The organism is Luteimonas sp. TWI596 (genome assembly GCF_039674105.1).
Taxonomy (GTDB): domain Bacteria; phylum Pseudomonadota; class Gammaproteobacteria; order Xanthomonadales; family Xanthomonadaceae; genus Luteimonas.
On record NZ_JBDJMU010000007.1, the window covers coordinates 57,672 to 167,881 of the forward strand.

The 110,210-nt window shown below is 69.1% G+C and carries 117 protein-coding genes and 2 pseudogenes (2 of these 119 cut by a window edge); 28 read left to right on the forward strand and 91 right to left on the reverse strand.

Going from position 1 to position 110,210, the window contains the following annotated elements:
* From ABE487_RS07140 to ABE487_RS07365, 46 genes and pseudogenes are all read right to left on the reverse strand, one after another.
* Positions 1 to 636: the 5' portion of a chemotaxis response regulator protein-glutamate methylesterase gene (locus tag ABE487_RS07140; RefSeq protein ID WP_346449189.1), read on the reverse strand. Its footprint begins 444 nt before the window's first position; only the first 636 of its 1,080 coding nucleotides appear in the window; it begins with the start codon at positions 634 to 636; the stop codon falls past the left edge of the window.
* Positions 633 to 1,220, reverse strand: coding sequence for a chemoreceptor glutamine deamidase CheD (cheD, locus tag ABE487_RS07145; RefSeq protein WP_346452348.1), 588 nt, complete (start codon positions 1,218 to 1,220; stop codon positions 633 to 635). The genes ABE487_RS07140 and cheD overlap by 4 nt, the downstream gene beginning before the upstream one ends.
* A 2-nt stretch (positions 1,221 to 1,222) precedes the next feature.
* Positions 1,223 to 2,092, reverse strand: coding sequence for a CheR family methyltransferase (locus ABE487_RS07150; RefSeq protein ID WP_346444853.1), 870 nt, complete (start codon positions 2,090 to 2,092; stop codon positions 1,223 to 1,225).
* A 134-nt stretch (positions 2,093 to 2,226) separates the two neighbouring features.
* Positions 2,227 to 4,590, reverse strand: coding sequence for a methyl-accepting chemotaxis protein (locus ABE487_RS07155; protein ID WP_346452875.1), 2,364 nt, complete (start codon positions 4,588 to 4,590; stop codon positions 2,227 to 2,229).
* Positions 4,591 to 4,659: 69 nt separating this feature from the next.
* Positions 4,660 to 5,046 carry a hypothetical protein gene (locus ABE487_RS07160; protein ID WP_346445834.1) on the reverse strand — a complete coding sequence of 129 codons (387 nt, stop codon included), beginning with the start codon at positions 5,044 to 5,046 and terminating at the stop codon, positions 4,660 to 4,662.
* 114 nt (positions 5,047 to 5,160) lie between these two features.
* Positions 5,161 to 5,628 (reverse strand): chemotaxis protein CheW, encoded by a 468-nt coding sequence (locus tag ABE487_RS07165; RefSeq protein WP_346445835.1) that lies wholly within the window; start codon positions 5,626 to 5,628, stop codon positions 5,161 to 5,163.
* A 93-nt stretch (positions 5,629 to 5,721) separates the two neighbouring features.
* Positions 5,722 to 6,357: a flagellar regulator YcgR PilZN domain-containing protein gene (locus ABE487_RS07170; protein WP_346452876.1), complete on the reverse strand. Its 636-nt coding sequence runs from the start codon at positions 6,355 to 6,357 to the stop codon at positions 5,722 to 5,724.
* Positions 6,357 to 7,220, reverse strand: a complete 864-nt coding sequence (locus ABE487_RS07175; RefSeq protein WP_346452877.1) for an MCP four helix bundle domain-containing protein — start codon at positions 7,218 to 7,220, stop codon at positions 6,357 to 6,359. The genes ABE487_RS07170 and ABE487_RS07175 overlap by 1 nt, the downstream gene beginning before the upstream one ends.
* A 233-nt stretch (positions 7,221 to 7,453) precedes the next feature.
* Complete coding sequence (locus tag ABE487_RS07180; RefSeq protein ID WP_346452810.1) at positions 7,454 to 9,466, reverse strand: chemotaxis protein CheA; 2,013 nt, start codon at positions 9,464 to 9,466, stop codon at positions 7,454 to 7,456.
* 34 nt (positions 9,467 to 9,500) lie between these two features.
* Positions 9,501 to 9,866: a response regulator gene (locus ABE487_RS07185; RefSeq protein ID WP_346444845.1), complete on the reverse strand. Its 366-nt coding sequence runs from the start codon at positions 9,864 to 9,866 to the stop codon at positions 9,501 to 9,503.
* Positions 9,863 to 10,180: an STAS domain-containing protein gene (locus ABE487_RS07190; RefSeq protein ID WP_346444843.1), complete on the reverse strand. Its 318-nt coding sequence runs from the start codon at positions 10,178 to 10,180 to the stop codon at positions 9,863 to 9,865. Before ABE487_RS07190 ends, ABE487_RS07185 begins: the two co-directional genes overlap by 4 nt.
* A 180-nt stretch (positions 10,181 to 10,360) precedes the next feature.
* Positions 10,361 to 10,909: pseudogene (locus ABE487_RS07195) on the reverse strand (chemotaxis protein CheW); the annotation flags it as partial.
* 215 nt (positions 10,910 to 11,124) lie between these two features.
* Positions 11,125 to 11,904, reverse strand: coding sequence for a ParA family protein (locus tag ABE487_RS07200; protein WP_346442614.1), 780 nt, complete (start codon positions 11,902 to 11,904; stop codon positions 11,125 to 11,127).
* Positions 11,904 to 12,866, reverse strand: a complete 963-nt coding sequence (gene motD / locus ABE487_RS07205) for a flagellar motor protein MotD (protein ID WP_346451899.1) — start codon at positions 12,864 to 12,866, stop codon at positions 11,904 to 11,906. Before motD ends, ABE487_RS07200 begins: the two co-directional genes overlap by 1 nt.
* A gap of 10 nt (positions 12,867 to 12,876) precedes the next feature.
* A complete protein-coding gene (locus ABE487_RS07210; protein WP_183426873.1) occupies positions 12,877 to 13,617 on the reverse strand; it encodes a flagellar motor protein in 741 nt (246 codons plus the stop codon).
* 49 nt (positions 13,618 to 13,666) lie between these two features.
* Positions 13,667 to 15,643, reverse strand: a complete 1,977-nt coding sequence (locus ABE487_RS07215; RefSeq protein ID WP_346442609.1) for a chemotaxis protein CheA — start codon at positions 15,641 to 15,643, stop codon at positions 13,667 to 13,669.
* A gap of 3 nt (positions 15,644 to 15,646) precedes the next feature.
* Positions 15,647 to 16,264, reverse strand: a complete 618-nt coding sequence (locus tag ABE487_RS07220; RefSeq protein ID WP_346442608.1) for a protein phosphatase CheZ — start codon at positions 16,262 to 16,264, stop codon at positions 15,647 to 15,649.
* A complete protein-coding gene (gene cheY, locus ABE487_RS07225; RefSeq protein ID WP_346442606.1) occupies positions 16,261 to 16,653 on the reverse strand; it encodes a chemotaxis response regulator CheY in 393 nt (130 codons plus the stop codon). The genes ABE487_RS07220 and cheY overlap by 4 nt, the downstream gene beginning before the upstream one ends.
* A gap of 22 nt (positions 16,654 to 16,675) precedes the next feature.
* On the reverse strand, positions 16,676 to 17,431 hold the full coding sequence (locus ABE487_RS07230) for an RNA polymerase sigma factor FliA (protein WP_346442604.1): 756 nt from the start codon (positions 17,429 to 17,431) through the stop codon (positions 16,676 to 16,678).
* Positions 17,428 to 18,279, reverse strand: coding sequence for a MinD/ParA family protein (locus ABE487_RS07235; protein ID WP_346442602.1), 852 nt, complete (start codon positions 18,277 to 18,279; stop codon positions 17,428 to 17,430). Before ABE487_RS07235 ends, ABE487_RS07230 begins: the two co-directional genes overlap by 4 nt.
* Complete coding sequence (gene flhF, locus ABE487_RS07240; RefSeq protein WP_346451897.1) at positions 18,266 to 19,801, reverse strand: flagellar biosynthesis protein FlhF; 1,536 nt, start codon at positions 19,799 to 19,801, stop codon at positions 18,266 to 18,268. The genes ABE487_RS07235 and flhF overlap by 14 nt, the downstream gene beginning before the upstream one ends.
* Before the next feature lie 170 nt (positions 19,802 to 19,971).
* On the reverse strand, positions 19,972 to 22,041 hold the full coding sequence (gene flhA, locus ABE487_RS07245; protein WP_346442627.1) for a flagellar biosynthesis protein FlhA: 2,070 nt from the start codon (positions 22,039 to 22,041) through the stop codon (positions 19,972 to 19,974).
* An 8-nt stretch (positions 22,042 to 22,049) separates the two neighbouring features.
* Positions 22,050 to 23,189 carry a flagellar biosynthesis protein FlhB gene (flhB, locus tag ABE487_RS07250; protein ID WP_346442598.1) on the reverse strand — a complete coding sequence of 380 codons (1,140 nt, stop codon included), beginning with the start codon at positions 23,187 to 23,189 and terminating at the stop codon, positions 22,050 to 22,052.
* Between the two features lie 65 nt (positions 23,190 to 23,254).
* Positions 23,255 to 24,052 (reverse strand): flagellar biosynthetic protein FliR, encoded by a 798-nt coding sequence (gene fliR, locus ABE487_RS07255; protein WP_346442597.1) that lies wholly within the window; start codon positions 24,050 to 24,052, stop codon positions 23,255 to 23,257.
* A gap of 28 nt (positions 24,053 to 24,080) precedes the next feature.
* Positions 24,081 to 24,350, reverse strand: a complete 270-nt coding sequence (locus tag ABE487_RS07260; RefSeq protein WP_346442595.1) for a flagellar biosynthetic protein FliQ — start codon at positions 24,348 to 24,350, stop codon at positions 24,081 to 24,083.
* Complete coding sequence (gene fliP, locus ABE487_RS07265; protein WP_346442594.1) at positions 24,347 to 25,120, reverse strand: flagellar type III secretion system pore protein FliP; 774 nt, start codon at positions 25,118 to 25,120, stop codon at positions 24,347 to 24,349. Before fliP ends, ABE487_RS07260 begins: the two co-directional genes overlap by 4 nt.
* Position 25,121: 1 nt before the next feature.
* On the reverse strand, positions 25,122 to 25,484 hold the full coding sequence (gene fliO, locus ABE487_RS07270; protein WP_183427101.1) for a flagellar biosynthetic protein FliO: 363 nt from the start codon (positions 25,482 to 25,484) through the stop codon (positions 25,122 to 25,124).
* A 218-nt stretch (positions 25,485 to 25,702) separates the two neighbouring features.
* Positions 25,703 to 26,047 carry a flagellar motor switch protein FliN gene (fliN, locus tag ABE487_RS07275; RefSeq protein WP_346442592.1) on the reverse strand — a complete coding sequence of 115 codons (345 nt, stop codon included), beginning with the start codon at positions 26,045 to 26,047 and terminating at the stop codon, positions 25,703 to 25,705.
* On the reverse strand, positions 26,044 to 27,057 hold the full coding sequence (gene fliM / locus ABE487_RS07280; protein WP_346442590.1) for a flagellar motor switch protein FliM: 1,014 nt from the start codon (positions 27,055 to 27,057) through the stop codon (positions 26,044 to 26,046). Before fliM ends, fliN begins: the two co-directional genes overlap by 4 nt.
* A 10-nt stretch (positions 27,058 to 27,067) precedes the next feature.
* Entirely contained in the window at positions 27,068 to 27,556 is a 489-nt protein-coding gene (locus tag ABE487_RS07285) for a flagellar basal body-associated FliL family protein (protein ID WP_346442588.1), read from the reverse strand.
* Positions 27,557 to 27,743: 187 nt separating this feature from the next.
* A complete protein-coding gene (locus ABE487_RS07290; protein WP_346451895.1) occupies positions 27,744 to 28,811 on the reverse strand; it encodes a flagellar hook-length control protein FliK in 1,068 nt (355 codons plus the stop codon).
* On the reverse strand, positions 28,808 to 29,254 hold the full coding sequence (gene fliJ / locus ABE487_RS07295) for a flagellar export protein FliJ (RefSeq protein ID WP_346442584.1): 447 nt from the start codon (positions 29,252 to 29,254) through the stop codon (positions 28,808 to 28,810). The genes ABE487_RS07290 and fliJ overlap by 4 nt, the downstream gene beginning before the upstream one ends.
* Positions 29,251 to 30,642 carry a flagellar protein export ATPase FliI gene (gene fliI / locus ABE487_RS07300; RefSeq protein WP_346442582.1) on the reverse strand — a complete coding sequence of 464 codons (1,392 nt, stop codon included), beginning with the start codon at positions 30,640 to 30,642 and terminating at the stop codon, positions 29,251 to 29,253. Before fliI ends, fliJ begins: the two co-directional genes overlap by 4 nt.
* The gene (locus ABE487_RS07305; RefSeq protein WP_346442581.1) at positions 30,639 to 31,259 is read right to left on the reverse strand and encodes a FliH/SctL family protein; all 621 of its coding nucleotides are present in this window, start codon (positions 31,257 to 31,259) and stop codon (positions 30,639 to 30,641) included. Before ABE487_RS07305 ends, fliI begins: the two co-directional genes overlap by 4 nt.
* On the reverse strand, positions 31,256 to 32,248 hold the full coding sequence (gene fliG, locus ABE487_RS07310) for a flagellar motor switch protein FliG (RefSeq protein WP_183427103.1): 993 nt from the start codon (positions 32,246 to 32,248) through the stop codon (positions 31,256 to 31,258). The genes ABE487_RS07305 and fliG overlap by 4 nt, the downstream gene beginning before the upstream one ends.
* Before the next feature lie 10 nt (positions 32,249 to 32,258).
* Positions 32,259 to 33,959, reverse strand: coding sequence for a flagellar basal-body MS-ring/collar protein FliF (gene fliF / locus ABE487_RS07315; RefSeq protein WP_346442579.1), 1,701 nt, complete (start codon positions 33,957 to 33,959; stop codon positions 32,259 to 32,261).
* Positions 33,960 to 33,982: 23 nt separating this feature from the next.
* The gene (gene fliE, locus ABE487_RS07320; protein ID WP_346442578.1) at positions 33,983 to 34,378 is read right to left on the reverse strand and encodes a flagellar hook-basal body complex protein FliE; all 396 of its coding nucleotides are present in this window, start codon (positions 34,376 to 34,378) and stop codon (positions 33,983 to 33,985) included.
* A gap of 163 nt (positions 34,379 to 34,541) precedes the next feature.
* Positions 34,542 to 35,960, reverse strand: a complete 1,419-nt coding sequence (locus tag ABE487_RS07325; RefSeq protein WP_346442576.1) for a sigma-54 dependent transcriptional regulator — start codon at positions 35,958 to 35,960, stop codon at positions 34,542 to 34,544.
* Positions 35,957 to 36,352 (reverse strand): response regulator transcription factor, encoded by a 396-nt coding sequence (locus tag ABE487_RS07330; RefSeq protein ID WP_346442574.1) that lies wholly within the window; start codon positions 36,350 to 36,352, stop codon positions 35,957 to 35,959. The genes ABE487_RS07325 and ABE487_RS07330 overlap by 4 nt, the downstream gene beginning before the upstream one ends.
* A 7-nt stretch (positions 36,353 to 36,359) precedes the next feature.
* Positions 36,360 to 37,769 carry an RNA polymerase factor sigma-54 gene (gene rpoN / locus ABE487_RS07335; RefSeq protein ID WP_346451893.1) on the reverse strand — a complete coding sequence of 470 codons (1,410 nt, stop codon included), beginning with the start codon at positions 37,767 to 37,769 and terminating at the stop codon, positions 36,360 to 36,362.
* Positions 37,770 to 37,936: 167 nt separating this feature from the next.
* Complete coding sequence (locus ABE487_RS07340; RefSeq protein WP_346442571.1) at positions 37,937 to 38,569, reverse strand: response regulator transcription factor; 633 nt, start codon at positions 38,567 to 38,569, stop codon at positions 37,937 to 37,939.
* A 76-nt stretch (positions 38,570 to 38,645) separates the two neighbouring features.
* Entirely contained in the window at positions 38,646 to 39,215 is a 570-nt protein-coding gene (locus tag ABE487_RS07345) for a PilZ domain-containing protein (RefSeq protein WP_346442569.1), read from the reverse strand.
* The gene (locus ABE487_RS07350) at positions 39,212 to 39,523 is read right to left on the reverse strand and encodes a hypothetical protein (RefSeq protein ID WP_346451891.1); all 312 of its coding nucleotides are present in this window, start codon (positions 39,521 to 39,523) and stop codon (positions 39,212 to 39,214) included. The genes ABE487_RS07345 and ABE487_RS07350 overlap by 4 nt, the downstream gene beginning before the upstream one ends.
* Complete coding sequence (gene fliS, locus ABE487_RS07355; protein WP_346448368.1) at positions 39,520 to 39,936, reverse strand: flagellar export chaperone FliS; 417 nt, start codon at positions 39,934 to 39,936, stop codon at positions 39,520 to 39,522. Before fliS ends, ABE487_RS07350 begins: the two co-directional genes overlap by 4 nt.
* A 17-nt stretch (positions 39,937 to 39,953) precedes the next feature.
* Positions 39,954 to 41,351, reverse strand: a complete 1,398-nt coding sequence (fliD, locus tag ABE487_RS07360; RefSeq protein ID WP_346451889.1) for a flagellar filament capping protein FliD — start codon at positions 41,349 to 41,351, stop codon at positions 39,954 to 39,956.
* 232 nt (positions 41,352 to 41,583) lie between these two features.
* Entirely contained in the window at positions 41,584 to 43,092 is a 1,509-nt protein-coding gene (locus ABE487_RS07365; RefSeq protein ID WP_346448372.1) for a flagellin, read from the reverse strand.
* A gap of 312 nt (positions 43,093 to 43,404) precedes the next feature.
* On the opposite strand from ABE487_RS07365, the gene ABE487_RS07370 reads away from it, so the two are divergent.
* Both ABE487_RS07370 and ABE487_RS07375 read left to right on the forward strand, forming a co-directional pair.
* A complete protein-coding gene (locus ABE487_RS07370; protein WP_346451887.1) occupies positions 43,405 to 43,887 on the forward strand; it encodes a helix-turn-helix transcriptional regulator in 483 nt (160 codons plus the stop codon).
* A 152-nt stretch (positions 43,888 to 44,039) separates the two neighbouring features.
* A complete protein-coding gene (locus ABE487_RS07375; protein WP_346451885.1) occupies positions 44,040 to 44,597 on the forward strand; it encodes a nucleotidyl transferase AbiEii/AbiGii toxin family protein in 558 nt (185 codons plus the stop codon).
* Positions 44,598 to 44,707: 110 nt separating this feature from the next.
* On the opposite strand, the gene flgL is transcribed toward ABE487_RS07375, so the two are convergent.
* The 12 genes from flgL to ABE487_RS07435 all read right to left on the reverse strand — a co-directional run bounded on the left by flgL (position 44,708) and on the right by ABE487_RS07435 (position 56,359).
* On the reverse strand, positions 44,708 to 45,910 hold the full coding sequence (gene flgL, locus ABE487_RS07380) for a flagellar hook-associated protein FlgL (protein ID WP_346451883.1): 1,203 nt from the start codon (positions 45,908 to 45,910) through the stop codon (positions 44,708 to 44,710).
* Complete coding sequence (gene flgK / locus ABE487_RS07385) at positions 45,907 to 47,781, reverse strand: flagellar hook-associated protein FlgK (protein ID WP_346451881.1); 1,875 nt, start codon at positions 47,779 to 47,781, stop codon at positions 45,907 to 45,909. Before flgK ends, flgL begins: the two co-directional genes overlap by 4 nt.
* A gap of 15 nt (positions 47,782 to 47,796) precedes the next feature.
* The gene (gene flgJ, locus ABE487_RS07390) at positions 47,797 to 48,930 is read right to left on the reverse strand and encodes a flagellar assembly peptidoglycan hydrolase FlgJ (RefSeq protein ID WP_346451879.1); all 1,134 of its coding nucleotides are present in this window, start codon (positions 48,928 to 48,930) and stop codon (positions 47,797 to 47,799) included.
* Position 48,931: 1 nt separating this feature from the next.
* Complete coding sequence (locus ABE487_RS07395; RefSeq protein ID WP_346451877.1) at positions 48,932 to 50,050, reverse strand: flagellar basal body P-ring protein FlgI; 1,119 nt, start codon at positions 50,048 to 50,050, stop codon at positions 48,932 to 48,934.
* Positions 50,051 to 50,058: 8 nt separating this feature from the next.
* A complete protein-coding gene (gene flgH / locus ABE487_RS07400) occupies positions 50,059 to 50,757 on the reverse strand; it encodes a flagellar basal body L-ring protein FlgH (protein WP_346442550.1) in 699 nt (232 codons plus the stop codon).
* Between the two features lie 7 nt (positions 50,758 to 50,764).
* Positions 50,765 to 51,550: a flagellar basal-body rod protein FlgG gene (gene flgG, locus ABE487_RS07405; protein ID WP_346442548.1), complete on the reverse strand. Its 786-nt coding sequence runs from the start codon at positions 51,548 to 51,550 to the stop codon at positions 50,765 to 50,767.
* Positions 51,551 to 51,723: 173 nt separating this feature from the next.
* Positions 51,724 to 52,473, reverse strand: a complete 750-nt coding sequence (locus ABE487_RS07410; RefSeq protein WP_346451875.1) for a flagellar basal body rod protein FlgF — start codon at positions 52,471 to 52,473, stop codon at positions 51,724 to 51,726.
* Positions 52,474 to 52,570: 97 nt separating this feature from the next.
* Entirely contained in the window at positions 52,571 to 53,794 is a 1,224-nt protein-coding gene (gene flgE, locus ABE487_RS07415; protein WP_346451873.1) for a flagellar hook protein FlgE, read from the reverse strand.
* 40 nt (positions 53,795 to 53,834) lie between these two features.
* Positions 53,835 to 54,503: a flagellar hook capping FlgD N-terminal domain-containing protein gene (locus ABE487_RS07420; RefSeq protein WP_346451871.1), complete on the reverse strand. Its 669-nt coding sequence runs from the start codon at positions 54,501 to 54,503 to the stop codon at positions 53,835 to 53,837.
* A complete protein-coding gene (flgC, locus tag ABE487_RS07425; RefSeq protein ID WP_047135034.1) occupies positions 54,503 to 54,910 on the reverse strand; it encodes a flagellar basal body rod protein FlgC in 408 nt (135 codons plus the stop codon). Before flgC ends, ABE487_RS07420 begins: the two co-directional genes overlap by 1 nt.
* 3 nt (positions 54,911 to 54,913) lie before the next feature.
* A complete protein-coding gene (flgB, locus tag ABE487_RS07430) occupies positions 54,914 to 55,321 on the reverse strand; it encodes a flagellar basal body rod protein FlgB (RefSeq protein ID WP_346448389.1) in 408 nt (135 codons plus the stop codon).
* A 78-nt stretch (positions 55,322 to 55,399) separates the two neighbouring features.
* A complete protein-coding gene (locus ABE487_RS07435; RefSeq protein ID WP_183426914.1) occupies positions 55,400 to 56,359 on the reverse strand; it encodes a chemotaxis protein in 960 nt (319 codons plus the stop codon).
* Positions 56,360 to 56,496: 137 nt separating this feature from the next.
* Here ABE487_RS07435 and flgA point away from each other — a divergent pair, with 137 nt between their 5' ends.
* The 4 genes from flgA (at position 56,497) to ABE487_RS07455 (ending at position 59,174) form a co-directional block, all read left to right on the forward strand.
* Positions 56,497 to 57,144, forward strand: a complete 648-nt coding sequence (flgA, locus tag ABE487_RS07440; protein WP_346451904.1) for a flagellar basal body P-ring formation chaperone FlgA — start codon at positions 56,497 to 56,499, stop codon at positions 57,142 to 57,144.
* A 107-nt stretch (positions 57,145 to 57,251) separates the two neighbouring features.
* Positions 57,252 to 57,569 carry a flagellar biosynthesis anti-sigma factor FlgM gene (gene flgM, locus ABE487_RS07445; RefSeq protein ID WP_346442538.1) on the forward strand — a complete coding sequence of 106 codons (318 nt, stop codon included), beginning with the start codon at positions 57,252 to 57,254 and terminating at the stop codon, positions 57,567 to 57,569.
* Positions 57,570 to 57,573: 4 nt separating this feature from the next.
* On the forward strand, positions 57,574 to 57,909 hold the full coding sequence (locus ABE487_RS07450) for a flagellar protein FlgN (RefSeq protein WP_346451869.1): 336 nt from the start codon (positions 57,574 to 57,576) through the stop codon (positions 57,907 to 57,909).
* Between the two features lie 95 nt (positions 57,910 to 58,004).
* Positions 58,005 to 59,174, forward strand: a complete 1,170-nt coding sequence (locus tag ABE487_RS07455; RefSeq protein ID WP_346442534.1) for an ATP-binding protein — start codon at positions 58,005 to 58,007, stop codon at positions 59,172 to 59,174.
* 21 nt (positions 59,175 to 59,195) lie between these two features.
* Here the strand turns inward: ABE487_RS07455 and ABE487_RS07460 are convergent, their stop codons facing one another.
* Together ABE487_RS07460 and ABE487_RS07465 are read right to left on the reverse strand one after the other, a co-directional pair.
* The gene (locus ABE487_RS07460; protein WP_346448390.1) at positions 59,196 to 60,905 is read right to left on the reverse strand and encodes an EAL domain-containing protein; all 1,710 of its coding nucleotides are present in this window, start codon (positions 60,903 to 60,905) and stop codon (positions 59,196 to 59,198) included.
* Positions 60,906 to 60,940: 35 nt separating this feature from the next.
* The gene (locus tag ABE487_RS07465; RefSeq protein ID WP_346451868.1) at positions 60,941 to 62,257 is read right to left on the reverse strand and encodes a sensor histidine kinase; all 1,317 of its coding nucleotides are present in this window, start codon (positions 62,255 to 62,257) and stop codon (positions 60,941 to 60,943) included.
* Positions 62,258 to 62,407: 150 nt separating this feature from the next.
* Here ABE487_RS07465 and ABE487_RS07470 point away from each other — a divergent pair, with 150 nt between their 5' ends.
* Positions 62,408 to 65,152: an EAL domain-containing protein gene (locus ABE487_RS07470; protein ID WP_346442528.1), complete on the forward strand. Its 2,745-nt coding sequence runs from the start codon at positions 62,408 to 62,410 to the stop codon at positions 65,150 to 65,152.
* Between the two features lie 233 nt (positions 65,153 to 65,385).
* Here ABE487_RS07470 and ABE487_RS07475 read toward each other — a convergent pair whose 3' ends face one another.
* The 5 genes from ABE487_RS07475 to ABE487_RS07495 form a co-directional block, all read right to left on the reverse strand.
* The gene (locus ABE487_RS07475; RefSeq protein WP_346451866.1) at positions 65,386 to 65,580 is read right to left on the reverse strand and encodes a hypothetical protein; all 195 of its coding nucleotides are present in this window, start codon (positions 65,578 to 65,580) and stop codon (positions 65,386 to 65,388) included.
* A gap of 61 nt (positions 65,581 to 65,641) precedes the next feature.
* On the reverse strand, positions 65,642 to 66,835 hold the full coding sequence (locus tag ABE487_RS07480) for a methyl-accepting chemotaxis protein (protein ID WP_346442524.1): 1,194 nt from the start codon (positions 66,833 to 66,835) through the stop codon (positions 65,642 to 65,644).
* Between the two features lie 104 nt (positions 66,836 to 66,939).
* Positions 66,940 to 67,551: a high frequency lysogenization protein HflD gene (hflD, locus tag ABE487_RS07485; RefSeq protein WP_346442522.1), complete on the reverse strand. Its 612-nt coding sequence runs from the start codon at positions 67,549 to 67,551 to the stop codon at positions 66,940 to 66,942.
* Positions 67,548 to 68,711 (reverse strand): tRNA 2-thiouridine(34) synthase MnmA, encoded by a 1,164-nt coding sequence (gene mnmA / locus ABE487_RS07490; protein WP_346448396.1) that lies wholly within the window; start codon positions 68,709 to 68,711, stop codon positions 67,548 to 67,550. The genes hflD and mnmA overlap by 4 nt, the downstream gene beginning before the upstream one ends.
* Positions 68,708 to 69,178, reverse strand: a complete 471-nt coding sequence (locus ABE487_RS07495; protein ID WP_346442518.1) for an NUDIX hydrolase — start codon at positions 69,176 to 69,178, stop codon at positions 68,708 to 68,710. Before ABE487_RS07495 ends, mnmA begins: the two co-directional genes overlap by 4 nt.
* Positions 69,179 to 69,376: 198 nt before the next feature.
* On the opposite strand from ABE487_RS07495, the gene clpS reads away from it, so the two are divergent.
* Positions 69,377 to 69,697 (forward strand): ATP-dependent Clp protease adapter ClpS, encoded by a 321-nt coding sequence (gene clpS, locus ABE487_RS07500; protein WP_346442517.1) that lies wholly within the window; start codon positions 69,377 to 69,379, stop codon positions 69,695 to 69,697.
* Positions 69,698 to 69,787: 90 nt separating this feature from the next.
* Positions 69,788 to 72,067, forward strand: a complete 2,280-nt coding sequence (gene clpA / locus ABE487_RS07505; RefSeq protein WP_346448398.1) for an ATP-dependent Clp protease ATP-binding subunit ClpA — start codon at positions 69,788 to 69,790, stop codon at positions 72,065 to 72,067.
* A 109-nt stretch (positions 72,068 to 72,176) separates the two neighbouring features.
* On the opposite strand, the gene infA is transcribed toward clpA, so the two are convergent.
* The 5 genes from infA to trxB all read right to left on the reverse strand — a co-directional run bounded on the left by infA (position 72,177) and on the right by trxB (position 77,061).
* Positions 72,177 to 72,395: a translation initiation factor IF-1 gene (gene infA / locus ABE487_RS07510; RefSeq protein ID WP_047138142.1), complete on the reverse strand. Its 219-nt coding sequence runs from the start codon at positions 72,393 to 72,395 to the stop codon at positions 72,177 to 72,179.
* 504 nt (positions 72,396 to 72,899) lie between these two features.
* Entirely contained in the window at positions 72,900 to 73,667 is a 768-nt protein-coding gene (gene aat / locus ABE487_RS07515; RefSeq protein ID WP_346442623.1) for a leucyl/phenylalanyl-tRNA--protein transferase, read from the reverse strand.
* Positions 73,664 to 74,797 (reverse strand): GNAT family N-acetyltransferase, encoded by a 1,134-nt coding sequence (locus tag ABE487_RS07520; RefSeq protein ID WP_346451865.1) that lies wholly within the window; start codon positions 74,795 to 74,797, stop codon positions 73,664 to 73,666. Before ABE487_RS07520 ends, aat begins: the two co-directional genes overlap by 4 nt.
* On the reverse strand, positions 74,794 to 76,047 hold the full coding sequence (locus ABE487_RS07525) for a DUF2254 domain-containing protein (RefSeq protein WP_346442511.1): 1,254 nt from the start codon (positions 76,045 to 76,047) through the stop codon (positions 74,794 to 74,796). Before ABE487_RS07525 ends, ABE487_RS07520 begins: the two co-directional genes overlap by 4 nt.
* A gap of 51 nt (positions 76,048 to 76,098) precedes the next feature.
* On the reverse strand, positions 76,099 to 77,061 hold the full coding sequence (trxB, locus tag ABE487_RS07530) for a thioredoxin-disulfide reductase (protein ID WP_346442509.1): 963 nt from the start codon (positions 77,059 to 77,061) through the stop codon (positions 76,099 to 76,101).
* 254 nt (positions 77,062 to 77,315) lie between these two features.
* On the opposite strand from trxB, the gene ABE487_RS07535 reads away from it, so the two are divergent.
* From ABE487_RS07535 to ABE487_RS07600, 14 genes are all read left to right on the forward strand, one after another.
* Positions 77,316 to 79,694 (forward strand): DNA translocase FtsK 4TM domain-containing protein, encoded by a 2,379-nt coding sequence (locus ABE487_RS07535; RefSeq protein ID WP_346451863.1) that lies wholly within the window; start codon positions 77,316 to 77,318, stop codon positions 79,692 to 79,694.
* Between the two features lie 112 nt (positions 79,695 to 79,806).
* A complete protein-coding gene (gene lolA, locus ABE487_RS07540; RefSeq protein ID WP_346451861.1) occupies positions 79,807 to 80,451 on the forward strand; it encodes an outer membrane lipoprotein chaperone LolA in 645 nt (214 codons plus the stop codon).
* 165 nt (positions 80,452 to 80,616) lie between these two features.
* The gene (locus tag ABE487_RS07545) at positions 80,617 to 81,912 is read left to right on the forward strand and encodes a replication-associated recombination protein A (protein ID WP_346442621.1); all 1,296 of its coding nucleotides are present in this window, start codon (positions 80,617 to 80,619) and stop codon (positions 81,910 to 81,912) included.
* 135 nt (positions 81,913 to 82,047) lie between these two features.
* Positions 82,048 to 82,449, forward strand: a complete 402-nt coding sequence (locus ABE487_RS07550) for a hypothetical protein (protein ID WP_346442503.1) — start codon at positions 82,048 to 82,050, stop codon at positions 82,447 to 82,449.
* 238 nt (positions 82,450 to 82,687) lie between these two features.
* Positions 82,688 to 83,599 carry a GNAT family N-acetyltransferase gene (locus ABE487_RS07555; protein ID WP_346451859.1) on the forward strand — a complete coding sequence of 304 codons (912 nt, stop codon included), beginning with the start codon at positions 82,688 to 82,690 and terminating at the stop codon, positions 83,597 to 83,599.
* A gap of 120 nt (positions 83,600 to 83,719) precedes the next feature.
* Entirely contained in the window at positions 83,720 to 84,127 is a 408-nt protein-coding gene (locus tag ABE487_RS07560; protein WP_346451857.1) for a DUF4124 domain-containing protein, read from the forward strand.
* A gap of 861 nt (positions 84,128 to 84,988) precedes the next feature.
* Positions 84,989 to 85,204 (forward strand): hypothetical protein, encoded by a 216-nt coding sequence (locus tag ABE487_RS07565; protein ID WP_346451855.1) that lies wholly within the window; start codon positions 84,989 to 84,991, stop codon positions 85,202 to 85,204.
* A gap of 150 nt (positions 85,205 to 85,354) precedes the next feature.
* Positions 85,355 to 86,416: a replication initiation factor domain-containing protein gene (locus ABE487_RS07570; RefSeq protein WP_346451853.1), complete on the forward strand. Its 1,062-nt coding sequence runs from the start codon at positions 85,355 to 85,357 to the stop codon at positions 86,414 to 86,416.
* Positions 86,385 to 86,666, forward strand: a complete 282-nt coding sequence (locus ABE487_RS07575) for a single-stranded DNA-binding protein (protein WP_346451851.1) — start codon at positions 86,385 to 86,387, stop codon at positions 86,664 to 86,666. Before ABE487_RS07570 ends, ABE487_RS07575 begins: the two co-directional genes overlap by 32 nt.
* Positions 86,667 to 86,997: 331 nt before the next feature.
* Complete coding sequence (locus tag ABE487_RS07580) at positions 86,998 to 87,246, forward strand: hypothetical protein (protein WP_346451849.1); 249 nt, start codon at positions 86,998 to 87,000, stop codon at positions 87,244 to 87,246.
* 151 nt (positions 87,247 to 87,397) lie between these two features.
* Positions 87,398 to 88,894 (forward strand): hypothetical protein, encoded by a 1,497-nt coding sequence (locus ABE487_RS07585; protein WP_346451847.1) that lies wholly within the window; start codon positions 87,398 to 87,400, stop codon positions 88,892 to 88,894.
* 1 nt (position 88,895) lies between these two features.
* Positions 88,896 to 89,186: a hypothetical protein gene (locus ABE487_RS07590; RefSeq protein WP_346451845.1), complete on the forward strand. Its 291-nt coding sequence runs from the start codon at positions 88,896 to 88,898 to the stop codon at positions 89,184 to 89,186.
* A gap of 5 nt (positions 89,187 to 89,191) precedes the next feature.
* The gene (locus ABE487_RS07595) at positions 89,192 to 90,379 is read left to right on the forward strand and encodes a zonular occludens toxin domain-containing protein (protein ID WP_346452878.1); all 1,188 of its coding nucleotides are present in this window, start codon (positions 89,192 to 89,194) and stop codon (positions 90,377 to 90,379) included.
* A 103-nt stretch (positions 90,380 to 90,482) separates the two neighbouring features.
* Positions 90,483 to 90,824: a hypothetical protein gene (locus tag ABE487_RS07600; protein WP_346451841.1), complete on the forward strand. Its 342-nt coding sequence runs from the start codon at positions 90,483 to 90,485 to the stop codon at positions 90,822 to 90,824.
* Positions 90,825 to 90,837: 13 nt separating this feature from the next.
* On the opposite strand, the gene ABE487_RS07605 is transcribed toward ABE487_RS07600, so the two are convergent.
* Together ABE487_RS07605 and ABE487_RS07610 are read right to left on the reverse strand one after the other, a co-directional pair.
* Positions 90,838 to 91,224, reverse strand: coding sequence for a hypothetical protein (locus tag ABE487_RS07605; RefSeq protein WP_346451839.1), 387 nt, complete (start codon positions 91,222 to 91,224; stop codon positions 90,838 to 90,840).
* Positions 91,225 to 91,291: 67 nt separating this feature from the next.
* Positions 91,292 to 91,600 carry a DUF3653 domain-containing protein gene (locus ABE487_RS07610; RefSeq protein WP_346451837.1) on the reverse strand — a complete coding sequence of 103 codons (309 nt, stop codon included), beginning with the start codon at positions 91,598 to 91,600 and terminating at the stop codon, positions 91,292 to 91,294.
* A 163-nt stretch (positions 91,601 to 91,763) separates the two neighbouring features.
* Between ABE487_RS07610 and ABE487_RS07615 the strand changes: the two genes are divergently transcribed.
* Complete coding sequence (locus ABE487_RS07615; RefSeq protein ID WP_346452879.1) at positions 91,764 to 92,072, forward strand: DUF3653 domain-containing protein; 309 nt, start codon at positions 91,764 to 91,766, stop codon at positions 92,070 to 92,072.
* Positions 92,073 to 92,502: 430 nt separating this feature from the next.
* Here ABE487_RS07615 and ABE487_RS07620 read toward each other — a convergent pair whose 3' ends face one another.
* From ABE487_RS07620 to ABE487_RS07665, 10 genes and pseudogenes are all read right to left on the reverse strand, one after another.
* Complete coding sequence (locus ABE487_RS07620) at positions 92,503 to 93,699, reverse strand: zonular occludens toxin domain-containing protein (RefSeq protein ID WP_346451833.1); 1,197 nt, start codon at positions 93,697 to 93,699, stop codon at positions 92,503 to 92,505.
* Between the two features lie 2 nt (positions 93,700 to 93,701).
* A complete protein-coding gene (locus ABE487_RS07625) occupies positions 93,702 to 94,016 on the reverse strand; it encodes a DUF2523 family protein (protein WP_346451831.1) in 315 nt (104 codons plus the stop codon).
* On the reverse strand, positions 94,009 to 95,607 hold the full coding sequence (locus ABE487_RS07630) for a hypothetical protein (protein ID WP_346451830.1): 1,599 nt from the start codon (positions 95,605 to 95,607) through the stop codon (positions 94,009 to 94,011). Before ABE487_RS07630 ends, ABE487_RS07625 begins: the two co-directional genes overlap by 8 nt.
* Positions 95,608 to 95,733: 126 nt before the next feature.
* On the reverse strand, positions 95,734 to 95,979 hold the full coding sequence (locus tag ABE487_RS07635) for a hypothetical protein (RefSeq protein ID WP_346451828.1): 246 nt from the start codon (positions 95,977 to 95,979) through the stop codon (positions 95,734 to 95,736).
* Positions 95,980 to 96,024: 45 nt separating this feature from the next.
* On the reverse strand, positions 96,025 to 96,246 hold the full coding sequence (locus ABE487_RS07640) for a hypothetical protein (RefSeq protein WP_346451826.1): 222 nt from the start codon (positions 96,244 to 96,246) through the stop codon (positions 96,025 to 96,027).
* Between the two features lie 3 nt (positions 96,247 to 96,249).
* Positions 96,250 to 96,531 carry a single-stranded DNA-binding protein gene (locus ABE487_RS07645; protein WP_183426946.1) on the reverse strand — a complete coding sequence of 94 codons (282 nt, stop codon included), beginning with the start codon at positions 96,529 to 96,531 and terminating at the stop codon, positions 96,250 to 96,252.
* Positions 96,528 to 97,220 (reverse strand): annotated as a pseudogene (locus tag ABE487_RS07650) (replication initiation protein); the annotation flags it as partial. The gene ABE487_RS07645 and the pseudogene ABE487_RS07650, both read right to left, overlap by 4 nt.
* A gap of 163 nt (positions 97,221 to 97,383) precedes the next feature.
* Entirely contained in the window at positions 97,384 to 97,578 is a 195-nt protein-coding gene (locus ABE487_RS07655; RefSeq protein WP_346451824.1) for a hypothetical protein, read from the reverse strand.
* Positions 97,575 to 97,754 (reverse strand): hypothetical protein, encoded by a 180-nt coding sequence (locus tag ABE487_RS07660; protein WP_346451822.1) that lies wholly within the window; start codon positions 97,752 to 97,754, stop codon positions 97,575 to 97,577. The genes ABE487_RS07655 and ABE487_RS07660 overlap by 4 nt, the downstream gene beginning before the upstream one ends.
* Positions 97,751 to 97,939 (reverse strand): hypothetical protein, encoded by a 189-nt coding sequence (locus tag ABE487_RS07665; RefSeq protein ID WP_346451820.1) that lies wholly within the window; start codon positions 97,937 to 97,939, stop codon positions 97,751 to 97,753. The genes ABE487_RS07660 and ABE487_RS07665 overlap by 4 nt, the downstream gene beginning before the upstream one ends.
* A 177-nt stretch (positions 97,940 to 98,116) precedes the next feature.
* On the opposite strand from ABE487_RS07665, the gene ABE487_RS07670 reads away from it, so the two are divergent.
* The gene (locus ABE487_RS07670; protein ID WP_346451819.1) at positions 98,117 to 98,542 is read left to right on the forward strand and encodes a hypothetical protein; all 426 of its coding nucleotides are present in this window, start codon (positions 98,117 to 98,119) and stop codon (positions 98,540 to 98,542) included.
* A 284-nt stretch (positions 98,543 to 98,826) separates the two neighbouring features.
* Here ABE487_RS07670 and sigJ read toward each other — a convergent pair whose 3' ends face one another.
* The 4 genes from sigJ to ABE487_RS07690 form a co-directional block, all read right to left on the reverse strand.
* Entirely contained in the window at positions 98,827 to 99,729 is a 903-nt protein-coding gene (gene sigJ / locus ABE487_RS07675) for an RNA polymerase sigma factor SigJ (protein WP_346451817.1), read from the reverse strand.
* A gap of 1 nt (position 99,730) precedes the next feature.
* Complete coding sequence (locus ABE487_RS07680; RefSeq protein ID WP_346451815.1) at positions 99,731 to 100,180, reverse strand: carboxymuconolactone decarboxylase family protein; 450 nt, start codon at positions 100,178 to 100,180, stop codon at positions 99,731 to 99,733.
* A 109-nt stretch (positions 100,181 to 100,289) separates the two neighbouring features.
* The gene (locus ABE487_RS07685) at positions 100,290 to 101,075 is read right to left on the reverse strand and encodes an MBL fold metallo-hydrolase (RefSeq protein ID WP_346452880.1); all 786 of its coding nucleotides are present in this window, start codon (positions 101,073 to 101,075) and stop codon (positions 100,290 to 100,292) included.
* Between the two features lie 77 nt (positions 101,076 to 101,152).
* The gene (locus ABE487_RS07690) at positions 101,153 to 101,974 is read right to left on the reverse strand and encodes an MBL fold metallo-hydrolase (protein WP_346452881.1); all 822 of its coding nucleotides are present in this window, start codon (positions 101,972 to 101,974) and stop codon (positions 101,153 to 101,155) included.
* A gap of 131 nt (positions 101,975 to 102,105) precedes the next feature.
* Between ABE487_RS07690 and gcvA the strand changes: the two genes are divergently transcribed.
* Complete coding sequence (gene gcvA, locus ABE487_RS07695; protein WP_346451811.1) at positions 102,106 to 103,026, forward strand: transcriptional regulator GcvA; 921 nt, start codon at positions 102,106 to 102,108, stop codon at positions 103,024 to 103,026.
* A gap of 48 nt (positions 103,027 to 103,074) precedes the next feature.
* Here the strand turns inward: gcvA and ABE487_RS07700 are convergent, their stop codons facing one another.
* From ABE487_RS07700 to wrbA, 3 genes are read right to left on the reverse strand one after another with little or no spacing between them, the layout of a single operon-like run.
* On the reverse strand, positions 103,075 to 103,989 hold the full coding sequence (locus ABE487_RS07700; protein ID WP_346451809.1) for a transporter: 915 nt from the start codon (positions 103,987 to 103,989) through the stop codon (positions 103,075 to 103,077).
* Complete coding sequence (locus ABE487_RS07705) at positions 103,986 to 105,170, reverse strand: MFS transporter (RefSeq protein ID WP_346451807.1); 1,185 nt, start codon at positions 105,168 to 105,170, stop codon at positions 103,986 to 103,988. The genes ABE487_RS07700 and ABE487_RS07705 overlap by 4 nt, the downstream gene beginning before the upstream one ends.
* A 29-nt stretch (positions 105,171 to 105,199) precedes the next feature.
* Entirely contained in the window at positions 105,200 to 105,835 is a 636-nt protein-coding gene (gene wrbA / locus ABE487_RS07710; protein ID WP_346451805.1) for an NAD(P)H:quinone oxidoreductase, read from the reverse strand.
* Positions 105,836 to 105,932: 97 nt separating this feature from the next.
* On the opposite strand from wrbA, the gene ABE487_RS07715 reads away from it, so the two are divergent.
* Both ABE487_RS07715 and ABE487_RS07720 read left to right on the forward strand, forming a co-directional pair.
* The gene (locus tag ABE487_RS07715; RefSeq protein ID WP_346451803.1) at positions 105,933 to 106,880 is read left to right on the forward strand and encodes a LysR family transcriptional regulator; all 948 of its coding nucleotides are present in this window, start codon (positions 105,933 to 105,935) and stop codon (positions 106,878 to 106,880) included.
* Positions 106,881 to 107,041: 161 nt separating this feature from the next.
* A complete protein-coding gene (locus ABE487_RS07720) occupies positions 107,042 to 108,190 on the forward strand; it encodes an alpha/beta fold hydrolase (protein ID WP_346451801.1) in 1,149 nt (382 codons plus the stop codon).
* A 10-nt stretch (positions 108,191 to 108,200) separates the two neighbouring features.
* Here ABE487_RS07720 and ABE487_RS07725 read toward each other — a convergent pair whose 3' ends face one another.
* On the reverse strand, positions 108,201 to 108,839 hold the full coding sequence (locus ABE487_RS07725; protein WP_346451799.1) for a copper resistance protein B: 639 nt from the start codon (positions 108,837 to 108,839) through the stop codon (positions 108,201 to 108,203).
* Between the two features lie 569 nt (positions 108,840 to 109,408).
* Positions 109,409 to 110,210: the 3' portion of a copper resistance system multicopper oxidase gene (locus tag ABE487_RS07730; RefSeq protein ID WP_346451797.1), read on the reverse strand. It continues 1,013 nt past the right edge of the window; only the last 802 of its 1,815 coding nucleotides appear in the window; its start codon lies beyond the right edge, outside the window; it ends in the stop codon at positions 109,409 to 109,411.

Sequence of the window (110,210 nt, forward strand, 5' to 3'; positions counted from 1 at the left end):
GGCGAATGGCGCACTGAAGCTGGCAGGAATGTGCTGGGTCAGCACGATCGCCGGCGCATCGGGCGGCATCGCCTCGAGCACGACCCGGATCGCCTCGGTGCCGCCAGCGGACGCGCCGATCGCGATCAGTCGGTCGGTCGTGCGGTAGCGCAGCGCGACCGGCGTGGCGGTGGGCTCGGCCGGTGCGGCGGGACCGACCGCCGCACGCGATACCGGACGCGGCGCGGTGCGGACCTGGGCACGCGCAGCCGCCTTGACCTTCGCGGTGATCTCCTGGGCGTAGGCCTCCAGCCCGTGAGCAACGTTGAGCCGCGGCTTGGCGACGAAGTCCACCGCGCCCAGTGCCAGCGCCTGCAAGGTGATGTCGGCGCCGCGTTCGGTCAGCGAGGACACCATCACCACCGGCATCGGGCGCAAGCGCATCAGGTTGTCGAGGAACACCAGGCCGTCCATGCGCGGCATCTCGACATCGAGCGTCAGCACATCGGGATGCAGGCGCTTGATCTTCTCGCGAGCCAGCAGCGGGTCGGCCGCGCTGCCCACGACTTCGATCTGCGGATCGGACGACAGCACCTCGGTCAGCAACTGGCGCACGACCGCCGAGTCGTCGACGATGAGCACGCGGACCGGCGTCATTCGAACAGCTCCACATCGCCGGCGACCGGCGCGCGCGCCAGGCGGGCACGGACGGCCGATTCGGTGGCCGCCACTTTGGCGCCGTGCGCGTGCGGCAGGCGGTAGACCATCACCTTGCCGGTCTGCGGGAAGAACCACACCTTGCGCGGATGGATGCCCTGCAGGTCCTCGGCCACGACCGGGATGTGCTCCGCGTCCAGGTAGCCGCGCACGAACTCGGCGTTGCGGGTGCCCACCGGGTTGTTGGTGAAGCCCTTGAGCACGTTGGCGCCGCCGAACACCTTGGCCTCGAGGCGACGGCGGCTGGCGCCGCGCTTGAGCAGCTCGTTGATCAGCACTTCCATCGCATAGCTGCCGTAGCGCGCCGGCGCCCCGTCACCATTGCCACCATCGGGCAGCAGGAAGTGGTTCATGCCGCCCAGGTGCAGCAGCGGGTCGCGGATGCACGCGGCCACGCACGAGCCGAGCACGGTGACCAGCGCCGTGCCGTCGTCCACCACCAGGTATTGGGTGGGCAGCAGCTTGGCCGCCGGCACCTGGAACTGCGGGTCCCGGTAGCGCATCACCGCATCGCTGGGCGGCATGCTCACGGGGCGGTTGCCGCGAAGTGGCGCCGGTACAGCGTGCGGCCGCAGGGCTGGATCAGGTCGGCGGCGTGCAGGTAGTTCTCCGAATGCCCGGTGTAGAGCAGGCTCTCGGCGTCCATATGCGTGACCAGCCGCGACAGGATGGCGCGCTGGGTCGGCTTGTCGAAGTAGATCATCACATTGCGGCAGAAGATCGCATCGAACGGGCCGCCGACATCGTAGCGGCCGGCCAGCAGGTTCAGCGGGCGGAACTCGATCAGCGCCTGCAGTGCCGGATGCACCCGGCACTTGCCGGCGTTGGGCCCGGTGCCGCGCTGGAAGAAGCGGCGCCGCAGGTCCGCGTCGAGCGCGGCGACGCGTTCGATCGGATAGACGCCCTGGCGCGCGGTCGCCAGGACCTGGGTGTCGATATCGGTCGCCACAATGCGCACCGGCGGCTGCAGCGTGTCGAAGGCCTCGCAGGCGGTGATGGCCATCGAGTACGGCTCTTCGCCGGTCGAGGCCGCGCACGACCACAGCACCAGCGGCTTGCGGCCCGATCCGGCCCGTTGCAGTTGGGTGCCCAGGGTCTCGAAATGATGCGGTTCGCGGAAGAACGCGGTCAGATTGGTGGTCAGCGCGTTGGTGAACGCCTGCCATTCCTCGCCGTCGGGATCGCCTTCCAGCAGCGCCAGGTAATCGCCGAAGTCGTCGAGTCCGAGCGCACGCAGCCGCCGCGACAGTCGGCCGTAGACCATGTCGCGCTTGCTGGCGACCAGCGCGATCCCCGCACGGTCGTGGATCAGCTGGCACACGCGGCGGAAATCGCGGTCGGCGAACACGAACTGGCGTGCATCGCCTGGAGGATGGGGCAGGGAAGCGGCACTCATGGCGACTGGCGCGTCAGAAAGACTCGATGGGGTTATCGGCGCAGCGCCGACGAAGTTGATCGCGATCGGTGCCACCACGCACGAGGCCCGGCGCAGGGCCGGGCCTTGTGGGTGTCACGTGTCGGCGGCGTCGATCAGAACTCCGCCCAGTCGGCCTCGGCCAGGGCGGGCGCGGCGGGGGCGCGTGTCGCCGGACGCGGCGCGGCCGGTGCCGGCTTGCGGGGCGACGGCGGGGAGGACCGCGTCGCCTGCACCGCGGGTGCGGCCACGGCCTGTCCTTCGATCCGCAGCATCGAGATCGCGTCGGCCAGGCCTGTCGCCTGTTCCTCCATCGCACGCGCGGCGGCCGAGGCTTCCTCGACCAGCGCGGCGTTCTGCTGGGTGGTCTCGTCCATCTGCACGATGGTCTGGTTGACCTGCTCGATGCCGGCGGCCTGTTCCTGCGAGGCGGCGGAGATCTCGGCCATGATGTCGGTCACGCGCTGCACGGATGCGACCATCTCGGCCATGGTCCGACCGGCCTGGCCTGCGAGCGCGGCGCCGCTGGCGACCTTGCCGGTGGAGTCGTCGATCAAGCCCTTGATCTCCTTGGCGGCATTGGCGCTGCGCTGGGCCAGGGTACGGACCTCGGAGGCGACGACTGCGAAACCGCGGCCCTGTTCGCCGGCACGCGCGGCCTCGACCGCGGCGTTGAGCGCGAGGATATTGGTCTGGAACGCAATGCCGTCGATGACCGAGATGATGTCGGCGATCTTGCGCGACGAGGCCTCGATGTCGGCCATTGTGGAGACGACCTGGCCGACGACTTCGCCGCCCTGGGAGGCGACGGTGGCCGCGCCCTGGGCGAGCTGGTTGGCCTGGCGGGCGTGGTCGGCGTTCTGGCGCACGGTGGAGGTGAGTTCCTCCATCGAGGCGGCGGTTTCTTCCAGGTTGGCCGCCTGCTGCTCGGTGCGGCGCGAGAGGTCGTCGTTGCCCGAGGCGATCTCGGTCGAAGCGGTGCCGATCGCGGCCGAGGCGTCCTGGATGCGGGCGACGATCGCGGTGAGCTGGGCGACGGTGGCATTGGCGTCATCGCGCATGCGGGCGAACACGCCGTGGAAGTCGCCGTCCATGCGCGCGGTCAGGTCGCCCGAAGCGAGCGCATTGAGCACATGCGAGACCTGCGCCAGGCTGACCGCATTGGCGTCGAGCAGACTGTTGAGCTGTTGCGCCAGCTGCAGGATGAAGCCGTGCTTGCCCTCCAGCGCGACGCGATGGTCGAGATCGCCGGCCGCGGCTGCGGACACGATGCGCGCGACTTCGGCCTCGACCCGGACTTCTCCGGTGCGATCGCGCCACTCGGCGATCAGACCGATGTCGCGGCCTTGCTCGTCGCGGATCGGCGAGATGATCTGCGCGATGCAGGCGTCCTGGTAGTGCATTTCGCGATGCGCGATGCCCTGTTCCTTGAGACTGGCGAGCACTCGCTGGTCCGGCTTGCCGTCCAGTTCGAACGTCGCCAGCGAGGCGCCGATCAGCGGCTTGGCCGGATCGAAGTGCGGCAGCTCGGCGGCGATGGCCTCGGCGTTGTCGCCCATCACCGTCTGCAGCGCGGGATTGACATAGAGGATGTCGAACTTCTCGTCGGTGACGATCATCCCGGTCGAGGCGCTGTCGAGGGCGGTGCGGATGCGCAGGTTCTCGTTGGCGATCTTCTGGTCGCGCTCGATCCGCTCGCGCAAGTCGTGCTGCATGCGCTGCATGGCCTTGAGCAGGTCGCCGATCTCGTCACGGCGGCTGGCGTCGATGCGGGTGTCGAGCTTGCCGCTGGCCACGTCGTTGGCGAACCCGACCGCTGAGCGGGTGGCAGCGGTGAGATTGCGCGCCATCAGCCAAGCGATGACCATGCCGCCGGTGATCCCGGCCAGCAGCATGACCGCCATCAGGATGCTCGAGCCGGCCTGCACCGCCTGGGCCTCCTCGCGGGCCTCGGTAGCCTGGCGGTCGGCCTCGCTCTGCAGCGCCTGCAGCGCGTTGCCGGCGGCCATGTGCAGATCGCGGGTGCGGCCGATGAAGGTGTCGGTGGCGTCGTCGGGCAGGTCGAGTTCGATCAGCTCGTTGACCTCGTGGTACGAGGCCTTGGCGTCGGTCCAGGCAGTCACGAAGCCGTCGTAGAGCTTGCGCTCTTCCGGAGAGACGATCAGCGGCGCGTACGACGCCATGTTCGCCTCGATCTGCTTTTCCATTGCCGCGGTGCGTTCGCGGGCATCGCGCTTGACCTGCTCGCTGGCGCGCACCAGGCCCAGGTACGAGGCCGCGCGGTACTCGCCGAGCAGGGCGCGCGTTTCGCCGACCGTGGTCAACGTCGGCAGCGTGTTGTCGGCCAGGTGGTCGGTGACGCTGTTGAGTGCGCGCAGGCCGACGAAGCCGCCCGCGCCCTGGGCGATCATCAGGACCAGGACGACGCCGAATGCCAGCATCAGTTTCGGTGCGAGCTTGAGATTCGAGAACCAGTGCATGCGGCAATCCCCCGTAGGCGGCCGGATGGAAAAACGGCCCGGATGCGGTCTGCGATCCGGGCGCGGGGCTTATTTGATGGTGGCGAGCTTGATGTCGCTGGGCGAGCTGACGGCGATCTCGGCGCGGCTGGCGTCGCGCTGGATGGTGCCCATGACGCAGACATCGCGCCCTTCCAGTTCCTCGGGTGAGGGACGGAAGCGGTCGCGCTGATCGCTGGGAATACGTGCCGAGAAGGTGTGGCGCGGGAACGCGCCGCCCATGTACAGAAACGTCGGCTGGCCCTCGGTGTTTTCGGCGAAGCGGGTCTTCTCGACCTTGCCGCAAACCATGCCGCTCTTGCCGACGAAGCGCACGGCCTGCTCGGGACGGATGGCCTCCTGGGCGAAGGCGGTCGAGGCGCCACCGGCCAGCAGCAACGCGGCCAGCAGGGAAGACGTCTTGCAGTGGATGGTCATGGTCTGCTCCTTGATCGATGGACGGCAGGCGCGAATGCGCCCGTGCCCGCCTCTATCGGCCGTGTACGGCCGGGCCTTGAGTGAAAGCTGTGTGATGAACGTCGCAAATCCGGATCACGCTGCCTGCGGGACCGCCAGTTCGGCGCTGTCGAGCAGGGTTTCGATGTCGAGCAGGATCAGCATGCGGTCGTCGAAGGTGCCGATGCCGGAGATGCAACGGGTGTCGATCGCCGCGCCAAACTCGGGCGTGGGCCGGATCTGCTCGGCCGACAGCGGCACCACGTCCGACACGCCGTCGACGACGATGCCCACGACGCGGTCGTCGACATTGAGCACGATCATCACCGTGAAGCTGTCATAGCGCGCCTGCGCCAGGCGCAGCTTCAGGCGCAGGTCGATCACCGGCACGATCGTGCCGCGCAGGTTGATCACCCCCTTGATGTAGTCCGGGGCATCGGGCAGGCGGGTGACCGCGTCGTAGCCGCGGATTTCCTGCACCTTGAGGATGTCGACGCCGTAGTGCTCCTCGCCCAGGGTGAAGGTGAGGTACTCGCCGGCGTTCTGGGGGTCGGGACTGCTCATCGATGCGCTCCTGCAGGCATGCCGCGCTCGCGCGCGTGTTCGGGTGTCCCGAGCGACATCGGCCGCGCGGCGGGCAACTTTAGGGCGCCGGGCCTACACCGCGCGGCGCAGCCGGGCATTGCGCTGGCGCTCGATCTGGAAGATGTAATGGAGGATCCGCCGCTGCGCGACCGGCGCCAGCGCCACGAAGCGGCAGCCGGCCCGCCAGCGCAGCCGCGGCCCGGTCTGCTCGCAGAAGCGGTGTGCAACGGCGACGGTCAAGGCAATCGGATCCGCATCGGGCAACCGCAACAGACAGCCATCGAGCGTGCGCCCGGGCGCAAAGCGCGGATCCTGCCCGTCGTCCATCGCGACCGCGAGCCCGCCGCCGCTCAGGTCCAGCACCCGCAGGCCGTCGTGCGACGACCCAGCCAGGTCGTCGCCATGCCCTGGATGCAGCGTCACGACGGCATCGAGCGGTGGCACCACGCGATACAGGTCGCGTCGCTGCAGGCGCAGCAGCGCCTGGGGCCAGGGCGCGATGAATGCCTGGCGGCCTTCGTGCAGGGCCGGCAGTGGTGTCGACAGCCGGAAGCGGATCTGGACGGCGTCGAGCCGGGTGTCGCAGACGAACTGGGTGCAGGCCGCGATCCTGCGGTTGAGCGCGTCCTGCCGGCTGGCATCGAGCACCAGGGTGCCGTCGTCGCCGACCGCGAGCAGCGCGGTCGGGCAGGACAGGTCGCCGGGCATCAGGCTGCCGCTGAGCGATGGCTGATCGCGCCCGCGTCGTGCGCACGGGCCATTCCGCGCTGCGCATCGATGACCGCGCGCAACTGGCCCTGCATCCGCTGCATCGCGGCGAGCAGTTGTCCGACCTCGTCGTGCCGGTCGACGACGATCTGCGTATCGAGCCGGCCGTCCGACACGTCATTGGCGACCTTGACCGCGCTGCCGACCGATCGTGACAGCGTCCGCGAGATCGCGATCGCCATCGCCGCGGCCAGCAGCACGAGAACCGCGATGCCGGCGATCATCGCAAGCAGACTGCTGCGATACACCGCATTGGCCTGGGCGATGTCGTCGGTCAGACGCCGGTCGTTGAACTGGGCCAGCGCGGCCATCGACTCGAACAGGTCGCGGCGCAGCGGCCGCGACTTCGCATCCGACACCGCCTGCGCGGCCGCGCCGTCGCCAGCGGCCAGCGCCTGCTCGATTTCGCGACGGGCCTCGAAGTAGGCCGCCAGTCGTGCGGTCATCTCGCCGTACATCCGACGCTCCTCGTCGACAAGCGGCAGGCCTTCGTACAGCCCGCGCTGCTCGGCGATGATCTGCTCGATTCCGGCCAGGCGTTGATCGTAGTCGCGCACGGCCTCGAGGTCGTCGAGGCGCCCAAGCTGCGCCAGTTCGTACATCCGGTACTCGCCCAGTTGCGAACGGATCTCGCCCAGGTACTGCACGGCCGGCATGTCATCGAGGCTGACCTTCTGCAGTTCGGCATTGATGCCGCCCAGCCGGCTCAGGGCGAAGGCCCCCAGTCCCGCCGACAACAGCACGATCACAGTGAAAGCGACCGCCAGTTTTCGGGCGATCGACAGGTTGTTCAACCATCTCATTGGAGATCTCCGGATACGACAAAGGACGCGGGCAGGTGTTGGTCATCACCTGGAGCGCGTCCTTCGCGTCACGACTAGCGGCCGGAAACAGAGCGACTTGACGGGCGAAACCACTATTTTCTGCAAGTGCTGCAGGTGTGATTCACGTCGCGGAAATGAATGTGCACATGATGTGAAGTGCGGTGGGGCGGGCGCTGTTCGCGCAGCGGATGCGGGCCGCAGATGCGCTGGCGTCAGGCCGCCTGCGGCAGGCGCAGCGACCGGGCCAGTCCGCCGACATCGACGATCAGCGCGACCCGGCCATCGCCGAGGATCGTGGCACCGGAGATGCCATCGACACGGCGATAGTTGTTTTCCAGGTTCTTGACCACGACCTGCTGCTGGCCGATCAGTTCGTCGACCTCGAGCGCCAGCTTCTGGCCGTCGCCCTCGACCACGACCACCAGCGGATCGGCGCCTTGCGGCTGGCCGTAGCGATAGTGCGTGTTGAGCGAGACCAGCGGCAGGTACTCGCCGCGCACGCGCAGGACGCGGCCCTCGCCAGCGAGGCTGCGGATGTCCTCGGCCTGCGGCTGCAGCGCTTCGATCACGTAGGTCAGCGGCAGGATCAGGGTCTCCTCGCCGACGGCCACGCTCATGCCGTCGAGGATGGCGAGGGTCAGCGGCAGGCGGATCACCACCCGTGTGCCGTGACCGGTGCGGCTCTCGAGCTGGACCTCGCCGCCGAGCGCCTGGATGTTGCGCCGGACCACGTCCATGCCGACGCCGCGCCCCGACAGGTCGGTCACCGCATCGGCAGTCGAGAAGCCGGCCTGGAAGATCAGGTCCCAGACCTGCGCGTCGGTCGGTGACTCGGGCACGGCCAGGCCGCGCTCGGCGGCCTTGGTCAGGATCCGTTCGCGGTCCAGACCGCGGCCGTCGTCGGCGACCTCGATGACGATATGGCCGCCCTGGTGCGAGGCGGCAAGCGTGATCGTGCCGGCCTCGTCCTTGCCGGCGGCGCGGCGCGCGTCGGGCAGCTCCAGACCGTGGTCGATCGCGTTGCGAACCAGGTGCACCAGGGGGTCGGCGATCTTCTCAATCAGGCCCTTGTCGAGCTCGGTGCCTTCGCCCAGGGTGCGCAGGCGCACCTGCTTGCCCAGCCGCGTGGACAGGTCGCGCACCAGGCGCGGGAAGCGCCGGAACACCGCATCGACCGGCAGCATGCGCACGCCGATGACCGCTTCCTGCAGGTCGCGGGTGTTGCGTTCGAGCAGGTCGAGCCCGGCGAACAGGCGTTCGCTCAACGCCGGGTCGAGGGCGGCGGACACCTGCTTGAGCATGGCCTGGGTGATCACCAGTTCGCCGACCAGGTTGATCAGGCCGTCGATCTTGTCGGTGCTGACCCGGATCGAGCTCTCGGGCTCGTGGGCGCTCGCGGCCGGGGCAGCCGTGCCGGTGGCGCTCGAACCCGCCGGGGTGGTGGGCGTCGGGTCCGGGCCGGGCGCGGAGGTGGGCGCCACGGGCGTCGCGGCAGCGGCGGCCGCCATCGGGCGGATGTCGAGCGTGCAGTCGTCCTCGACCCAGGCGAACACGTCGTCGACGGCGCTGCGCGGCACCGCGCCGATCAGGCCCAGGTCCCAGGCCAGATACGCTTCGAGCGGATCGAGTTGGCCGAAGCCGGGCAGGCGTTCCATCCGGCAGGCGACGTCGAGCGGCGCCAACTGGTCGAGCTCGCGGATGATGCGCAACGGGTCGTTGCCGCTCATGAACATCGACGGCGCAGGCGTGAACCCGATCTGCCAGCCGGTCGGCGCGGCGGTGGGCTCGACCGCGGGCGTGGCCGATGCGGTGGCCGCGACCGGCGCCGGCGCCGCGGCGCCCGACAGCACGGCCTCGAGTCGGGCCTGCACGGCGACCGCGGCGGCCGGGTCGGCGGGCTGGCCGGTCTCGGCTTCGGCCAGCAGGGCGCGCAGCACATCGACCGAGGCCAGCATCGCGTCGGTCGCCGCGGCATCGACGCTGCGCTTGCCGGCGCGCAGTTCGTCGAGCAGCGTTTCGAGCACGTGGGTGAGGGCGGCGACGGCGTCGAATCCGAACGTCGCGGCGCCGCCCTTGATCGAGTGCGCCGCGCGGAAGATCGAGTTCACCAGCTCCGGGTCCTGGTCGCCCTGCTCGAGTTGCAGCAGCCCGGCTTCCATCGCCTCCAGGCCTTCCCGGCTTTCTTCGAAGAACGTGGCGTGAAAGCGCTGCATGTCCATGTTCATGGGCTGACCTGGATTTCGAGGCGGAAGGCGGGCGTCAGCCCAGGACTTTCTGGACGGTGGCGACGAGCTGGTCGGGGTTGAACGGCTTGACCAGCCAGCCGGTCGCACCGGCGGCCTTGCCTTCGGCCTTCTTGTCGGTGGCCGACTCGGTGGTGAGCATCAGCATCGGCACGAACTTGTAGTCGGGCAGGCCGCGCAGGGCGCGGATCAGGGCGATGCCGTCCATGTTGGGCATGTTGACGTCGGTCACCACGGCGTTGAACCGCTGGCCCTGCGCGCGTCCCAGAGCGACCTGGCCATCTTCGGCTTCTTCGACCGAGAAGCCGGCCGAGGTCAGGGCGAAGGAGACCATCTGGCGCATCGAGGCCGAATCGTCCACTACCAGAATGCGTGCGCTCATGCGGCGTTCTCCACTGTGCTTGCGTTTGAATTGTGACGGGGGGTGCCGGGCAGTCCCAGCGAGTGGCCGATTCCCAGCAGCCGGATGGCGTCGAGCAGCGCGGCGCTGCTGTCGCGCAGTGCGGTGCGCCGGCCCGCGGCGTTGCGGCTGGCGAAGAACGCGCACAGCACCTGCAGGCCGGCGGTGTGCACGCGTCGCACTTGGGCGCCGTCCAGCAGCACGTCCTGGTCCTGGGCCAGGTGGGGCTCGAGCCGTGCCTTGAGGGCGGCGCTGGTCTCGATGCCGAGATCCTCGCCCAGGTCCACGGTGGTCATCGCGTCTCCGCAAAGTAGGGGGTTACGACGGGTTAGCGGCAGCGATGGGGCGAGCTTTAGCGCGATGCCTTTTCGCATGCGGTAACGGGAAGCGTCTACTTCGGACGGCTTCCGGCCGGCGGGCTGCTCTCCATCCGAAGCGAAGCGTTTCAGGCGCGTCTCGATGGCGGAACGCGAGGCTCAGCGGGCGGTGTAGAGCGGCATCGACAGCAGTCGGGAGGCGTCGAGCAGCAGCATGACCGCGCCGCCGAGCCGCGCAATGCCGCGGATGCGGTGATCGCCGACCGGGGCGAGGCGGGAGGTGTGCGCGCCTTCGATCTGAGCATCGGACACCACGGCCACGTCCTCGACCGTGGACACGCGCAGGCCGAGCGTGTCGCCGTGCTCCTCGAGCACGACGATCCGCGTCGCCGGCGTGTCCTCGACCGCCGCGTCGCCCAGTTGCAGGCCCAGGTCGATCACCGGCACGACCTGGCCGCGCAGGTTCATCAACCCGGCCAGGCACGGCGAGGCGCCGCGCACCGGCAGCAGCGGGGCCGGCAGCACGACCTCGCGGATCTTCAGCAGCTCCAGGCCGTAGACCTGGCCGCCGCAGCGCAGCCGCAGCCAACGGGCCTGGCGCTCGCTGCTGCGTCGTGGCGCTGGGAGGTCGGCGCGGGCCGCTGCGCTCGCGACGCGCGGCGGGGCTGGGGCTGGGGCTGGGGCTGGGGCGGGGGCGGGGGCGGGGGCGGTCGTTGCGGCGGCTGCCGGCTGCGCGCGCGCTGCCGGCGCAGGCACTGCTGGACGTGGCCGCGCTGCGGGGGGCGCCGGTGGGGGCGGCAGTACTGGCGTCTGCGCCGGCGTCGGGCTCGGCGCAGCGGGCACGGGCGCTGCCGCGGAGGCCGCCGGGGCCGGCGCGGCCGACAGCAGCACGCCGAGGTAGTCGTCGACGACCTCGGCGGCGTTCATGCTGCGTGCTCCAGCGCCTGGTCTTCGGCCAGCAGCCAGTCGAGCGCGCGGCCGTAGGCCGAGAATGCGCGGCCCGGCGGATGGCCGTTGACCACCTGCTGGGCGAGTGCGTCGGCGTTGCTGAGCTGGGTGTCGACCGGCACCGCCTCGTCCCAGATCTTGCCCGCGTACTCGTCCTGCAACTGCGCCAGGGTCTCGCGTCCGATGCGGGTGCGGCGGTCGTACATGGTCGGCACCACCGAGACCGGCAGCGGGCGTTGCCGGGAGCGTTCGACCATCTCGGCCGTGCGCACCATGCCGGCCAGGCCGTAGAGCGCCAACGGTTCGCATTGCGTGGGCACGATCACCCGGTCGGCCGCCGCCAGGGCGTTGACCATCAACAGGCCGAGCGTCGGCGGGCAGTCGAGCAGGATCGCATCGTGGCCGCCGGTGTGCCGGGTGATCGCCTGCGACAGCGCCAGGCCCAGGCCCGGCTGGGTCGCGCTGCGGCGTTCGAGCGTTGCCAGCGCGGTCTGCGCGCAGACGTAGTCCAGGCCCTCGGTCGGCGAGGCGCGCATCAGCGAAGCCAGGCTCGAGGGCGGGGTGGCGAACAGGTCGGCCACGCCGGCAGGCGGGGGGTCGGTCGGGATGCCGAACGCGCGGGTGAGCGAGGCATGCGGGTCGAGATCGACCAGCAGCACGCGCAGTCCGCGCGCGACCATCGCGCGGCCGAGGGCCAGGGTGGTCGTGGTCTTGCCGACGCCGCCTTTCTGGTTGGCGATCGCCCAGACGCGCATCAGGTCTCTCCTCGGGGATGGGGGGGCAGGGAATCGGGAGCGTGGTCGGCGGCGACCGCGGGGATGGCATCGATCGCAATCGGCTGCGCAGGCGCCGGGCCGCCGATCGGCTGGCCCTGGGTCGACTCCGGCTCGGCCAGCACCATCAGCACCACGCGCCGATTGGCGTTGCGGCCGGCCTCACTGGTGTTGTCGGCCTTGGGGCGCTGTTCGCCGTAGCCGACCATCACCAGCCGCTCGGGCGCCAGGCCCTCGCGCACGAACAGGTGCACCACGCTGGCCGCGCGTGCGGCCGACAGCTCCCAGTTCGACGGAAACTGCGCGGTGCGGATCGGACGGTCGTCGGTGTAGCCCTCGATCCGGATCGGATTGGGCAGCCCGCGCAGCACCGCGGCCAGCCGGCCGAGCAGGGATTGCGCGCCGAAGTCGAGCGTCGCCGAGCCGCTGGGGAACAGGATGTCGCTGTTGATCTCCACCTCCAGCCAAAGATCCGCGCGGCGCACGGTGATCAGCCGCGCATGCACCATCTCCGACAGTGCGTCCTCGAGCTGCAGCGCGATGCGCGCCAGTTGCTGGCGCGAGGCCGCACGTGCCGCGCGGTCGGCGCCGTCGTCGATGCGGTCGCTGCGCATCTTCGATTCGAGCATCGGCTGCAGTGGTGAATCGAGCACCGGCGAGGCGCTGCCCGGTCCGCGCCGCGCACCGCCGGGAATCGGCACCGGGGCCTTGAGGCTGGCATCGCGGTAGACGTTGTCGCCGACCTGGATCGGGTCGATCGTCCGCGGCGTGCCGCTGAAGGCATTCGCCAGCGAACTGGCCATTACCCGGTACTTGCCCTCGTTGAGCGAGGACACCGCATACATGACCACGAAGAACGCCAGCAGCAGCGTCATCAGGTCGGCGTAGGGGATCGCCCAGGCCTCGTGGTTGGCGTGTTCCTCGTGGTGGACGCGTCGTGCCATCGTCGCCGGCTCAGTGCAGGAAGCCGGCCAGACGGGCCTCGATGTTGCGCGGATTCTCGCCCTGGGCGATCGCGATCAGACCCTCGATCGCCAGCTCGCGCTCGCCGCTGCGGCGGCCGATCACGCTCTTGAGTTTGGAGGCGACCGGTAGGAAGAACAGGTTGGCCGAGGCGATGCCGTAGATGGTGGCGGTGAAAGCGGCGGCGATGCCGTGGCCGAGCTTGGACGGGTCGGCGAGGTTCTTCATCACCGCGATCAGCCCCAGCACCGCGCCGACGATGCCGAGCGTGGGCGCGTAGATGCCCATGCTCTCGAACACCTTCGCCGCGGCCAGGTCCTGCTGTTCCTCGCCGTGCAGCTCGATCTCGAGCATGTGCCGGATGGCTTCCGGTTCGACGCCGTCCACCAGCATCTGCAGCCCCTTGCGCAGGAACGGGTCGCTCTGCGACTCGACATAGGCCTCCAGGCCCAGCAGCCCCTGCTTGCGCGAGACGTTGCTCCATTCGAGCAGTTGCGCGATCAGCGCGCCGCGGTCGGCGGTGGGTGGACGGATCGTCCAGCGCAGGATCCGCATCGCACGCTTGAACACGCTCGGCGGTGTGTGCAGCAGGATCGAGGCCAGCGTGCCGACGATCACGATCACGAACGCGGCCGGCGACCACAGCGCGCCGAGCCCGGCACCCTTGAGGATGCTGCCGCCCACCAGGGCGGCAAGGGCGAGCACGAGTCCGACGACGCTGAAAAGGTCCATGATCGCGATATCGGCGCCGGCCGCGGCGACTTGAGCGGCGCGCGGGGGGTCAGGGGCCGCGCAGCGCGTCCACGTCGAGGATCAGCGCGAGCCGTCCATCGCCGATCAGCGTCGCACCGGCGTAGCCAGGCAGGCCGCGCAACGCGCGCGGCAGCGGCTTGATGACCACCTCTTCGCGCCCGCGCACTTCGTCGACGACCAGGCCGAAGCGACTGTCGCCCCGCTGCAACACCACGATGGTCAGCAAGGCGGCTTCCAGCGCAGGCCGGTCGAGCCAGTGCCGCAGATCGAGCAGCGAGAGCGTGTGCGAGCGACGGTCGAGTGCGGCGCGGCCATCGAACCAGTTGACCGTGCGCGCCGGTGCATGCAGTACCTCCTGCACACGGGCCAGCGGCAGGGCGTAGGCGTCGCCGGCCGCGTGCACCAGCAGCGTCGGCAGGATCGCCAGCGTCAGCGGCACCCGCAGCGTGAAGCGGCTGCCGCGACCGAGTTCGGACTGCACCTGGATCTGCCCGCCGAGCTCGCGGATCCGCGACTGCACCACGTCCATGCCGACGCCGCGGCCGGAGATGTCGCTGACCTCGGCGCGGGTCGACAGGCCGGCCAGGAAGATCAGGTGCAGGCATTCCTCGGCGTTGAGGCGCGCGGCCGACTCGGCGTCGATCAGGCCTTTTTCGCGGGCCTTGGCGCGCAGGCGCTCGGGGTCGATGCCGGCACCGTCGTCCTGGACCTCGATGCCGACGTAATCGCCCTGCTGCTGGGCGATCAGCCGGACCTTGCCGGCGCGCGGCTTGCCGGTCGCCTCGCGCAGCTCGGGCGTCTCCACGCCATGGTCGATCGCGTTGCGGACCAGGTGGATCAGCGGGTCGGCCAGCGCCTCGACGAGGTTGCGGTCGAGCTCGGTGTCGGCGCCGACCAGCTCCAGGTCCACTTCCTTGTCGAGCGCGCGGGCGACATCGCGGGCGACCTTCGGAAACCGCGAGAACACCTTGCCGACCGGTTGCATGCGCGTGCGCATGACCGCGCCCTGCAGGCGTGCGGTGGCGTTGTCGAGGGTGGCGACCGCGCGGTCGAGATCCTCGTCGCGCAGGCGCGCGCGCAAGGTCTTGAGGCGGTTGCGGGCCAGCACCAGTTCGCCGACCAGATCGACGATCGCGTCGAGCCGGCGGGTGTCGACGCGGACGGTCTGCTCGCGTTCGGCGGGTGCCTGCGTGGTGCCCGGCTTGGCCGGCGCCGGCGGCGCGGCGCGCGGTGCAGGCGCGGCGGCAGGGGGCGGTGCCGCCACCGCGGCGGCTGCGGGGGCTGGCGCCGCACCGGGCGCGTGCGCGCCATGCAACTGGTCGAGCAGCGCTTCGAATTCGTCGTCGTCGATGATGTCGCCGCCCGCGGCCGGTGCGGCGGCGACCGGCGCAGCGCCCGGGGCGGCCTTGCCGTGCAACTGATCGAGCAGCGCTTCGAACTCAGCGTCGTCGATCGGGTCGTTCGGGCCTGGCGCGGGTGCGGACGCCGATGCGCCAGGCGCGGCGCTGCCGTGCAACTGGTCGAGCAGCGCCTCGAACTCGTCGTCGTCGATCATCCCGCTGCCCGCCGTGGCCGGCGCGGCGGCGGTCGGGGCCACGCGGGCGGCCGGGGCGGGCGCCGCGGGTGCGGCGGTGTCGAGCGCGAAACCGGCGATCAGCTCGGGCGGCGCGTGCGGCACGTCGTCGCCGCTCTCGACCGCATCCACCATCGCCTGCAGCCAGTCGAGCGACTGCTGCGCGGCGTCGAAGTGCCGCGGCAGCAGGGTCGCTGCGCCCGAGCGTGCGGCACCCAGCGTTTCCTCCGCGGCATGGCACAGCTCCACCAGCGCGGTCGCACCGAGGAAGCCGGCGCCGCCCTTGAGGGTGTGGAAGGCCCGGAAGACCGCGTTGAGCTGTTCGCGGTCGTCAGGCGTCTGCTCCAGCTCGACCAGTTGCCCGCCCAGATCGACGAGCAGCTCGCGCGCTTCGAGCACGAAATCGGCGGCGATGTCGGGCGAGAACTGCATCGCTCACAGTCCCAGGCGCGAGAGCAGGTCGTCGGCGTCGTCCTGGCCGACGGTGCCGCTGTCGAGCCCAGCGACCGCCGGGCCGGCGGCTCGCAGGCGGTCCTGCTCGCCGTCGGCGGGCGGCAGCCCAAGTGCGCCCAAGCCCTCGTGCACACCGCGTACGATGCCGGCCACGCGCCGAATGATCTGCCCGCCCAGGTCCTGGTGGCTTTGCGCCAATGCCATCTCACGCAGGTTCTCGCGCAGCGCGTCGATGGTCGCGGTCTGCGCAGCGTCGAGCGTGCCGGCGCGCAACTGGGCGACGTGCGCGCGGCTGTCGTCGATCAAATCGAGCGTGCGGTGCGTGGCCTGCTCGGTCATCGTCACCACGTGGTCGAGACGAGCGCAGGCATCATCCAGCCCTCCCTGCGCGGGCGCGGCCGGTAGGGTGTCGAGCGCCTGCGCCAGTTCGCGCGCCAACCGCCCCAGGCCGTCGACGAGGGTGCGTGCGCGGGCGGCGGCGAGCGCGTCGACCTGGCGGCGCCAGCCGGCCTCGTCGCCGCGTTCGAGCGCTTCGAGTGCGTCGTGCAGCAGCCCGGCGAGCTGGCTGCGGTCGGTGGTCGCCGCGGCGGTCGCGGTCACGCCGCGCTCCCCAGGCGCTCGAAGATCTTGCCCAGCTTCTCCGACAGCGTCTGCGCGGTGAACGGCTTGATGATGTAGCCGTTCACGCCGCTCTGCGCGGCCTCGATGATCTGCTCGCGCTTGGCCTCGGCGGTGACCATCATCACCGGCAATGCGCGGAACTTGGGGTCGGCGCGGATCGTGCGCAGCAATTCGATGCCGGTCATGCCGGGCATGTTCCAGTCGGTGATGACCAGGTCGACCGCATCCTGGCGCAGCACGGCCATCGCGCTGTTGCCGTCCTCGGCTTCGACGGTGTTGTTGAAGCCCAGGTCCGACAACAGGTTCTTGACGATGCGGCGCATCGTCGAGAAGTCGTCGACCACGAGGATACGGATGTTCTTGTTCAAAGCGGGCTCCACGGGAGGGGCATCAGTCGGCGTTGCCGATGCCGGTATCTGCAAGTTCGAAGGCGGACAGGCGGCCGCGCAGGCGCACCACGGCCTGGCCGTGGATCTGGCACACGCGCGATTCGCTCACGCCAAGCACCGCGCCGATTTCCTTGAGGTTGAGTTCCTGTTCGTAGTACAGCGACAGCACCAGTTGCTCGCGCTCGGGCAACAGTTTGATCGCCGCGGCCAGTTCCCGGCCGAACTCGCTGCGCACCAGTTGCTCCTGCGGCGTCGGTCCGCCGTCGCGGTTGGCCGGCTCGACCTCACCGTGGTCCTCGACGTGCGAGTCCAGGCTCAATACCTGGCCGCGGGCGGCATCTTCGAGCAGGCGTTGGTAGTCGGCGAGCGGCATCTGCAGCTTGGCCGCCACCTCCTGCGCGCTGGCAGCGCGGCCGCTGGCCTGCTCGATCTCGCGGATCGCGGCAGCGGCCTCGCGGGCGCGGCGATGGACCGAGCGGGGCACCCAATCGCCGCGGCGGATCTCGTCGATCATCGCGCCGCGGATGCGGATCGAGGCATAGGTCTCGAACGAGGCGCCCTGTTCGGCGTCGTAGCTGCGCGAGGCCTCGAGCAGCCCGATCATGCCGGCCTGGATCAGATCGTCGATCTCCACGCTGGCGGGCAGCCGGGCGGCGATGTGATGGGCGATGCGGCGGACCAGTTCGGCGTGCACCACGACCGGGTCCGGTGCGCTGGTGCGCTGGACGGCCTGGTACTGGCGGGCAGCGGCGTTCATGCCGCCGCTCCCTGGCGCAGCAGGCGATCGACGAAGAACTCGACGTGGCCGCGCGGCGCGGTCGGCGCCTGCCAGCGCGCGACGCGACGTGCGATGTCCACCAGCGCCTGCGACGACGGGCTGCCCGGGTAGGCGCGCACCACCGCCTGCTGGCGCTGGACTGCGGCGCGCAGCCATTCGCATTGCGGCACCGCGCCCAGGTAGTTCAGCGAGACGTCGCCGATGAACCGCTCGCACACGCGCACCAGCTTGTCGTACAGCGCGCGGCCTTCCTGCGGGCTGCGCACCATGTTGGCCACGACCTGGACCCGGTCCAGGCCGCGCTCGCGCGCGAGCACCTTGATCAGCGCATAGGCGTCGGTGAGCGAGGCCGGTTCGTCGCAGACCACGACCACCGCATCCTGCGCGGCCTGGCAGAAGGTCAGCACCGAATCGGTAATACCGGCAGCGGTATCGATCACCAGCACATCGAGCTCGCGCTGCAGGTCATTGAAGACGTTGACCAGCCCGGCGTGCTCGATCGGGCGCAGTTCGGCCATGTGCCGGCGGCCGGAGGCGGCGGGCACGATCAGCACGCCCGCCGGGCCCTCGATGATCGCCTCGTCGAGCGTGCAGCGCCCGGCGACGAGATCGGCCAGCGTGAAGCGGGGCGACAGACCCAGCAGCACATCGAGATTGGCTAGGCCCAGGTCGGCGTCGAGCAGCATCGTGCGCTGGCCCATGCCGGCCAGTGCAATAGCGAGGTTGGCCGACACGTTGGTCTTGCCCACGCCGCCCTTGCCGCCGGTGACGGCGAGGGTGCGGACGGGCGCAAACGGGGCGGGAGCGGGCAGGTCAGGCGACGGCATGGTGGGGCTTCTGGGCGTCGGGGTCGTGGAGATCGTGCGTGGGGACAATCGGCTTATCGGCATCGCGGCGGAGATCTTCAAGCCGCAATGCGAGATGGGCGGCATTGGCGCGATGCAGATCGTCGGGAATGCGCTGGCCGTCGGCGATCCAGGTCAGCGGCAGGGCGTGGTCGACGGCGACCGACAGCACGCTGCCCAGGCGCCCGGTCTCGTCGAGCTTGGTCAGCACCGCGCCCTGCGGGCGGGCGCCCTCGAAGCGGCGGACGACCTCGTCGAGGTCGGCGAAATGGGTGTTGGCCGGCAGCACCAGCAGGGTGCGGATCTGGCGGGCGGCGCGCAGCCAGTGCAGCTGGCCGGCCAGGGCGCGGTCGCGTTGGCTCAACCCGGCGGTGTCGACCAGCACTAGACGGTAGTCGCGCAGGCGCTGCAGCAGCTGGACCAGGCCGGTCTCGCTGTCGGCTTCGTGGACCGCGATGCCGAGCTGCCGGCCGTAGCTGTGCAGCTGTTCGCGGCCGCCCACGCGCACCGTGTCGGTGGTCACCAGTGCGACATCGCGGGCCTGGTGGCGGGCGACGTAGCGCGCGGCGAGCTTGGCGATGGTCGTGGTCTTGCCGGCGCCGGTCGGGCCGACCAGTGCGATGACGCCAGCCTCCTCCAGCGGGTCGATCGGACAGATCGGCAGGCGCTTGGACAGCAAGGCCAGCATCAGACCACGGACGCGGTGGGCCGGGGTGTCGGCCGGCACCTGGAGGGCGATGTCGCGGGTGATGCCGGCATCGAAGCCGTAGTCGTCCATCAGCTCCATGACCTGGCCGCGGGCCGGGGACCCGCGCAGGCGCTCGTCGGTCAGGCGCGCCATCTCGCGCTCGATCATCTGTCGCATCTGCACCAGTTCTTCGCGCATCTGCGCCAGCTCGCCGTCGCTGGCCGGCGCCGGCGGCGCGGGCACGGCGACAAGTGCGGGCGGCGGGGCGCTCGGCATCGCGGTGTGTGCGATAGGCACGGCCACCTCCGGCGAGGGCGTGGTCGGCATAACGGGGGGCTGCGACGGAATCCCGTCGTCTTCTGCCTCCACTCTCGTTGCGGGCACTCGACGGCGTCCGAGCAGTTCGGCAAACGACGGAAATCCGGCGCCGGCGTCCGCGACCTCGGCCTGCAAGGCCTCGGCAATTGGCGCGGAGGGTGGGGCGGCGGGGGGCGTGCTGGGCACCGCCTGCGGCGATGCCGCCGCCTCGCTCGGCGCCAGCGCACGCAGCCAGCGTTCGGCGGGCGAGTCGTTCCGGGTCTGGGCCGCCTGCGGTTGCGGCGGCTCGGTCGGCGGCGGAGCCGTCGGTGCCTCGCGCCGCTGCGCCTCATCGAGGGCGCGCTGGACCACACTCTCGTCGTAGTTGCTGGCCGCCACGATCTCCACACCCTCGTCGGTGCGGCGATTGGACAGGATCACGGCGTCGGGTCCGTGCGCGGCCCGCACCATCTGCAAGGCGCTGCGCATGTCGGCGGCGACGAAACGGCGGATGTTCATGGGCGGGGGCCGGAAATGGAGAAGGGGGCATGCGGCCTGGCGCAGGCGAAGGGATCGCTTCGCTCGGGGCGGCCTTGGGGGGCGCTGGGCTGTCGTGTGTGCATCGTGCGTTCTCCGTGGCGGGGCACCGCGTTGACGATGCCCCAGTCCCTACAACCAAGTCCCGCGCTTCAACTGATCGTCCCCAGCAACTTGAGCCGCTTGTCTTCGGGGACTTCGGTGTAGGCCAGCACCGACAGGGTCGGGACGCTGTGCCGGACCAGGCGCGCGAGCGCGGCGCGGACCTGGCCGGGGACCAGCACCACCGCCGGCTCGTTCCTGGCCTCCTGCTGGCCGGCGCAGTCGGCCAGGCTCTGCTGCAGGCGTTCGGCCAGGCCCGGCTCCAGCGCGGCCCCGGTCCCTTGCGCGGAATCCTGCAAGACGCGTTCCAGCGCCGGTGCCAGCGTGTAGACCGGCAACTCGGGCGCCGGGCCGGCGATCTCCTGGACGATGAAGCGGCCCAGCGCGTTGCGGACCGCGGCCGTCAGCTGGCCGGGGTCCTGGGTGTGCGCGGCATGCTCGACCAGCGCCTCGGCGATGCGGCGTAACTGCCGCACCGGAATGCGCTCGACGAGCAGGTTCTGCAGCACCCGCACCACCACCGCCAGCGGCAGCGCCTTGGGCGTGAGGTCCTCGGCGAGCTTGGGTGCGCTGCGCGCCAGGGTGGCCAGCAACTGCTGGACTTCCTCGTGCCCGAGCAATTCGGGTGCCTGTTCGCGGACCAGATGCGAGAGGTGGGTCGCGACCACGGTCGCTGGATCGACCACGGTGTAGCCCGAGGCCTCGGCCTGGGCGCGCTGGATCGGCAGGATCCACAGCGCGTCGAGCCCGAACGCCGGGTCCTTGCCCGGAATGCCCTCGATCGGTTGCAGCGCGCCGCCCGGGTCGAGCGCCAGCAGGCGGTCGGGATGCACCTCGGCGGTCGCCACCGGCACGCCGTGGACCAGCAGCCGATAGGCGGTGGGCGACAGTTCGAGGTTGTCGCGGATGTGCACCGGCGGAATCAGAAAGCCGATGTCCTGCGTGAGCTTGCGACGCACGGCCTTGATCCGCGCCATCAGTTCGCCGCCCTGGGCCTTGTCGACCAGCGGGATGAGGCGATAACCGACTTCCAGGCCGAGCGGATCGACCGGGCGCAGGTCGTCCCAGCCCAGCTCGGCATTGGCGGCCTGTTCGGGCGCGGGCAGCGCGGCGTCCGGCGCTGCCGCAGCACGCTCGGCCGCCAGGCTGCGCTTGCGCATCGTCCAGGCGCCATAGCCGACCAGCGCAGCCAGGGTCAGGAAAGCGAGGTTGGGCATGCCCGGCACCAACCCGACCACCAGCAGAATGACCGCCGCGATCGCCAGCGCCCGGTACTGGCCGAACACCTGGCCGGTCACCGCGCCGCCCATGTCCTGCGCACGCGAGGCGCGGGTGACCAGCAGCGCGACCGCCGAGGACACCAGCAGCGACGGCAACTGCGACACCAGGCCGTCGCCGATCGACAGCAGGGTGTAGGTCGCCGCCGCATCGCCGAACGGCATGCCGTGCTGGAGCATGCCGATCGCCAGGCCGCCGATGATCGTCACGAACAGAATCAGGATGCCGGCGATCGCATCGCCGCGGATGAACTTGCTGGCGCCGTCCATTGCGCCGTAGAAGTCGGCCTCCTGCCGGACTTCTTCGCGTCGGGCCTTGGCGTCCTCGCGCGTCAGCAGGCCGGCATTGAGGTCGGCGTCGATCGCCATCTGCTTGCCGGGCATCGCATCGAGGATGAAGCGCGCGGTGACTTCCGAAACCCGGCCCGCCCCCTTGGTGATGACCATGAAGTTGATGATCGTCAGGATCGCGAACGCGACGATGCCGACCGCGAAGTTGCCGCCGACGACGAACTCGCCGAACGATTCGATCACGTTGCCGGCCGCCCCCGGGCCGTTCTGGCCGTGCAGCAGGATCACGCGCGTGGAGGCCACGTTCAATGCCAGGCGCAGCATCGTGGTCATCAACAGCACGATCGGGAAGATGCTGAAGTCCAGCGGGCGCTGGACGTAGACGACCGCCAGCAGCACGACCAACGAAATCGCGATGTTGAAGCTGAAGAGCACGTCGAGCGCGAATGGCGGCAACGGCACCACCACCATCGCCAGCAATGCCAGCACCAGCAGCGGCGCGCCCAGCCCGTGACGCAGCATGTCGAACAGGCGCTTGGGACCGGACTGCATCACCGCGCTCACGGCCGGGCTCCGTCGCCGGACGCGGCCTCATCGACCTCCACCGCCGACAGCTCGGGATAGGGCTGGCCCGGCGTCCAGTTGCGCAGCTGATACACGTAGGACAGCACCTGGGCGACGGCGGCGTAGAGCTTCACGGGGATTTCCTGACCGATCTGCGCCTCCCGATACAAGACCCGTGCCAGCGGCGGCGCGGCGACCAGCGCGATGCGGTGCCGCTCGCCCACGGCGCGGATGCGCAGCGCCATTTCGTCGACGCCCTTGGCGATCACTTTGGGCGCGCGCATCGCCTCGCCCTCGTACTTGAGCGCGACCGCGTAGTGCGTGGGATTGACCACGATCACATCGGCGCCAGGCAGGTCTTCCATCATCCGCCGCTGCGACAGCTGCTGCTGCATCTGGCGGATGCGGCCCTTGACCTCCGGTCGGCCCTCGCTTTCCTTCATCTCCTCGCGCAGTTCCTGCCGCGTCATCTTCAGCTTCCGCCGCCAGTTCCATTTCTGGTACGGCGCGTCGAGCAAGGCCAGCAGCAGCAAGGCTGCGGAGGTGGCCATCAGCATCCACAGGGCGAAGCCGAGCCCGGCGCCGGCCGCGGCCTCGAGCGGCTGGTCGAGCATGCTGCGAAGACGATGCAGTCCCGGCCACAGGAACAGCGCGGCCGCGGTGCCGACCAGGGCCACGCGCAACAGCGATTTGAGCAGTTCGGCCGCGCCCTCGGGCCCGTAGATGCGCTTGAGGCCGGCCAGCGGGTTGAGCTTCTTCAGGTCGGGGATCAGCCCTTTGGTCGAGGCGTTGAATCCGCCCATCAGCGCCGGCGCGACCAGGCAGGCGAGCAGCAGCACCAGCAGCAGCGGCGCCAGCAGCCACAGAAAGCCGAGCATCAGCTGGCCGGCATGGCCGAACAGCCTCTGCGGCGATTCGAGCATCGCCAGATCAGGCGTCAGTGCCGCGCGCATCCAGTCGAGCGCCCGCGCCGACAGGCCGCCGCCGGTGGCCAGCAGCATGCACACGCCCGCGCCGAACACCGCCACGGTCGACAGTTCGCGCGAGCGTGGGACGTTGCCCTTCTCGCGCGCATCGCGCAATCGTTTTTCGCTTGGCTGTTCGGTCTTTTCCTGACCGTCTTCGTTCTCGGCCATCGTTGCCGGCGTCGCAAGTACCCGACAGGGCGCTGCAAGTCATATGCCGCGCCGGACCGGCCGCCTCAACGCCCCAGCGGCACGCGTCCGGCAGCGTCGAAGGCCATGTCGAAGAGCCGCTGGATCGGCGGCCCGAGTTCTCCGGCCAGCACCGAGATCAGCAGCAGGCCCACGAGCACCGAGATCGGCAGCCCGAGCTGGATCGGATTGAGCGCCGGTGCGGCGCGCGACAGGACGCCGAAGGCGAGATTGACCGCGAGCATCGCGACCATGACCGGCAACGCCAGCGAGACCGCACCGCGCAGCACCAGCGCGAAGAACTCGGGCGCCACGCGCAGTGTGGCGTCCAGCTCGGGCAGCGCGGTACCGACCGGCAGCGCCTCGTAGCTGCGCACCAGCAGCGCGATCAGGGCGAGGTGGCCGTTGGCCGCGAAGAACAGCAGGCCGAAAGCGAGATAGAACCACTGGCTGATGATCCCGGAGTTGACCCCGCGCATCGGGTCGCTCATCTGTGCGAACGACAGGCCGGTGCCCTGGGAGATCAGTTCGCCGGCCAGCGCCCCGGCCTCGAACACCAGCCGCAGCATGAACCCCATCGCCGCGCCGACTGCGAGCTCGCGGCCAATCGACAGCACGGTGGCGGCATCGAAGCCGCTCCAGGCCGGCGGCGCGGGCAGGATCGGCGCCAGCGCCAGGCTCATCGCCAGCGCGACCATAACCCGGATCCGCGCCGGAAGCGCGCGCGTACCGATCATCGGCATCGCCATCAGCAGCGCGCCCACCCGCAGCGCGGTCCACAGCAACGCACCGATCATGCCGAAGGCCGCCTGGCCGTCGATCGCCGTCTGCGTGGCGGCATCCATCAGCGGGGGCCTGGGCGCATCGCCGCGATCACCCAATCAGGTGCGGGATGCTGTGGAACAACGTCGTCGTGTAGTCGACGAGATAGCCGACCAGGAACGCGCCGAGTGCGAACAACGCGGCGGTCAGCGCGACGGCCTTGGCGACGAACGCGATCGTCGGCTCGTTGATCTGGGTGGCGGCCTGCAACACGCCGACCACGACGCCGACGACCAGCACCGTCGCCAGCAGCGGGCCACCAACCCACAGGGCGACTTCGAGGCCACGACGCAACTCGGTGAGGGCGAGTTCGGGGGTCATGGCAGGTTGAAACTCGCCGCCAACGTGCCGACCGTCAGCACCCAGCCGTCGACGAGCACGAACAGCAGGATCTTGAACGGCGCGGAGACCAGCATCGGCGAGAGCATCATCATGCCCATCGACATCAACACGCTGGCCACGACCAGGTCGATGATGATGAAGGGGATGAAGATCAGAAATCCGATCTCGAACGCGGTCTTGAGTTCGCTGGTGACGAACGAGGCGACCAGCACCTGGAACGGTACCGCGTCGGGGCCGGCGTAGGTGCCATGCCCGGCGAGGCCGGCGAAGGTCATCAGGTCGGTCTCGCGCACCTGCGCCAGCATGAAGCCGCGCAGCGGCGCGGTGCCGAGCTCCCAGGCGGTGCGAAAATCGATGCGGCCGTCGAGATAGGGCCCGAAGCCGGCGTTCCATGCCGACTCCCAGACCGGCGTCATCACCAGCGCGGTGAGGAACAGCGCCAGGCCGACGAGCACCTGATTGGACGGCGTCTGCCCGGTGCCCAGTGCCTGGCGCAGCAGTGCGAGCACCACGATGATGCGGGTGAAGGCGGTCAGCACCAGCAGCATCGACGGGATCAGCGTGATCGCCGTCATCAGCAACAGGGTCTGCAGCGGCAGGCTCACCGGCGCATCGCCGATCTGGCCGACGGTCACGTCGGGCAAGGCCGGCAGTTGCGGCGCGAGCGCAGGCGTGGCGAGCGCCAGCACCGGCAGCAGCAGGCATAGCGCGCCGGCAAAGGTCGCCAACAAGCGGGAAGGGCGGAACATGTCAGGGATCCTTGCGCAGCCGCTGGGCGAGCAGCTGTCTGAAATCGGGAAGCGACTTGAGCGTGGGCATCGCCAGCGGCGGTGCCTCGGCCAGCGGTGCGGGCAGCACATGCAGCGTGCGCACGCCGCCGGCGCCGATGCCCACCAGCAGTTGTTCGCCGCCGACCTGCAGCACCGCTGCGCGCTCCTTGCCGCCGAGCGGAATGCTGGCGACCACCCGCAGGCCGTCGGCCTGGCGCAGGCCGCTGCCGGGCAGGCGCTTGAGCAGCCAGGCCAGGCCGAGGATCAGCCCGAGCACCAGGACCAACGCCACGAAGGCGCCGCCCAGGCCCGGGGCCTGTGGTGCATGGCTGCCGATCGGCATCGGCGTCGGCGGGCCGAGCGTGGCGACCGGCGTCGCGACGGCCGGGGTGACGACCGCAGCTTCGATGGGGGGCGCCGATGCGGTGGGCACGGCATCCGTGCCATGGTCCGCGTCGCTGTCGACATGAGGCTGTGACGCCGTCGCTGCCGTCTGGGGCGAAGCCGACAGGGCCGCGGCCCGACCGGTCGCCGCGGCGGCGGGAAAGGCGCCGGCAACGATCACCGCAGTCTCCGGATCCGCTCGCTGGGGCTGACGACATCGGTCAGGCGCACGCCGAACCGGTCGTTGATCACGACGACTTCGCCATGGGCGATCAGCGTGCCATTGACGTAGACATCGAGCGGCTCGCCGGCACCGCGCTCGAGCTCGACCACCGAACCGCGGTTGAGCTGCAGCAGATTGCGGATCGGCATGCGCGTACGGCCGACTTCCAGCGACAGCGCGACCGGCACGTCGAGGATGACATCGAGGTTGAGATCGGCGGCATCGTCGGCGCGTTCGGAGCGCAGGTCGTCGAAGCGCGCGGGTTCGGCCGCGTGCGCGGCGGGATCCTGGGAGTTCATGCGGGCAGGTCCTGGACGGGGGCGGGGCGGGGCGGCTGGGTGCCGGGTGGTCGTGTCTCGGTGATCTTCACCACGTTGCAACCGCCGGAGGTGCCGAAGCGTCCGGTGAACACCGGGATGTCCTCCACGCAGATCGGCACGTCCTCGGGCAGCTCGATCGGCAGGATGTCGCCGACCTTCAACCGGGTCAGGCGGCGCAGGTCGATCGTGCGCTTGGCCAGGATGCTCGACACCGTGACCTCGGCCGACATCAGCTGCTCGCGCATCGACACGTTCCAGCTTTCGTCGCGGTCGACGCGGTCGCTCTGGATGCCGGCATCGAGCAGTTCGCGGATCGGTTCGAGCATCGAATAAGGCAGCGTGATGTGGATCTCGCCACCGCCGCCTTCGAGTTCGACATGGAAGCGGCTGACGACCACGTACTCGCGCGGGGTGACGATGTTGGCGAAGTGCGGGTTGATCTCCGAGTTGATGTACTCGCACTCCACGTCCAGCACCGGCGCCCAGGCCTCGGCCATGTCGGCGAAGGTCTGGCGCAGCATCAGCTGAATCACCCGCATCTCGGTCGGGGTGAACTCCCGGCCTTCGATGCGGGTGGGGTAACGGCCATCGCCGCCGAAGAAATTGTCGACGACCGCGAACACCAGCTTGGGCTCGAACACGATCAGGCCGGTACCGCGCAGCGGCTTGAACTTGATCAGGTTGAGGTTGGTCGGCACGTAGAGCTGGTGCAGGTAGTCGCCGAACTTGATCAGGTCGATACCGCGTACCGACAGGTCGGCCGAACGGCGGATCAGGTTGAACAGGCCGATCCGCCACAGCCGCACGAAGCGTTCGTTGACCATCTCCAGCGTCGGCATGCGCCCGCGGATGATGCGGTCCTGGCTGGCGAAGTCGTAGGTCCGCGCCTCGCCCGGATCGGCTTGCGGCTCGGTGTCCACCGCGCCCGAGTCGACGCCGTGCAGCAGTGCGTCGATCTCGTCTTGCGATAGCAGGTCGTTGGAATTCATGCCGCTCGCCTCACTGGGTCACGAAGCTGGTGAACAGCAGCGCTTCGGCGCGCGGCTTGCCGGTTTCCTCGGTCATCAGCGTCTGCACTTCCGACAGCGCCTGCGCGCGCAGCGCCTCCTTGCCCTGGCGCGTGGCGACAGTGCCGGCGGTCTGCTGGGAGAACAGCATCAGCAGCCGCGCGCGCAGCGCCGGCTCGTGGTGCTGGAGCTGGGCGACATCGAGTGGATCGCGCGTGACCAGTTGCACCTCGACCTGCAGATAGCGCGGTCCTTCGCTCTCGTCGCCGAGGTTGACGACGAACGGCGGCGCCATCGGCAGGTACTGGGCCTGTGCCGGCAGCACGGGCTTGGGCGGCCCGGGATTGTTGCGCAGGTGCAGTGCCGCGGCGCCGCCGGCCGCCGCCAGTGCGAGCAGCAGCAGGCCGCCGAGGATCGACAACAGCAGCTTGCGCCGCTTCTTGGGAGGAGACTTGGGTTGCGGGTCGGCAGCGGCGGCCACGGGCGGGTCCGAAAAGGGAATGCCTGTGCTTGGATGCAATCGCCGTGCCGTTCTGGCGACGGTGGGCCGTCACGCTGGGCGGATGTGGCCGGGCCGAGGCACTGTGGACGCAGCGTCGCGCGGCGCGAAACGCGCGCGACGCCCGTCGCGCTGCGACTGGAAGCCGTCGCGGGATCGACGTCGTCGTCTAGGCGTAGGCGTCGAGCAGACCGATCCGCCGGGCCGTCGGTGCGGGCGCCGGCCGCGCTTCGGGGCCGGCGTCGTGCTGGGCGGTGGATGTCGCGCGGCCGGACGGCGACGACATTCCGTCGCGTGCGTCCGCGCCGCCGTCGTGGCCCACGCCGGCATGCGCGAGCTGGAAACCGTGTTCGCCGAGCAGATCCCGGAGCCGCGGCAGGCCCTGTTCGAGGGCGTCGCGGGTCTGTGCGTGCGGGCTGATGAAGTCGGCGGCGATGCGGTCGCCGTCGAGCTGCAGGCGCACCTCGACCGGGCCCAGGTCCTGCGGCGTGACGCGAATGCGGGCATGGCCGATCTTCTGGCCCGCCATCCATTCGAGCTGGGCGCCCAGGCGGTCCTCGAAGTCTCCGCGATGGACATCGGGCGTCGGCAGTGGGGCATCGAGCAGCGGCGGCGGCGTGCGCACGGCCGGGGCCGGTGCGCCCGGCAGCGCGAATGCGATCGGCGCAGGGGGCTGGCCAGTATCGGGCGCGGGCTCGCTGGCCGGGTGCGTCGCGACGACGGCGACGGTCGCGAGCGTGTCGACGTCGCCGGTGGCGGCATCGGGCGACAGCGCGAGCGCGGGCATGCGCGGCGCGGTTGTCGCGGCGGCCGTGGTGATCGCCGCGGCCTGCGGCGGCGTCTGGGCCGCCGGCATTGCGGTTGTCTCGGCGGGCGGGTCGGCGACCGGCAGCGCGGCGAACCCCGGCAGCCCGACCAGGCCGGCCGGCGGCCACGGCATCGGATCGCCAGGCACCGGCCCGGTCCCGGTCGCGGCGGCCGGATCGTGGTCTTCGGAGGTCGGCGCGGTGTCGGGCGATGCCGCTGCCTCGACCTCGGCGGACGGGCGGTCGTCGTGCCGCCCTTCCGGCGTGCGCCGCTGCGCGGAGGCGTCGGTGCTGCGTTGCGCCTGCCGCCGTTCGAGGGCCCGGGCGAACCCGTCCTCGCCGTCGGCGGGGCCCGACGCCGCGCCGGTGCTGCGCGCCGCCGCGGACGGCGCGCCCATGCCGGGAGTCGCGGTCGCCGCCAGTGGGGTCATGCGTCCTGGCCCTCGCTCGCGGCCAGGCGCACGCGGCGCGCTCCCAGATCGTCGAGCTCACGCTGGGAGCGGCGCTCGTCGACCTGGCGCTCCTGCGCGCGATAACTGGCCGCCAGTTGCTCGAGTACCTGCTTGTCGCGGCTGGCCAGCAGCAGCCGGCCGCGTTCGAGCTCGACCGTCTGCCGGCTCTGGTCGACGGTGCGGCTCTGCTGCTCGACGGCGTTTTCCAGCCGATCCAGGAATGCGCGGCGGTTGGCAAGTTGCGCCGGACTGGTCGCGGCGAGCTGGCTGTGGGCGTATTCGTCGGCATAGCGCCGCAACTCGGCCAGGCGGGCCTCGTGCGCGTCAAGCGATGACTGGCGCTGGGCGAGTACGCGCGCCGCCGCGTCTTCGTGGTCCTGGGCGCGGCTGAGCAACGGATCGATGCGTCGGGACTGTTTCATGCAGCGGGTTCCTCGGGTTGCAGCAGGCGTTCGAGCGCCTGTCGGCTGTGTTGCAGGTCGGCAGCGCGGGCGATGTCCTGGCCCAGGAAGGCGACGATGTCCGGCCAGCGCGCCAGCGCTTCGTCGACCGCCGGGTCACCGCCGCGCTGGTAGGCGCCGATGGCGATGAGGTCGCGGTTGGCGTTGTAGGCGCTGACCAGACGCTTGAGCGCGCGGATCCGGTCGCGCCAGTCGACGTCGGCGATCTCGGTGACCACGCGGCTGACCGACGATTCGACGTCGATCGCCGGGTACAGGCCGGCGTCGGCGATCCGGCGCGAGAGCAGGATGTGGCCGTCGAGGATCGCGCGCGCGGCATCGGCGATCGGGTCCTGCGGATCGTCGCCTTCGGTCAGCACGGTGTAGAACGCGGTGATCGAGCCGCGGCCCTTGGCGCCATTGCCGGCGCGCTCGACCAGGGCCGGCAGCTTGGCGAACACCGACGGCGGATAGCCGCGCGTGGTCGGCGGCTCGCCCACCGACAGCCCGATCTCGCGCTGCGCCTGCGCAAAGCGGGTCAGCGAGTCCATCAGCAGCAGCACGTTGAGGCCCTGGTCGCGGAACCACTCGGCGATCGCGGTTGCGCGATAGGCGCCATGCAGACGCGCCAACGGCGGCCGGTCGGCCGGCGCGGCGACCACGACCGCACGCCGCAGGCCATCCTCGCCCAGGGTGGTCTCGACGAAATCGCGTACCTCGCGGCCACGCTCGCCGATCAGGCCCACGACGATCACATCGGCCGAGGTGAAGCGGGTCATCATGCCCAGCAGCGTCGACTTGCCCACGCCTGAGCCGGCGAACAGGCCCACGCGCTGGCCGCGGCCGATCGGCAGCAGCGCGTTGATCGCGCGCACGCCCACGTCCAGCGGCTGGGTGATCGGCTCGCGTGCCAGCGGGTTGATCGACACGCCGGCCATGCCGACGGTGCCCTCGGCACGGATCGGGCCCTTGCCGTCGAGCGGCACGCCGTCGCTGTCGATCACCCGGCCGAGCAGGCCCTCGCCGATCTCCACGCCGCCGCGGCGCTGCAGCGGCACGACGCGGGCGTTGGGCAGCAGGCCGTGCAGTTCGGCGCTGGGCATCAGCGAGGTGCGTTCGCCGGCGAAGCCGACGACCTCGGCCTCGACCCAACCCCCGTCGGCGACCTCGACCCGGCAGGTCGCGCCCATCGGCGCTTCGCAGCCGACCGCCTCGAGCGTCAGCCCGACCGCGCGGCGCAGGATGCCTTCGCGGATCAGCCCGCGTCCGGCCGCAGGGTCCGGCCCGGTGCTGTCCAGGCGCGCGGCCAGGCGCAGGTTGCGGGCGGCCAACCAGTCGGCGGGATCGGCGCGGGGCAGGGGGGCGCTCATCCGCGCGTCCCGGCGCGGCGCAGCACGGTGTCCAGCGCGCCGCGCAGCCGCGCCTCGAGACTGCCATCGATGCGCACGCTGGGCGCATGCACGCGCAAGTCGCCGCGCGCCAGCGCCGGATCGGCGACCAGGCGGGTCTCGTCCGGCAACGCCAGCAACGGCGTCAGCGAGGCGATGTCATCGGGATGCAGGCGCACCTCGACCTCGCGCGCCGCGCCGCCGACCGCATCGACGGCGTCGGTGACCAGTTCGGCCAGCAGTGCCGGCTCGGCCTCGTAGGCGCGGCCCACCAGGCTGCCTGCGATGCGCGCGGCCAGTTCGCCCAGCGCGGCGACGACTTCGTTTTCCAGCCGCGCCAGCGGCCGCGAGAAGTTGTCGAGGATGCCCTCGATCTGCGCGGCCAGCCGGCGCATCTCCGCCTGCGCCTGCGCCAGGCCTTCGGCGCGGCCCTGGGCCAGGCCCTCGGCATGGCCTTCGCGCTGGGCGTCGTCGCGGATGCGCTGGATCTCTTCGAGCGAGGGCGGGCGCGGCAGTTCGGCCGGGACCTCGGTGGCCGCGGGGGCAGGGACGAGGGCCGCGTCGAGCGCCGGTGCCAGCCAGCGCACCGCGCCGCTCATACCAGCGCCTCGGCGTTGCCGCCGCCACCGAGCGTCAGCGCGCCCTCATCGGCGAGCCGGCGCACGATCGTCAGGATCTCCTTCTGCGCCGACTCCACGTCCGACAGCCGGACCGGCCCGCGGGCTTCCATATCCTCGATCAGGATCTCGGCCGCGCGTTGCGACATGTTGCGGGTGATCTTCTCGCGCACACGCGGATCGGCGCCGCGCAGCGCGATGCCCAGGCGGTCGCCCGAGACTTCGCGCAGTACGATCTGCAGTTCGCGGTCGTCGAGTTCGATCAGGTCGTCGAACACGAACATCAGGTCCTGGATGCGCTGGCACAGCTGCGGGTCGATCTTGCGGATCGCACCCAGCAGCCCCTGGTCCTGGCCCGACTCCATGAAGTTGAGGATGTTCGCCGCGACCTTGACCCCGCCGACGGCCGACGACTTGAGGTTCTGGTTGCCGGCGAACTGCCGCTCCATGATCTCGTTGAGTTCGTTGAGCGCATTGGGCGGGATGCCGTCGAGCGTGGCGATGCGCAGCAGCACGTCGGCGCGGGTGCGCTCGGGCATCAGCTTGAGCGCATCGGCCGCCTGGTCGGGGTCGAGGTGCGACATCACGATCGCGATGATCTGCGGATGCTCGTGGCGCACCAGGTCGGCGATCGCGCGCGGGTCCATCCACTTGAGCGTGTCCAGCCCGGTGGTGTTGCGCCCCAGCAGGATGCGGTCGATCAGGCTGCCGGCCTTGTCGGCGCCCAGCGCCTGGACCAGCACCGCGCGGATGTAGTCGTCGGCGCCGACGCCGAGCGAGGTCTGCCGCTCCAGCGCGCCGTGGAAGTCGTCCATCACGCCGGTGACCTGCTCGCGGCTGACCGGCCCCATGGTCGCCATCGCCAGGCCGAGCTTCTGCACTTCCTTGGCGCCCATGTGCTTGAGCACCTCGGCCGCGTCGGCCTCGCCGAGCGAGAGCAGCAGCACCGCGGCGCGCTGCACGCCGGTCATCTCGCCGATGTCAGGTGGTCGCTTCATCGCCCAGCCATCCCTTCACCACCTGCGCCACGCGCTTGGAATCGGTCTTCACCGCCTCGCGGGCCTGCCGCAGGCGGTCTTCATAGGCATCGGACGGCAACGCGATCGCCGCCTGCGCGTGCGCCGGGCCCGACAGTGCGCCGATCTGCGCGGTGTCGTCGGCGAGCGCCGGCACGGCCTCGTCGTCGAGCAGCACGACCTCGGCGGTCTCGGGGTCGGCGCCGCGCCGGGGCTTGGCCGACGGCCCGGTGATCTGGCGCACTGCCGGGCGCACCACGCCGAACAGCAGCGCCAGCACGACCAGCGCGCCGAGCGCGATCCGCGCGATGTCGCGCAGCATCGGCTGCTGCCACCACGGCACCGCGCCGACGTCGTCGAGCGTCTCGCGCACGAACGGCGCGTTCATCACCGACACCACGTCGCCGCGGGCCTCGTCGAAGCCGACCGCCTGGCGCACCAGCGCCTCGATGCGCTGCAGTTCGGCCGCGGTCAACGGCTGCAGCGTGGTCGCGCCGTCGGCGCCGGTGCGCGGCACGTGGTCGACCAGCACCGCGGCGGTGACCCGGCGGATCCGGCCGCCCGGCTGGCGGGTGTGGCTGAGCGTGCGGTCGAGCTCGTAGTTGCGGGTCGCGCTGCGCGACGATTCGCCCGTGTTGCCTGCGGCCGCGGCGACCGCCGCATCGACCGGCGCCGGGTTGGCGGCGGTGTCGGGCAGGTTGCTGGTCGCGCCAGGGATGCCCTGGGGACCCGCGGGCGCGCTGTTCTCGCTGGTCTGCTCGCTGCGCAGCTTGGGCGGCTCGGCGTTGTAGAGCTCGCGCGCCTCTTCGCTGACCGAGAAATCCATGTCCACGGTGACCTCGGCGTTGACCCGGCCGGCGCCGGTCATCGGCTCGAGCAGCTCGCGGATGCGCTGGTTGAACGAGGTCTCCTGGCGCCGCGCCTGCTCGAACTGCTGCGCACTCATCGCCGCGTCCGGGTCCTGGCGGCTGTCGCTGAGCAGGCGGCCGTTCTGGTCGACGATGGTGACGCGCTCGGGCGCGAGGTCGGGGATGCTGGAGGCGACCAGGTGCACGATCGCGTCGACCTGTCCGCGCTCGAGACTGGCGCCGCCGCGCAGCTCGAGCACGACCGAGGCACTGGCGGCCTCGCGCTGGCGGGTGAAGGCGCTGGGCTTGGGGATCGCCAAGTGCACGCGGGCGTCGCGCACCGGGCGCAGGGCTGCGATCGTGCGCACCAGTTCGGTCTCCAGCGCATGCTGGTAGCGCGCGGTCTCGACGAACTGGCTGACCCCGAAGCCTGGGTCGCGCTCCATCAACTCGAAGCCCAGGCGACCCGACTCGGTCAGCCCGGAGCCGGCGAGCTTCAAGCGGGCGTCGTGCACGTTCTGCTCGGGCACCGAGATCGCGCCGGTCGCCTGGTCGATGCGGAACGGGATCTGCGCGGTACGCAGCAGGTCGGTGGCTTCGGCCGTGGCCTTGGCGTCGAGGCCGGCGTACAGCGGCACGTAGCCGGGCGTCTGCGACCAGAAGAACACGATCAGGCCGCCGGCGATGGCCGCGGCCAGCAGCAGCATCTTGCCCAGACGGCGGGCGAGCTGCATCTTCTCCAGCCGGTCGAGCACCTCGACTGCCTTGCCGCCGGCCTTGTCGGCGTTGAAGACATCCTTGGGAAGCGGGATCGCCATGGGTCAGTCGGTCTCCGGTGCCGTCACAGCGGCATGTTCATGACGTCCTGGTACGCCTGTACCAGACGGTTGCGCACTTCCACCGTGGCGCGGAATGCCACCTGCGATTGCTGCGAGGCCACCATCACCTTGGCCAGATCCGCGCCCGGCTCGCCGAGCTCGAATGCGCGTACCAGCGCGCCGCTGCGTTGCTGCGCCGCGTTCACGCCCTCGATCGCGTTGCGCAGCGTCGCGCCGAAGCTCGGGCTTGCCGCGCCTGCGACGCCACCCGGCGCCTGCGCGCCGCCCAGGCCCTGGACCGGGATCGCATCCGAGCGCGCGGCATCGGCGGCGATCGTCTCGCGCGCCTGCGCCATGGCCGGCATCTGGCCCTGGAAGCTGCGGATCTGCGAGAGGATCGAATTGACCGAATGGCTCATGGGGGCGGGGTGTCGGAAGCCTGCCGGGACGATGCAAGTCGCGTGCCGCGTGCCTTGCGACAGTGGCGCCGGACTCTTGGCGCCGCACCCGATGCGCGGTTTTGCCCGCCCGACAAAGGCGGCGCGCGTTCTCGGGTTGCCGGGTGGCGGGCGCGGCGTCCGCTCAGGCGGCCAGTTCGCGCTCGATGCCGTACTTGCGCAGCTTCTCGGCCAGCGTGGTGCGGCGCAGGCCCAGCAACTGCGCGGCGTGCGCGACGACGCCGTCGCTGCGCTCGAGCGCCTCGCGGATCAGGCCCAGCTCGATCCGTGCCATATGGTCGCGCAGGTCCAGCCCGTCCTCGGGCAACTGCGTCGGTTCGGCTGCATCCGCGGTCGCAGCGGGCGCTTGGACGTCCGCCTGCGGCGCCGCAGGCGTGTCGATCAGATGCTCGCGGTAGCGTTGCGGCAGGTCCTGCACGCGTACCATGCCGCCTGGATTGAGCACCGCCAGGCGCTCGACCAGGTTGCTCAGCTCGCGCACGTTGCCCGGCCAGGCATAGCCGGCCAGGGCCTCGATCGTGTCGGCCGCGAAGCGGATCTCGCCGCGGCCGTTGCGCGCCAGCTGGCCGGCGATCGTGGCCATCAGCTCGGGCAGGTCGTCGCGCCGTTCGCGCAGCGACGGCATCTCGATCGGGAACACATTGAGGCGGTAGAACAAATCCTCGCGAAACTGGCCCTCGCCGATCCGCGCCTCGAGGTCGCGGTGGGTCGCCGCGATCACGCGGACATCGCAGCGGATCGACTGGTTGCCGCCGACGCGCTCAAAGCACCGCTCCTGCAGCACGCGCAGCAGCTTGACCTGCATCGGCAGGCTCATGTCGCCGATCTCGTCGAGCAGCAGCGTGCCGCCCTCGGCCATCTCGAAGCGGCCCTTGCGCGCCGACAGTGCCCCGGTGAACGCGCCCTTCTCATGGCCGAACAGCTCGCTTTCGAGCAGTTCGGCCGGGATCGCACCGCAGTTGATCGCCACGAACGGCCCATCGCGTCGGGCCGAGCGCTGGTGGATGGCGCGCGCGGCGACTTCCTTGCCGGTGCCCGATTCGCCCAGCACCAGCACCGTGGTGTCGAACGGCGCCACCTGGTCGATCATGCGTCGCAGGCGCCGGACCGGCTCGCTGCTGCCGGTCGGCCCGAAGCCCTGCTCGGTCGAGGCCTGGCGGTCGGCATCGATGCGCTTGAGGCTGGCGATGCGCAGCAGGTTCTCGAGCTGGGCGTGGCGCAGCGGCGATTCCAGCGTCCACACCCCGGCCTCGTGCAGGCCGTGCGCGGCAGCGAACGTCGGCGCTTCGCCGTCGATCAACAGCACCGGTGGCGCGATGCCGGCCTGGCCCAGCCAGCCGAAGAAGGCGGGCGCGGCGGCATCGTCGGCGGCGATGTCGCCGACCAGCACTGCGACCCAGTCGCTGGACCGGTGGCGCGCGGTGGAGATCTCGCCGGCCTCGGCGACCCAGCGCGGACGCAGGTCCATGAATTCGAGCAGCGTGCACAGCCGCTCGGCGCGGTCGCCGTCGGCGTCGATGACCAGGATGCGCGGCTCGCTCACAGCTGCGCTCCCGGCTCGCCCTGCGGATGGCGCAGGCTGTCGAGGATCTGCATGACTTCCTGGATATAGGACAGCTTGCTGACGAAGTTGTCGGCGCCGGCGCGCGTGGCGTGCTCGCGGTGCTCGGCGTCGTCGAAGTGGCTGGCGATCACGATGTAGGGCGGGTCGTCCTGCGCCTTGATCAACCGCGCGGCCTGCAGGCCGCCCATCTCCGGCATCGCCAGGTCCATCAGCACCACATCCGGGCGCAGCGCCTCGGATTGCGCGATGGCCTCCAGGCCGTTGCCGGCGGTGCCGACCACGTCCAGCCAGTCCAGTCGGCGCAAGTGGCGCAGCGCGGCATTGATGAAGCCGTCGTGGTCGTCGACCAGCAGTACCTTGATCTTGTCCATGGGGGTCTCAGGCCGTTCGGGCCAGTGGCGCGGACGCCGGGGCGCGGCGCAGACGTGCGGGCGGAATGTCGAGCTGTTCGCGGTACTTGGCGACGGTACGCCGCGCGATGTGCACGCCCTGGCGTGCGAGCAGCGCGGCGATCGCGTCGTCGGCCAGCGGGCGGTGCCGCGGCTCGGCCTCGATCAGCCGCCGGACCATCGCTCGGACCGCGGCGCCGGAGACTTCCGCGCCTTCCAGGCGCACTGCGAAGAAGCGCTTCATCTCGATCGTGCCGCGTGGCGTCTGCAGATACTTGCCGGTGGTGATCCGCGAGACCGTCGATTCGTGCATGCCGATCGCCTCGGCGACCTCCTTGAGGGTCAACGGCGCGATGGCTTCCTCGCCCTGGGCCAGGAAGGCCGCCTGGCGTTCGACCAACACGCGCGCGGTGCGCAGCAAGGTTTCGTAACGCATCGACAGGCCACGTGCGAACCAGCGGGCCTCCTGCAGCAGTTCGCGCATCGGCGCGGCGGCCTCGCCGCCATCGGCAAGCAACCGCTCGTAGCCGGCGTTGATCGTCACGCGCGGGGTTGTGACCGGGTTCAATGCGACGCGCCAGCCGGCGTCGGCATGCCAGACCACGACATCGGGCACGACCGCGTCGTCGGATACGGGGGCGCCGGTCTGGGCCGGGCGCGGATCGAGCGCGCGCACCAGCGCGATCGCTTCATGGATATCCTCGACCGCGCGGTCGAGACGGCGGGCGATCGCATCGACATCGTGCGCGGCCAGCAGGTCGAGCGCGACCGCGACCAGGCGCCGGGCCAACGGACGGCCGGGCACGTGGCCGGGCAGGGCGTCGAGTTGCGCCAGCAGGCACTCGCGCACGTCGCGGGCGGCGATGCCGGCCGGATCGCCGGCCAGCAGCCGCTGGCGCACCGCCTCGGCTTGCGCCGCCGAGCAGCCCAACTGCGTCGGCGCCTGTTCGGCGAGCGCCTCGGGCGGCGCGACCAGATAGCCGGCCTCGTCGCAGTGGGTCAGCCAGAACGCGGCGATCGCCAGTTGCGCGTCCGAAAGTTCCAGCGCCAGGCGCTGCAGGATTCGCCAGTGCGGATCGCTCGACGGCTCGGCCGCGATCCGCTGCAGGCCGTCGTCATCGCCGCTCCAACTGGCGCTGCGCACGTCCCACATCGTGCTGTCGGGCAGTTCGTCGAACGCGGCGACCTCGACCCGGCCATCGGGGATGGCGTCGGTATCGACCGGAGCGGGCGCGGCGACGGGGACCTCGTCGAGCTCCAGCATCGGGTTGTGCGCGAGCACGCGGCGCACTTCCAGCTCCAGTTGCTGCCCATCGAGCTGCAGCAGGCGGATGGACTGCAGCAACTGCGGTGTGAGATGCAGCTGTTGGCCGAGCTGCAGCGAGGCGGAGGCCTTCATGTCGGAATCCCGTCGCGCCGGACGTCGACGCGTGCAGGCATCGTGAAGGCGGCGTGACGGCAACGCTATCGGGCCGTTCCCCACGTCGGCAAGGGATTGCCTGACTGCTGTCGGGGTTTCCCCGACACGCCGATCGGCACCGGCGTCGGAATTCCGGCGGCGCGGCGTCAGTCTCCGGCCGGCCGCTGCCGCGCGGCGAGCAGCACCAAGTCGTTGGCGCGCCGGCAACCGAGCGTCTCCATCATGCGTGCACGGTGGGTTTCCACCGTCTTGATGCTGATCGCAAGCTCGGCGGCGATCTCCTTGCTGCTGCGCCCGCGACCGATCAGGTCGAGGATCTGCTGCTGGCGCCTGGACAGCGCATCGACGCCGCCCTGCACCGGGCGGCCGAACATCGGTGCCATCAGCCGCGACGACAGCCGCGGGCTGAGATACAGCTCGCCGGCCGCTGCGGTGCGCAGCGCCAGTTCCAGTTCCATCGGGGCGGCGTCCTTGACGATGAAGCCGGCCGCGCCGCGTTCGATCGCCGTGCGCACGTGCTGGGCATCGTCGTGCATCGACATGATCAGTACGCGGGTGGCGGGCAACTGCGCGCGGATCGCGACCATGGCCTCGATGCCGCTGCGGCCAGGCAGCGAGAGGTCCATCAGCACCAGGTCCGGGCGATGGGCCAGGCTCAGCGCCAGCGCCTCGTCGGCGCCGCTGGCCTGTGCGCACACATCGACGTCGTCGAAGCCCTGCAGCAGCCGGTCCAGGCCGGCCCGCACCAGCGTGTGGTCATCGACGATCAGTACGCGCACCAGCCCGGTCCCCTCCTGGCCGCCGTCTGAGCGGCCTCCCGGTGGACAGGATACGTCAGCGCGGGGCAGGCGGGTTTCAGCGCCGCCGTTGTTCGGCGACCTGGCGCCGGTGCAGGCGGAACAGATGGCGGTCCAGTGCCTCAACGAGGTCGGCGCGCAGACCGGCGAAAGCCAGCCACACCCGGCTCCCGGCATGGCCTTGTTCGCAGGCCACGACGGTCGCCGGCAAGGCCAGATGGTCGGGCAGCCAGTCGGCCGGCTGCAGCCGCACGATCGCGGCCGCGCCCGGCGGCAGATGCTCGCCCGGTTCCAGGTCGACCCGCAGGCCATGGCAGGACCAGTGCAGCCGGCGGTCGACCAGGCCGTCGTCGCGCCGCGCCAGCCGGCCGAGCAGGGCGAGGATCAGGTCGAGCTTGGCGTCCATGCGCTGGGCCAGCAGCGGCAGGTCGCCGTGGTCCTCGCCGCCGTCGTCCTTGCGCAGGTCTTCGATGTGGGCGAGTGCCGACAGCAGGGTGATGGCCTCGGCCTGTCGGCCGGCGCCGTCGGCCGGTTCGATGGCCATCGGCAGGTCGAGCTCGCAACTCAGCGCGTCGCCGAACAGCCGCGCCTCGGCTTCGGCGGGGGTGGTCGATGCAAGCGGATTCACGGCGTCTGCTCCAGTCCGGCATAGAGCCTGGAGGCCGCGTTGGCACGGTGTGCCTGCCGCAACCGCGCGGCGGCTGTGTCGCGGCGTGCGCCCAGGCGTGCGGTCAGCGCGAGTTGGGCGTCGAGCAGGGCGCGCAGCGCCGGCGCCGGTGGCGTGTGCCCGGCGGATGCGCCCACTGCGGGCCCCACCGTGGCCTGCAGGCGCTGGTGATAGGCGTCCAGCAGGCCGGCCGCGGTCTCCACGTCATCGTGCGCGATCGCCGCATCGAGCGCGGCGAGGTCGCGGTGCAGGGCCTCGAGCCCACTCATGCCGATGCGCCGGTCGCTTCGTTTGCCGCCTTGCCGGGCCCGATCGCGGCCCAGGCGGCATCGACCTCGGCCAGCAGCGCCAGCGACTCGCGCAGGCCGGTCGGGTCGTTCTGCAGGTTGGCTTCGGTCAGCCGACGGACGATGTAGTCGTAGAGCGAGGAGAGGTTGGCGGCGATCTCGCCGCCGGCTTCGTGGTCGAGCGAGCCGTCGAGATGGCCGACGATCGCGCAGGCCTCTCCGATTGCCTTGCCCTTGCGCGCCTGATCGCCCCGTTCCAGGCAGGCTTCAGCCAGGCGGATGCGCTCGCAGGCGCCGGCCAGCAGCAACGCAACCAGCCGGTGCGGATCGGCCTCCATGACGGCGCCCTCCAACTGCGTCTGTCGGTACTGCTGGGCATAGTTGCGGGGCATCATCGGGCGTCTCCGAGGGATTACTTCGAGGTCTGCGCCGACAGCGCGGCGAGCTGCTGGGCGAGATAGGAATTGGTGGTGCTCATCTGCGCCATGAGCTTGTCGAGGGCGACGAACTGCGCCTTGTAGCGCTCGGCGACGCCCTTCATGCGCAACTCCAGCGCATCGCGCTGCTTGCCGATGTCCTTGAGCTGGCCATCGAGTCCGTCCTTGCGCGAGGTGAACGAGCCTTCCTTGCCGACATAAGACTTGACCACCGCGTTGAGCCGGCTGGCGATGCCGGTCTGCCCGGTGAACGCCGCCGCGATCTTGGCCGGATTCTCGGCCATCGCGGCGTCGAACTTGGCGGCATCGAGCACCAGATTGCCGTTAGGATTGGGGTGGCCCTGGGTCTGCAGGCCCAGAGTCTTGGCATCCAGCCCCTGGGCGGCGAGTTCGCCGAGCAGTTCGCTCATCACCCCGCGCAGTTGGGAGCCGGCGCCGCGCATCTGCGCATCGCCGGTCAGCGACGACGGCGTCTTGGTCTCGGCGTTGTAGCTGGTGGCGGTGGTGATGGCGTTCAGAGCGGCGTTGTAGGCCTTGACGAAGCCTTCGACCGCGGCGCGGCTGCCGGTGGGATTGGCGTCGACCTCGACGACGCTCGTCCCGGCATCCTTGAGCTTGAGAGTCAGTCCCTGCACCGTATCGGTGACGGTGTTGCTGGCACTGGTGCTGACCAGCCCATCGATGGCGATCCGCGCGTCGCTGGCGGGCGTCTGCTCCGCCAGGCCGTCGACCAGGCCGTGCAGAGCGCTGTCGCCCTCGAGCACCGAGATCGTGATCGCATGCGCCGCGCCGGTCTTGGCGCTGCCCAGAGACAGGTGCTGGCCCTTGTCGGAGGTCAGCAGCGCGGCCTGCACGCCGTGCTTGCCGGCGGCGGCGGTGATCGCATTGCGGATGTCGGCCAAGCTGGCGTCCTTGGCCACGGTGACATCGACGATATCCTTGCCGATCCCGACCCGCAGGGTGCCGGCCCCGAACTTGGTGGCCTTGCCGATGCCGTCGCCGACCAGCTTGTGGGCGGTGGCCAGGCGCTCGACCACGACCTCGTAACGCCCCAGCGGCGTATTGCCGCCGACCGTGGCGCCGAGCACGGTATCGGTGACGGTCCCGCTGGGCGGCGTGCCGGTCGTCGAGCGCGAGCTGACCATACGAGCGCCCAGCGCCTCAGGCTTTTGCAGGGCATCGAGCGCGGTCTTGAGGCCGTCGAATGCGGACGTCACCCCGCCCAGGCCCGAAAGCTTGAACTTGGCGTTGGTCTCGAGCTTGTTCAGGCGCGTGTCGTGCGGCGCACGATCGGTGTTGACCAGCTTGGTGACGATCGCACTGATGTCCAGGCCGGAGCCCACGCCGCCGTAGCCGAAGGAATAGTCCGCCATGTCCGGTCTCCCGTTGCCCGCCGACGCCGCGCCGTGCAGGCACGCGCCGTATGGAATGGATATCGGCGCCGACGCGCCGCGCTTGAGTCGACGTCGGACATGCAGGTTGCATGCCAGCGGACGATCGGCGTCCCGCCGGTATGTTCCGCACAGGGTCTGCAGACAAGCGAAACCCGCCTTTCGTTGCCGAAAGGCGGGTTGCGTCCACGTCAGTGCGGGATGTGCGGCGCGATCAGCGCAGCAGGCTCAGCACGCTCTGCGGGATCTGGTTGGCCTGCGCCAACATTGCGGTCCCGGCCTGCTGGAGGATCTGCGTGCGCGACAGCTCGGCGGTCTCCTTGGCGAAGTCGGTGTCGACGATGCGGCTGCGCGAGGCCGCCAGGTTCTCCGACCCGGTCTGCAGGTTCGCCACGACCGAGCTGAAGCGGTTCTGCACGGCGCCCAGGTCGGCGCGGGCCGAGTTGACCGACTTCAGGGCCGCGTCCATCGCCAGGATGGCGTTTTCGGCGCCACGCTCGGACGAGATGTCGAGCTGGGCGAAGCCGGTCGCGGCGGCGCCTTGGGCGAAGTTCGCCGTCGTGCCAGCGGTCAGGCCGGTCTGTTCGAGCAGGCCTGCGGCATCGCCTCCCTGGGCGGCGCCGACCGTGAAGTTGCCATTCGCCGACGACAGCGCGACATTGCCGTTGTCGTCGAGCGCGGCGGTCACGCCGGTGTTGTAGCTCTGGTTGTTGATCGCGGTGACCAGGTTGCTGGCGCGCTCCGACGCGCTGCCCGCGGCGCCGTAGCTGATCGTGATCGCCTCGGAGCTGTCGCCCGACGGCAGCACGCCCTGCAGCGTGAAGCTGCCCGCGGTGAAGCTGCCCGGCGTGGCAGCGCCGGCTTCGGTCTGCGCGGCCACTGCACCGGTGATCCCACCGGTCAACGCGACAGCGGCACCGGAGGTGTTGCTGAAGGTGACGACGCCGTTGTCCGCGGCGGCGGTCAGGCCCGCGGCCTGGTCGGTGATGCCCGCGGCGATCGCGGTGGCCAGCCCGGCCGCGTCACGACCGGCCGCGGCGGCGATCTCCACGTTGGTGCCGTTGACCGCGAACGTGAACGCAGCGGCCGCATTGGCGACGCCCGCAGTGTCGAAGGCCAGCGTGCCCGGCGTGGCAGCGCCGCCGCCCGCATCCGCGCCGCCGGTCGCGGCGACGCCCGTGGCCGTTGCCGAAGTGGCGGCTTCGTTCCAGTTGCCGAGCTTGCTGATATTGGCGTTTGCGATCTGCGCAACGCTGATCGTCTGCCCCTGGTTGGCGCCGACCTGGAAGGCCTGGTTCTGGAAGCTGCCGTCGAGCAGCTTCTTGCCGTTGAAGTTGGTCTGCTCGGCGACGCGCTGGATCTCCGACTTCAACAACTGAACTTCGGCGTTGAGCGCAGCACGGTCTGTGCCGGAGTTAGTGGCGTTGCGCGACTGCACCGACAGCTCGCGGATGCGCTGCAGGTTGTTGCCGATCTCGCCCAGCGCGCCTTCGGCGGTCTGTGCCAGCGAGATGCCGTCATTGGCGTTGCGGGCGGCCTGATTGGCACCGCGGATCTGGGTGCTGAAGCGCTGGGAAATCGCCAGGCCGGCGGCGTCGTCCTTGGCGCTGTTGATACGCAGGCCAGACGACAGGCGCTGGATCGTCGTCGACAGGCTGGCGCTGTTGGTCGACAGGTTGCGCTGGGCGTTGAGCGAAATGGTGTTGGTGTTGATGACGGACATTGCTGGTCTCCTGGATGAGGGATCCGGCGGGTACAGGGCCTTGCCGGGTGGCTCCGCAGGGGCTTGCCGTCTCACCGGCCCTGTCCTCTGCTGACACCATTAACGGCGTGCCGGGGCTGGGCTTTAGGGTTGTCGTTGCACATCATGGGACCGGTTGCCATCTGCCCGTTCGCTGGGCCTAGGTGAGGTCCGCGGGAGGCACCGAATCGCGGCGACCGAACACAGTCTTGTTGTTCATTATATTTTTTGTATCCATTCATTTACATTCCGTGCGAAATGTATAGGATGAGCAACGCAACCGAGGAGCCTGCCGTGACTGTCGAACGTGTTCCCGACGTGGCAACCCAGGCCAGGTATAGCGGGCAAAGGCTGCGCGACAGGCGCAAGTCGCTGGGCATCAGCATGACGGCCGCCGCTGAAGCTGCAGGCATGTCGCGCGTCACTTGGCATCGACTGGAGCGCGGCGAGACCTCCGTCGCTTGGGGCTATGTCCTCGCGGCGGTGCATGCGCTGGGGCTTGAGGTCGAGATCGAAGTCCCAGGTGCGGCTTCGACTGCATCCGCGCCTTCGGATCTCCCAGCGCTGCCGCTGACGATCCGCCTCTCCGATTACGCGCAGTTGCAGCGCTTGGCGTGGCAGGTCGGCGACGGCGCCACGATCCTGTCACCGCGGGAGGCGCTGGCGCTTTACGAGCGCAATCGGCGACATCTGGACATCGCGGCGCTCGCCTCCGGGGAGCGCGCCTTGATCGATGCGTTGTCGCAGGTGTTCGACGTGGATGTCCTCGGTGTTTGAACGCGGTCATCACCGCCGGATCGCCGCTGTGCTCGACGCGTTGGACGGCGACCGCCTGCGCCAGGCCTAATGCTGGTTCGGTGGTGGCACCGCCATCGCCTTGGCCCACGGCGAGTATCGCGAATCGGTGGACATCGATCTGATGGTGTCGGATGTTGCCGGATATCGCTGCCTGCGACAGATGCTGGCCGGTCGCACATCTGACGCCCATCCTGAAGGCCGGTCGGACGTCACCGACGGTGACCCGCGCCCTTCGCGCGGACCAATACGGCATTCGGGCATGGCTCGATGTAGACGGTGTGCCGATCAAGTTCGAGATCGTGCTTGAGGGCAGGATCGAATTCGACACGCCCCGCGTTCGCGACACGATCTGCGGCATTCCGACGCTCACGCGCCCCGATCTCGTGGCAAGCAAGCTGCTCGCGAACGCCGATCGCTGGGCAGACGACAGCGCGTTCTCGCGCGACGCCCTGGATTTGGCCATGATGGCGCCGGCGCCCAGCACGTTGCGACCCGCCATCGCCAAGGCCCGGAGCGCCTATGGCGATGTGGTCGTGCGAGACCTTCAACGGGCGCTGGAGGCGCTGCATCGCCGACCCGAACACCTGGCGCGTTGCATGCGAGCAATGTCGATGACGTTGCCGCCAGCCTTGCTGCAGCAACGGCTCCGCGCGTTGCGGCTGAGACTGCAGCGCATGGAGCAGGCCTGAGCGTATCGCGAACGTGGGGGCTCGTGCAGAAGACGTTTCGCGGACGCGCCGTGGACGTCCAGGCGCCCTGCGCGTAGCTGGCCGTGCGACGCGCGGCGATGCTGCCTGGGTCAGCGCAGCCGATCGAACAGCGACAAGCGCTGCATCTGCACGAAGCTCAGCTGGGCGGCGTCGAGTGCGACCTTCTCGAGGTTGAACTGGGCGATGGCCTTGGCGTAGTCGAGGTCGCGCAGGCCCGAGAGCGTGGACTCGATGGTCAGGCCCTGGGCGCCGCGCAGGCTATCGGCGCCGTCGAGCGCCGACAACTGGGCGCCGCCGGCGGCGCGCGCATCGATGAAGTGGTCCTGCGCCGTGGCGATGTCGCGCATCGCGCCCTGCAGGGCATTCTGCTGCGCAGCCCTCTGGGCGTCGGTGGTCGGATCGAGCGCCAGCGCGCCGAGCAGGCGGTCGATGGTCGCGAACACGTCGCGCGTCATCGCCGGGCCGACTTCGAACGCATCGCCATCGGCCGGCGTGCCGCCGAGCACCACGTGGACGCCCTGCACGGCGATGGCCTCGCCGTCGACGTGCGTGCCGCTGGCGACCACTTCGCCGGCGGCATCGCGCACCTCATAGGCGCCGTCCTCGCCGAACGCGATCCGGTACCGGCCGCCGTCCCAGCGCGACGAATCGGCGACCGAGAAGCTGCCGACCCGACCGGTGCCGGTGTTGCCGGCCTGCGCGGCGACGTCCACGCGACCATCGCCGGTGCGCACCCGCAGGAACACATCGCTGCCGGGCAGGGTGTCGGCGACAAACAGTTGCGGGGCGACCTCGACCTGGCGCTGGGTCTGGTCGCCGCCATAGGCAACGCTGCCGGCGACCCGACTGAACGGCGGGCTGCCGTCCTGGGTGCCGCCGAACAGGTAGCGACCGGCGCCGTCGGGGCTGTTGGCCACTTCCAACAGGCTGTCGCGCAGGTTGGTGATTTCGATGGCGATGGCCTGGCGGTCGCCATCCGACAGCGAGGCACTGTTGGCGCGCACAGTCAGCTCGGTGATCCGGCCCATGATGCCGCCGGCCTGCGTCAGCGCGCTTTCCTGCATCCCCAGACGGTGCCGCACGGCGTCGCCGTTCTTGCCGAAGCGTTCGAGTTCGGCAAGCGCCCGATCCAATCCGACCGCGGCGCCGGCGCCGACCGGATCGTCCTTGGCGGTCAGCAGTTTCTGCCCGGTGCTCATCTGCTGCTGCAGGCGCGCCAGCGACGCCTGCTTGGACTGCAGCGAGGCGATCGACTGGTGATAGAGCATGCTGGTGGAGATGCGATTGCTCATCGGCGGACCGCCCCCAGGATCGACTGGAACAGGGTGTCGGCAGTGGAGATGATCTGCGCGGCGGCCTGGTAGGCCTGTTGCAGTTGCAACATGTTCGCTGCCTCCTCGTCGAGATTGACGCCCGAGATGCTGGCGCGCGCCGACTCCGCCTGGGTGTGCACCACCGCCTGCGCTTCGGCGGCGTAGGCCGCGTGCCGGGCGGTGGAGCCGACGGCGGAGGTCAGGCCCGAGATCGCGCCGTTGAGGCTGACGTTGCCGCCGTCGAGCAGGCGCAGGTCGTCGAGCCCGGCGAGCAGGGCGGCGTTGCCGTTGTCGCTGGAGCCGGCGCCGGTCGGGCCGACTGTGAAGGTATCGCCCGCGGCCGGCACGCCGTCGAGCACGAACGACCAGCCATTGGCCTGGATCCGCGCGCCCGGTGTGTAGGGGAACGGCCCGTCGCCATTGATCGTGTACTGATCGCCGTCGAGGAACTCGATGCTGGCCGGGCCCGCGAGCGCGGCCTGGGCATCATCGACGCGCATGCCCGACGGCTTGCCGCTGCCCTGGTTGTCGAGCGCGGCATCCACACGCACCGCCGTCGCGGCGGCGATCCGGCCCGGATCGGTGATCGCCACCGCCAGCCCACCGGCGACCTGGGCGGTGGGCTGCAGCAGGAAACGGTCCTGCTGCGCGGGCGCGCCGTCGACGACCAACGCGATGCCGCCCACCCGCAACGGATCGTCGGCGGTGCCGGTGCCTGCGACCGGCACCGCGACACCGGTGGCCGCATCGCTGGCCGACCAGGCGCCATCGCGCCACTGCACGACCAGATTGCGGCCATCGACCGCGGCGAGGTCGGCGACGCTGGCCGACAGCCGTGCCGATCCGGCGTTGGCCGTGTGGCCGGAGACCACCGGCGCGGGCACGCTGAAGAAATCGCCGCCGCGTGCGCCGGTCTGGTCGACACCAGCGGCGTGCCCGGCGTTGAAGCGCATGCCCAGCCCCAGCGCGATGCGGCCCAGTTCGGCCTGGGTCGGGTCTAGCACCTGGCTGCGGAACTCGAGCAGCCCGCCCAGGCGTCCGCCCATCGCACGCTCGTCGATGCGCACCGTCTGGCCGGTGCCCTGCAGCGCGAGCTGCTGCCGTTCGGGACGGTAAGGGTCGGAGACGGTGGTCAGTTGCGAGGCCTGCGCCCCGACGACCAGCGCCTGGCCGCCGCTGGAGAACACGTTGATCGCGCCGCCGTCCTGCGCCACCGCAGTGCCGCCGGTCCAGCCGACGAGTTCGGTGATCAACTGGTCGCGCTGATCGAGCAGGTCCGGCGAGGCGGTCGACGCGCTGCTGATGCGTGCGTTGAGCTGGGCGATCTGGCCGGCCAGCCGGTTGACCTCGGTGGCGCCTGCGACCAGCCCGTTGTCGACCTCGGTCGCCAGGCGCCCGAACTCGCCGTGCAATTGCTGGAAGCGTGACGTCAGCGCCTTGGCGTCGCCGAGCAGGCTCTGCCGCTCGGCCGATGCCGAGGCCTTGGACGACAGGGCGCTGACGGCGTCGAAGAAGTTCGACCATTGCCCGGCGATGCCGGTGGCCGATTCGGACATCAGGCTGTCGACGCGGCCGGTGAGGCTGGAGAGTTGCTGCAAGCGGGCCAGTTCGCCGCCGCTGTCGATCAGCCGCGCATTGGCCAGATCGTCGGCGACGCGGCGGATGTCGCTGATCCGGGTGCCGCTGCCGATATAGCCCACGCCGATGTCGCGCGGGGTGCCGGTCGTGAACTCGACCTGCTGGCGACTGTAGCCGGGCGTCTTGAGATTGGCCACGTTGTGGCCGACGGTCGACAGCGCCCGCTGGAACGCAATCAGGGCGCTGGTGCCGGTGGTGAGGACGTTGGCCATGACGGGTCCTGGCGACTAGCGGCGGGTGAATGCCTGGCCGGGCGCATCGGCGCCGGCGAAGCGGAACGGCTGCACGGCGTCGCCAGCCTCGCGTGCGACTTCGGCGATCGTCGACAGCGCGCGGCCCAGCGTGGGGCCGTTGGCGATCGCGCTGATCTTGTCGGCGTAGCGCGGATCGGTGGCATAGCCGGCCTGCTGCAGCGCGCTGGCGAAGCGGCGCACGTCGCCGCCCGACTCGAGCGCCTGGCGGTAGCGGGGGGTCTGTTTGAGCAGCCGCACGTAGTCGGCAAAGCTCTCGGCCGGCGATGCATAGGCGCGGAACTGCGCGCGCTCATCGCGGCGCACGCCGTTGCGGTACTCGTGGGTGCTCGCGGTGGCGCGCTCGCCCTGCCAGCCCGTGGCCTTGATGCCGAACAGGTTGTGCGCGGTCCCGCCGTCGTCCTGGCGGATCATGCGCCGGCCCCAGCCGGTTTCGAGCGCCGCCTGCGCCACCAGCGCCCGGGCATCGACCCCGAGCTCGCGCGCCGCGCTCTGCGCGTGCGACCAGATCGAGGCGACGAAGCCTTCGGGCGTGCGCGCACCGAGCCGATCGGCGGCCGCGCGCGAGGCGCTTTCCAGCGCAGCCGCTCCCGGCACCAGCGCGGTCGCGGCCGCGCCTGCGGCCGAGGCTGCAGGCTGCACGCGCGCCAGCAGCCGATCGATGAAGCCATCCATCGGCGAGGCCGGGCTCGCCGTCTCGCCGGACACGTCGGTACGCCCGGCGATCAGGTCCAGGGTGCGCGCGCCCAGCGTTTCGGGCAGCAAGGACCGGTCGCCAGGGGCGGCTGTGGCAGGCGGCAGTGGCGCGGTCGGGTTCAATCGCGTGTCCAGCGCCGGGGCGGCCTCGGCGCCCCCCAACTGCCGTGCGATCGTCTTCGCCAGACCCAGCCCCGGACCGTCGGTCAACGACTTGGCGAGCTTCTGGTCGTAGAGGTCGCGGTAGAGCTGGTTCTCGCCGGGGAACAGCGCATCGCCGAAGCTCGCATCGCGCATGCTCTTGATCAGCATCTGCGCGAACACGCCCTCGAACTGGCGTGCGGCGTCATCGATGCGGGCAGCATCGGGCCGTTGGCTGGGCGCAAGATCGATGGGCGTCGGGGCGATGCGCATGTCAGATCACCTCCAGTTCCGCGCGCAGCGCGCCGGCCTGCTTGAGCGCTTCCAAGATCGCGATCAGATCGCCGGGCGCGGCGCCCACCGCATTGACCGCGCGGACGATCTCGTCGAGCGAGGTGCCACCAGCGAACTTGAACATGCGGCTGCCGTCCTGGCCGATCTCGATGTCCGACCGTGGCGCCACGACCGTGCTGCCGCGGCCGAAGGCCTCGGGCTGGCTGACGTCCACGCTCTCGGTGATGGTCACGCTCAGCGAACCATGCGCGATCGCGGCCGGCAGCACCTTGACCTGCGCGCCGATGACCACGGTGCCGGTGCGTGAGTTGACGATGACCTTGGCCGGCGCCGAACCGGCGGCCAATTGCACGTTCTCGACCTGCGCGAGGAAGCCGATCCGCGCACCAAGGTCGTACGGCGCGCGCACCGCGACGGTCACGCCGTCGACCGCGCGCGCCGTGCCCGGACCGAAGCGCGCGTCGAGCGCGGCGACCATGTTGGCGATGGTGCTGAAATCAGCGCGGTTGAGGTTGAGCGTCAGCTCGCCGCTGTCGCCAAGGTCCCCGGTCGCGACGCCGCGCTCGACCATCGCGCCGTTGGGGATGCGGCCCACGCTCGGGATATTGACCGACACCCGCGAGCCGTCGCGGCCCTGCGCGCCGAAGCCGCCGACGACCAGGCTGCCCTGGGCGATGGCGTAGACCTGGCCATCGGCGCCCTTGAGTGGCGCCATCAGCAGGGTGCCGCCGCGCAGCGAGATCGCATTGGCGATCGACGAGACGGTCACGTCGATTGTCTGGCCGGGCTTGGCGAACGGCGGCAGTTCGGCGTGGATCGCGACGGCGGCCACGTTCTTGAGCTGCGGGTTGACGTTCGACGGCACGGTCACGCCGAGCTCGTTGAGCATGTTGCGCAGGCTCTGCACGGTGAAGGGCGCCTGGCTTGTGCGGTCGCCGCTGCCGTCCAGGCCGACCACCAGGCCGTAGCCGACCAGCGCGTTGCCGCGCACGCCGCCGACGGTGGCCAGGTCCTTGATGCGCTCCTGCGCCCAGGCGGGCACGCACGCGCACAAGGCGAGCGCGACGACGAGGAACGGGCGGAGGCGGGCAGGGCGCATGACGGGACTCAGTAGGGAGACAGCCGCGAGTTGAAGAACCGGCCGAGCCAGCCCATCGCGTTGGACTGGGCGATCGCGCCGCGGCCGCCGTAGACGATCCGCGCGTCGGCGACACGGCCCGACGGCACGCTGTTGTCGGGGGCGATGTCGGCCGGGCGCACGATGCCCTGGACCTGCACCAGTTCGTTGCCCTGGTTCAAACGCAGCTCCTTGCTGCCTTCGACCACGAGATTGCCGTTGGGCAGGCGCTGCACCACGGTGACGGTGATGCTGCCCTGCAGGCGGTTGCTCTGGGTGCTGCGGCCGTTGCCATCGAAGCTGCGCTTTCCGCTGGCGCTGGCGCCCAGCACCTCGCGCCCACCGATCGTGACCGGGGCGCCGAACAGGTTGGGGGGCGCGATTGCCACGCTGCTGTCCTTGCCGACCTTGGTCGCGGCGTTGGTCTGCGCGATGGTGCTCTCGATCAGCTGGATCGTGATCAGGTCGCCGACCTCGCGCGCGCGCTTGTCGGCGAACAGCGACAGCCCGCCGCCGCCGGCCTGGTAGATCGCACCCTGGGTCGCATACGTCGGCGGGGCTGCGACCGGCTGGATCGGCGCCAGCGCAGGATAGGGCCGGACATCGCCGGCGGCCACGCAGCCGCCGAGCAGCGCGGGCAGGGCCAGCAGCACGAGCGCGCGCGGCGCGGAAGGCGGACGGACGAACATGACGGCCTCAGATCTTGTTGTTCAGATAGCCGAGCATCGAATCGGTGGTCGAGATCGCCTTGGCGTTCATCTCGTAAGCGCGCTGGGTCTCGATCATGCTGACCAGTTCCTCGACCACGTTGACGTTGCTGCCTTCCAGCGCGCCCTGTTCGATCAGCCCCAGCCCGTTGAGGCCGGGCGTGCCGTTCTGGGCAGGGCCCGAGGCCGTCGTCTCCAGATACAGGTTCTCGCCGCGCGCCTGCAGGCCCGCGGGATTGATGAAGTCGGTGATCGTCAGCGCGCCGATCTCCAGCGCTTGGCCTTCGCCGGCCATCTGCACGGTGATCGTGCCGTCCTGGCCGATCGTCATCGCCTGCGCGCCCTCCGGGATCTGGATGCCCGGCTGCACCGCGAAGCCGCTGTTGGTGACCAGTTCGCCCTGTGGGCTGATCTTGAAGCTGCCGTCGCGGGTGTAGGCAGAGGTGCCATCGGGCAGCAGCACCTCGAAGAACCCGCGACCGTTGACCATCACATCGAGCGCGCGGCCGGTCTGCTGCGGATTGCCCTGCTGGAAATCCTTGGCCGTCGACACCACGCGCACACCGGTCCCCAACTGCAGGCCGGTTGGCAGCTGCGTCTGCGCCGAGGTCGCACCGCCCGGCTGGCGCACCTGCTGATACAGCAGATCCTCGAAGTTGGCGCGGTCGCGCTTGAAGCCGGTGGTGTTGGTGTTGGCCAGATTGTTGGAGACCACCGACATGCGCGTCTGCTGCGCATCCAGCCCGGTCTTCGCCACCCACAGTGCCTGGTTCATCGTCGTGTCCTCGATGCGGCGCACCGCGCCGTCCCCAATCAGCGATGCAATCCCCGTGCCATCGCCTCAAAACCGGGGTCAGAGTGCAATTTCTTAGCGACTGCATCGGGTCGTCTTGCTACGACGACGAAATTGCACTCTGACCCCGGTTTTGAGACGTCGGTTTTCTAGCGTCAGCCGCCCAGGCGGAGCAGGCTGTTGGCGGCCTGGGCGTTGTCGTCGCCGCGCTGGATCAATTTGACCTGCATTTCGAATTGGCGCTGCAACTGGATCATCTGCACCAGGGCGCCGGCGGCGTCGACGTTGCTCGATTCCAGTGCGCCGGTGGTCATGACGTTGCCGACAGCCTGGGCCGGCGGCCGCTGGGGATCGGCGCTGCGCATCAGCCCGTCGAGCCCGCGTGTGAGCCGGTCGGGGGGCGCTTCGACCACGCGCAGGCGGCCGACGATTGCCAGCGTCTGCGGGCCTTCGCCCAGGGGCACGATCGACACCGTGCCGTCTTCGCCGATGTCCAGCGCCTGGTGCGGCGGCAGTGCCAGCGGCTGGCCGTTCTCGTCGATCAGCGGATGTCCGCCGCCGGTCACCAGCCGGCCGTTGGGGGTCGGCGACAGATTTCCGGCGCGGGTATAGGCCTCGCCGCCGTCGGCCGACTGCACCGCCAGCCAGCGGTCGGGCCGCAGCGAGACATCGAGCGCGTTGCCGGTGACTCGCTGCGCACCGACCAGGCTGTCGAAGCCCTGATCGATGTGCATTGCGTCGATGCGCGAGGCGTGTTCGCCGCCGGGCACGCGATACGCCTGCGTGTTGGCCAGCGCGGCCTTGAACCCGGCAGTTTCGGCATTGGCGAGGTTGTGCGCCACTGTGCCCTGGGCCTGCAGCGTGGCGCGCGCGCCGCTCATGGCGACGTAGAGGGCTTTGTCCATTCGACGGGCTCGGTCAGCGAGAAGCGAGAGAACGCGACGTGCAGCGGGCGGATCACCGGGCCGTCGATACCTGACGCGCCGGTGGCCGAACCCCGGCCTATCGGATGTTGATGACCGACTGCGTCACCTTGTCCTGGGTCGAGATCATCTGCGCGTTGGCCTGGAAGTTGCGCTGGGCGACGATCATGTTGACCAACTGTTCGGTCAGGTCGACGGTCGACGATTCCAGCGCGCCGGCCTGCAGCTGGCCGAAGTCGGCGCTGTCGGGCACGCCGGTGCGCGAGGCGCCCGAGTCGTAGCTTTCGGCCCAGAAGTTGTTGCCCTGAGACTTGAGGCCCTGCGGGTTGACGAAGGTCGTCAATGCGACCTGGCCCAGCGCGGCATTGGCGCCGTTGGAGTAGCGCGCGAAGACCACACCGTCTGCGGCGATACTGATCTCGTCGAGCTTGCCGGCCGCGTAGCCGTCCTGGCGGTTGTCGCGCAGCTGGAAGCCGTTGCCGTATTGGGTCGAGCCGCTGACATCGAGCGTCACCGCGACCTCGCCTGCGCCATTGCCCGGCGCGAACGGCGTCAACGCGATGCGGCCGTCGGCGGGCGTGGCCAGCGCGCCGTTGTCGGTGAAGGTGAGCGTGGCGACATCGCCCACGCGTCCGCCGTCGATGTAGGTGTGCACCTGCCATTCGTTGGCGGCTTCGGTCTTGACGAAGTACGAGGTCTGCACGTGGCTCACGCCCAGCGAGTCGAACACCGTGACGCCGCCGCTCGAGGCGGTGTAGCTGTTGGGTTCGCTCGGGTCGAAGGCCGCGATCGTGGGCGGCTGCGCGTTGCCGGGCAAGGTGAACTTCAGGTGGACCGCGGTGGTCGCGCGCGGCGGACTGTCGGTGGTCAGCAGTTGCAGATCGGTGACCCGGCCGATGTCGAAGCCATTGCCGTTGGCGCTGGGCGGATAGACCTGCAGGCGGGCCCCGTCCGGGGTGCCGATGTACCCCTGGTTGTCGGCCTGGAAGTTGCCGGCGCGGCTATAGAGCCGGGCGCCGTTCTTGTTGAGGGTGAAGAAGCCCTCGCCGTCGATCGCCATGTCGAGATTGCGACCGGTCGGCGCGATGTTGCCCTGGGAAAACTGCTGGGCGACGTTGCTCAGCTTCACACCCGAGCCGACCGCGTTGCGCGCCAGGCCGTAGGACGTGCGCGAAAACAGGTCGCTGAACTCGGCGCGCGATGCTTTGAAGCCGGTGGTGTTGACGTTGGCGATGTTGTTGGCGGTGACGTTGAGGTCGGCGTTGGCCGCGTTGATGCCGGACAGGGCGGTATTGAAGCTCATGGCGGACTCCGTTGAGGTCGAGCGCGGATGAAAAGGGCGGTCAGTTGACGCGCAGCACGTAGCCGATCGGCGCGGTGCCCAGGCCGTCGAGGTCGAGGTAGAGGCCGTCGCTGCCGACCGACACGCTGTCGACGCGGGCGCGCACATAGGTGCTCAGTACCGAGGACTCGCCGCTGCCTGCCAGATGGCGTGCAGCGATGCCATAGGTCCCGGCCGGCAGCCGGTTGCCGGCGGCATCGGTGCCGTCCCAGGCGAACGCGACCTCGCCAGCGGCATGCGCGGGCACGCTGAACTGGTGGACCAGCTGGCCGTTGGCGTCGGTGACGTCGAAGTTCACGGTACCGGCCGCCGGGGCGGCGACCAGGCCGCTCGCAGCCCCTTCGTTGGGCAGCGCCAGCTTGGCCGACGGCAGCACCACGTCGCGGCCGACCAGGCTTGCGCCGCGCAGCAGCTGGTCGCTGGCCATCGCACTGGCGAACCCGTTGACCGAGGTGTTGAGATCCTGGATGCCCTGCACGGTCGAGAACTGCGCCAGCTGGCCGAGAAACGCGCTGTTCTCCATCGGCTTGAGCGGGTCCTGGTGCTTGAGCTGCTCGGTCATCAGCCGCAGGAAGTCGGCCTGGCCGAGCGAGGCGTCCTTCTTGTCGGTCGCCTTGCCGCCCCCGGCCAGGCCGAGGCTGTTGGCGATGTCGCTGGAGATCGTGCTCATCAGCGGCCCATGCTCAGAGTGGCGACGGCCAGTTCCTTGGCGGTGTTCATCATCTCCACGCCGGCCTGATAGCTGCGCGAGGCGGAAATCAGGTTGACCATCTGCGAGACCGGGTCGACATCCGGCGCGTACACATAGCCCTGGGCATCGGCGAGCGGATGGCCGGGTTCGTAGCGCTGGATCGGCGGAGTCTCGCGCTCGACGATGCCGGCCACCTGCACGCCGGTCAGGGCCGGGTCGCTGGCGTGCGCGCTGGCGCGAAAGACCGGCTCGAGCGGCCGGTAGACCTGCTCGGGCGAGCCGGCAACCGAGTCGGCGTTGGCCAAGTTGCTGGCCAGCGTGCTCAGGCGGACCGACTGGGCCTGCATGGCCGAACCGGCGACGTCGAAGATCGGCAGGTTGCTCATCGGTTACTGTCCGGTGATGGCGGTCAGCAGGGTGCGGACCTTGGATTCGAGGAAGCTCAGCGAGGCGCGGTACTCCAGCGCCGCACGGCCGTAGGCGGCGCGCTCGGCATCGGGATCGACACTGTTGCCGTCCAGGCTGGCCTGGGCGGCGACGCGCGCGACCTCGAACGGCGCCAAGGCATCGGCGCCGGGCAGCGGGATGTGGTCGGCGCGCTCGCGCAGCGGCGGCTGCCCGCCGGCTTCGCGCGTGCGTGCGGCGGCGGCCAGCGCGGCGTTGAAGTCGAGATCGCGGGCCTGGAAGCCGGGTGTGTCGGCGTTGGCCAGGTTGCTGGCGATGAGCTTCATCCGCTGCTCGCGCAGCGGCAGCGCATCGGCCTGCAGCCCGAGGTAGGACGAGATCGGATTGGACATGGCCGGGCTCCGGCGGAGGTCGCCGGTGACCGTGCAAGCGGCGTGCCAGGGCGCCCGGCGCGGTGGCCGCGACCGGGCTCAGGCGGCGACGAGTCGCCCGCCGGCCGCCTCGGCGACCTCGTGCAGGCGCTTGAGCACTTCGTCGGCCAGGTCGTGCGGGCTGTACTTGGCGACGAACGCGTTGGCGCCCACGCTCTGCACCATCGAGGTGTTGAACACGCCCGACAGCGAGGTGTGCAGCAGCACGTACAGGTCGGCCAGGCCGGGGTGGCGACGGATTTCCGTCGTCAGCGTGTAGCCGTCCATGGCCGGCATCTCGATATCGGAGACGATCATCGCGTAGCGCTGCGAGGGCGGCTCGCCGGCCGCATGCAACTGCAACAGGTGGTCGAGCGCCTGGCGGCCGTCGGACAGCAGGGTCACGCCGACGCCGAGTTGGTCGAGCACGCTGCGGATCTGTTGGCGCGCGACGCGCGAGTCGTCGACCACCAGCACCTGCATCGGCGGCGCGTCGGCCGGCAGCGCATAGTCCGGGGACAGGTCGGCATCCATCCGCGCCTGCGAGATGTCGGCCAGCACGCTCTCCACGTCGATCACCTGGATCAGCTCGCCCTGGTAGCGCGTGACCGCGGTCAGGTAGCCGCCCTCGGCGCCCAGGTCGGGCGGCGGCAGCACGTCCTCGACCGCGATGTTGACGATGCGCTCGACCCCGCTGACCAGGAAGCCCTGGACCGAACGGTTGAACTCGGTGACCACCAGGTAACCGGGTGGGGCGTCGTCGCTGCGCTCGGGATGGCCGATCGCCACTCCCAGGTCGAGCACCGGCACGCTGCGCCCGCGCACGTCGGCGACCCCGGCGAACTGCGCCGGCAGCCCCGGCACGCGGAACAGATGCGGCCGGCGCAGGACTTCCTGCACCTTGAACACGTTGACGCCAAAAACCTGACGTCCGCCGAGACGGAACAGCAGCAGCGCCAGCCGGTTGTGGCCGGCGAGGCGGGTACGCTGGTCGATGCGGTCGAGCAGATCCTGCGACATGCCTGCGGTATCGGCGCGCAACCCCACGACTTGAGCGGCGACCGACACGCGCCGCGGCACGGCGCTTGCATCGCCTGCGGTATCCGTTCGTCCGTGAGGGCCCCGCCATGACCGTCTGCCTGCTGCGACCCGCCGCAATGGCCTGGTGCCTGAGCGCCGCGCTGCTGGCGGTCGCTGGGGGCACGTCGGTGGCCGCGTCGGACGCATTCCAGTCGGTCGATTCGATCCGCCTGGCGGCGCTGTCGGCGGTCGAGAGCGGTGAGGCCGAGGCGACGCTCGACCCGGCGCTGCGCATGCCGCGGTGCGCCGAGCCGCTGGAGGCCGCCCGCAGCGGCGGCGCCACGGTGGAGGTGCGCTGCCCCAGCGGTTGGCGGCTGTATGTGCCGGTCCGCGTGCGGCGCAGCCAGACGGTGTTGGTGCTGGCGCGCGGCGTGGCTGCAGGCCAGGCGCTCGCGGCCGATGATCTCATCGCCGAACGTCGCGACGGCGCACGCGTGGCCGGCGCGGCGGTCGCCAATCCGGCCGATGCCATTGGCCGCAGCGCGCGCCGCACCTTGCTCGCCGGCAGCGTGTTGACCGCAGGCGACCTCGTGTCGCCGCGGCTGGTGCGCCGAGGCGACACCGTCGCGCTGGTCTCGCGCCAGGCCGGTATCGAGGTGCGCATGGCCGGTCGCGCGCTCGGCGACGCCGGCGAGCGCGAGCGGGTCAGTGTCGAGAACCTGTCCTCGCGCCGGGTGGTGCAGGGCATCGTCGACCCGGCCGGCGACGTGGTCGTCGGGCGTTAGTCGACGATGCGATCCCACGCCCGGCGCCGATCCGCGCTAAAGCTCCGCGGACCGGGGCCGATACCATCCACGAACCCATTCACGCACTTCGTGTCAGGATCCCCGTCATGACCCACAAGATCGATGGACTCCAGGCGCCGACTGTCCGCAGTGCCGCGCCCGTGGCCGGCGCCCAGGTGGCCCGCGCCGGCGACAGCCGCGACAAGGCGGTCGAAGCCGCCAGCGCCACGACCGGCGACAGCCTGCGCCTGACCGGCGAGGCGACTGGCCTGCAGGCCCTGCAGCGCGACCTCTCGACACGACCGGCTTTCGACGAATCGCGCGTCCAGGCCGTGCGCGAGGCGATCGCCTCGGGCAGCTACCGCGTCGACGCCGAGGCGATCGCCTCGCGGATGCTCGATCTCGACGCCCGCCTGGGCGGCTGATCCGATGACGGCGGCACAGGACAGTCTGGCCCGTCTTGCGAGCGCGCTCGCCGACGAGCGCGAGGCGCTGATCTGCCACGATGTCGGCGCGCTGATGCGCTCGACCCAGGACAAGATCGTCGCGCTGCGCGAGCTCGAGCGCTGCCCGGCCGGCGAACTGGCCGGCCCGTTGGCCGAGCTGAGCGAGCTCAACCGCGCCAACGGTGCGCTGCTCGCCCGGCGCCGGCGCGAGGTGAACTGGGCGCTGCGACACCTGGGGCGGTCCGAAAGCCTGCCCGGGTACGACGCACAGGGCCGCGCCGAGCGTGATTGCCGCAGCCGCGAACTCGCGGTCGCCTGAGCGGCGACGTCCTGCGGTTAGAATCGTCAGGCGTCCGTAGCCGGCTCCACGCAGTGCCCCCGATTTCCGATCCCGTCGTCGCACCGCCCCCGACCATGCCCACTTCGGTCCTGTCCTGTATCGAGGAGGGCGTCTACCTCTACGGAGGCGACGGTCGCCTGCTGTACGCCAACCCCACCGGCGATGCGCTGCAGCGGTTGCATCCGACCTGGGCCGCCGACGCGTATAGGCTCGACGCGCTGCTGCCGGCGCAGGCGCTGGAGCAGGCCGAGACCACCGGCCGCTGGCGCGACCAGGTCGCCTTCGGCGAAGGCACCCAGGTCGCCGCGCGTCTGTATCGGTTGGCGGCCGACGACGGGCGCTACCTGCTGGTGCTGCAGGACCCGGGCCGGCCGCGACGCGGCGACGACGAACTGTTGCAGCGCCACCGCGAGCTCAACGTTCGCTTCAATGCGGCGCAGGAGCAGTTGCTGCAGGCCGAGAAGCTGGCCTCGATCGGCCAGTTGGCCGCCGGCGTCGCGCACGAAATCAACAACCCGATCGGTTACGTCCATTCCAACCTCGGCAGCCTGCAGGAGTACGTCGGCAACCTGTTCGCGCTGATCGATGTCTACGAGCGCGCGCTGCGCAGCGACGACCCGCAGACGATGCGTGCGGAGATCGACGCCACCCGCGAACGCCTGGACATCGACTTCATCAGCCGCGACCTGCCGCAGCTGCTGACCGAGTCGCGGCAGGGCATCGAGCGGGTCACCCGCATCGTCCGCGACCTGCGCGACTTCTCGCGCTCGGACCGCGAGCACGCCTGGCGCCTGGCCGACCTGCATGCCGGGCTCGAATCGACGATCAACATCGTCTGGAACGAGCTGCGCTACAAGGCCACGCTGGAGAAGGACTACGGCACGCTGCCGATGGTCGAATGCCTGCAGTCCGAGCTCAACCAGGTGTTCATGAACCTGCTGCTCAACGCCGGCCAGGCGATCGAGACCCAGGGCACGATCGCCGTGCGCACCGGCCACGAGGGCGAGGAGGTCTGGGTGGAGATCGCCGATAGCGGCAACGGCATTCCGGCCGAGATGCTGCAGCGGATCTTCGACCCGTTCTTCACCACCAAGCCGGTGGGCAAGGGCACGGGCCTGGGGCTGTCGATCTCGTATGGCATCGTCGCCAAGCACCACGGCCGGATCGAGGTCGACAGCGCGCCGGGCACCGGCAGCCGCTTCCGCATCGTGCTGCCGGTGCGGCAACCGGGTGCGCACGCCTGAGTCGGGGTGTGCGCCTGGCGCCTACTCCGTGCCGTCGCGCCCGCGCTGCATGTCGTAGGTCCGGAACGCCTGGCGGATGTGGTCGCGCAGCACGTTGTCGTCCCAGGGCTTGGTCAGGAACCGGTAGATCGCGCCGCGGTTGATCGCCTCGGTCACCGTGGCCAGGTCGGTGTAGCCCGAGAGCACCAGGCGGATGGTGTCGGGATAGAGCATCTTGACCCGGCCGAGGAATTCGGTGCCGTCCATCTCCGACATCCGCTGATCGGACAGGATCACCTGCACTTCGTTGGTCGCCAGCAGGCCGAACGCGTCGCGCACGTTGCCGGCGGCCAGGATCCGGTAGCCGTCGCGGCGAAACAGCCGCACCAGCGCCCGCAGCACGTTCTCCTCGTCGTCGACCAGCAGCAGCGTGCGATGCGATTTGGTCGCGGTGAACAGCTCCGGACGCAGATAGCGGCGACGCAGCGCCTGGCCCGCGGTCTCGGCGCTCATCGGTTCGCCGAACAGGTAGCCCTGGAAATAGTCGCAGTCGGCCCGGCGCAGGAAGCCGAGCTGGGCCTCGGTCTCCACGCCATTGGCGATCACCTTCATGCCCAACTGGTGGCCCATCGCGATCAATGCCCTCACGATCGCGGTCTCGCGGCTGCCTGCAGGCGCGGCGTTGATGAAGCTGCGGTCGATCTTGAGGATATCGGCCGGATACCGCACCAGCGCGCCCAGGCTGGCGTCGCCGGTGCCGAAGTTGTCGAGCGTGACCCCGATGCCCTCGTGGCGCAGCGTCGACACTGCGCGATGGACGACGTCGATGTTCGCCCCCAGCGCCCGCTCGTTGAGCTCGAGCACCAGCGAGGAGGTCGGCAGTCCGGCCTGCTGCATGCGGCCGAGCAGGCGATCGACGAATGCCGGGTCGAGCAACTGTTGCGTGGTGACGTTCATGCCGACGAAGAAATCGTCGAACCCTTGTTCGCGCCAGGTGCGGATCTGTGCGACCACGCGATCGAGCATCCAGTTGCCGATCTGCAGGATCGCGCCGATCCGCTCGGCAGTCGGCAGGAAGCGCTCGGGCAACAGCAGGCCGAGGGTCGGCGATTGCCAGCGCAGTAGCGCTTCCATGCCGATCACGCGCCCGTCGCGGGCGCTGATCTTGGGCTGGTAGCGCAGCCGGAACTCCCCATTGGGCAGCGCTTCGAGGATCTGCCGGCCGATGCCGTTCTCGCCCTGGCTGCGATCGGCGGCCGCGTTGCTGTGCAACTGGACGTGTTCGTAGACCGCGTGCGAGGCGCGGCGCACCGCATTCTCGGCCAGTTGCAGCAGGGCCGAGGGCTCGGTGCCGTGCTGCGGGCACAGGCTCACCCCGAGCTTGGCATCGAGAAAGAGCGTATAGGGCAGGACTTCGAGCGGGCGCTCGATCTCCTCGACCAGGGCCTCGGCCAGTGCCTGCGCCGAAGCGGGCGCGTCGTCGGACAGCCAGGCGGCGACGACGAACTCGTCGCTGCCGTGGCGCCACACCATGCCCTGCGCGCCAAGCCTGGCCTGCAGCCGGGCGCCGACCGCCTGGAGCGCGGCGTCGCCGACGTCCGTGCCCATGTTCTGGTTCACCGAGACGAAATGGTCGATGTCCACGTGCAGCACCGCCAGGGCGCCGCCGCGGGTTCTGGCATCGCGGATCATCCGCGCCAGGGCAGGGTGACCGGCACCCAGACGTTCCAGCGGCATCGAGGTAGGCTGCATCGCGGGATTCTACCGGCTCGCCCGGCCTGCAGCGGTCATGAGATGGCCTGCACGTCGTAGGGCAGGCGCGCCTCGATCCGCGTGCCGCCGGTACGCGAGGACGCCGCGTCCAGTCGGCCACCGACGCCTTGCGCGCGCTCGCGCATGATCACCAGGCCCAGCCCCGTCGGTGCGCTGTCGGGAAAGCCGACACCGTCGTCGCCGACGTGCAGGCACAAGGTGCCGGCGTCCTCGTACAGCCGCAACGCCACCCGACTCGCCCGGGCGTGCCGGACGATGTTGGTCAGCGCTTCCTGTGCGATGCGGAAGCAGGCCTGCTCGACTTCGCGGGCCGGCCGGCGTGTCAGCGTTGCGACTTCGACCTCGGCCTGCAGCGCGGCGTTGCGCAGCAACCGTGCGGCATGCGCGCGCAGCGCGGCCTCCAGACCCAGCGCGTCGAGCTGCGGCGGGCGCAGCAGCACCGAGATGTCGCGCAGGCGCTCGATCGTCGCATCGGCCAGCATCGCGATGTCCTCCAGGTCGTCGCGGCGGCGCAGCGGGTCGGTCTCCACCAATGCACTGCCGGCGGCCAGCTTCATCGCGGTGACCGACTGCCCGATGTCGTCGTGCAGCTCGCGCGAGATCGCGCGTCGCTCGTCTTCCTGCAACGTGAACATGCGCGCCGCGAGCGCACGCAGTTCGGCGTTGCCGGCCGCCAGCGCGTCGCGCATCCGCTCCACCTCGCTCAGGTCGCGCAACACCACCAGCACGCAATCGGTGTCTTCGTAACGCGTGCGGCTGGCGGTCAGCGAGGCGCGAAAGCCAGTCGCGTCCCGGCGCCGCATGCGCGGGGCAGGCGTGTCGCGCGCGTGCGTGGGCTCGGCGAGCAGCGCGTCGAACGTCGCCCGGTCCTCGTCTGCGACCAGCGTCGCGGCCGTCACCCCCGCCATCGACCCGGCGTAGCCGAACGCGGCCGCAGCGGCGGCATTGGCGTGGCGGACCTGGCCGCCTGCGACCAGCAGCGTGCCGTCGGGCAGCAGTTCCAGCAGTTCGCGCAGTTCCCGGTCGCGCTCGATGCGCCGGGCGGCAGCGAGCGCGCGCTCGTGGTTGCGGACCAGGCTGGCGGCCTGTCGCCGCAGCCACCAGCCGGGCAGTCCGGCCGCCGGAATCAGCAGCAACGCGGCGACCAGCAGCCGGCCGTCGAGCGGTCCGGCGGCGGGCAGCGACGCGGGCAGCACCGCGCAAACCCCCAGCCAGGCCAGCCCGCCGAGCAGGCAGCCCAGCCAGACGCGGCGGCCGAATGCGGCGAATCGGCGGCGCAACGCCTCGTCCTGGCGCCGTGCGGCGCGGACGTTCGTGTGTGCGGAAACCATCTGACCGGCTGCCCCGTGCATCGTTCGCCCACGAGTCTACCGGGCTGCTTTCGACAGCGCTCAACTTCGTCCCACGGTCGCCGCTAACGGACGGTGAGCAAAGTCGCGATCCGCGACCTACCAAGCCGACACGGAGCGAAACGGTCCCAGATGGATGCCGGCGTCATCTCGAGTCTTCTCGATCACCCGCTGTCCGACGGGTTGTTGCTGCTCGACCGCGGCGGACGCTGCCTGGTCGCCAACCCGGCCGCCCGGCGGCGGGGCTTGGACCGCCTGGTGGAACTGCATGCGCCGTCGCTGTCGCTGCTCTATGCGCGATTGCTCGATGGCGAGCATGCGATCGCCTGTGAACTGCCGGGACCGGACGCCCCGCTGTACGGCCGATTGCGCGCGATCTCGGTGGACGGGGCCGGCCCGATCGCATTTTCGTTGAGCGTGAGCCTGTCGGAAGATGTCGAGGACTGGCTGGAGGCCGCGGAAGCGGGCGGGCATGCCCTGTGGGTGTGGGACGTGCGTCACGACCAACTGCGTGGTTCGGCGACCTGGCATGGGCTCGTCGGCCATCGCGATGGCGCGCCGCTGTCGTTCGAGGAGATGTGCCGCAGGGTGCATCCGGAGGACCGCGGGCGGATGCGGGAGGCGATCGGTGCGTATCTGACCGGGCGCGAATCGTCCTATTTGTGCGAATACCGCTGCCTGCAGCCCGCCGCCGGCTGGCGCTGGGTGCGCGACAGCGGTCGGATCATCGCCCGCGACGCCCAGCGCGCGCCGCTGAAGGTGGCCGGCACGCTGACCGTCATCGACGACCATAAGCGGCTGGAGCAGCGCTTGCGCGAGCAGCGGCGCCTGGTGGAGGACACCCAGCGCCTGGCCGGCATGTCGAGCTGGAGCTGGGCCCCGGCCGCAGGGCTGGTGCACAGCGCGCCCGAGCTGCGACAACTGCTGGGCGTCGGCGACGGCGGCTCGTTGCGCGTGTGGCTGCGGCGGATTCCGCGCGCGCAGTTCCCGGTGCTGCGTACCAGCTGGCGCTGCCTGCGCGAGTGCGCCAAGCCCGCGCATTTCGACCTGGTGGTCGACAGCGTCGCCGGCCCTGCGCACCTGCAGATCTGGGCCTCGCTCAGCGGCGACGAGGACGAGGGCGGGCTGCCGGCGCGGGTGCTGGCACAGGTCCAGGACGTGACCCGGCAGCGGCATGCCGACGCCGAGGCACATCGGCGCGGCGACCTGTTGCGGCGCGTCGCCGAACTCGGCCGCATTGGCGGCTGCGAAGTCGACGCCGCGACCCGGCGTCTGCACTGGACCGGCGAGTGCGCCGGCCTGCACGGCCGCGAGGGCGAGTCGCTGGCGCTCGACGAGCTGTTGCGCCACTACACCACCGAATCGCGCGAGATCCTGCAAGCGGCGATGAGCCGCACCGCCGGCGGCGCGCCCACTCAGACCATCGAGCTGTGTTTCTACCGGCCCGACGGTGCGCAGGTGTGGACCCAGGCCGTCGTCGACTACGAGTCGGGCGACGGCCGACCGGCGCGCTGGCTGGTGCTGTTCCGCGACATTTCCCGCGAGCGCGCCGCCAGCGAGCGCATCGAGCGCCTGGCGCACTTCGACGCGTTGACCGGGCTGCCCAATCGCACCCGGCTGCGCCAGGACATCGAGACGGCGCTGGTCGCCAACGCGTCCGCCTACCAGGCGCTGCTGCTGCTCGACGTCGCGGGGTTTGGCGGCATCAACGAGGCCCATGGCCATGCCGCAGGCGACGGCGTGCTCAAGGCCATCGCCACCCGGTTGCACATGCTCGTCGATGCCGGCGACCTGTTCGGACGCGTAGGCGCCGACGAGTTCGTGGTGCTGCTGCAACAGGGCGAAAGCCGTCACGATGTCGCCAGCAGCGCGCAGCGGATCGTCGCCGGGCTCTCGGATCCGGTGCCGGTCGGCGGCGAGATCTTGCGCTTTGGCATCAGTGCGGGCATCGCGATCCGGCCTGCGGGCGTGGGCTTCGACGAACTGCTGCGTGCCGCCGGGGTCGCATTGCACGGCGCGCGCCAGGGCGGGCGCAATCGGGTCGAGTTCTACAGCCCCGATGCCTGGCGGCTCGCCCGGCGGCGGCTGGATGTCGAACACGCGCTGCGCGGCGCGCTCGAGCATGAAGAGTTCACACTCGCCTACCAGCCGCTGGTCGACATCGCACGCCGCAGCGTCTCGGGGGTGGAGGCGCTGCTGCGCTGGCAGCATCCCGAGCTCGGGGTCTGCCCGCCGGACGAGTTCATCGGCATCGCAGAAGCGACCGGCGACATCGCTGCGATCGGCGACTGGGTGCTGCGCGAGGCCTGCCGCCAGGCCGCGGCGTGGGAGGCGGCCGGTATCGCGTTCGGCCGGATGTCGATCAACGTCTCGGCGGTGCAGTTGCGCGACACCGCGTTCGCCAGCCGGGTCCTCGCCGCCTGCGCCGAGGCGGGTTGGCCGCCGGCCCGGCTCGAGCTCGAGCTGACCGAATCGGCGCTGTTGCACGACACCGAGGCCCTGCGGTCCTGCTTCGACATGCTCGTGGGCGCCGGCGTGGCGCTGGCCATCGACGACTTCGGCACCGGCTTCTCGAGCCTGAGCTATCTGAGCCGCTTCCCGGTGGGGCGGCTCAAGATCGACCGCAGTTTCATCTCCGAACTCGGGGGCTCGCGGCGCGCTGTCGAGGTCGCCCGCGCGATCATCCACCTGGGCAAGGCGCTGCGCATGCAGGTCCTGGCCGAAGGTGTGGAATCGATGGAAGACGAGCGCCTGTTGCTCGAGTCCGGCTGCGACGAGGTCCAGGGCTATCTGTACTCGCGCCCGCTACCGCCGCGCGAGATGGCGCGCTGGCTGCTCGCCCACCACCAGGCCGTGGACGGCGCCACAGCGCGCTGACCGAGCCGCCGGACGAGGGAAAACCGGGGTCAGAGTGCAATTTCGCCTCGAGAAATTGCACCCTGACCCCGGTTTTGCGAGCTGTCGTGTCGAGAAGCTGCCAAGCGTGCGGGCGCGGGGGCATCACCTTGCGCGACACGTCGGCCTTTGTAACTGGATGCCGGTGGCCCGGAGTGCGCTGGAGAACGCGCTGGATTCGTTGACCAGCCCGTCCGCGTGGCGCAGCGCGACGCTCAGTAGCCGGCGGCCAGGTCCCAGGCGATGTTGGCCGCCACCGGATCGGGCGCGGGCGCATGCGATGGCGACTGGGACGCGTGATCAAGCAGGTCGCGCAGTTCTTCGTGGGCAGCGGCGTCGAGCCGCTGCAGCAGGTCGGCCGGGATCCTGCTGACGGTGGCATCGGCCGGTGCGCTCGTGCGCGACTGCACGCAGGCCCCGGTCGAAGCCGGGGCCTGGGGCGGGGCGCTGCTGGCAGAGCGCGGTTCCAACTCAGAACAGCTCGACGGTTCCTGCGCCCATGCTCTCCTGCGCAACCGGCTTGTGCGGTGGCTTCTCCCAGGTCGAGCGCGACTCGCGCAGGCGCTGTCCGATCCGCTGCAGCGCACGCATCATTTCCTCGTCGAGCGCGCCGCCGTTGCGATGCAGGATCTCCTGCAGATCGATCGCCTCGCGGTTGATCGCGCTCAGGCGCTCGAGGTGGGCATGGACCCCGCCCAGCGCCTGGGTCGCGATGTCTTCGAACTGCAGTGCCCGCACCGCGTCGCCGACGCTCGAGTCGATTGCGCGCCCGCACTCGGAGATCTCGCGCATGCCGTCGCCGAGCGAGCGGTTGATCGCGGCCACCTGGGTCAGCATGCCCGCCGCCTCGGCGCGCGCATCGCGCGAGCGGTCCAGGTCGCGCGAGGCCATGTTGGAGACCGTGTCGCGGACCTTGGCGATCGACTCCTTCGACGAATGGGCCAGCTTGCGGATCTGTTCGTTGAATGCGGTCGAGCGTTCGGATAGGTTGCGGACCTCGTCGGCGACCACCGCGAAGCCGCGGCCGGCCTCGCCGGCGCGCGCCGCTTCGATCGCGGCGTTGAGCGCGAGCAGGTTGGTCTGGTCGGCGATCGACTTGACGTCCTCGAGCAGCGCAAAGATGCCGTCCAGATGCCCGGCCATCTCATCGATGTGCGACACGGTGGTCACGCTCTGGCCGCTGACCTGCTCCAGCGCCTCGACCAACTGTTCCATGCGCTGGCTCGCGTGTTGCGCGAAGCGGGCGACATCGGCGCCGCCCATCCCGTCCTGGTCGCCGGTATGGTCGAGCAGCCGCCCCATCGCCTGCGCCTGCTGGCGGGACTTGCGGTTCATCGCGTCGAAGCTACTGCCCAGCGCGCTGACCGCTTGTCGGATCAACTCGCGTGCACGCTCGATCTCGACCCGCGATCCCTCGATCTCGGCGCCGACGAACTGGCGCAGTTCGGTCAGCAACTGGTCCTGCTCCTTGAGCACGCGCACCTGTTCGGGCGAACGCCGGGTTTCTCGGCGCAGCAGCCACAGGCCCACGCCCAGCCAACTCGCGGTGAGGGTCAGCAGGATCGCCCATCGCGCAGGCGCCGCCCAACCCAGCGCGAACGCCAGCGGCAGAAGCAGGGTCAGCGACAACGGCGCGGCGAGGCGGATCAGGATGCGTGCGTACATGGCGCTCTCAGGGAGGTTCTCACGCTCCCGGTATCGGCACCCGGTGGCCGGCCTTTAGCCGGCCGCTGACAACTGAATGCGGATCGACGCCTGCAGCCTGACGCTCAGGGCACGCGCCGGGCGATCGACTCGAGCATGCGACCGCGCGAGAACAGCAGATCCCACTGGGTGCCGCCGAGCTGGCGCCACAGCACGGTCGCGCGCACCGCGGCGAGCAAAAGCGCGCGGATCTCAGCGACCACGCTGGCCTGGCCCAGGTAGTGCGGTGCGCCCTGGACCATGACCCGCGGCCGCAACTGGCTGATCGTGTCGGCATACAGCGCACCCAGCGCAAGCAACACGTCGGGATGCGCCGCGCCCTGCGATTCGGCCTGCGGCGCGATCCGGCGCAGGCCTGCACTCACCGCCTCGATGACATCGGGCTCGGCCGAGAACCGCCGTTCGAGCCGCATCACCGACATCGCGAGTTTCGGCACGCCCTCGTCGTGGGGCTGGCGGGTCAGGATGTCGCGCAGCAGGCGCAGCCCGGGCTGCAACCGCGGCACGCCGTCGTAGACATCGGCCACCGAATCGGCATCGATGCGGAAGACGCTGTCGATGACCGTTTGCGCCGCGTCGCCACGCGACTGGCCGGACTCGGCGGTGGTGCGGACTTGCTGGAGGGCCTGGGCGAGCGCGGCGAGCGCGAGCACCCGATCGTCAAAGGAATCGCTCATCGGACAAGTCTAGCGTCTGCGGCGCGATCAGGCCCGCCTGCGGCTGTCGTGGTGGCGGGCGCGGGGGCGTCGGTCGCCTCGATGACCGCACCGCCCAGGCAGCGCTCGCCGTCGTAGAGCACCAGCGACTGGCCGGGCGTGACCGCGCGTTGCGGCTGCGCGAAGCGCACCGCCAGCGTGCCGTCGTCGCGCACCTCGACCGCGCAGGCCTCGTCGGGCTGGCGGTAGCGGGTCTGCGCGCTGGCCACGAAGTGGGCGGCCGGCGGCGCGCCCGCAATCCAGTGCGCCTGCGCGGTCCAGGTCGTGCGCGACATCAGCCAGGGGCTGTCGCGCTGCTGATCGACCACCAGCACGTTGTCGTGGACGCGTTTGTCGACGACGTACCAAGGCGCGGCGGCAAAGCCGCGCACGCCGCCCAACTGCAGGCCCTCGCGCTGGCCGAGGGTGAAGAAGAACACCCCCGGATGGCGGCCGACCACGCGCCCGTCAGCGGTCTGGATCTCGCCCTCGCGGGCAGGCACGTAGCGGGCAAGGAAGCTGCGGAAGTCGCGTTCGCCGATGAAGCAGATACCGGTCGAATCCTTCTTCTCGGCCGTCGCCAGGCCATGAGCACGGGCGATCTCGCGGACCTGCGATTTGGGCAGGTCGCCGAGCGGGAACAGCGTCGCGGCCAGTTGCGCCTGGCCGAGCTGGTGCAGGAAGTACGTCTGGTCCTTGCTGCGATCCACGGCCCGCAGCAGCTGCCAGCCGCTGCCGTCACGCCCCACACGGGCATAGTGGCCGGTCGCGATCCGGGTCGCGCCCAGCGCGTGCGCCGCATCGAGGAAATGCCGGAACTTGATCTCGCGGTTGCACAACACGTCGGGATTGGGCGTACGCCCGGCCGCGTACTCGGTGATGAAGTGGGCGAACACACCGTCCCAGTATTCGCGCGAGAAGTCGCGGAAATGGATCGGCAGGCCCAGACGGCCGGCCACTGCGACCGCGTCGCGCCGATCGTCCTCGGCGCGGCAGACGCCGCTGCCGTCCTGGGCATCGTCGTCGGCCCAGTTCTGCATGAACAGAGCGGCCACCGGCGTGCCCGCGTCGCGCAGCAGCAGCGCGGCGACCGACGAATCGACCCCGCCCGACAGGCCGACGACGACCTCCGGCGCGCTCATCGAAGTTGGCGCAGCAGCGACAGCGGGTGACGCTGTCCGGCCAGGCAGTCGGCGACGACCTGCCAGACCAGTGGGCTGCGATGGCGTGCGGCCTCGGCGCGCAGCGCCTCGGGCGTGAGCCACAGCGCCTGCACGATGCCGTCATCGAGCGTGCGGTCCGGGTCGTGTGCCAGTGGGCGGGCGACCACGGCCACGCGAATGAAGTGGCGGCCGTCGGCCTCGCCCGGGCGCGGCGGGGATCTCCACTGGTACAGGCCGATCAGCGCGGTCGGCTCGACCGTCCAGCCCGATTCTTCGAGGGTCTCGCGCACCGCCGCATCGACCAGTGCCTCGTCGGGCTCGAGATGGCCCGCCGGCTGGTTGAGCACCAGGCGACCATCGACCCGCTCCTCCACGCACAGCACCCGGCCGGCATCGAACACGACGCTGGCCACGGTCACGTCGGGCTGCCAGAAACGCCCGCTCATCGGGTCGCTCCGGCTGCGGACCACGTCGCGGTCGCGCAGCGGTGGCATCGCGCCATGCGGCCGCCGGCCGCAACACGGACGGGGGCGGGGAACGGGCGGGGCGGGGAACGAAGGCGCATGGCAGATCGGGCGGGGGACTCGGGGCATTGTCTCCCCGGCGCTCCCGACGCGTCCATCGCCGGCGCTTATAATTGCGCCATGAGCCGTAGACACCAACACGAGCACGACCACGGCACGGTCGTGGAGACCAGCAGGCCGGAAGTGGCGCCACCGCCGCTGTATTCGGTGCTGCTGCTCAACGACGACTACACGCCGATGGATTTTGTCGTCGAGATCCTGACCCGATTCTTCGCGCTCGACATCGAGCGCGCCACCCAGGTCATGCTGCACGTCCACACCCGAGGCCGGGGGGTATGCGGGATCTACAGCCGCGAGGTCGCCGAGTCGAAAGTCGCGCAGGTGAACGAATACGCAAGACTCAACCTTCACCCCTTGCTGTGCACGATGGAGAAGGCCTAGTAAGAGCCGGCTGACAGGACCGGGGCAGGGATGGAAAAGCCGGGTCCGGGCCCCCACTCAGGGTTGCAGTGATTCCGGAGGCCCCGCCCCATGTTCAGCAAAGATCTCGAGTTCACGATCGGCCAGTGCTACAAGCGCGCCCGCGAAGCCCGCGACGAGTACATGACGGTCGAACACCTGCTGCTGGCCCTGCTCGAGAACCCGTCCGCCGAGTCGGTGCTCAAGGCGACAGGTGCCGATTTCGCCCGTCTGCGTGGCGATCTGGAACAGGCCATTCTGACCTCGGTGACCAAGCTCGCCGATGAGGACACCCGCGACACCCAGCCCACGCTGGGCTTTCAGCGGGTCCTGCAGCGCGCCGTCTACCATGTCCAGTCCTCCGGCAAGAAGGAGGTCACCGGCGCCAACGTGCTGGTGGCGATCTTCGGCGAGAAGGACTCGCACGCGGTCTACTACCTCAACCAGCAGGACGTGACCCGGCTGGATGTCGTCAACTATCTCTCGCACGGCATCGCCAAGGCCGGTGGCGAGGAGCCCGAGAGTGCGCACGAGGACGGCGCGGCGGGCGCAGGCGGGGAGGGCGAGGCCAAGGGGGATGCCCTGGCCGAGTTCGCCAGCGACCTCAACGCCGCCGCGCGCGAGGGCCGCATCGATCCGCTGGTGGGCCGGGCCGAGGAGGTCGAGCGCACGATCCAGGTGCTGTGCCGCCGCCGCAAGAACAACCCGCTGTACGTCGGCGAGGCCGGGGTCGGCAAGACGGCGATCGCCGAAGGCCTGGCCAAGCGCATCGTCGACGGTGAGGTGCCCGAGGTGCTGAGCGAGGCGACGATCTATTCGCTCGACCTCGGCGCGCTGGTCGCCGGCACCAAGTACCGCGGCGATTTCGAGAAGCGCCTGAAGGCGGTGCTCTCGGCGATCAAGAAGCATCCCGGTGCGATTCTGTTCATCGACGAGATCCACACCATCATCGGCGCCGGGTCGGCGTCGGGTGGCACGATGGACGCCTCGAACCTGATCAAGCCGGCGCTGTCGTCGGGCGATCTGCGCTGCATCGGTTCGACGACGTTCCAGGAGTACCGCGGTATCTTCGAAAAGGACCGCGCGCTCGCCCGGCGCTTCCAGAAGATCGACATCGTCGAGCCGACCGTCGGCGAGGCCTACCAGATCCTGCTGGGCCTCAAGCCCAAGTACGAGGCGCATCACGACGTGACTTACGCCGACGACGCGCTGCAGGCAGCAGTCGACCTGTCGGTCAAGCACATCGCCGACCGGCTGCTGCCCGACAAGGCGATCGACGTGATCGACGAGGCCGGTGCCCGCCAGCGGCTGCTGCCCGAGGGCGTGCGCAAGGCGTTGATCGATGTCGAGGAGGTCGAGACGATCGTGGCCAAGATGGCGCGCATCCCGGCCAAGCAGGTCAGCGCGACCGACAAGGACGTGCTCGAGCACCTCGAGCGCAACCTGAAGATGGTGATCTTCGGCCAGGACCCGGCGATCGAGACGCTGACGTCTGCGATCAAGCTGGCCCGCTCGGGCCTGGGCGATCCCGACAAGCCGATCGGCAATTTCCTGTTCGCCGGCCCCACGGGCGTCGGCAAGACCGAGGTCACCCGGCAGTTGGCGCTGCAGTTGGGCATCGAGCTGGTGCGCTTCGACATGTCCGAGTACATGGAGGCGCACTCGATCAGCCGCCTGATCGGCGCGCCTCCGGGCTACGTGGGGTTCGACCAGGGCGGGCTGTTGACCGAGAAGATCGTCAAGACGCCGCACTGCGTGCTGTTGCTCGACGAGGTCGAGAAGGCGCATCCGGACATCTTCAACATCCTGTTGCAGGTCATGGACCGCGGTGTGCTGACCGACACCAACGGCCGCGAGGCGAATTTCCGCAACGTGATCGTGGTGATGACCACCAACGCCGGCGCCACCCAGGCCTCGCGCCGGTCGATCGGCTTCATGCGCCAGGACCACAGCAGCGACGCGATGGAAGTGATCCGCAAGAGCTTCTCGCCGGAGTTCCGCAACCGGCTGGATGCGATCGTGCAGTTCCAGTCGCTGGGTCTGGATCACATCCTGCGCGTGGTCGACAAGTTCATGATCGAGCTCGAGAGCCAACTGCACGACAAGGACGTCACGCTCAGCGCCACGCCGGCCGCGCGCGACTGGCTGGCCCAGCACGGGTTCGACCCGCAGATGGGCGCGCGTCCGATGTCGCGCGTGATCCAGGACCGGATCAAGCGCCGCCTCGCCGACGAGCTGCTGTTCGGCAAGTTGATGGGCGGCGGTCGGGTGGTGGTGGATGTCGAGGACGGCGAGTTGACCGTGCAGACCTTCGCCGAGCCCGAGCGCCTGCTCACTGCGACCGTGGAGTGAGGCGCGCACCGCCGCCGGTTCGCCAACCGGCGTGCGCAACGCGAAAAGGCAGCCCTTGGCTGCCTTTTCGTCGTCCGGCGACGGAGCACGTCGCTTAGGAGCGTGTCGCTTACTTCATGCGGTAGGTGATGCGACCCTTGGTGAGGTCGTAGGGCGTCATCTCGACCTTGACCCGGTCGCCGGTCAGGATGCGGATGTAGTTCTTGCGCATCCGTCCGGAGATGTGCGCAATGATTTCGTGGCCGTTCTCGAGCTTGACGCGGAACATGGTGTTCGGGAGCGTCTCGGAGACCGAGCCTTCGAATTCGATGACGTCGTCTTTCGCCATTCGTGTTGGGTACTCGTCGTTAGGGAGCCGCGCTGAAGCCGCGCCGGCAAAGTCGGGTATTGTGGCACGGCTGCCGCACCGATGCAAAAGGCTGCGCCCTTGTGATCGGCTGAGTGCGGACGTGTGAGTCCTACTCCGGGTGGGCAGCAGCCTGGTGGCCGGAAGCCGCTCTCCCCTCGGCAAGGCATCCTGCCTTGACTCGAGCGCGCGCCATCCATGGCGCGCTCGACGCGGTCACCGACCACCGGTCCGCTGCCATGGACGTCTGCAACCCGACTTCGGGGCCTGCTGGACAAAGTCGCGCACTGTCGGGCCTCAGTGCGTCGGGCCGGCTGGGGATTGCGATAGCGAGCCAGGGATGGCTGACCGAGCCGAGGAGCAGTCCCCGGCCGGCGCGACGCGCGCGACGAAGACGAACGCACCGGTCGAGCGCAGAGGCAGGATTCCCCTGGCTTCGGCGAAGAATTCTTACGGATTGTCCGCCAGTCCTGAGGTCGAGGCGGGTCAAGCTGGCCCGGCGGCAGTCTCGTCCGCGCGTCCGGCGAACGTCGCGGCGTGCTGGACGCCGAACGTCTGCGTCCAGGCGCCGTCGACCGGTGGCGGCTGCTCGACCAGGGCGGCGATGGCCGCGGCGAATCGGGGTCTGGGCCATTGCGTGGCGCCCAATGCTTCCAGGTGCGGATTGCCGACCTGGGCGTCGATCAGCGGCATCTGCCAGCGATGGAGCTGGCGGGCCAGCGCGCCGAGCGCGAGCTTGGAGCCGCCGGAGGTTCGGCTGAACATGCTCTCGCCGAAGAACATCCGGCCGATCGCAACGCCGTAGAGGCCGCCGACCAGCCGGTCGCCGTCGAAGACCTCGACGCTGTGGGCCAGGCCTGCGCGGTGCAGTGCGGCGTAGGCGGCCTGCATGGCGTCGGTGATCCAGGTGCCGTCCTGGTCGGGGCGCGGTGCCGACGCGCAGGCCGCAACGACCGCTTCGAAGGCGGTGTCGGCGCGGACCTGCCACTCGCTGCGCCGCAACTGGCGGATAAAGCGCCGCGGCAGCGTGAAGGTTGCAGTCTCGAAGACGGTGCGCGGGTCGGGCGACCACCACAGGATCGGCTGGCCCTGGGAGTACCAAGGAAAGATGCCCTGCCGGTAGGCATTGGCCAGCCGGGTCACCGACAGGTCGCCGCCGAAGGCCAGCAGGCCGTCAGGGCGCCGCAGCGCCGAGGCCACCGGCGGAAATGGCGCCAGCGGATCGCTGTCCAACTGCGGCAGGTGCAGGCTCAGCGCAGCGCGTCCGCGCGGAACGGGCCGCTGCGGCCAAGCGAAGCGGCGTAGCCGCCGATCGCTTCGGCTTCCTGCGCGCACCAGTCGCGCAGCGCCTCGCGGAACTGCGGATCGGCGATCCAATGGCGGCTGTGCACGAACGCCGGCAAGAACCCGCGCGCGAGCTTGTGCTCGCCCTGCGCGCCGGGCTCGAAGCGGCGCAGGCCCTCGCGCAGGCAATAGGCGATGCCCTGGTAGTAGCAGGTCTCGAAGTGCAGGCCGGGCAGGGCGATGTGCGCCCCCCAATAGCGGCCGTACAGCGTGTCGCCGCCGCGCAGGCACAGCGCGCCGGCGACCGGCACGCCGGCCAGGTCCGCGAACACCAGCACCAGCTGCCGCGGCATCGTGCGTGCCAGGTGACGCAGAAAATCCAGCGTCAGTGCCGGCGAATTGCCGTACTCGGCGAAGGTCTGCAGGTAGAAGCCGTGCATCGTCGCCAGGTCGTCGTCGCTGGCCTCGTCGCCGTGCAGCACCCGGAAGTCGACACCGGCGCGCGCGACCTTGGCGCGTTCCTGGCGGATGTTCTTGCGGTGCTTGTGGTCCATCGCGCCCAGATAATCGTCGAACGTTGCCCAGTCGCCGGGATTGCACCAGTGGTACTGCACATCGACCCGCGGCAGCCAGTCATCGTCGAACGCGGCGGCCTCGGCGTCGGTATGGAAGTTCACATGCGCCGACGACAACTGCGCGGCGCCCACCTGGTCGCGCATCGCCTCGAGCAGTGCCGTCCGCGCCGCAGGCGTGCGCGCCAGCAGCCGCGGCCCGGTCACCGGCGTGTAGGGCACCGCGCACAGCAGCTTGGGGAAGTAGTCCCGCCCATGGCGGGCATAGGCGTGCGCCCAGGCGTGGTCGAAGACGAATTCGCCGTGGGAGTTCGCCTTCAGGTAGGTCGGCGCGGCCGCCACAAGCCTGTTGGCGTCCCACAGGGTCAGATGGTGCGGGGTCCAGCCCCAGTCCGCGCGCAGGCAGCCTTCCGATTCCAGGCCCGCGAGGAAGGCATGCGCGACGAACGGATAGCCGTCGTCCGACAGTGCGTCCCACTCCTCGGCGGCGATGGCATCGAGGCTGCGTACGATGCGCAGGCTGCTCACGTGCCCCAGGCCTTCGCCGTCGCGTCCCGCAGCGCCGCGCGATCGCCCTCGAAGGTCATCGAATCGAGGGCGCGGGCGTGCGCCTGCGTCGCCTGCCGGCGCGCCGCCGTGGCGAACGCCGGGTTGCCGGTCGCCGCGATCGCCGCCAGGCCCTTCTGCAGCCGGATGCCGACCTCCAGCAGTCCCGCGCCGTCGCGCGCCAGCAGCGGGAACACATCCTCGAAGACATCGTCAATCGCAATCGCCGGCACGAACACACGCGCATGGTGCGGGCCGTCGCCGGCCGTGTCCGTGGCCGCCCATTCGCAGAGCAGTCGGGTGGCCGTACCGACGACATCGATCGCCGTGCCGCTGTCGTTGGTGGCGGCCGACAACGCCCGGCTGCCGATCTCGGTCAGCACGACCAGCCCGTAGCGCGGATCCTGGTCGAAACTGCGTTCGTCGCCGATCGTGAAGGCGTCGCGCAGCGCATCGCGGGTGTCGGCATCGGGCGGCGTGCCCTCCAGTACCAGCAGTGGTCGTCCCGGCACGGCGAACGTGCCCGGGCGGCAGAGCACGTGCACGACGCCGCCTTGATCGCTCGCGATCTGCGCCAGCCGCGCCACGTCGACGTGTTCGATGTAGCCGACGCGCCCGGCCTCCACCGGATGCCCGCCCTCGGGCGCGCCCATGCCCGGCGCACCGCCCAGGTGGGGATCGCGCAGGTGCGCCCGGATCGCCCGGCGCGTGGTTGCCTCGACCAGATTGATCGTCGCGCCGAGCCGGCCGAAGCTCGACAACTGCTCGATCCAGCGCAACAGGGTCAGCGTGATCAGCACGATCACCAGCACCGTCGCAGCGAACAGCACCACGCGGCCGCTGTCGCCGTAGAGGCCGGTGCTCAGCGCGATCAGGCCGACCACCGAGAACAGGAAGGCGCCGATGAACGTCGCCAGCGCGCTCTGCGCCGCGCTGTCGGCGATCAGCAGGCGCGTCGCGCGCGGCGTCGCACCGGTCGACGCCGAGCTGTAGGCCGAGACCATCGTCGACAGCGAGAACGTGGTGACCGCGAGCATCGAGGCGGCCAGGATACTGAGCAGATTGCCGACCGAGTCGGCGCCGATCCGGCCGGCCAGCGACTCCGGGATCCAGGTCTTGACCAGCGCGCCGACCAGCGCGGTGACCACCCCCAGCGCGCAATACACGGTCGCACGGACCCACATGCGCCGGCCGTGGCGGCGCGCGAACAGGCGCAGTTGTTCGACGGTCACGGCAGGCGGCCGGCCGCGTCGCGCGCGTCCGCCTGCGCGACGCTTCCGCGATCAGCCCTGCTGATCGAGGAAGCGTTCGGCATCGAGTGCGGCCATGCAGCCGAAGCCCGCCGAGGTGATCGCCTGGCGATAGTGCTGGTCGGTGACATCGCCCGCGGCGAACACGCCCGGCACGTTGGTTGAAGTCGCATTGCCGTCAATCCCTGAGCGGATCTCGAGATAGCCGTTGTGCATCGCCAACTGCCCCTCGAACAGCGTGGTGTTGGGCGTATGGCCGATCGCGACGAAGAAACCGTGCACGTCGAGGTCGCGGGTCGCGCCGTCATGCACCGATTTCACCCGCAGCCCGGTCACGCCGGCGTCGTTGCCCAGCACCTCGTCGACGGTGTGGTGCCACACCGGCTCGATCTTGCCGGCCTGGATCTTCGCAAACAGCTTGTCCTGCATGATCTTCTCGGCGCGCAGCGTGTCGCGGCGGTGCACCAGGTAGACCTTGCGGGCGATGTTGGACAGATACAGCGCTTCCTCGACCGCGGTGTTACCGCCGCCGACCACGGCCACGTCCTGATCCTTGTAGAAGAAGCCGTCGCAGGTCGCGCAGGCCGACACGCCGCGGCCCTTGAAGGCTTCCTCCGACGGCAGCCCCAGGTACTTGGCGGTCGCCCCAGTGGCAATGATCAGCGCATCGCAGGTGTACTCGCCGCTGTCGCCCTTGAGCCGGAACGGGCGCTGGGACAGGTCGGCGGTATGGATGTGGTCGAACACGACCTCGGTGTCGAAGCGCTCGGCGTGCGCCTGCATGCGCGCCATCAGGTCCGGGCCGAGCAGGCCGTGGGCATCGCCCGGCCAGTTGTCGACCTCGGTGGTGGTCATCAGCTGGCCGCCCATTTGCATGCCGGTCACGACGACCGGCTTGAGGTTGGCGCGGGCCGCGTAGACGGCGGCGGTCCAGCCGGCGGGGCCGGAGCCCAGGATCAGCAGACGGATGTGGCGGGGGCCGTTCGAAGAGCTCATGTAGACTCGCGGTTGATCGCACTGCGGCGTGTGTGACGCATAGCTTGGCGTCCCGCTCCCGGCAAGACAAGGCGCGCCGGAGGCCGCCGCGCGCAACGCAGCGTCGCTCGTCGCGCAGGGCGACGCGGCTGGCCCGCGCCGACCCCGGATGCCCCTGGGGCCGCCGCAGCTGCCGTCCCAAGTCGCGCTGCAGCGGAGCCGAGCTTGGCGTAATATCAACGACCTGTATCGAATTCCTCAGGTAATTACCCACGGTGGCACGTCCGCTCTCAGATCGCGTCAAGCGCGCCCGCGGCGCCGAAAAGGCCACCGCGAAGGCGACGACCGCCGCTGCGCCCAATCCGCGGCGCCAGCGGCTGCTGCGCGACATCGCCCTGATCGTCACCGCGCCGCTGCTGCTGTACCTGCTGGCGTGCCTGGTCACCTACTCGAACACCGATCCGAGCTGGTCGAACCAGGGCGGGGTGGTGGCGACCGAGATCCACAACGTCGGCGGACCGGTCGGCGCGTGGACGGCCGATATCCTGCTGCAGTTGTGCGGGCTGATGGCCTACCTGCTGCCGCCGATCCTCGGTGCGGTCGCCTGGATCGCGCTGTTCGGCATGGACGCGGGCAGCGAAGGCCGCGCCGACTTCGGCCCCGCGCTGCGGCTGGTGGGCATCGTCGGCTTCCTGATCTCGGCCGCGGGCCTGCTGGCGCTGCGGTTCGACGTGCTGGCCGGCTATCCGGCCGGCGGCGGTGGCATCCTCGGGCGGCTGGTCGGGCGCTCGCTGTCGGGCGCCTTCGGCCAGGTCGGCGGCAACCTGTTCCTGATCGCGCTGTTCCTGGTGTCGGTGACGCTGGCGACCGGCCTGTCGTGGTTCGCGCTGATGGACCGCATCGGCGGCTGGATCCTGAAGTTGCCGCCGCTGCTGCGCCGCAGCAGCAAGCAGGCCACCGAGTGGAAGGCTGCGCGCGAGCATCGCGAGGAGCGCACCGAGGCGCGCAAGATCGAGACCGAACTGCGCGCCAAGCGCGCGCCGGTGAAGATCGAAGCGCCGGTGGTCCCGCCGGTCGTGGAGAAAAGCGAGCGCGCCAAGCGCGAACAGCAGATTCCGATGTTCCAGGGCGTCAATGCCGATGGCTCGGACCTGCCGCCGCTGTCGCTGCTCGATCCGCCCAAGCCCCAGCCGAGTGGCTACGACGAGGCGACGCTCGATACGCTCTCGCGGCAGATCGAGTTCAAGCTCAAGGACTTCCGCATCGATGTCGAGGTCAAGGAGGCCCAGCCGGGCCCGGTGATCACGCGTTTCGAGATGGAGCCCGCGCCAGGCGTCAAGGTCAGCCAGATCAGTTCGCTGGACAAGGACATCGCCCGCGGCCTGTCGGTCAAGGCTGTGCGCGTGGTCGACGTGATCCCCGGCAAGTCGGTGATCGGCCTGGAAATCCCCAACGTGCGCCGGGAGATGATCTATCTCACCGAGTTGCTCGACTCCAAGGAATACGACAAATCGGCCAGCCCGTTGACGCTGGCGCTGGGCAAGGGCATCAGCGGCAATCCGGTCGTTGCTGATCTGGCGCGCATGCCGCACCTGCTCGTCGCCGGTACCACCGGCTCGGGCAAGTCGGTCGCGGTCAATTCGATGGTGCTCAGCCTGCTGTTCAAGGCCTCGCCCAAAGACCTGCGAATGCTGATGATCGACCCGAAGATGCTCGAATTGAGCGTCTACGAGGGCATCCCGCACCTGCTCGCACCGGTCGTCACCGACATGAAGGAGGCCGCCAACGGCCTGCGCTGGTGCGTGGCCGAGATGGAGCGTCGCTACAAGCTGATGAGCGCGGTGGGCGTGCGCAACCTCGCGGGCTTCAACAAGAAGGTCAGGGACGCCCAGGACGCCGGCCAGCCGCTGTCCGACCCGCTGTTCCGGCCCAACCCCGAGAGCGGGGAGGTCGCCGACCTGCTCGAGCCGCTGCCCTACATCGTCATCTTCATCGACGAATTCGCCGACATGATGATGATCGTCGGCAAGAAGGTCGAAGAACTGATCGCGCGCCTGGCGCAGAAGGCCCGTGCGGCAGGCATCCACCTGATCCTGGCCACGCAGCGCCCGTCGGTCGACGTCATCACCGGCCTGATCAAGGCCAACATCCCGACCCGCATCGCCTTCCAGGTCAGCTCCAAGATCGACTCGCGCACGATCCTCGACCAGTCCGGCGCCGAGACTCTGCTCGGCAACGGCGACATGCTCTATTTGCCGCCCGGCACCGCGATGCCCGAACGCGTGCATGGCGCGTTCGTCTCCGACGACGAGGTGCACCGCGTCGTCGAGCACCTCAAGCAGAGCGGAAAGGCCGAGTACATCGAAGGCGTGCTCGACGAGGTGCAGACGATGGGCGACGGCACCGTGGTCGGCGCGACCGGCCTGCCGGAGGCCAGCGGCGGTGGCGGGGACGAGAGCGACCCGCTGTACGACGAGGCGGTCAAGATCGTCACCGAGACCCGCCGCGCGTCGATCTCCGGCGTGCAGCGCCGGCTCAAGATCGGTTACAACCGCGCCGCACGTCTGGTCGAGGCGATGGAGATGGCCGGCGTGGTCAGCCCGCCCGAGCACAATGGCGACCGCAGCGTGCTCGCACCGCCGCCGCCGCGCTGACGGCTGAACAGTCGATGCCGCGGCATGCGTCCGACAGGCGCATGTCGGCGTCGCATTCAGGCACCGATTCGCACACTCACCGCAACGATTCCCGATCAGCCGAGGTCCAAGGATGCGTCCGATCTTCCGTCATTCCCGCTGGCTCGTCGCCGCCTCCGTGCTGCTGGCCGCAGGGCTTGCCCAGGCCACCGATGCGCGCGCCCAGCTCGACGCCTTCACCCGCGGCCTCAAGGGGCTGGAGGGCCAGTTCACGCAGCAGGTCGCCGACGGCAATGGCCGCGTCAAGGAGAGTGCGAGCGGCACCGTGGCGCTGTCGGCGCCGCGCCTGTTCCGTTGGGAGTACGTCAAACCGTACCCGCAGCTGATCGTCGCCGACGGCAGGACAGTCTGGGTCTACGACCTCGACCTGCAGCAAGTCACGCGCCGCCCGCAGGGTAGCGAGGAGCAGGACAGCCCGCTGGCGGCGCTGATCGACCCATCCCGACTCGACCGCGACTTCGTCGTCGAATCGGCCGGCGAGCGCGACGGCCTGTCGTGGCTGCAACTGCGGCCCAAGCAGGTCGAGGGCGCCGCGTTCGAGAACGCGCGGCTGGGGTTCGGCAACGACGGCGGCCTGGCGCGGATGGAGATCCTCGACAGCCTCGGCCAGCGCACGACGATCGGCTTCAGCGGCTGGAAGCGCAATCCCACGTTCGCCGCTTCGACCTTCCGCTACACCCCGCCGGCCGGCGTCGACGTCGTCGGCGGCGACGAATAGCCTGCTCGATCCCATCGGCTGATCTCTGCCGCCGTCGCACGGGTTGCGACGGCGGCTTGCTATCGTGAAGACCCGTCTTCTGTCCCGCGCAGCTGCCTCGTGTCCCGTTCCGCCAAGTCCGCCGCCTCGTTGACCGGCGACCTGCTGCAGGTCGACCGCAGCGCCATGCGTCCGCTCGCCGAGCGCATGCGTCCGGCCAGCCTCGACGAAATGGTTGGCCAGCGTCGCCTGCTCGCCGAGGGCACAGCGCTGCGCACCGCGGTCGAGGCCGGCAAGGTGCACTCGATGGTGTTGTGGGGGCCGCCGGGTTGCGGCAAGACCACGCTGGCCTTGCTGCTGGCGCGCTATGCCGATGCCGAGTTCAAGGCGATCTCGGCCGTGCTGTCGGGCCTGCCCGAGGTCCGCCAGGTGCTGGCCGAGGCCGCGCACCGCTTCGACGGCGGCCGACGCACGGTGCTGTTCGTCGACGAGGTGCACCGCTTCAACAAGACCCAGCAGGACGCCTTCCTGCCGCACATCGAGCGCGGCACGATCGTGTTCGTCGGCGCGACCACCGAAAACCCGTCGTTCGAGCTCAATTCCGCGCTGCTCTCGCGCTGCCGCGTGCACGTGATGGAAGCGGTCTCGCCCGACGACATCCAGGATGCGCTGCGCCGTGCGCTCGCCGACCCCGAGCGCGGCCTGGGCGACCGCACGCTGCACATCGCCGACGACCTGCTGCGGCTGATCGCGGTGGCTGCCGACGGCGACGTGCGCCGGGCGCTGACGCTGCTGGAAATCGCCGCCGAACTGGCGGGCGAGGGCGGAGAGGTCACCGCCGGCACGATCGAGCAGGTCCTGGCCGACCGCACCCGCCGCTTCGACAAGGGCGGCGAGCAGTTCTACGACCAGATCTCGGCGCTGCACAAATCGGTGCGCAGTTCCAACCCCGACGCGGCGCTGTACTGGCTGGCACGCATGCTCGACGGCGGCTGCGACCCCGGCTATCTCGCCCGGCGGCTGACCCGGATGGCGGTCGAGGACATCGGCCTGGCCGACCCGCGAGCCCTGCAGATGGCGATCGACGCCTGGAACACCTTCGACCGGCTCGGCAGCCCCGAGGGCGACCTGGCCCTGGCGCAAGTGGCGATCTATCTGGCCAGCACCGCCAAGTCGAACGCCGCGTACATGGCCTTCAACCAGGCCAAGCGCGACGTGCGCGAGTACGGCACGCAGGAAGTGCCGATGCACATCCGCAACGCGCCGACCAAGCTGATGAAGGAACTCGGCTACGGCACGGGCTACCAGTACGATCACGATGCCGAAGGCGGCATCGCGCTCGACCAGACCGGGTTCCCGGATGCGATGGGTGAGCGGGTCTACTACCAGCCCGTCGCCCGCGGCATGGAGATCAAGCTCAAGGACAAGCTCGACCAGCTACGCGCCGCCCGCGAAGCGGCCCGCGCCGCACGCGACGACTGACGCCGCGGCAATCCCCGATCCGCTCGCGCGGGCCAGCCCTAGGCTGATTGGCCGGAGCGCCGATGCGCCAGGCCCGACGACACGGCACCGTATCCGTCCAAGATCGCGCCCAGGATGGAGCCCATGCGAAGGTCGATGTTCGCGCTGCTGATGCTGTGCGTGCTGCCGGCAACTGCCCAGTCGCTGCACAAGTGCCGGGAGGCCACGGGGGGCATCGTCTACCAGTCGCAGGCCTGCGCGGGCGCGACGTTGCGGACCTGGGAGATCGCCGATCTGCGGCCGCCACCTGTTGTGGCGCAACCGGTCCAGGTGACGTCGAATACCCCTTCGGCGCGTCCACGAACGGTGCGTGCGCGCCGCCTCCATGCGCCCCGCCGGTCCGCCGCGACGCGCGATGACCGACATGCGCGCTGCATCGCGGCTCGCGCGCACCGCGACACGACGCTGGCCCGCCTCGGCTTGAAGCGCCGCTACGACGACCTGCGCCGGCTCAACGATGCGGTCTCTTCGGCCTGCAACCACCGCGGGATCCGGTAGTCGGCAGCGCTGAAGCAGGCTCCTTTGGGCAGGGCACAATTTGTCAGGTTCACCGTCGAGCGGGCCAAGCGCTGCGCATGCCTCGCTGCACCTGATGCGATCACGGGAAAGCGGTCACTACATGCGCCCCTTCCTTGGGCGCGCATGAGATCGGACCTATAATTTCCAGCTTTGACGGAAAGAACCAGCACGGCAGCGGTCGTGACAGGCTTTCATTCTTGCGACCAAGGTGGCGAAGATGAAGAAGCCGTTTGTTTCGTTGCATCCGGAGATCACGCGGACACACGCCCTGCTTCTGATGGACTGGTTGGACGATGAGCGCGTGACGCGCTACCTCAGTGACTCCCGCAGCGTGTCTCGATTCATCGCGCAGGCCGTCGACCGGACGCAGATGCCGATCCTGACACATCTGTTCAATCAGGGCGGCCGATTCTTCATGACCTACGACCGGAACGATGTCCCGGTCGGCTTCGTCCGCCTGGTGAAGACAGGCACCGAGTGCGAAATCGTCCTGGTCATCGGCGACCAGGACAACTGGGGGCGCGGACTCGGCGGCAGCACCATCCGGGAAGGCCTGAAGCTCGCCTTCCTCGACATGCGGGCCGATACCGTCATCGCCAAGATTCAGCCGGGCAACACGCGCTCGCTCAAGGGCTTTGAGCGCTGCGGCTTTGTGCGCAAAGCCGAAGTACCCACGCTGAACTCCCTATCCATGACCTCTGCTCGATATCTCCAGTTGCTGCGCGAAGGCGTCCTGGCAAAAGCGACCGACATCTACGTCACTGAGATCGACAAAGCCCGTCTCGAGAGCCTGATTGCGTTCGAGCAAGGGGCAGCCGTTGTCGAGCTTGAACACGAGATCGAGCGCGCGATCGTCGTGGATCCGCAGCTTGTCGCGCACGATGTCGTCACCATGAATTCCAGAGTGGTGCTGCAGGTGGACCACGATCAGGCGCAAGTCGAGCTCGTCTATCCGCAAGATGCCGACGACCGCTCCGGGAAACTTTCGATCCTCTCCGACGTCGGCGCCGCGATCCTCGGCTACCAAGAAGGCGATGCCTTCGACTGGAGAGTGGGGGATCGCACGCGCCATATCCGGATCGACAAGGTGATCTACCAACCGGAATCGTTCGGGAACTTTCATCTTTAGACGTCGGGTAGGGCGCTGGCGGCCAAGCTTTCCGCCGAGTTGGCCACGCGCTGTCCGGTCACGTGACGCGGCACATAAGCAGGCTTACACTCCGTCATACAGGGGATGGAGTTTTGCATCATGGATGTCAGGGGACTTGCCGCGTTCGCGGTGTTGTGTGTCGTGTCGGCGACGGCCTCGGGCCAGCACGTTTACAAGTGCGTGAACTGGCACGGTGCTGTCACGTACCAATCCGAACGCTGCCCCGATGGCCAGCGCATCGATCGCACCTACGACGCGAACCGGGAGATCGAGGTCGGGGGGCGGGTTGTGCGTAACTACGTACCGACCACCAGCTCGGGCGGCGGTCTGTCGCCTACCTATGGCCGGCCTATGAATTCCGATGGGACTGTCAAGTCCGATGCGGGATGCGAGTTGGCGCGTGCGGTCACGTCGGGACGTAACCCCTACCGCACGATCGAGTCTCTCGCTGGCGATGCCGCGCTGCGCTCGAAGTACTGCAACCACACGCGAGGCCCGACCGATTGACCGGATCGAGTGCTGGGCAGAGCCCTGCGGATGCGCCTTCACGCGGATCTGCCGAAGTGCCGCTCGCTTCAATCGCTGCTCGGCCTCGAGGCGGAACGCCAGCCCACGCAGGCGTTCGGTGGTGAAGCGCTCACCATGCGGGGAGACCAGCTCGCGGCCTGCCATCCGCCAGCCAGCCCACGGGCCGTGGAGCTCCGTTCTGTTGTGGACAACGCGGTCGTAGTGGGCGCTGTCCGACTCACGGTTACAGTGGAAGCACGTGAGCATGGCGTTCTCCGTAGATGAGACGGACGATCCATGCTGCTGCCCAACGCGTCGCCGCCCTCGAACTTCGCATAATGTACAGTCCCGTCAGCCCTTGCACCGGTATCCGCGCTCTGTGCTGCCAGTGCCGTCAGAGAGGGCATGGCCAACACAACCAGTAACGCCGTGGTCGCCGCGAGCTGCTTCCAGAACTTTCGCTCGGGTGACGTCAAAGCCGCGGCTTTCATGATCTCGATCGCGGCTTTTTCTGGCGTCGGGTGCCCCTGCACCTTCAAGGCCTCTGCGACAACCCACACCTGCGGCACCCGCTTGCCAGTCCGGTAATGCGAAATCGCGCCGTCAGAGATCCCCAGCTTTGGAGCCAATTGCGAGTAGTTCTTCAGTCCCGACGCGTCCAGCGTGCGCTGAAAGAATGCGTCCCACTCCATGATTGTCTCCAGCTGTCAACTACGGCCGTAAGCTACAGGTGTTGACGGCTACGGGTGTAGCCGATTACCCTCCGGCCCGTCAGGCTACACCTGTAGCCCGTCCGCCCTCGTCCCCGGTGCCCTAGCCGGGGCAGGGCGTCTAGGGCTGCTGGGGCGACAGGGGATAGGGATGCACGACTACGACGCACGCGCCGAGCTCGAGAAGCTCGGCCGCCTGACCGAGGCCGCCGCCTCGAAGGCCGCAGCCGCCCAAGCTCGTGGCTGCTCTCAGATCGCCTCACTGTGGGAGCAGGCCTCCCGTGACTACGCCGACTCTGCGGCCCTCATCGCTTGGGTCCGCCGCGGCGATCTAATTTGTGACGAGTCACAAAAGGCTGCCTCCTAATGCGAATTCTCATCCGCACCTCGGTTGGCCTGCTCACGTTCATGGCTATGGCATGCGCCTTCAGCGGCGAATGGCTCCTGGCCTGCCTCAGTGTCCTTCTTGGCGCCGCGGGCGTCTTCCTTGACGGCCTCTTGCCCGAGGCTCCGCGCCGTGGCTGACGCTTTTCACCAGTCCAGTGCCGCAAGCGAACCGGCGGAGCCGGTTGGCCCGGGCAGTAACACGGGCCAAAAGTCTCAAACGTCCGGATCGCTCACCGCTCCGATCATCGACTTCTGTGTAGCGGTCCTCGACAGCGAGAAGGCCAAGAAGCTCACCCGCAACATGCCCATGACCGAAGTGCTCCGGTACGTGTTCGGCACGGGCAGCTCAATCGCGGTCGGTCCTCTGCAGGACCGCGTTTTCAACTTCTACCAGCGCTCCGCGACGATGGTCGATGGCCTCGGCGAGGTGTGCGGGAAGATCGGTCTCCGCGACGACGGGGCTATCCAGATCAGCCTGACGGGGCAGGGGTGCGCCTACGTCCCCTCCTGGCATCAGGTGGCCGACCGCCTCGATGACCTGCACGCACGTGTCTCCCACGTCGATATCGCTATCGACGATCTGACCGGCGAAACCTTCGATATCCAGACCTTTCTCGATCACTACGAAGCGGGCGACTTCACCATGAACGGACGGCCTCCTACCGCACAGCACGTTAGCGACATGGGCAGCGGCAAGGGTTGCTCGTTCTACGTCGGCCAGCGCGGCCACAAGCAGCTCAACGTGTACGAGAAGGGCAAGCAGCTCGGCGATCCCGAGTCGCGCCACACGCGATGCGAGCTGCGCCTTTACGCCAAGCGCATCGATGTCACTAACGACGTGTTGCGTAATCCCGGCAAGTGGTTCGGTGCGGCGTATCCGATGCTCGAAGCGTTCGTGATCGGCGAGGTCGAGCGCCTCGGTCTGCGCGAGCAAATCGTGGACACCAGCGTCGGCGCGGCCGAACGCTTCCTGCGCACCCAAACCGGCACGACGCTCGGCGTCTTCGCCGCCTGTTTCGACGGCCCCGAGGAGTTCTACGCGTGGCTGCAGAAGACCGTTCTCCGGACTGATCGCCCCGGACGATGGAAAGCAATTCAAGGCGATCTCCACGCGCACGTTCGCGCATCCCTAGACCGATCCCTCCAAGAGGCCATGAACCATGAAGATCACGATCCATTCCAATCTCGTTGACGAGAAGCGCTGGCAGAAGGGCGACCGCTCCGGCGTCATCCGCACGCAGACCGCCGTCGCCGAGTGCGAAAAGTTCCGCCAGACCATCCGCCTCGACCTGGGCACCCTGCCGCCTTACGAAGCGGGCGAGTACACGGTCAACCTGGAAGACGCCATCAGCGTCGGTGACTTCGGCGACCTGAAGCTCGCGCGCCGCCTGCCGCTCCAGCGCGTCAGCAGGCCGGCAACGGCCGCCGCCAAGGCCGCCTGACCATGTGGCACGTCCTCGCCACAGCGCATCCGTACGCGCTCCTGTCGCTCGGTTTCTCGGTCGGCGTGATCGCGTCCGGGTTCACTGCCGCGCTCTGCATTGTGCGCTGCCGGCGGGGGCACTGAGATGCCCCGCGTTCTCGCGTGTATCGACCCGTCACCACTTCCAGATGGCCAGTGCCAAACGACGGCGTGGATCGAACAAGGCGGGATCGCGGACATGCTGCCGACGATGTATCAGGCGAACGTCGTCGGGGGAGCGTTCTTCGGATCGCTCGTCATCATCGCCTTCGTGAAACGAACCCTCAAACCACCTCGCTAAAGGAACCGCTATGAACCGCAAGACCATCGAAACCGCGCTGATCCGTGCCAAGGGCAAGGCCGCGCACCTCCGCAACCGCGTCGGCGGCGGCATGCTCGTCGCTATGGCGTCCGTCCCGGCGTTCGCGCAGAACACCGCCGACATCGAGGCCATCAAGGCCGACATCGATGCATGGAAGCCCGTCGTCGTCGGCCTCGTGATCGCCTTCGCTGTCGTGCTGTGGGCCATCCGCGCCGCCAGCCTCGCCAAGCCGCGCTGATTCATCGCGCAACCAAGCAGGGGCCTTCGGGCCCCTGCGTTTTCAGGGGGACCCACATGCAACAGCTCACCTTCGCCGAACACCTGTTTCCGCTGATTGCGTTGCTCTGGTGGATCTGCGCCGGTGTCATCGCCTCGACGGATTGGGACTGATGCGCCTCGGCCAACTCATTGCTCGCACGGCGGTCCGGCGCGTTGCCTGGATCGTCATCAGCGCCATCGTCTACGCAGCCCTGTCGTGGTTCGCTCCTGCGCACGCAGCATGCAATGGCTCTCAATGCACCGATCGCGCGTCTGCATACGCGCTCGCACAGTCGAGAGCGCGCGACTACGCTGGGCCGAATGGTCGTGTCGAGTTCGGCGATGTTACGCGTGGCCACTGGACCGATCGTGGCGAGAATTGGCGCGTGGTTTTCCGCGGCTGGGATCCGGAGGGCCGTCGAATTGATGCCTTGGCTTACTGGCCCGTAGGCTCCGACTGCCCCAACGGCGGCACCTGGGATGATTCCTCGCAGTCCTGTAAGAAGCAGTGCATCGGCCAGCCCGACGTAACCGTCAATCGCCCGCCGTTCTTGCCGGCCGGTATGGGCAATCCAAGCAGCTTCGGTCAGTGCTCCGGCGGCTGCTACGTCCAGTTCCAGAATATGCACGACGGCACGTACGTGGGCGTCCACGTCAGCAACGCCGCATGCGATACGCCCGGCCTTCCGGACAGTGAGACATGCGCCGCTGTCGGTCGTGTCAGTGGTCCTTGGGGCTGCATGGACGCCCCGAAGGAATGCACCGGCGACCAGATCAAGGACCCGCTGACCGGTGAGTGCAAAGCCGGTTGTCCCGCCGGCATGGTGGTCACGCTCGAAGGCTCCTGTAAGCCCCAGGCCGACACCTGTCCACCTGGTCAGATCAAATCGCCTGTAGGCGGTTGCCTGCCCGGCGAGGGCACATGTGCTGCCGGCGAAGCACGCGGCAAGGACGGCACCTGCAAGCGCGACAGCGACGGCGACGGCACGCCCGATAGCGAGCAGGGCGGGGAAGGGGACGACGACGAAGGCGACGGCACCGAGTTTGCCGGCGGCGACGACTGCAGCCGTCCGCCGTCTTGCAGCGGTAGCCCCGTTATGTGCGGTCAGGCCCGCATCCAGTGGCGCATCGAGTGCAACACGCGTCGCAAAGTCAACATCAGTGGCGGCACCTGTGGCGCCATGCCGGTGTGTACCGGTGAGAACTGCAACGCGATGGAATACGCCCAGCTGATCCAGCAGTGGAAAGCCGCGTGCGCGCTTGAGAAGCTTTCCACCGGCGACACGGGGCCGGGTGGTGACGGTGACGGCGATGGCCTTCTCGATTGGATGAAGGGCGTTCGCGACGCCGACACCCAGGCCGCGAACCACATCGCCGCGCAGGGCGATGGCCTCGAAGGCGTCAACGTCGATGACGTGTGGCGCAAGCCGCAGGACGGCGATGGCCAAGGCATCCGCGACAACCTGTTCGGCGGTGGGTCTCCGGCCCAGTGCAGCATCCCGGGAGGCTGGACCATTGCCGGCCAGGACATCACGCCACCCGCTCCGTTCTGGACGCTCATGAACTGGCTGGGCTGGCTGTTCCCGGCGCTCGCCTATCTCTGGCTCGCTCAAAAACTGGGGGACTGACATGCCCGCTCTAACCGCTCTGCTCGCCGCTCTCGGCCCATGGATTGCTCGCTTCTTCTTCATGAAGGGTGCTCTGCTGTTCACCAGCTTCCTAGGTCGCATCGGCCTTGTGCTCGCCACCAACGAGTTCGTCATGGAACCGCTGATCGATCACGTTACCCGCGCCTGGAACGCCATTCCGTCCGACTGGCAGTGCTGGTTCGGCTTGCTCGGTGTCACGAAGATGGCATCGATCATGGTCACCGGCATGAGCCTGCTCGGCGCCAAGCGCGTCTTCTTCTCCAAGTCCTGACGCCCATGTCCGCAATCGCCAAAACCGCATCGATCACGCTCATCACCGCTGTTCCCGGCAGTGGCAAGACTCTTCGCGCCGTCTGGTACGCACGCGAGGCTGTGAAGCTGGATGAAACGGTGTTCTGGTCGAACATCAACGGCATGGCCGTGGTAGGCACGTTCGAGTTTGCCGACCCGACACGCTGGGAAGAGCTGCCCGCCGGCTCTGTCCTCATCGTGGACGAGGCGCAGAAGTTTTTCCGCGCCGGCGTTGGCTCCGGCGCCAACCTCCCGTCGTACATCGCCGCGATGGAAGAGATCCGCCACCGCGGAATCCGCCTCATTCTGCTCACGCAGCACCCGGCCCTGATCCACGCCAATATCCGCGCGCTCGTCGGCTTCCATGAGCACCTGGTCCGTGAGAATGGCAAGGAAAGCGCCATCGTCTACACGCGCTCCAAGGTCATCGACAACGTGCGCAGCGACAAGGCGCTCGCCGCCGAGGATCACCATAGCTGGGCATTCCCGAAGGACTGCTATGAGCTCTACAAGTCGGCCGAGGTCCACACGTTCAAGCGGACCATCCCGCGCAAGTACATCCGCGCCGCGATCATGGCGTTGGCCGCTGCCGCAATCTTCGGCCTGTGCGTATGGAAGGTGCAGAGCAACATCGCCGGTCCGGATGGAGGGCAGGGGGTCGCCCCAGCCGCGCAAGCGGCGTCCCAGCCGCCTAGCGGCTGGGGCGGCCCCCAGTCCCTCAACAACGGTCCTCGCTGGGCATCTGCGACTGACTACGCGCAGGACCACTTGCCTCGCTTCGGCACCATGCCGTGGACCGCGCCGATCTACGATGATCGTCCGCGCACCACCGATCCGCAGGTGTACTGCATGAGCTCGTCCGGTGGCATCGATGCCAACGGCAAGCGCAAGGGTCCGTCGTGTGGATGCCTGACAGAGCAGGGCACGCGCTACGAGCTCGGCCCGGCCGAATGCCGCACCGTCGCCCGTGACGGCATGCCCTACAACCCGTACCGCGCCAGCATGCCGCAGCAGCCCGTCCAGGTCGCTGCGGCACCAGCTCCCGGTATCGACCTCGGCGGCGCGCCCCGAGCTGCACACGGCTCAGGAGGGCCATACGGCTCGACGGCCAGCTACGGCGACTATGGCATCCACACGGTGCGGTATCCCGGTCGAAGTGTTCGCGACCGCTAAATAGTGGCGCGTCACTCAATCTCACGGACCGGTGACCCGACGAACGGTCATTGACATTTAGTGACGCGTCACTATAATTGAATCATCGAACGGAGACGATGCCATGCGCGACCAACACGACACCCAGACCAGCGAGTTGATCCCGGCTAAGCGCGGCCGTCCGTGCAAGCGCCCTGAAATGGGGCCGATGACGCCTGCAGAGCGCGCCCAGGCGTACCGCTCACGTCGGCGTTCCCGTGCTGGTCTGGCGCGCGATGACGCACGCCGAGCTGACGCTCGTCGCAAGCTTGTTGATTTCGACTGGCTGCGCGATTACACCGACGCGCAGCTCCTCGAGGCGATCCGCCTCCAGGTTGCAGATGTTCGCGAAGTCGATACGAAGTCGGGCAGGGCGGCTGCAGCCAAGCTCGTCGCCGAGCTGGCCAGGCGCTATCCCGCAGCGTGATGCGTCACGAAATCTAGCAACGACCGGCGTCGGTCCAGGCGCCGTCGCGCTTTACCAGTCGGGTTCCGCTGTAGCAACGCACCTGGTCGGGGCCGGATTCCGCATCTACGCGCGCTCGCCATGCCGCTGCGCGCGCCAAGTCGCGCTCCAGTTGCAGCCGGGCGAGCTCCTCGCGGGCTTGCAGCTGTTCCGGTGTCGGGGCAGGTAATGCCGGCTTGGCCACGGACCGCGCGCTCTGCGACAGGGCTCGACGTTCGTCGCCTGTCACCTGAAGTTGGTACACCGCCGCGGCCGTGATGAGCATGCCGGCGATCGCCAGTATTCCGCCGATGATCACTCCCGGCTTCCAATCCTTGGCCTTTGCGCGCTGATCGATCCGCGCGTCGATGCGATGCTCCATGGCGTCCCCCTGCGATGCCTGGGCGCATCGTACACCGGGTGCAGGGCAGCGCCCTGCGGAGACGCTCCTACGCCGACCGGCCGAAGTGCCGCTCGCGCCAGTCGCGGAGATCCACGACCACGACCTTGACCACCTGCTGACGCGCTTTTCGTGACGCGTTCCGAAGACGGGCACGCTCCAATCGCTGCTCGGCCTCAAGGCGGAACGCCAGCCCACGCAGACGCTCGGTCGTGAAGCGCTGGCCCTCCGGGGAGACCAGTTCACGACCAGCCATCCGCCAGCCAGCCCACGGGCCGTGGAGCTCTGTTCGGTTGTGGACCACGCGGTCGTAGTGGGCGCTGTCCGACTCACGGTTACAGTTGAAGCACGTGGGCATGGCGATCTCCGTAGATGAGACGGACGATCCAGCGTGCCAGTTGCCTTATCAGCGCCCGCCCACGGAACTTCGCATAATGTACATTATGTTCGTTTCCGAGCATGGCTCACGAAGCTGCTGCGACGCAGGCGGCAACATGGCCTGCCGGCATGGAGATCGGCGCATGCGTGATCGAGCACTGACCGGCCCTTGGGCCGGTTTTGCTTTCCGGCGCGGAAAGCTTGTCAGCCCCGAGGGCCGCGAGTTCGAGCCCGAAGACCTCGCCTATCTGGCGTTGACCGTGGGCATCGCCCAGGAGTGGCGCCGGATGATGCAGGAACACCGCGAAGACCGCGGCTACCGACGCGACGGGACGGTTGTGCACTTCCGGGATGCGGTCCGCCGCCGATACACCCGGCGGGCTTGCATGGTGGATGACTCGGGGCCGGGACCTGGGCTGCGCGCGAACGTGCTACGGGCTCTCACGCGCTGACGGCCGAAGCGGTCACCGTGGGCGCTGCCCACACCCGGTGTACGATGCCGCCCAGCACTACAGGGAGCGAATCTAGACATGACACGGAAGCAAGCGAGCAACGGCTACCAAGCGTGGACATACGCCCTGGCCGGGCTACTGGCACTCACGAACGCCGCGTGGTTCCTATCGAGCCGGATCAAGGCAAACGACCACGCGGCCGCGCTGGCTGCAGCTACCGCGCCAGCACCGACGCGCGAGCGCGTGGTGTACGAATACCGGGAGCGACCACAGCCGCAATCGGCGAACACCCGAAGCAGCTTCCAGCGAGCACTGGCACCGAACGAACAATGCCGCAGCGGGTTCGTATTCACGCGCGACGGCAACGCGTGGGGGTCAACAGGCGAACGATGCGACCCGACGCTACTTTGAGTCGTGACGCGTCACGAAATCACCGCCCGACCCCCTGCCCCACATAGCGACCGGTCTGGATGCCGTAATCGCCGTAGCTAGGCATCGTCCAAGTCGCGCCAGGAGCGCCGTTACCAGCAGCGGCACGCGCCTCGTAGATGCGCTGAGCATCGGCCATGTGCCGCTGTCCGAGTTGCTCGCCGTCAACGCGATAGCCGTCGCCGATGCGGTTGGCGCGGTACGGCTCGTACTGCCCACCAGAGGCGACGAGAAGGCACGCAGCGGTCTCCAGCAGGTAGCGGGTGCCCTGATCGGTGATACAGCCGCAACTCGGCTTGCCGGGCTTCCCATTGGCATCCAGCCCCTCCCCCGTAGAAGACATGCAGAACACGCGCGGCGGGTCCATTGGCACCTGCAAGTGGTCGTAGGCGGGCGCGCTCCACGGCTGCGACGGAATACGCGGCTGGAACCGGGCGATGTACTCGTCGGGCGTGAGCGTGCGAGCGGCGCGGTCGTCGCCCACCGTCGCTGACGCTCCGTTGGGCGCCGCCGCGTCCGTGGCGGTCGCGGCCGGAGGTGGTAGCGCATCGGCGTCGCCGCGGAACCGATCACCCATGGAGCCGAACACCCACACGACGTACAGCAAGCCAATGGGACCACCGATACCGAGCGCAAAGTAGTACCAGGGAACACGGCGTTCAGTGGTGTCCATTTCGGTGGACTGATACGTGCCCATCGGACGCTTGGGCAGCTTGCGCCGACGCGTGACGATCGGCGTCACCTTCTCGGCATTGGCCTCGAAGCGGTCGAACTCGCGCAGCTGCACGTAGTCGGTGCCGAACATGCGACGCACGTGCACGTGTCGCTCGATCAGGTCGTGCACGAACTGATCGCACTGTTTATCGGGCGACTGGCTGACGAAGATGAAATCGAGACCGCGATGGCGATGCTTGGCAAGCTGCTCGACGTGTTCGGGCACCTTGGCGCCAGGCGGGCGCTTCGGAAGCATCTGATGCTCGTAGGCTTCGTCAACTAGGGCGACGGCGCCATCGGGCAGGAAGTTCATCCAGTCGCGGAACTGCTCGGGCGTCATCTCCAACACGCCGGTCTTGCAGTAGTCGAATTGCCGGATATTGCACGCGTAGACGATGCGGCCCTTGTCCTTGAATTCGAGCAGCTTCTCGATCGCGTGCAGCGTCTTGCCGTGGCCGGGCTGGCCAGTGAACCAGTAGATCATGGTCAGCCCCCCAGCGAGTTGGCGACGCTGGTCGGCACGATGAACGTGCGCCACGCGAGCCGAACGGTCAGGGCCGACAGGATCATCGACATCGCCTTGCCGATGCCGATGGCGCCCATCATGTTGAGAGCGTCGGCCGGCATGCCCGATAGGTAACCCATCAAGAAAGCTTTGAGGTTCGGCAAGATCGACTCGAAGGTGACCATGGTGAGGCCGAACGTGCCGAGCACCTTGCCGACGATTCCGGCAGCGGCGAGCTTAAACGCACCGAGCAAGTGCTTGATGCCGCCTGTGATCCACTCCCAGACCTTACCCATATTGCTTCCCCAGTAGGATTTGAAGCGCGGTGTACGCGCCGAAGATCAGAATGAGCGCACGCATCACGCGCACGATGTCGCACCACTGCGGCACGTCCTGCGTTCCGATCGCGGAGCCCATGAGCGAGAACGACATCTGCGGGCATGTGCCGCCGCCGACCAAGTCGGATTCGTCCAGCAAGCTGGGCCCGACACGCAAGCCAAAGCGCGTGGCGTTCTCGACATCCTCGCCGTCGTCTTCGCCACCGGGCACGGCCGGGGCGTCGCCCTTCGTCCACTCGGGCTGATTCTCGCCGCAGATTTCGGCACGCATGGCGCGCAGCTTGACGGCATTGGCATCGTCGCCTTCGACGTGGAACGCGGCTTCGCAGTCGCCCACGTCGCCAGAGACCTTGACAGCATTTCCAGCCTCGACGGCGCACCGCGTGGCCCACGCCTGCGTCGCGACCATCTCCAACATCGGATCAGACACGATCGGTCGGCTATCGCAGTCGCCGCCACCGCTGGCGCTGCCCTTGTCGTCGTCGTCGTCAGTGTCGGTGCTGGCATCGTCGGGACGGCCCTGATTGCCGCTGCCGGCATTGGTGCCGTGGATGGTCGTGTAGTTGGTCGTCGTGGTGGTCGTCTTGCTCCCCTGCCCTCCACTACCGTCGCCTGCCGTGGTCGTCGTCGTGATCGACTGGCCGGACTTGCGGAGGGTGTCGCCGCTCGGGAGGTCAAGCTTGGGCGTGATTGGCTGATCGCCAGCGTTTCGCACCTGGGCGACAGCGCCATCGGTCTTGGTGCCGGTCTCGCCGGGTTTCCAGCAGATTTGACGACCCTTGGCGGACGTAGCGCAGTGGTCACCATTGCGACGAATGCAATACGTCTGACCATCGGCAGCAGGCGAGCAAACTTGCGGCTTGTCCTCCTTAACTTCTTCGAGCGTGTTGGCGCCGGGAATGAAGACATCAGGGACGTCCGACGTACACACGCCGGTCATACGGAATTCGCCATTACACAATTGCAGCCCAGTGTCGGAATTGATAACGCTGCAAGAGCCAGTGCCGGGCGTCATCGTGAGCATGCACCCACCGGTACAGCGCGAGTGAAACGGCTTGGAGGTCTGGACACCGAAGCCCCCACCAGACTTGTTGTGCGCCTCGCACTCTTCGGGCGTGGGACTGCATTGCCCGTTCGACATCATCACCGCGCCGCCGTCACAGGATTCGCGGCGACACATCTGCGTCGCATCGTCCCAGGTGCCCCCGTTGGGGCAGTCGGAGCCTACGGGCCAGTACGCAAAGGCATCAATTCGACGTCCCTCGGTGTCGAAACCCCGAAACATCACACGCCAGTTCTCACCCGCGTTGGTCCAGTAGCCGCGTGTAACGTTGGCGAACTCAACACGACCATTCGGACCAGCGTAGTCACGCGCTCGGGATTGCGCGAGCGCGTATGCCGACGCGCGATCTGTGCACTGACTGCCGCTGCAAGACGCCTGCGCGTGAGCGGGCAAGACCAGAGCAAGGACGGCGTAGATGACGACACCCACGACGATCCAGACAACGCGCCGGATCGCGGTGCGGGCGATGAAGTTGCCCAGGCGCATCACACGCCCTCAAACGCGATCCACACCGCGCCGCAAATCGCGATGATGACGAAGTAACCCATGACGTTCTCCCCGAAAGAAACCGGGCCTCGCGAAGAGGCCCGGGAGTTGGATCAGATCGGGCGATCAGCGCGCCGACCGCTTGATGTAAGACCAGACCAGCAGGGCGCCCAGCAGAACGGCAACAGCGGCGAACACCAAGCCCATTTCGGACTTGCCGCTGGAAAGCTCACCAGCGACGGCGGCGCCCTCGCCTTCGGCCAGCGCGAGGCCGGACGCGGCCATGCCGGTGATGCCCGCGGAAATCTTGCCGCCAGTGGTGCGCAGCGCGGAGGCGGCGCGATCGGTGAAACGAACGATGTTGCTCTTCATGGTTACTCTCTCTCTCTCGATGACGGGCGGAATTGCCCAGGTGGATCAGAAATGCCCCACGCGCGCGGCCCGGAAGACCATTCGCGCTTTCAAGCCCAGCGCCCAGCACCCCACGATGGAGAACGCGACGATGGACCCATCAGCCGCCGACAGGGGCGGAATCACCGGCTGGTGGTACGGCAGGTGCACCGGCACCGCGCATGAGCCGTCCTGCTGCACATGCTCGGCAGCACAGGCGACGACGTAGAACGGGGCCGGGGCACTCATGGGTTACGCCTTCTTCGGCGGGTCGAGGGGACCGACCAGCCGTACGCGGCGGCCGAACTTCAAGCCGCCGTATTCGTTGACCTCGACACTAGACAGGTCGAGTTGATAGAGACCGGGCGGATAGGGCCGCTGGTCGTCGTCCAATTGGACATTGAAGGGCTGCGGGAAATCCTCGCCGGTTTCGATAGCGGCCTTCTGCTCGCGAAAATGGATTTCCTTACGGTCTGCGCGTGCGGGAATCGTGCGGGTATGCACGGCGTCGGATTTGACGATGATGTGGCTCATGCGATTGCCTCTAGTTTCCAAGCGATGACCCGGCCCTTGTCGAAGTAGACGCGCCACGGCGAGGGCCAGAATTCGCCAGTGCGTTTATCGGCGTAACCGCCGGGAACCTTGCGGATGTCGGCATCGACGCCGAGGGCGTCGCGCGCATCCTGAGGAGACTTCCACCAGCGCAGTTCACGCTTGGATTCGTCGTTGAGACCACCGACGCCGTGCGTGCGGAAGCCCTTGGGGAATGCTTCGGCCATTGCGCCGCAGAACTTGGACGCATACTTGGCGAGATAGCCGACCGCGTTACGGGCGCGCTCAATCTTGGTCATGCCATGAGGCCACCACCCTGCCCTGTCAGCCTTCGGCAGGTAGTAGCCGCGAGGAATCCAGATCAATAGGTGGTAGTGGGGTCGCAGGGCTTTGGTGAGTTCTCCGACCCAGAGATAACGGAACAGCGGACGCCCATGCCCCTTTCGTCCTGCAACTTTATGGAAGAAGCGCCGGACGCCTCGAACCAGATTGCTAACGTCGCGAGGGCTGCTGTCACCTCCCGCTCTGTAGGTCGCCGTGAGCATGTACCACGCACCACGCTGCGAGCCTTTCCGCGCTTCCTGGTCATGCAATCTCGCTCCCGTAATTACGCTCTTCCGGAGGCGAGTAGCCCGGATGCGGTTTTGATCGAGTTCGACCGAAACGCGGCCGATGCGTGGCGCTGGGCCACTTGTTGAAGAAGGGACAAGCCCAAGGCCGGCCGCTTCGCGGCCAGCCTTCGACGCGAACGGAAGGCACGTCGCGACGAGCGCAGACGCGTCGGCAGTGCGACGCGCCCAAGCCGCTTCGATCACTTCAGGCGTAAGGCAACCGTCAGCCATGGAGAGCCGCCTTGCGAGCGCGAATGGCACGAATGCGACGGCGGCGCGCATGAGCGTGGAGACGGTCGTACCACCAGCCAAAGTCGGTGTAGAGCAGCACCATGCCGCCGATGGTGATCATCCAGAGTTGGACGAGTACGCGGCCGAGTTCTTGAATCTCGGACGGCTGAACGATCGCACAGGTCATGACTGCACCGCCGCGCGCTCGCGCTCGCAAGTCAGCCAAACGCCGCGCCACTCGGCGACGCGAGGGTCACCGAACAAATCGCGGTTGGAGCCGGGGCGTGCGTTCTCGGCCAGGAGACCGGCATAACGCTCGAAGGCCGCATCGGAGGCGGCGTCGATGACGTGCTGCATGGTCATGCGAGCACCTCGGGAAAATTGCGCTTGATGTCGGCGGCGACTTCGCGGTGACCGGCCGCAGCGCGGACCCACATATCAGCGAAGTAGAAATCGCCCTGATCACGCCAATACTCGGCGCGCTTGTCGGCGGCGTCTGCCAAGCGTTCAAGCTCCGCAAGTTGGAGCCGTGCGTCGAAGTCTTCCATGGTCTTTCCCCTGCACCCCCTACCCGGTATCCCGGTCACCCTCGGGGGGTGCCGAGGGGCCGGGCGGTTAACCGAATCGGTGAACCGACTGGGAAGGTGCACTGATTTGCTTAACTCGTCAAGCGCGAGTAGCGTAATTCACTGAACTTCCCGACGAACGGTCATCCGGAGCCCGCCATGAGCTACGCGGCACAACTACTCGAAGCTGTCAAGGACGCATGCGGCTATGAGAACTACAGCGAAGTCGCGGATGCCTTGGGCGTGAACAAGACTGCCGTCAGCCAATGGCGCCACGGCAAGGGTTCGCCGATGCCGCCAGAGCGAGTGATGCAACTGTGCGAGATGGCATCCATCGCCGATCCGGGGCCGTGGCTGGTGGGCATCCAGGCAGACGCGGTGCGAATCACGGCCGTGCGCCGTGCGCTGGAATCGGTGTTGGACCGAGCCCGCCCGAGCGTGGCGAAGGTCGCGACGCTCGGGGTCGTTTTGCTCGCCTCCTTCGGCCTCGGCGGCACGCAAACCGCTGACGCATCAACGGGTTACGCGTCCAACAACGGGACGAATGTACATTATGTAAATTACCGGAGCGGACTCAGGGAATAGTCCACCCGATGAAGATGAAATCCGTACTGCTCGGCATCGTGGGCGGCGCAGCACTGAGTGTCGCGGGTTTGGCCACAGCGCAGAGTTGTCTGGCACCCCATTGTTGGGACCGCTACGTTGCCTGTTTGGACGATCCGTCTACGACGACGGTCGGCTGTGAAGGCATGTACCGCCGTTGCATCGCTGAGGCCTGCGCTTAGCTTAGCCATCAGTCCACCTCCATGAGGCCGCTATCCAGTGGCCTCATGGGGTGTCGGCATCTCCATGCACAGACGCAGCGCATGTCATTGAACCGCGGCAGCAACCTGCTCCACCCGCGATAGCTTGTCGGGGTTACGCATGATGAAGATGTCGGACAGGCGCCCAGTCTCGTCATAGGAGAAAGAGGCTGCCGCGGTCACCGTCCCCGTCGCGTCGCGCAGGATCAGGCCCAGGTGGCCATTGAAGATCACGCGCTCGAAGGCGTAGTCGGCCCACCAGATATGCAGGCCCGCTGCGATGAACCGCAGCACTTCGCCCTCCCCGACCATGATCCGGCGCGCCGCAGAAACCTTTCCGCCGCCGTCGGCGGCAAGACGCACGTCTCGCGAGAGGAGCAGCGCAAGCTGCTCGGTCTGTCCGCTACGGATGGCGCGTTCGAAGGCGGTCAGCAGTTCAGTCTGTCGCGCCGGCGGTGTGATGTGCCGCACACGCGGATGCCCGACGTGCGCATGGGCGCGCGAGACGAGTTTCCGGCACGCCGGTTCCTGCATGTCCAGTGCCTTGGCGATGTCCGTGTAGTCCATCTCGAAGATCTCGTGCAGCAGGTAGGCCGCGCGTTCCCTCGGGGTCAGCCGTTCGAGCAGCAGCAGGAAGGCCGACGTCAGCGTCGACGCCAGCTCAGCGGCGGCCTGCGGCTCGATGTCGTCGGCAATGCGCAGTGGCTCGGGCAGCCAGGTGCCGACGTAGTCGACTCGGTTGCGATGGGCATTGCGCAGCAGGTCCAGGCAATGCCGGGTGCACGCGGTGGTCAGCCAGGCGCCTGCGGACACGATTGTCGCGCGATCGGCCCGCTGCCATTTCAGGTAGGTGTCCTGCACCGCATCTTCCGCATCGGCCCGCGAGCCGAGCAGCCGATACGCCAGGCCGAGCAGCCCAGGGCGGGCGTGATCGAATGCGGCGATGCCATCGTCGGGCCGATCGGTCATGTCAGTGATTGGCGATCGCGATGCGGTTCCACTGGTTGATCATCGCCACTTCCACGGTCAGCGCCGCGATCATCGGGTCTTCGAAGTGTGTGCGCAACTGCGTGCGCAACGCCCCGATGTCCGGCTCTCGATCGCCACCGAGACGCGTCAGTGCCTCCGTCCAGGCCAATGCGGCGCGTTCGGCCGGGGTGTAGTCCGTCATGTGCCGCCAGCCGGCGAGATGGTCGAGACGTGCGTTGGTCTCGCCGTCCGCCCTCGCCTCACGGGTGTGCATGCGGATGCAATACGCGCAGCCGTTGATCTGTGAGGCGCGCAGATGAATCAGGTGGCGCAAGGCCTGCGGTAGTCCGTGGCGATCGTTGGCTGTGTGCACGGCGAGTAGTGCGCGATAGACATCGGGCAGTACTCGGTCGACCGGCACCGGTTGTGAGGGGGAATCGGTGGCGTGCATCGTCAGTCTCCAGCGCGGGCGCGTGTGCCCAGATATAGGTTTGACGATTCGGCACGCTGGGATGTGACGCGTCGACGGCTCCAGTGGCTGACGCGCGGTTGCAGCCCACTCAGGGCGGCCACGCGATCCAGTCTCCGGGCGTCAACACCTGCACCGGAACATCCCGTTGTCGGGCGACGGCACGGAGTGCGCCGATGGGATCGTCCACCTCGACGTAGGCCTCCATGTCACGAACCCCATAATGGATCGGCACCAACGTGCGCGCGCCCAGAATCGCGGCCGCGGCCACTGCCTGCTCGGGCGTCAGCACACCGGGCAAGCCACTGACGGGGCGTCGCCACCCGAACCGGGCACCGTTGACCGGCAGGAACACCGCGTCGAACGGCCCGAACTGACGGCCGATCCGCCACCAATGGCCGTGCCATAGCGTGTCGCCGCCATGGAAAATGCGCCGCCCGCCAGCGGACACGACCCACGAGACCTGGGTGTCTCCATAGCCATCGGCTGCTGGCACGGGCGTGGCGGTGAAGTCGCCGATCAGCTGCGGCTCCCAGAGCGGGCTCGGCCTGGCACGGACGCCGTCAGGCAACGGGCTGGGGTGGAGCCCGGCTGGATAGGCGAACACGCCGCCTTGTCGCAAGGCAGATGCGGTCGCCTGGAGATCGAAGTGGTCCGAATGGCCATGCGTGATCAGCACACTGGCCTCGCCGATGGCATCGCCCACCGGCACAAGTGTGTCTGGAAGCGAAGCGCCCCACGCCTGCGGATCGACGAGCGGGTCGATGAACAGTGTCGCCTCCGGCAATTGCAGCCGGATCCCCGCCCAGGCCAAACGCTGGATCCGCAGCGGTTGTGGTGCGGCCGCCGCGCTGCAGACCGCACTCGGCAGCACCATCGTCGCGGCCAGGCCCGTGCAGCCCGTCAGAAAGCGCCTGCGGCCGGAATCGACCGGCCGGGCGCGTGCGACGGCCCTCATGCGCCCTGCTCCATCGACGCCAGCGCCGCATCCAGCGCGAAGATGGATTGCGCGACGATCGCTTCGAGATTGTGGGTGTGCCATGCGCGCTCGAAGGCGACCGGCACGACGCCCGGTGCGACACAGTCCTCGATCCGGATCTCGGCAATGCGTGCCGCGACCGTGTCCGGCGATGCCTGCCTGCGGATGCGCACGACGTGCCGCTGGATGTTGTCGAGATACTGTTGGGCGTGCTCGAGCACCGTTGCATCGAAGACGCCGATGTGTCCACCGATGATTCGCGCGCGCCCGAACTGACGGATCCGACCGATGGCGGCGCGCTGCAATTGCGGATCGGCTTTCGACAGGTACACGATGTTCCCGACAATGTTGTCGCCCACGCAGGCCAGATCAGCGCTCGGCACGTCCACGCTGACGTGATCCATGGACTTGCCCGGGTTGTAGAGCAGGCGCAACTGGTGCCGGCCCCAGCGCAGCGCCATGTCGTTGAAGACGAAGTCAGGTTCTCGGTAGAACGCGTCGACGCGGCGATTCTGCGACAGGAAGGTCTGCCGGTGGTGCCGGTGCGCCAGGACCCGAGCACCGGGAAATTGCACCAGGCCCGCGATGTGGTCACTCATGAAGTGTGTGGTCGCGATCAGGCGCACCGTCTTCCCCATCTGTCCGCACAAGGTGTCGCGCAGCCACGCCGCGTCGGCTTCGCTGCCCAGTGCATCGACCAGCAGCACCTCGTCGTGGTCGACGAACGCGGTGGCGACGGATTCGACCTCATCGCCGACAAACATCACTACATCCGAACACAATTCCTCGACGCGCATGGCAGTTGTCCTGTGGGAAGCCCGCGCATGGTCGCGATGCTGCGCGCACGCGACAAACGAGTTGTGTTGTCGTTCGCATCAGAAAAACTAACGCGATACGATGCTTGCCGCCTCGAACGGTCGCACCTCTTGTGAGATCTCGCCGCCCCGCTCCGCTCAATGCGCTCCGCACCTTCGAGGCGGCGGCGCGCCATCTGAGTTTCAATGCCGCGGCCCGTCAGTTGTTCGTGACCCCGGCCGCGGTCAGCCATCAGGTCAAGCAACTGGAGGCGTATCTCGGGCTGCCTCTGTTCCAGCGTCATCACCGTGCGGTCGAGCTCACCGAAGCGGGCCAGGCACTGGCGGCGACGCTGGGCGAGGTGTTCGGGCATCTGGATCGGGCACTGGACCAGGCGATGTCCCAGGCCGCAACGGTGCTGCGGGTGACAACGCTCGAATCCTTTGCGGCGAAGTGGCTGGTGCCGCGGCTGCATCGTTTCCATCGGGTATGGCCCGGCATCCAGGTCCGGATCGAAACCGGCGACGCCCCGGCGGACTTCGTGCGCGATGGCCTCGATGTGGGGCTTCGCTATGGCGCCGGCGGCTATACGGACGTGCATGCGGAACGCCTGATGGATGCGCCGGTGTTCCCCGTCTGCGCGCCTGCCCTGTTGCACGGCCCCCATCCGCTGCACGCGCCTGCCGACCTGCGCCACCACACGCTCCTGCACGATCGGACGGCGGTCGGCCGGCCCGGCGTACCCGGCTGGGTGGACTGGCTCGCGGCTGCAGGTGCGGCCGACGCCGACGCCGGCACCGGGCCGGTGTTCACCAGCGCCTACCTCGCGCAGGAAGCTGCGATCGCCGGGCACGGGGTGGCACTGGGAATCGGTCCGCTGGTCGCGGACGACCTTCAGCAAGGCCGGCTGGTCCAACCCTACGCGCAGGCGTCGGAGAATGCGTACGCGTTCTGGCTGGTGCGCCGCGACACGCCGGTGCCGACGCCGGCCGTGGACGCGTTCTGCCAGTGGCTGCGCGATGAGGTCTCGAACGAGCGCGCCGTCGCCCGGTGATCGGGCGACGGCCGAAGGCCCTCCTCCGCGCCTGCGCGGGGGCTTTGCCTAGAATCGCGCGGCGTAACGCAGACTGAGCCGGGTGCCTTCGGAGCGATCCTTCGCCAAGGTCTCGATGTACGCCGCGGCGTGCAGTGAGACGGCGCCACGCGACCAGCCCAGTGCGGGCCCGACACCCACAATGCGCTCGCGTCCCGGTTGTGGAACGCCGTCGATGCGGTCGTCGGTGACCTGGACCAGCGCGTACAGCGCAGCGCCGATGCGCAGGTCCTGGCCAGCCGAACGCGAGATCGATGCGTTGAGATGCACCGCTTGCCCGGCCTGCACGTCGGCGGCGTCGAGATCGGGCGCGGGATCGTGGTTGGCACGGGTCCACAGGTAGTGCACGCGACCGCTGAGCTCCCAGGCATCGGACCGCTCCCAGGTGAACGCGTAGTGCGGATTGAACTGCAGCACGTTGCGTCCCGCGTCCAGGCGGCCGGGCGTGCTGTAGCGTCCGGTGGGCGGGGTCACATTGAGGTTGAGGCGCTGCCAGAACGGCCGTCCGCCGAGGCGCGTCTGCGGCCATTGCAGAATCAGCGGACTGATGAAGACATCGCCGAGGCCGTGCGTGTGCACAGGGCTGTCGTGCGCGGGCGTGCTTTGCGCATGGACCCACGGCACGATGAGTTCTCCACCCCAATGGGCGCCCAGGACGCGGCGGTTGGAGATCACGCTGAGCTGGCCGAGCAGCACCACGGATTCGAACTGCGCTGCATCGAGCGTACGTTGCCCACGGTCATCCCGAAACCGTTGCGCACGATGCGCCGACAGGGTCAGCTGGGCCATCCAGCCCGGCCCAGCGATCCCGTCCTGAAACGTACTGTCACCGAGGTTCACCGGCGGCAGCGTCACGTCCGCCTGCGCCTGGCACATCGATCCCCCGGCCAAGGCGAGCACAGCGATGCCGGCAATCGCCCTCATTGGCCTGGCGCCAACGGGTGCCGGCCGGCAGGCGCGGCGTGCATCGCCAGCAGGGCGATCAGCACCAGCGGCAGTGCCACCCAGTGCCAGCTCCCGGCGCTGGCCACGCCTGCGGCGAGTACCGGGCCGATGACGATCCCGACGTTATTGCCTTGCGTGGCCAGGCCCACGATCGAGCCGAGCGTGCCCGGTCGCCTGGCCAGGCGCGGCGCCGCATCGAAGATCGCGACCGGAATGAATGCCCCGACGAACGAGAACAGCACACACAGCAGGTAAGCCAGTTCGCCGGGCAGTGGCAGGGCCAGAATGCCCAGACTGCACAGCGCCAGGGTCGCGAAGCTCGCGCGCAGGATCCGGGGCGCGTCGAGGCCGCGCTGCAGCAGCATGCCGCCGGCCAGACATCCGGCTGCGCCGGCCAGAACGGCGATCGCGCTGAGCATGCCGGCGGTGGATCCGCCGACCCCGAGACGCTCGCCAAGGAGCGTCGGCAGGAATCCGAACAGGGCGAAGAACATCGCGGTGTAGGCGCAGAACTGGCCGGCGAGCCACCATGCGCCCCTGTCTTCGAGCACCCGTCGCAGGCCGTGCCGCCAGTGGCGGCCCTCGCCCTGCCCCTCGGTTGGACGCAGATCCCGTGTGCCCGACACCAGGACCAGTGCATACACAGCCAGCAGGGCCGCATTCGCCCACCACAGGCCGCGCCATCCCAGGGTGGCCAGTCCCGGTGCCGCGAACAGCACAAGCGCCATCCCCAGGGGCATGAACATCGCCCACGCGGCGAACGCCTGCTTGCGTGTCGCGGGGGACGTTGCCGCCACCACCAGCACAGGCGCGGCCACGGTCACGGCGAGAAAACCCAGCCCTTCCAGCGCCCGTGCCGCCAGCAGCAGGCCAAGGCCCGGTGCCATCGCGCCCAGCGCCGAGCCGACCGCCTGCAGCAGCAGCCCGGCGACGACCGTCGGGCGCGCCTGAATCCGGTCCGACACCGCCCCGACCAGCACGCTGACCAGCGCCCCGACCATCGCGAACGCCGACAGCACCCAGGAGGCGGCCGACAAGTCCACGCCCAGATCCAGGCGGATCGATTCCAGCGCCAGGGTCGCCTTGCCCACCTGGAAGGCGGAGACGATGCCCGCACCAACGACCAGCGACAGCGCGAGCCGGTCCCTCGTGGCAGCCATGGGCACGGGCCCATCTAGGCGATGCGAGGTCATGGTGACGCCTCCCCTCGCAGCCCGGCGTGCCCGGCCAGGGCCGCGGCGATCCGGGCCACATGGGCGCCCTGGAACCGGGCGCCTTCCAGTTCGTTGGCGCTGGGCTGGCGATCGCGGTCGTTCTCTGCACTGGCCAGCGTCGATGCCCCGTACGGCGTTCCGCCGGTCACCTCGTCCATGCGCAGCTGGCCCTTGAACGTGTACGGCAGGCCCACGATCACCATGCCCAGATGCAGCAACACGGTGTGGGTGGACTGGAGCGTGGTTTCCTGGCCGCCGTGTTGGCTGCCGGTCGATGTGAACGCACTGCCGACTTTCCCCACCAGCGCATCGCGGACCCAGAGTCCGCCGGTCTGGTCGAGGAAATTCTTCATCTGCGCGGCCATGTTGCCGTAGCGCGTCGGCGTGCCCACGACGATCGCGTCGTACTCCGGCAACTCGGCCACGGTCGCGACCGGAGCGGACTGGTCGGTTCTGTAACCCGCGCGGCTGGCCACGCCTTCGGGCACCAGTTCGGGCACCCGCTTGACCGCAACCTCGGCGCCGGCGCCCCGGGCGCCGTCGGCAACCGCGTGCGCCATCGTTTCGATATGGCCGTAGGCCGAGTAGTACAGCACCAGAACCCTGGGCATGCGAAGTATCTCCACGGGAATCGTGGCCACCTTCGCAGCGCCATCCGATCTACGGAAGTGCTAATATTTTGCTCGATCCGATCGATGGAATAGATCAATGATCGACGGCCTGACCCTCGACCAACTGCGCGTCCTGGTGGCCGTGGCCGACACCGGAAGCTTCCGCGCGGCCGCAAAGCGCATCCGGCGGGTGCAATCTGCGGTGAGTCACGCAATCGCAAGTCTGGAGACGCAATTGGGGGTACGCCTGTTCGACCGTTCCGGTCGTCGGCCGGCCCTGACCCCCGAGGGGCGTGCCCTGCTCGCCGATGCCCGGGGCATCGTGCTGCGGGCCGATGCGATGCGCGCCCGCGCACGCGGATTGGGCGAAGGTGTGGAACTGGGCCTGTCGCTGGTCGTCGATACGCTGTTCCCGATCCACGCGGTCGCCCACGCCCTCGACGCGATGCATCGACACTACCCGTCCGTCGCCGTGCGTCTGCGTGCAGCCCCATTGGGCGAGCCGCTGGCCGCGCTGCGCGAGGGACGTTGCACGCTCGCCATCACCGTGGGCGAAGAGTTCCGGGAGCCGGAGATCCAGCTCGAGGCTTTGTCGCCGGTGGCGTTCGTCGCGGTGGCCGCAGCCGGCCATCCGCTGGCCAGCCCGCCCGGCGGCCTGACGCCATCGGCGCTGGCCGAGCATCTGCAGATCGTGCTCGAAGACGCCAGCGCACGGAGCGCGGACAAGGATTTCGGCGTGCTGTCGCCCAGCACCTGGCGGGTGGCCGGACAGGACATCAAGCACGTGATGATCAGCGAAGGCCTGGGCTGGGGCCGGTTGCCGCTGTGGGCCGTCGAGGCCGAACTGGCGTCGGGACGGTTGAAGCGGCTCGATGTCCCCGCGCTCGGTCAACACGGGCGCGTGGATCTCGCGTCGTATCTGGCGCACCGCAACGACCGCCCGCTCGGGCCCGCCGCCCGCGTCATGCGCGCCGCGCTGCGTTCACTTGCTCAGGCAACCCGGGCCGATGGTGCGGAGGCAGCGTCGCAAGGCCAGATGCGCTGACGATCCACACCGCGCTGGTGTGACGCGGACCGTGGCGCCGTCCTGCATGCGCGCGCATCCGGCAGTCCTGCCCGCTGTGGCATGGCATCATCGGCGCCCCGTTCCATCATGACAGGCATTCGATGTCGCTTCGCCGCATTCTCCGGCCCGCAACTGCTGCCATGCTGCTGTCCACCGCGTGCGCTGCGGCAGCGCTCGCGCTCCTTCTGCTGCCAACGTCTCTGCACGCCGCCGACGCGCAGGTGTCCAAGACCCGGGAAGACAGCGTGGCCATCGTTGCCGACATGCGGCGCGTGGTCACCGATCACGGTGTCGAACGCCTCGAGAAAGTCCGGATCGGCGGCATCGATCAATGGGTTTCCATTCGCGGCAGCGATCGCCGCAATCCCGTGCTGTTGATGCTCCACGGCGGTCCGGGTTGGGTGTCGATGCCGACGAGCTGGTACTTCCAGCGTGGCTGGGAGGAGTTTTTCACCGTCGTGCAGTGGGACCAGCGCGGCGCGGGCAAAACCTACGCGAGCCATGATCCCGACGCGATCGCCCCGACGATGACCCGCGAACGCATGGTGGCCGATGCCGTGGAGATGGTGGCCTGGCTGCGCGAGGCGTTCTCGCAGGACAGGATCTTCGTGCTGGGCCAGTCCTGGGGCAGTTATCTGGGACTCGAGGTGGCGCGACAGCGGCCGGAGTGGCTGCATGCCTACATCGGCGTCGGCCAGATCTCGAATGCACCGGAAAGCGAGCGTCGTGGCTGGGCATGGACGCTGGAACAGGCTCGCCAGGACGGCAATGCGGAAGCTGTCGAGGAATTGATGTCGCTGCAGCCCTACGCGCAGGGCACGGCGCCGGTCCCGCTGGACGATCTGTTCAAGCAACGCAAATGGCTCAACCACTACGGCGGCATGGTCCACAACCGCCGCGGCGGACAGGCCGAGGCTGCGGCCCTGTGGCTGGCACCCGAGTACACCGATGCCGATCTGGCAGCGGTCTGGGCCGGCAATGACTACTCGATGACGCATCTCCTGTCCGGGGTCCTGACGCTGGACATGACCACGATCCGCGAGCTCCAGACCCCGTTGTTCCTGTTCCTGGGTCGCCACGACCACAATGTGTCGTCCGAACTGGCGGCCGAATGGTTCGCGACCGTCGACGCGCCGTGCAAGGAACTGGTCTGGTTCGAGCAGTCGGCACACGAGGTCATGAACGAGGAACCGGGCAAGATGCTGCTCACGCTGGTGGCGCATGCGCGTCCGATGGCGACCGGGGCCGAAGGCCCCGGCGCATCGGTCCGGCGCTGCCGCCAGGACTAGACCGCGTCGGCTAGAACCAGGTCCTGACCCCGATCACCCAGCGCGTCTCGCGTCCGCTGCCGCCGTCGGCCTGCGCCAGCGCCCGGGTCTGGCCGAAGCTGCGCTCGTGCACGACGCCGATGTACGGCGCAAAGCGCCGGGTGACCTCGTAGCGCAACCGCAGACCGGCTTCGATCCCGTTCAAACCACTGCCGATCCGGCGCGCGGGATCCGACTCGCTGGCGGCCGAGAGCTCGACCGCCGGCTGCAGGATCAGGCGGTTGGTCAGCAACAATTCGTACTCGATCTCCAGCTCGGCGAGCACGCGGCCGCGATCGTCGACGTGCGCCATTGCCGAGACTTCGAAGAAGTACGGCGCCAGCCCCTGCACGCCGAGACTTGCGTAGGTCTTGGCACGCCCCGGCGCGAACACGTGATGAGCGCCGGCGACGACGTCCCACCACGGCGACACGCTGCGGCCATAGAGCGCATCCAGCGAAGCGTCGTGGGTGCGGCCGGCCACGCGCTCGCCGGCGGACTTGAGCCACAAGCGGTGCAGATCGCCGCCGATCCAGCTGTCCACTTCCCAGCCCAGGCCATGGCCGTGATCGGTATCGAAGCCTTCGAGTCGGTCGACGCGTACCAGATGGCGGATCGCCGAATCGCCCATCGCATGGGGATGCAACGACGGAAATGCGGCCTCGCGATCGGCCTCAGTGAGCGCAGGGATTGGCGTGCGCGGAGGCGCATCCGCAGGCAAGTCGCCTGCCCCAGGCGCAGGTCCGGCGTGGCCCTCCATCTCGGCGGCTGCTGGGTGTCCTGCTGCAGCCTCCATCCCTGCGTGATCCATCCCAGCATGATTCATTCTGGAGTGGTCCACCTGCGAATCATCGCGGGCGGGATGTCGGGCACTTGCGGGCATCGCCTGTTGCAGGCGCGCCGCATCGTCAGCAGGTGTCTCGTGCGCCGTCCGATCCGCATGTACGCCATGGTCCGTCCGGGGATGCGGACGGGTCGTTTCCACAATGGGTCGATGCGCGCCCTGCCCGGCTTGCTTGGGCGCAGCGGGGGCAGGGTGCCGGTGTGCGGACGCGCCATGCGATGCGGCCGTCGACGGCGGTCGATGCGTTTCGCCATGGCCGTGGCCATGCGCGTGGTCCTGCGCCTGCGTGCCGCCTGCAACGAGCAGCGCAGCGGCGAGCAACGTGGGCATGCACTTGCGATGCGATGTGACGGTGCTCATTCGACCACCTGCACTTCGCGGAACATGCCCGCTTCCATGTGGTACAGCAGATGGCAGTGGAACGCCCAACGTCCGAGCGCATCGGCGCGCACGCGCAAGCTCCGGCGCGTTCCGGGCGGCATGTCGACGGTGTGCTTGCGCAACTGGAAGCGACCGTCGTCGTCCTCCAGGTCGCTCCACATGCCGTGCAGATGGATGGGATGGGTCATCATCGTGTCGTTGACCAGCACGATGCGCAGGCGCTCGCCGTAGTTGAGCCGCAATGGCGCGGCGTCGCTGAATTTGATGCCGTCGAACGACCAGGCGAACTTCTCCATGTGGCCGGTCAGGTGCAACTCGACATCGCGCGACGGCGCGCGGCCATCCGGGTCGTCGAACAGGCTGCGCATCGCCCCGTAGGTCAGCACCGTGCGGCCGTTGTCGCGCAGGCCGATGCCGGGATCGTCGAGCTTCGGCGCCGGGGTCATGGTCTGCATGTCGACGAGCGGATTGCCGCGCTCGCTGTCGGGATGCGTCTGCATCGTCGTGGTGCCATGTCCGATGTCGGCATGGCCCATTGCAGTGTGGTCGTGGCCGTCACCGTGCGCGCCTGCCGCATGGCCGTCCTGCCCCATGCCCTGCCCCGCACCATGATCCATGCCATGCATGCCGCCGTGGCCCATGTCGTCCATGGTCAGGATCGGCCGTGGGTCGACCGCAGGGACCGGTGCGCGCAAGCCCTCCCTTACGGCGAGCGTGCCGCTGACGAAGCCGGTCCGGCCCATGTCCTGGGCGAAGATCGTGTAGGCATCCTGGCCT

Coding starts and splice junctions, on each gene's coding strand:
- cheD (WP_346452348.1), bottom strand. CDS start 1,220: ATGCCGCCCAGCGATGCGGTGATGCGCTACCGGGACCCGCAGTTCCAG.
- ABE487_RS07150 (WP_346444853.1), bottom strand. CDS start 2,092: ATGAGTGCCGCTTCCCTGCCCCATCCTCCAGGCGATGCACGCCAGTTC.
- ABE487_RS07155 (WP_346452875.1), bottom strand. CDS start 4,590: ATGCACTGGTTCTCGAATCTCAAGCTCGCACCGAAACTGATGCTGGCA.
- ABE487_RS07160 (WP_346445834.1), bottom strand. CDS start 5,046: ATGACCATCCACTGCAAGACGTCTTCCCTGCTGGCCGCGTTGCTGCTG.
- ABE487_RS07165 (WP_346445835.1), bottom strand. CDS start 5,628: ATGAGCAGTCCCGACCCCCAGAACGCCGGCGAGTACCTCACCTTCACC.
- ABE487_RS07170 (WP_346452876.1), bottom strand. CDS start 6,357: ATGCCCGGCGACCTGTCCTGCCCGACCGCGCTGCTCGCGGTCGGCGAC.
- ABE487_RS07175 (WP_346452877.1), bottom strand. CDS start 7,220: ATGAGATGGTTGAACAACCTGTCGATCGCCCGAAAACTGGCGGTCGCT.
- ABE487_RS07180 (WP_346452810.1), bottom strand. CDS start 9,466: ATGAACATGGACATGCAGCGCTTTCACGCCACGTTCTTCGAAGAAAGC.
- ABE487_RS07185 (WP_346444845.1), bottom strand. CDS start 9,866: ATGAGCGCACGCATTCTGGTAGTGGACGATTCGGCCTCGATGCGCCAG.
- ABE487_RS07190 (WP_346444843.1), bottom strand. CDS start 10,180: ATGACCACCGTGGACCTGGGCGAGGATCTCGGCATCGAGACCAGCGCC.
- ABE487_RS07200 (WP_346442614.1), bottom strand. CDS start 11,904: ATGCGCGTCTGGGCGATCGCCAACCAGAAAGGCGGCGTCGGCAAGACC.
- motD (WP_346451899.1), bottom strand. CDS start 12,866: ATGGCACGACGCGTCCACCACGAGGAACACGCCAACCACGAGGCCTGG.
- ABE487_RS07210 (WP_183426873.1), bottom strand. CDS start 13,617: ATGGACCTTTTCAGCGTCGTCGGACTCGTGCTCGCCCTTGCCGCCCTG.
- ABE487_RS07215 (WP_346442609.1), bottom strand. CDS start 15,643: ATGCAGTTCTCGCCCGACATCGCCGCCGATTTCGTGCTCGAAGCGCGC.
- ABE487_RS07230 (WP_346442604.1), bottom strand. CDS start 17,431: ATGAACGCCGCTGCCCGCCAGTACCAGGCCGTCCAGCGCACCAGCGCA.
- ABE487_RS07235 (WP_346442602.1), bottom strand. CDS start 18,279: ATGCCGTCGCCTGACCTGCCCGCTCCCGCCCCGTTTGCGCCCGTCCGC.
- flhF (WP_346451897.1), bottom strand. CDS start 19,801: ATGAACATCCGCCGTTTCGTCGCCGCCGACATGCGCAGCGCCTTGCAG.
- flhA (WP_346442627.1), bottom strand. CDS start 22,041: ATGCAGTCCGGTCCCAAGCGCCTGTTCGACATGCTGCGTCACGGGCTG.
- flhB (WP_346442598.1), bottom strand. CDS start 23,189: ATGGCCGAGAACGAAGACGGTCAGGAAAAGACCGAACAGCCAAGCGAA.
- fliR (WP_346442597.1), bottom strand. CDS start 24,052: ATGGATGCCGCCACGCAGACGGCGATCGACGGCCAGGCGGCCTTCGGC.
- ABE487_RS07260 (WP_346442595.1), bottom strand. CDS start 24,350: ATGACCCCCGAACTCGCCCTCACCGAGTTGCGTCGTGGCCTCGAAGTC.
- fliP (WP_346442594.1), bottom strand. CDS start 25,120: ATGTTCCGCCCTTCCCGCTTGTTGGCGACCTTTGCCGGCGCGCTATGC.
- fliO (WP_183427101.1), bottom strand. CDS start 25,484: ATGCCGATCGGCAGCCATGCACCACAGGCCCCGGGCCTGGGCGGCGCC.
- fliN (WP_346442592.1), bottom strand. CDS start 26,047: ATGAACTCCCAGGATCCCGCCGCGCACGCGGCCGAACCCGCGCGCTTC.
- fliM (WP_346442590.1), bottom strand. CDS start 27,057: ATGAATTCCAACGACCTGCTATCGCAAGACGAGATCGACGCACTGCTG.
- ABE487_RS07290 (WP_346451895.1), bottom strand. CDS start 28,811: ATGACCCCACTGGCGGCGACCGCGACTCCCGGCATGGGCGCGCCGTCC.
- fliJ (WP_346442584.1), bottom strand. CDS start 29,254: ATGAAACAGTCCCGACGCATCGATCCGTTGCTCAGCCGCGCCCAGGAC.
- fliI (WP_346442582.1), bottom strand. CDS start 30,642: ATGAGCGCCCCCCTGCCCCGCGCCGATCCCGCCGACTGGTTGGCCGCC.
- ABE487_RS07305 (WP_346442581.1), bottom strand. CDS start 31,259: ATGAGCGGCGCGGTGCGCTGGCTGGCACCGGCGCTCGACGCGGCCCTC.
- fliG (WP_183427103.1), bottom strand. CDS start 32,248: ATGACCGGCGTGCAGCGCGCCGCGGTGCTGCTGCTCTCGCTCGGCGAG.
- fliF (WP_346442579.1), bottom strand. CDS start 33,959: ATGGCGATCCCGCTTCCCAAGGATGTCTTCAACGCCGACAAGGCCGGC.
- fliE (WP_346442578.1), bottom strand. CDS start 34,378: ATGAGCCATTCGGTCAATTCGATCCTCTCGCAGATCCGCAGCTTCCAG.
- ABE487_RS07330 (WP_346442574.1), bottom strand. CDS start 36,352: ATGGACAAGATCAAGGTACTGCTGGTCGACGACCACGACGGCTTCATC.
- rpoN (WP_346451893.1), bottom strand. CDS start 37,769: ATGAAGGCCTCCGCCTCGCTGCAGCTCGGCCAACAGCTGCATCTCACA.
- ABE487_RS07350 (WP_346451891.1), bottom strand. CDS start 39,523: ATGAGTGGGCTCGAGGCCCTGCACCGCGACCTCGCCGCGCTCGATGCG.
- fliS (WP_346448368.1), bottom strand. CDS start 39,936: ATGATGCCCCGCAACTATGCCCAGCAGTACCGACAGACGCAGTTGGAG.
- fliD (WP_346451889.1), bottom strand. CDS start 41,351: ATGGCGGACTATTCCTTCGGCTACGGCGGCGTGGGCTCCGGCCTGGAC.
- ABE487_RS07365 (WP_346448372.1), bottom strand. CDS start 43,092: ATGTCCGTCATCAACACCAACACCATTTCGCTCAACGCCCAGCGCAAC.
- ABE487_RS07375 (WP_346451885.1), top strand. CDS start 44,040: ATGTTGCCGGATATCGCTGCCTGCGACAGATGCTGGCCGGTCGCACAT.
- flgL (WP_346451883.1), bottom strand. CDS start 45,910: ATGAGCAATCGCATCTCCACCAGCATGCTCTATCACCAGTCGATCGCC.
- flgK (WP_346451881.1), bottom strand. CDS start 47,781: ATGGCCAACGTCCTCACCACCGGCACCAGCGCCCTGATTGCGTTCCAG.
- flgJ (WP_346451879.1), bottom strand. CDS start 48,930: ATGCGCATCGCCCCGACGCCCATCGATCTTGCGCCCAGCCAACGGCCC.
- ABE487_RS07395 (WP_346451877.1), bottom strand. CDS start 50,050: ATGCGCCCTGCCCGCCTCCGCCCGTTCCTCGTCGTCGCGCTCGCCTTG.
- flgH (WP_346442550.1), bottom strand. CDS start 50,757: ATGTTCGTCCGTCCGCCTTCCGCGCCGCGCGCGCTCGTGCTGCTGGCC.
- flgG (WP_346442548.1), bottom strand. CDS start 51,550: ATGAACCAGGCACTGTGGGTGGCGAAGACCGGGCTGGATGCGCAGCAG.
- ABE487_RS07410 (WP_346451875.1), bottom strand. CDS start 52,473: ATGGACAAAGCCCTCTACGTCGCCATGAGCGGCGCGCGCGCCACGCTG.
- flgE (WP_346451873.1), bottom strand. CDS start 53,794: ATGAGCTTCAATACCGCCCTGTCCGGCATCAACGCGGCCAACGCCGAC.
- ABE487_RS07420 (WP_346451871.1), bottom strand. CDS start 54,503: ATGAGCACGATCTCCAGCGACATCGCCAACAGCCTCGGCCTGGCCGGG.
- flgC (WP_047135034.1), bottom strand. CDS start 54,910: ATGAGCAACCTGCCGATCTTCGACGTCGCCGGTTCGGCCATGCAGGCC.
- flgB (WP_346448389.1), bottom strand. CDS start 55,321: ATGTCCAATCCGATCTCGTCCTACCTCGGGCTGCAGGCCGATGCGCTG.
- ABE487_RS07435 (WP_183426914.1), bottom strand. CDS start 56,359: ATGTCGCAGGATCTGCTCGACCGCATCGACCAGCGTACCCGCCTCGCC.
- flgA (WP_346451904.1), top strand. CDS start 56,497: ATGGCCTGGTGCCTGAGCGCCGCGCTGCTGGCGGTCGCTGGGGGCACG.
- flgM (WP_346442538.1), top strand. CDS start 57,252: ATGACCCACAAGATCGATGGACTCCAGGCGCCGACTGTCCGCAGTGCC.
- ABE487_RS07450 (WP_346451869.1), top strand. CDS start 57,574: ATGACGGCGGCACAGGACAGTCTGGCCCGTCTTGCGAGCGCGCTCGCC.
- ABE487_RS07455 (WP_346442534.1), top strand. CDS start 58,005: ATGCCCACTTCGGTCCTGTCCTGTATCGAGGAGGGCGTCTACCTCTAC.
- ABE487_RS07460 (WP_346448390.1), bottom strand. CDS start 60,905: ATGCAGCCTACCTCGATGCCGCTGGAACGTCTGGGTGCCGGTCACCCT.
- ABE487_RS07465 (WP_346451868.1), bottom strand. CDS start 62,257: ATGGTTTCCGCACACACGAACGTCCGCGCCGCACGGCGCCAGGACGAG.
- ABE487_RS07470 (WP_346442528.1), top strand. CDS start 62,408: ATGGATGCCGGCGTCATCTCGAGTCTTCTCGATCACCCGCTGTCCGAC.
- ABE487_RS07480 (WP_346442524.1), bottom strand. CDS start 66,835: ATGTACGCACGCATCCTGATCCGCCTCGCCGCGCCGTTGTCGCTGACC.
- hflD (WP_346442522.1), bottom strand. CDS start 67,551: ATGAGCGATTCCTTTGACGATCGGGTGCTCGCGCTCGCCGCGCTCGCC.
- mnmA (WP_346448396.1), bottom strand. CDS start 68,711: ATGAGCGCGCCGGAGGTCGTCGTCGGCCTGTCGGGCGGGGTCGATTCG.
- ABE487_RS07495 (WP_346442518.1), bottom strand. CDS start 69,178: ATGAGCGGGCGTTTCTGGCAGCCCGACGTGACCGTGGCCAGCGTCGTG.
- clpS (WP_346442517.1), top strand. CDS start 69,377: ATGAGCCGTAGACACCAACACGAGCACGACCACGGCACGGTCGTGGAG.
- clpA (WP_346448398.1), top strand. CDS start 69,788: ATGTTCAGCAAAGATCTCGAGTTCACGATCGGCCAGTGCTACAAGCGC.
- infA (WP_047138142.1), bottom strand. CDS start 72,395: ATGGCGAAAGACGACGTCATCGAATTCGAAGGCTCGGTCTCCGAGACG.
- trxB (WP_346442509.1), bottom strand. CDS start 77,061: ATGAGCTCTTCGAACGGCCCCCGCCACATCCGTCTGCTGATCCTGGGC.
- lolA (WP_346451861.1), top strand. CDS start 79,807: ATGCGTCCGATCTTCCGTCATTCCCGCTGGCTCGTCGCCGCCTCCGTG.
- ABE487_RS07545 (WP_346442621.1), top strand. CDS start 80,617: ATGCGTCCGCTCGCCGAGCGCATGCGTCCGGCCAGCCTCGACGAAATG.
- ABE487_RS07550 (WP_346442503.1), top strand. CDS start 82,048: ATGTTCGCGCTGCTGATGCTGTGCGTGCTGCCGGCAACTGCCCAGTCG.
- ABE487_RS07555 (WP_346451859.1), top strand. CDS start 82,688: ATGAAGAAGCCGTTTGTTTCGTTGCATCCGGAGATCACGCGGACACAC.
- ABE487_RS07560 (WP_346451857.1), top strand. CDS start 83,720: ATGGATGTCAGGGGACTTGCCGCGTTCGCGGTGTTGTGTGTCGTGTCG.
- ABE487_RS07565 (WP_346451855.1), top strand. CDS start 84,989: ATGCACGACTACGACGCACGCGCCGAGCTCGAGAAGCTCGGCCGCCTG.
- ABE487_RS07575 (WP_346451851.1), top strand. CDS start 86,385: ATGAAGATCACGATCCATTCCAATCTCGTTGACGAGAAGCGCTGGCAG.
- ABE487_RS07580 (WP_346451849.1), top strand. CDS start 86,998: ATGAACCGCAAGACCATCGAAACCGCGCTGATCCGTGCCAAGGGCAAG.
- ABE487_RS07585 (WP_346451847.1), top strand. CDS start 87,398: ATGCGCCTCGGCCAACTCATTGCTCGCACGGCGGTCCGGCGCGTTGCC.
- ABE487_RS07590 (WP_346451845.1), top strand. CDS start 88,896: ATGCCCGCTCTAACCGCTCTGCTCGCCGCTCTCGGCCCATGGATTGCT.
- ABE487_RS07595 (WP_346452878.1), top strand. CDS start 89,192: ATGTCCGCAATCGCCAAAACCGCATCGATCACGCTCATCACCGCTGTT.
- ABE487_RS07600 (WP_346451841.1), top strand. CDS start 90,483: ATGCGCGACCAACACGACACCCAGACCAGCGAGTTGATCCCGGCTAAG.
- ABE487_RS07605 (WP_346451839.1), bottom strand. CDS start 91,224: ATGGAGCATCGCATCGACGCGCGGATCGATCAGCGCGCAAAGGCCAAG.
- ABE487_RS07610 (WP_346451837.1), bottom strand. CDS start 91,600: ATGCCCACGTGCTTCAACTGTAACCGTGAGTCGGACAGCGCCCACTAC.
- ABE487_RS07615 (WP_346452879.1), top strand. CDS start 91,764: ATGCGTGATCGAGCACTGACCGGCCCTTGGGCCGGTTTTGCTTTCCGG.
- ABE487_RS07620 (WP_346451833.1), bottom strand. CDS start 93,699: ATGATCTACTGGTTCACTGGCCAGCCCGGCCACGGCAAGACGCTGCAC.
- ABE487_RS07625 (WP_346451831.1), bottom strand. CDS start 94,016: ATGGGTAAGGTCTGGGAGTGGATCACAGGCGGCATCAAGCACTTGCTC.
- ABE487_RS07630 (WP_346451830.1), bottom strand. CDS start 95,607: ATGCGCCTGGGCAACTTCATCGCCCGCACCGCGATCCGGCGCGTTGTC.
- ABE487_RS07635 (WP_346451828.1), bottom strand. CDS start 95,979: ATGAAGAGCAACATCGTTCGTTTCACCGATCGCGCCGCCTCCGCGCTG.
- ABE487_RS07640 (WP_346451826.1), bottom strand. CDS start 96,246: ATGAGTGCCCCGGCCCCGTTCTACGTCGTCGCCTGTGCTGCCGAGCAT.
- ABE487_RS07645 (WP_183426946.1), bottom strand. CDS start 96,531: ATGAGCCACATCATCGTCAAATCCGACGCCGTGCATACCCGCACGATT.
- ABE487_RS07655 (WP_346451824.1), bottom strand. CDS start 97,578: ATGACCTGTGCGATCGTTCAGCCGTCCGAGATTCAAGAACTCGGCCGC.
- ABE487_RS07660 (WP_346451822.1), bottom strand. CDS start 97,754: ATGACCATGCAGCACGTCATCGACGCCGCCTCCGATGCGGCCTTCGAG.
- ABE487_RS07665 (WP_346451820.1), bottom strand. CDS start 97,939: ATGGAAGACTTCGACGCACGGCTCCAACTTGCGGAGCTTGAACGCTTG.
- ABE487_RS07670 (WP_346451819.1), top strand. CDS start 98,117: ATGAGCTACGCGGCACAACTACTCGAAGCTGTCAAGGACGCATGCGGC.
- sigJ (WP_346451817.1), bottom strand. CDS start 99,729: ATGACCGATCGGCCCGACGATGGCATCGCCGCATTCGATCACGCCCGC.
- ABE487_RS07680 (WP_346451815.1), bottom strand. CDS start 100,180: ATGCACGCCACCGATTCCCCCTCACAACCGGTGCCGGTCGACCGAGTA.
- ABE487_RS07685 (WP_346452880.1), bottom strand. CDS start 101,075: ATGGTGCTGCCGAGTGCGGTCTGCAGCGCGGCGGCCGCACCACAACCG.
- ABE487_RS07690 (WP_346452881.1), bottom strand. CDS start 101,974: ATGCGCGTCGAGGAATTGTGTTCGGATGTAGTGATGTTTGTCGGCGAT.
- ABE487_RS07700 (WP_346451809.1), bottom strand. CDS start 103,989: ATGAGGGCGATTGCCGGCATCGCTGTGCTCGCCTTGGCCGGGGGATCG.
- ABE487_RS07705 (WP_346451807.1), bottom strand. CDS start 105,170: ATGGCTGCCACGAGGGACCGGCTCGCGCTGTCGCTGGTCGTTGGTGCG.
- wrbA (WP_346451805.1), bottom strand. CDS start 105,835: ATGCCCAGGGTTCTGGTGCTGTACTACTCGGCCTACGGCCATATCGAA.
- ABE487_RS07715 (WP_346451803.1), top strand. CDS start 105,933: ATGATCGACGGCCTGACCCTCGACCAACTGCGCGTCCTGGTGGCCGTG.
- ABE487_RS07720 (WP_346451801.1), top strand. CDS start 107,042: ATGCTGCTGTCCACCGCGTGCGCTGCGGCAGCGCTCGCGCTCCTTCTG.
- ABE487_RS07725 (WP_346451799.1), bottom strand. CDS start 108,839: ATGGGCGATTCGGCGATCCGCCATCTGGTACGCGTCGACCGACTCGAA.